This is a genomic window from Mucilaginibacter auburnensis (assembly GCF_002797815.1).
Taxonomy (GTDB): Bacteria; Bacteroidota; Bacteroidia; order Sphingobacteriales; family Sphingobacteriaceae; genus Mucilaginibacter; species Mucilaginibacter auburnensis.
Genome location: NZ_PGFJ01000001.1, coordinates 519,045 through 634,387, shown reverse-complemented (window position 1 = coordinate 634,387; position 115,343 = coordinate 519,045). Strand labels below are relative to the sequence as shown.

Annotated in this window: 84 protein-coding genes, 2 tRNA genes and 1 pseudogene (2 of these 87 cut by a window edge); 36 read left to right on the top strand and 51 right to left on the bottom strand. The window is 41.8% G+C overall.

The annotated features are described in order from the left end of the window. A protein-coding gene (locus CLV57_RS02740; protein WP_211290017.1) for a glycoside hydrolase family 127 protein crosses the window boundary here: on the bottom strand, positions 1-1,613 show its 5' portion. Its footprint begins 760 nt before the window's first position; 1,613 of the gene's 2,373 nt are visible here — the first part of the coding sequence; it begins with the start codon at positions 1,611-1,613; its stop codon lies off the left edge, out of view. A gap of 164 nt (positions 1,614-1,777) precedes the next feature. Further along, a complete protein-coding gene (locus CLV57_RS02735) occupies positions 1,778-3,934 on the bottom strand; it encodes an alpha-L-arabinofuranosidase C-terminal domain-containing protein (RefSeq protein ID WP_100339822.1) in 2,157 nt (718 codons plus the stop codon). 364 nt (positions 3,935-4,298) lie between these two features. On the opposite strand from CLV57_RS02735, the gene CLV57_RS02730 reads away from it, so the two are divergent. From CLV57_RS02730 to recA, 3 genes are all read left to right on the top strand, one after another. Beyond that, positions 4,299-5,879 carry a glycoside hydrolase family 43 protein gene (locus CLV57_RS02730; RefSeq protein WP_100339821.1) on the top strand — a complete coding sequence of 527 codons (1,581 nt, stop codon included), beginning with the start codon at positions 4,299-4,301 and terminating at the stop codon, positions 5,877-5,879. 2 nt (positions 5,880-5,881) lie between these two features. Further along, complete coding sequence (locus CLV57_RS02725) at positions 5,882-6,616, top strand: 3-keto-disaccharide hydrolase (RefSeq protein WP_100339820.1); 735 nt, start codon at positions 5,882-5,884, stop codon at positions 6,614-6,616. A gap of 193 nt (positions 6,617-6,809) precedes the next feature. Then, a complete protein-coding gene (recA, locus tag CLV57_RS02720) occupies positions 6,810-7,823 on the top strand; it encodes a recombinase RecA (RefSeq protein ID WP_100339819.1) in 1,014 nt (337 codons plus the stop codon). 94 nt (positions 7,824-7,917) lie between these two features. Here recA and CLV57_RS02715 read toward each other — a convergent pair whose 3' ends face one another. The 7 genes from CLV57_RS02715 to CLV57_RS02680 form a co-directional block, all read right to left on the bottom strand. Beyond that, complete coding sequence (locus CLV57_RS02715; RefSeq protein WP_100339818.1) at positions 7,918-8,712, bottom strand: DUF4249 domain-containing protein; 795 nt, start codon at positions 8,710-8,712, stop codon at positions 7,918-7,920. 1 nt (position 8,713) lies between these two features. After that, on the bottom strand, positions 8,714-11,053 hold the full coding sequence (locus tag CLV57_RS02710) for a TonB-dependent receptor (RefSeq protein WP_100339817.1): 2,340 nt from the start codon (positions 11,051-11,053) through the stop codon (positions 8,714-8,716). A 240-nt stretch (positions 11,054-11,293) separates the two neighbouring features. After that, complete coding sequence (locus tag CLV57_RS02705) at positions 11,294-11,974, bottom strand: DUF3823 domain-containing protein (protein WP_100339816.1); 681 nt, start codon at positions 11,972-11,974, stop codon at positions 11,294-11,296. Positions 11,975-11,985: 11 nt separating this feature from the next. Beyond that, positions 11,986-13,824: a RagB/SusD family nutrient uptake outer membrane protein gene (locus CLV57_RS02700; protein WP_100339815.1), complete on the bottom strand. Its 1,839-nt coding sequence runs from the start codon at positions 13,822-13,824 to the stop codon at positions 11,986-11,988. Positions 13,825-13,833: 9 nt separating this feature from the next. Then, positions 13,834-17,016: a SusC/RagA family TonB-linked outer membrane protein gene (locus tag CLV57_RS02695; RefSeq protein WP_211290016.1), complete on the bottom strand. Its 3,183-nt coding sequence runs from the start codon at positions 17,014-17,016 to the stop codon at positions 13,834-13,836. 769 nt (positions 17,017-17,785) lie between these two features. Then, positions 17,786-21,784 carry a hybrid sensor histidine kinase/response regulator transcription factor gene (locus CLV57_RS02685; RefSeq protein WP_169927053.1) on the bottom strand — a complete coding sequence of 1,333 codons (3,999 nt, stop codon included), beginning with the start codon at positions 21,782-21,784 and terminating at the stop codon, positions 17,786-17,788. Positions 21,785-22,232: 448 nt separating this feature from the next. Further along, the gene (locus CLV57_RS02680; protein ID WP_100339812.1) at positions 22,233-23,111 is read right to left on the bottom strand and encodes a helix-turn-helix domain-containing protein; all 879 of its coding nucleotides are present in this window, start codon (positions 23,109-23,111) and stop codon (positions 22,233-22,235) included. 200 nt (positions 23,112-23,311) lie between these two features. Here CLV57_RS02680 and CLV57_RS02675 point away from each other — a divergent pair, with 200 nt between their 5' ends. Together CLV57_RS02675 and CLV57_RS02670 are read left to right on the top strand one after the other, a co-directional pair. Beyond that, entirely contained in the window at positions 23,312-24,955 is a 1,644-nt protein-coding gene (locus CLV57_RS02675; protein ID WP_100339811.1) for an alpha-L-fucosidase, read from the top strand. 164 nt (positions 24,956-25,119) lie between these two features. After that, a complete protein-coding gene (locus tag CLV57_RS02670; RefSeq protein WP_100339810.1) occupies positions 25,120-26,943 on the top strand; it encodes a glycoside hydrolase family 35 protein in 1,824 nt (607 codons plus the stop codon). A 433-nt stretch (positions 26,944-27,376) separates the two neighbouring features. Here CLV57_RS02670 and CLV57_RS02665 read toward each other — a convergent pair whose 3' ends face one another. The 5 genes from CLV57_RS02665 to CLV57_RS02645 form a co-directional block, all read right to left on the bottom strand. Continuing rightward, entirely contained in the window at positions 27,377-28,594 is a 1,218-nt protein-coding gene (locus CLV57_RS02665) for a hypothetical protein (protein WP_100339809.1), read from the bottom strand. Positions 28,595-28,615: 21 nt separating this feature from the next. After that, entirely contained in the window at positions 28,616-29,890 is a 1,275-nt protein-coding gene (locus CLV57_RS02660) for a hypothetical protein (protein WP_100339808.1), read from the bottom strand. Positions 29,891-30,200: 310 nt separating this feature from the next. Next, positions 30,201-30,275, bottom strand: a tRNA-Val gene (locus CLV57_RS02655). Positions 30,276-30,410: 135 nt separating this feature from the next. Then, positions 30,411-30,788, bottom strand: a complete 378-nt coding sequence (locus tag CLV57_RS02650; RefSeq protein WP_100339807.1) for a PH domain-containing protein — start codon at positions 30,786-30,788, stop codon at positions 30,411-30,413. Between the two features lie 73 nt (positions 30,789-30,861). Next, positions 30,862-31,179, bottom strand: coding sequence for a hypothetical protein (locus tag CLV57_RS02645; RefSeq protein WP_100339806.1), 318 nt, complete (start codon positions 31,177-31,179; stop codon positions 30,862-30,864). A gap of 401 nt (positions 31,180-31,580) precedes the next feature. On the opposite strand from CLV57_RS02645, the gene pdeM reads away from it, so the two are divergent. Then, positions 31,581-32,243, top strand: coding sequence for a ligase-associated DNA damage response endonuclease PdeM (gene pdeM, locus CLV57_RS02640; RefSeq protein WP_245856838.1), 663 nt, complete (start codon positions 31,581-31,583; stop codon positions 32,241-32,243). On the opposite strand, the gene CLV57_RS02635 is transcribed toward pdeM, so the two are convergent. Continuing rightward, positions 32,240-33,376 carry a TlpA family protein disulfide reductase gene (locus CLV57_RS02635; protein ID WP_100339805.1) on the bottom strand — a complete coding sequence of 379 codons (1,137 nt, stop codon included), beginning with the start codon at positions 33,374-33,376 and terminating at the stop codon, positions 32,240-32,242. The genes pdeM and CLV57_RS02635 overlap by 4 nt on opposite strands. Positions 33,377-33,574: 198 nt before the next feature. On the opposite strand from CLV57_RS02635, the gene CLV57_RS02630 reads away from it, so the two are divergent. From CLV57_RS02630 to CLV57_RS02615, 4 genes are all read left to right on the top strand, one after another. Further along, positions 33,575-34,357 (top strand): succinate dehydrogenase cytochrome b subunit, encoded by a 783-nt coding sequence (locus CLV57_RS02630; RefSeq protein ID WP_100339804.1) that lies wholly within the window; start codon positions 33,575-33,577, stop codon positions 34,355-34,357. A 49-nt stretch (positions 34,358-34,406) separates the two neighbouring features. Then, positions 34,407-36,341 carry a fumarate reductase/succinate dehydrogenase flavoprotein subunit gene (locus tag CLV57_RS02625; protein WP_100339803.1) on the top strand — a complete coding sequence of 645 codons (1,935 nt, stop codon included), beginning with the start codon at positions 34,407-34,409 and terminating at the stop codon, positions 36,339-36,341. A gap of 82 nt (positions 36,342-36,423) precedes the next feature. Beyond that, positions 36,424-36,780 (top strand): four helix bundle protein, encoded by a 357-nt coding sequence (locus tag CLV57_RS02620; protein ID WP_100339802.1) that lies wholly within the window; start codon positions 36,424-36,426, stop codon positions 36,778-36,780. Between the two features lie 39 nt (positions 36,781-36,819). Continuing rightward, on the top strand, positions 36,820-37,617 hold the full coding sequence (locus CLV57_RS02615; RefSeq protein WP_100339801.1) for a succinate dehydrogenase/fumarate reductase iron-sulfur subunit: 798 nt from the start codon (positions 36,820-36,822) through the stop codon (positions 37,615-37,617). Positions 37,618-37,712: 95 nt separating this feature from the next. Here the strand turns inward: CLV57_RS02615 and CLV57_RS02610 are convergent, their stop codons facing one another. The 12 genes from CLV57_RS02610 to CLV57_RS02555 all read right to left on the bottom strand — a co-directional run bounded on the left by CLV57_RS02610 (position 37,713) and on the right by CLV57_RS02555 (position 50,812). Then, positions 37,713-39,494, bottom strand: coding sequence for a hypothetical protein (locus tag CLV57_RS02610; protein WP_100339800.1), 1,782 nt, complete (start codon positions 39,492-39,494; stop codon positions 37,713-37,715). Positions 39,495-39,559: 65 nt separating this feature from the next. After that, positions 39,560-39,913, bottom strand: coding sequence for a hypothetical protein (locus CLV57_RS02605; RefSeq protein ID WP_157799049.1), 354 nt, complete (start codon positions 39,911-39,913; stop codon positions 39,560-39,562). A 91-nt stretch (positions 39,914-40,004) separates the two neighbouring features. Next, positions 40,005-40,691: a sulfite exporter TauE/SafE family protein gene (locus CLV57_RS02600; protein WP_100339798.1), complete on the bottom strand. Its 687-nt coding sequence runs from the start codon at positions 40,689-40,691 to the stop codon at positions 40,005-40,007. After that, positions 40,688-41,122 carry a FixH family protein gene (locus CLV57_RS02595; RefSeq protein WP_100339797.1) on the bottom strand — a complete coding sequence of 145 codons (435 nt, stop codon included), beginning with the start codon at positions 41,120-41,122 and terminating at the stop codon, positions 40,688-40,690. The genes CLV57_RS02600 and CLV57_RS02595 overlap by 4 nt, the downstream gene beginning before the upstream one ends. Continuing rightward, the gene (ccoG, locus tag CLV57_RS02590) at positions 41,112-42,494 is read right to left on the bottom strand and encodes a cytochrome c oxidase accessory protein CcoG (RefSeq protein WP_100339796.1); all 1,383 of its coding nucleotides are present in this window, start codon (positions 42,492-42,494) and stop codon (positions 41,112-41,114) included. The genes CLV57_RS02595 and ccoG overlap by 11 nt, the downstream gene beginning before the upstream one ends. Positions 42,495-42,530: 36 nt before the next feature. Then, complete coding sequence (locus CLV57_RS02585) at positions 42,531-43,430, bottom strand: cbb3-type cytochrome c oxidase N-terminal domain-containing protein (protein WP_100339795.1); 900 nt, start codon at positions 43,428-43,430, stop codon at positions 42,531-42,533. Continuing rightward, entirely contained in the window at positions 43,420-43,617 is a 198-nt protein-coding gene (locus tag CLV57_RS02580) for a hypothetical protein (RefSeq protein WP_100339794.1), read from the bottom strand. The genes CLV57_RS02585 and CLV57_RS02580 overlap by 11 nt, the downstream gene beginning before the upstream one ends. An 11-nt stretch (positions 43,618-43,628) precedes the next feature. After that, complete coding sequence (gene ccoN / locus CLV57_RS02575) at positions 43,629-45,743, bottom strand: cytochrome-c oxidase, cbb3-type subunit I (RefSeq protein ID WP_100339793.1); 2,115 nt, start codon at positions 45,741-45,743, stop codon at positions 43,629-43,631. Between the two features lie 91 nt (positions 45,744-45,834). Then, the gene (gene ccoS, locus CLV57_RS02570; RefSeq protein ID WP_100339792.1) at positions 45,835-45,996 is read right to left on the bottom strand and encodes a cbb3-type cytochrome oxidase assembly protein CcoS; all 162 of its coding nucleotides are present in this window, start codon (positions 45,994-45,996) and stop codon (positions 45,835-45,837) included. Beyond that, positions 45,993-48,392 carry a heavy metal translocating P-type ATPase gene (locus tag CLV57_RS02565; protein ID WP_100339791.1) on the bottom strand — a complete coding sequence of 800 codons (2,400 nt, stop codon included), beginning with the start codon at positions 48,390-48,392 and terminating at the stop codon, positions 45,993-45,995. The genes ccoS and CLV57_RS02565 overlap by 4 nt, the downstream gene beginning before the upstream one ends. A gap of 94 nt (positions 48,393-48,486) precedes the next feature. Next, positions 48,487-49,374, bottom strand: coding sequence for a universal stress protein (locus CLV57_RS02560; protein WP_100339790.1), 888 nt, complete (start codon positions 49,372-49,374; stop codon positions 48,487-48,489). A 22-nt stretch (positions 49,375-49,396) separates the two neighbouring features. Further along, entirely contained in the window at positions 49,397-50,812 is a 1,416-nt protein-coding gene (locus CLV57_RS02555) for a L,D-transpeptidase scaffold domain-containing protein (RefSeq protein WP_100339789.1), read from the bottom strand. Between the two features lie 162 nt (positions 50,813-50,974). On the opposite strand from CLV57_RS02555, the gene CLV57_RS02550 reads away from it, so the two are divergent. Both CLV57_RS02550 and CLV57_RS02545 read left to right on the top strand, forming a co-directional pair. Continuing rightward, positions 50,975-51,433 (top strand): rhodanese-like domain-containing protein, encoded by a 459-nt coding sequence (locus CLV57_RS02550; RefSeq protein ID WP_157799048.1) that lies wholly within the window; start codon positions 50,975-50,977, stop codon positions 51,431-51,433. 9 nt (positions 51,434-51,442) lie between these two features. Continuing rightward, positions 51,443-52,429, top strand: a complete 987-nt coding sequence (locus CLV57_RS02545; protein ID WP_245856833.1) for an FAD:protein FMN transferase — start codon at positions 51,443-51,445, stop codon at positions 52,427-52,429. Positions 52,430-52,432: 3 nt separating this feature from the next. On the opposite strand, the gene CLV57_RS02540 is transcribed toward CLV57_RS02545, so the two are convergent. The 3 genes from CLV57_RS02540 to CLV57_RS02530 are packed head-to-tail and all read right to left on the bottom strand — an operon-like array spanning position 52,433 to position 56,654. Continuing rightward, complete coding sequence (locus CLV57_RS02540) at positions 52,433-54,622, bottom strand: PepSY domain-containing protein (protein ID WP_100339787.1); 2,190 nt, start codon at positions 54,620-54,622, stop codon at positions 52,433-52,435. Between the two features lie 18 nt (positions 54,623-54,640). Next, a complete protein-coding gene (locus CLV57_RS02535; protein WP_100339786.1) occupies positions 54,641-55,129 on the bottom strand; it encodes a DUF2271 domain-containing protein in 489 nt (162 codons plus the stop codon). A 4-nt stretch (positions 55,130-55,133) separates the two neighbouring features. After that, positions 55,134-56,654 carry an ankyrin repeat domain-containing protein gene (locus CLV57_RS02530; RefSeq protein WP_100341283.1) on the bottom strand — a complete coding sequence of 507 codons (1,521 nt, stop codon included), beginning with the start codon at positions 56,652-56,654 and terminating at the stop codon, positions 55,134-55,136. A gap of 123 nt (positions 56,655-56,777) precedes the next feature. On the opposite strand from CLV57_RS02530, the gene CLV57_RS02525 reads away from it, so the two are divergent. From CLV57_RS02525 to CLV57_RS18785, 7 genes are all read left to right on the top strand, one after another. Beyond that, entirely contained in the window at positions 56,778-59,255 is a 2,478-nt protein-coding gene (locus tag CLV57_RS02525) for a TonB-dependent receptor (protein ID WP_100339785.1), read from the top strand. A 63-nt stretch (positions 59,256-59,318) separates the two neighbouring features. After that, positions 59,319-60,470 carry a PepSY-associated TM helix domain-containing protein gene (locus CLV57_RS02520; RefSeq protein ID WP_100339784.1) on the top strand — a complete coding sequence of 384 codons (1,152 nt, stop codon included), beginning with the start codon at positions 59,319-59,321 and terminating at the stop codon, positions 60,468-60,470. Next, the gene (locus CLV57_RS02515; protein ID WP_100339783.1) at positions 60,467-60,649 is read left to right on the top strand and encodes a hypothetical protein; all 183 of its coding nucleotides are present in this window, start codon (positions 60,467-60,469) and stop codon (positions 60,647-60,649) included. Before CLV57_RS02520 ends, CLV57_RS02515 begins: the two co-directional genes overlap by 4 nt. 133 nt (positions 60,650-60,782) lie before the next feature. After that, the gene (gene xth / locus CLV57_RS02510) at positions 60,783-61,559 is read left to right on the top strand and encodes an exodeoxyribonuclease III (protein ID WP_100339782.1); all 777 of its coding nucleotides are present in this window, start codon (positions 60,783-60,785) and stop codon (positions 61,557-61,559) included. A gap of 285 nt (positions 61,560-61,844) precedes the next feature. Beyond that, the gene (locus CLV57_RS02505) at positions 61,845-62,288 is read left to right on the top strand and encodes a hypothetical protein (protein ID WP_100339781.1); all 444 of its coding nucleotides are present in this window, start codon (positions 61,845-61,847) and stop codon (positions 62,286-62,288) included. A 178-nt stretch (positions 62,289-62,466) separates the two neighbouring features. Beyond that, on the top strand, positions 62,467-63,111 hold the full coding sequence (locus CLV57_RS02500) for a hypothetical protein (protein WP_100339780.1): 645 nt from the start codon (positions 62,467-62,469) through the stop codon (positions 63,109-63,111). Between the two features lie 85 nt (positions 63,112-63,196). Continuing rightward, the gene (locus tag CLV57_RS18785) at positions 63,197-63,361 is read left to right on the top strand and encodes a DUF7677 family protein (RefSeq protein WP_449560053.1); all 165 of its coding nucleotides are present in this window, start codon (positions 63,197-63,199) and stop codon (positions 63,359-63,361) included. Between the two features lie 56 nt (positions 63,362-63,417). Here the strand turns inward: CLV57_RS18785 and CLV57_RS02490 are convergent, their stop codons facing one another. Then, complete coding sequence (locus CLV57_RS02490) at positions 63,418-66,393, bottom strand: gliding motility-associated C-terminal domain-containing protein (RefSeq protein WP_100339778.1); 2,976 nt, start codon at positions 66,391-66,393, stop codon at positions 63,418-63,420. 118 nt (positions 66,394-66,511) lie between these two features. Further along, positions 66,512-68,467: a hypothetical protein gene (locus tag CLV57_RS02485; protein WP_100339777.1), complete on the bottom strand. Its 1,956-nt coding sequence runs from the start codon at positions 68,465-68,467 to the stop codon at positions 66,512-66,514. Between the two features lie 188 nt (positions 68,468-68,655). On the opposite strand from CLV57_RS02485, the gene CLV57_RS02480 reads away from it, so the two are divergent. The 7 genes from CLV57_RS02480 to CLV57_RS02450 are packed head-to-tail and all read left to right on the top strand — an operon-like array spanning position 68,656 to position 78,801. Next, positions 68,656-69,984, top strand: a complete 1,329-nt coding sequence (locus tag CLV57_RS02480) for a hypothetical protein (RefSeq protein WP_157799046.1) — start codon at positions 68,656-68,658, stop codon at positions 69,982-69,984. Positions 69,985-69,988: 4 nt separating this feature from the next. Beyond that, on the top strand, positions 69,989-70,375 hold the full coding sequence (locus CLV57_RS02475) for a hypothetical protein (protein ID WP_100339775.1): 387 nt from the start codon (positions 69,989-69,991) through the stop codon (positions 70,373-70,375). 4 nt (positions 70,376-70,379) lie between these two features. Continuing rightward, the gene (locus CLV57_RS02470; protein WP_100339774.1) at positions 70,380-71,855 is read left to right on the top strand and encodes a hypothetical protein; all 1,476 of its coding nucleotides are present in this window, start codon (positions 70,380-70,382) and stop codon (positions 71,853-71,855) included. 11 nt (positions 71,856-71,866) lie between these two features. Beyond that, positions 71,867-75,493, top strand: coding sequence for a hypothetical protein (locus CLV57_RS02465; RefSeq protein ID WP_100339773.1), 3,627 nt, complete (start codon positions 71,867-71,869; stop codon positions 75,491-75,493). Continuing rightward, on the top strand, positions 75,490-76,731 hold the full coding sequence (locus tag CLV57_RS02460) for a hypothetical protein (protein ID WP_100339772.1): 1,242 nt from the start codon (positions 75,490-75,492) through the stop codon (positions 76,729-76,731). The genes CLV57_RS02465 and CLV57_RS02460 overlap by 4 nt, the downstream gene beginning before the upstream one ends. Beyond that, a complete protein-coding gene (locus CLV57_RS18470; RefSeq protein ID WP_169927052.1) occupies positions 76,718-78,241 on the top strand; it encodes a hypothetical protein in 1,524 nt (507 codons plus the stop codon). The genes CLV57_RS02460 and CLV57_RS18470 overlap by 14 nt, the downstream gene beginning before the upstream one ends. After that, positions 78,238-78,801, top strand: a complete 564-nt coding sequence (locus CLV57_RS02450; protein ID WP_157799045.1) for a hypothetical protein — start codon at positions 78,238-78,240, stop codon at positions 78,799-78,801. Before CLV57_RS18470 ends, CLV57_RS02450 begins: the two co-directional genes overlap by 4 nt. A 717-nt stretch (positions 78,802-79,518) precedes the next feature. Here CLV57_RS02450 and CLV57_RS18665 read toward each other — a convergent pair. The 3 genes and pseudogenes from CLV57_RS18665 to metG form a co-directional block, all read right to left on the bottom strand. Next, a pseudogene (locus tag CLV57_RS18665) lies at positions 79,519-80,325 on the bottom strand (RHS repeat-associated core domain-containing protein); the annotation flags it as partial. A gap of 158 nt (positions 80,326-80,483) precedes the next feature. Further along, positions 80,484-80,555 (bottom strand) — tRNA-Arg (locus tag CLV57_RS02440). A 119-nt stretch (positions 80,556-80,674) separates the two neighbouring features. Next, positions 80,675-82,738, bottom strand: a complete 2,064-nt coding sequence (metG, locus tag CLV57_RS02435; protein WP_100339769.1) for a methionine--tRNA ligase — start codon at positions 82,736-82,738, stop codon at positions 80,675-80,677. 110 nt (positions 82,739-82,848) lie between these two features. On the opposite strand from metG, the gene CLV57_RS02430 reads away from it, so the two are divergent. Continuing rightward, positions 82,849-83,778 carry a S66 peptidase family protein gene (locus tag CLV57_RS02430; RefSeq protein ID WP_100339768.1) on the top strand — a complete coding sequence of 310 codons (930 nt, stop codon included), beginning with the start codon at positions 82,849-82,851 and terminating at the stop codon, positions 83,776-83,778. 4 nt (positions 83,779-83,782) lie between these two features. Here the strand turns inward: CLV57_RS02430 and CLV57_RS02425 are convergent, their stop codons facing one another. Then, entirely contained in the window at positions 83,783-85,045 is a 1,263-nt protein-coding gene (locus CLV57_RS02425) for an outer membrane beta-barrel protein (RefSeq protein ID WP_100339767.1), read from the bottom strand. Positions 85,046-85,210: 165 nt separating this feature from the next. On the opposite strand from CLV57_RS02425, the gene CLV57_RS02420 reads away from it, so the two are divergent. Next, positions 85,211-85,885 (top strand): hypothetical protein, encoded by a 675-nt coding sequence (locus CLV57_RS02420; protein ID WP_100339766.1) that lies wholly within the window; start codon positions 85,211-85,213, stop codon positions 85,883-85,885. A gap of 80 nt (positions 85,886-85,965) precedes the next feature. Here the strand turns inward: CLV57_RS02420 and CLV57_RS02415 are convergent, their stop codons facing one another. From CLV57_RS02415 to CLV57_RS02405, 3 genes are read right to left on the bottom strand one after another with little or no spacing between them, the layout of a single operon-like run. Next, on the bottom strand, positions 85,966-86,529 hold the full coding sequence (locus tag CLV57_RS02415) for a DUF1735 domain-containing protein (RefSeq protein ID WP_100339765.1): 564 nt from the start codon (positions 86,527-86,529) through the stop codon (positions 85,966-85,968). A 27-nt stretch (positions 86,530-86,556) separates the two neighbouring features. Next, entirely contained in the window at positions 86,557-88,254 is a 1,698-nt protein-coding gene (locus tag CLV57_RS02410; RefSeq protein WP_100339764.1) for a SusD/RagB family nutrient-binding outer membrane lipoprotein, read from the bottom strand. Between the two features lie 22 nt (positions 88,255-88,276). Then, positions 88,277-91,480, bottom strand: a complete 3,204-nt coding sequence (locus tag CLV57_RS02405; protein ID WP_100339763.1) for a SusC/RagA family TonB-linked outer membrane protein — start codon at positions 91,478-91,480, stop codon at positions 88,277-88,279. A gap of 186 nt (positions 91,481-91,666) precedes the next feature. On the opposite strand from CLV57_RS02405, the gene CLV57_RS02400 reads away from it, so the two are divergent. The 3 genes from CLV57_RS02400 (at position 91,667) to CLV57_RS02385 (ending at position 96,500) form a co-directional block, all read left to right on the top strand. Next, positions 91,667-91,999, top strand: a complete 333-nt coding sequence (locus tag CLV57_RS02400; RefSeq protein WP_100339762.1) for a PadR family transcriptional regulator — start codon at positions 91,667-91,669, stop codon at positions 91,997-91,999. 18 nt (positions 92,000-92,017) lie between these two features. After that, positions 92,018-93,652: a PspC domain-containing protein gene (locus CLV57_RS02395; RefSeq protein ID WP_100339761.1), complete on the top strand. Its 1,635-nt coding sequence runs from the start codon at positions 92,018-92,020 to the stop codon at positions 93,650-93,652. A gap of 415 nt (positions 93,653-94,067) precedes the next feature. Next, complete coding sequence (locus CLV57_RS02385) at positions 94,068-96,500, top strand: outer membrane beta-barrel family protein (protein WP_100339759.1); 2,433 nt, start codon at positions 94,068-94,070, stop codon at positions 96,498-96,500. An 80-nt stretch (positions 96,501-96,580) separates the two neighbouring features. On the opposite strand, the gene CLV57_RS02380 is transcribed toward CLV57_RS02385, so the two are convergent. Beyond that, a complete protein-coding gene (locus tag CLV57_RS02380; RefSeq protein ID WP_100339758.1) occupies positions 96,581-99,079 on the bottom strand; it encodes a M14 family metallopeptidase in 2,499 nt (832 codons plus the stop codon). A gap of 193 nt (positions 99,080-99,272) precedes the next feature. Here CLV57_RS02380 and CLV57_RS02375 point away from each other — a divergent pair, with 193 nt between their 5' ends. After that, positions 99,273-99,530, top strand: a complete 258-nt coding sequence (locus CLV57_RS02375) for a VOC family protein (RefSeq protein WP_245856831.1) — start codon at positions 99,273-99,275, stop codon at positions 99,528-99,530. A 195-nt stretch (positions 99,531-99,725) separates the two neighbouring features. Here the strand turns inward: CLV57_RS02375 and CLV57_RS02370 are convergent, their stop codons facing one another. Then, the gene (locus tag CLV57_RS02370) at positions 99,726-100,244 is read right to left on the bottom strand and encodes a PPC domain-containing DNA-binding protein (protein WP_100339756.1); all 519 of its coding nucleotides are present in this window, start codon (positions 100,242-100,244) and stop codon (positions 99,726-99,728) included. 249 nt (positions 100,245-100,493) lie between these two features. Here CLV57_RS02370 and CLV57_RS02365 point away from each other — a divergent pair, with 249 nt between their 5' ends. Next, complete coding sequence (locus CLV57_RS02365) at positions 100,494-101,636, top strand: PAS domain-containing sensor histidine kinase (RefSeq protein WP_100339755.1); 1,143 nt, start codon at positions 100,494-100,496, stop codon at positions 101,634-101,636. Here the strand turns inward: CLV57_RS02365 and CLV57_RS02360 are convergent. After that, positions 101,633-102,040 carry a response regulator gene (locus tag CLV57_RS02360; protein ID WP_100339754.1) on the bottom strand — a complete coding sequence of 136 codons (408 nt, stop codon included), beginning with the start codon at positions 102,038-102,040 and terminating at the stop codon, positions 101,633-101,635. The genes CLV57_RS02365 and CLV57_RS02360 overlap by 4 nt on opposite strands. Positions 102,041-102,355: 315 nt before the next feature. Here CLV57_RS02360 and ettA point away from each other — a divergent pair, with 315 nt between their 5' ends. Continuing rightward, complete coding sequence (ettA, locus tag CLV57_RS02355; protein WP_100339753.1) at positions 102,356-104,038, top strand: energy-dependent translational throttle protein EttA; 1,683 nt, start codon at positions 102,356-102,358, stop codon at positions 104,036-104,038. 93 nt (positions 104,039-104,131) lie between these two features. On the opposite strand, the gene CLV57_RS02350 is transcribed toward ettA, so the two are convergent. The 7 genes from CLV57_RS02350 to CLV57_RS02320 all read right to left on the bottom strand — a co-directional run bounded on the left by CLV57_RS02350 (position 104,132) and on the right by CLV57_RS02320 (position 109,912). Then, positions 104,132-105,487, bottom strand: a complete 1,356-nt coding sequence (locus CLV57_RS02350) for a hypothetical protein (RefSeq protein ID WP_100339752.1) — start codon at positions 105,485-105,487, stop codon at positions 104,132-104,134. Positions 105,488-105,572: 85 nt separating this feature from the next. Beyond that, positions 105,573-105,959 carry an HYC_CC_PP family protein gene (locus CLV57_RS02345; protein WP_157799044.1) on the bottom strand — a complete coding sequence of 129 codons (387 nt, stop codon included), beginning with the start codon at positions 105,957-105,959 and terminating at the stop codon, positions 105,573-105,575. Positions 105,960-106,058: 99 nt separating this feature from the next. Beyond that, complete coding sequence (locus tag CLV57_RS02340) at positions 106,059-106,736, bottom strand: OmpA family protein (protein WP_211290015.1); 678 nt, start codon at positions 106,734-106,736, stop codon at positions 106,059-106,061. A gap of 205 nt (positions 106,737-106,941) precedes the next feature. Further along, on the bottom strand, positions 106,942-107,346 hold the full coding sequence (locus CLV57_RS02335; protein WP_100339749.1) for a response regulator: 405 nt from the start codon (positions 107,344-107,346) through the stop codon (positions 106,942-106,944). Positions 107,347-107,486: 140 nt separating this feature from the next. After that, positions 107,487-108,164: a metal-dependent hydrolase gene (locus tag CLV57_RS02330; RefSeq protein ID WP_100339748.1), complete on the bottom strand. Its 678-nt coding sequence runs from the start codon at positions 108,162-108,164 to the stop codon at positions 107,487-107,489. A gap of 96 nt (positions 108,165-108,260) precedes the next feature. Further along, complete coding sequence (locus CLV57_RS02325) at positions 108,261-108,566, bottom strand: YbaB/EbfC family nucleoid-associated protein (RefSeq protein WP_100339747.1); 306 nt, start codon at positions 108,564-108,566, stop codon at positions 108,261-108,263. Positions 108,567-108,712: 146 nt separating this feature from the next. Beyond that, on the bottom strand, positions 108,713-109,912 hold the full coding sequence (locus tag CLV57_RS02320) for a serine hydrolase domain-containing protein (RefSeq protein WP_245856829.1): 1,200 nt from the start codon (positions 109,910-109,912) through the stop codon (positions 108,713-108,715). Between the two features lie 122 nt (positions 109,913-110,034). On the opposite strand from CLV57_RS02320, the gene CLV57_RS02315 reads away from it, so the two are divergent. Further along, positions 110,035-111,051, top strand: coding sequence for a tetratricopeptide repeat protein (locus CLV57_RS02315; protein ID WP_100339746.1), 1,017 nt, complete (start codon positions 110,035-110,037; stop codon positions 111,049-111,051). A 35-nt stretch (positions 111,052-111,086) separates the two neighbouring features. Next, positions 111,087-114,080, top strand: coding sequence for an FG-GAP-like repeat-containing protein (locus CLV57_RS02310; RefSeq protein WP_100339745.1), 2,994 nt, complete (start codon positions 111,087-111,089; stop codon positions 114,078-114,080). A gap of 8 nt (positions 114,081-114,088) precedes the next feature. Here CLV57_RS02310 and CLV57_RS02305 read toward each other — a convergent pair whose 3' ends face one another. Together CLV57_RS02305 and CLV57_RS02300 are read right to left on the bottom strand one after the other, a co-directional pair. Next, complete coding sequence (locus CLV57_RS02305; RefSeq protein WP_100339744.1) at positions 114,089-115,222, bottom strand: YncE family protein; 1,134 nt, start codon at positions 115,220-115,222, stop codon at positions 114,089-114,091. A gap of 110 nt (positions 115,223-115,332) precedes the next feature. Next, positions 115,333-115,343, bottom strand: the end of a protein-coding gene (locus CLV57_RS02300; RefSeq protein WP_100339743.1) for a response regulator. Its footprint extends 355 nt past the window's final position; 11 of the gene's 366 nt are visible here — the last part of the coding sequence; the start codon falls outside the window, past its right edge — the gene reads right to left on this strand; its stop codon occupies positions 115,333-115,335.

The window sequence follows — 115,343 nt, the reverse complement described above, 5'->3', positions numbered from 1 at the left end:
CCGTGCACAACAGCTTCATAATTTGAATTATCAGGCATACGCTCAGTAGTGGTCTCCATTGGCAGGGCAACGGTAACCTTGTCGCCTTTTTTCCATGTGCGTTTAATGGCAACGTAACCATTGCTTTGCTCTGGTACGGTAACAGCTTTACCGTTAACCATTACCTTAAAGCCATTCTTTTTAACCCATTTTGGATATCTTACCTGTAAGGTAAATTGGCCCGCTTTTTTAAGATCAGTAACAGTAAATGAAGTACCTTCCTGCTCAGGGAAATTGTTGTTTTGTGTTAACACCAATCCTTTTTCTTTCCAGTTTAAGGTAGATGGAATGAACAAGTTAACATATACGCTATTGGCATCATGCGCGTAAATCATTTCGGCATACTTGGCGTGGTTTTCCATGCCTGAGCCAACGCAGCACCACATACTTGTTTCGGGCTGCGAGTAAATACGGTAATGACCCGGACGCATTGGCGTAAAGTATACAAAGCCTCCTTTGGTTGGATGCTGTGATGAAAGGATGTGATTGTACAACGCCCTTTCATAAAAATCCATATAGTTAGAGTTCGGATCAGATAGGAACAGCGCCTCTGTTAACTTCAACATATTATACGTGTTGCAGGTTTCGGGGCCCTGTACTTCGGTTATCATCGACGAAAAATCATTAGCCGGATTAAACAACTCGCGACGGCTATTGCCACCAATGGCAACGCTGCGTTTATTTACCACGGTATTCCAGAAAAACTTGGCTGCCTCATCATACTTGTTATCGCCGCTAACATCGGCAATGCGTTTAAAGCCGATAATTTTTGGTATTTGGGTGTTGGCATGCAGGTTATCCAGCTTATCCTGGTCATTTTCTAATGGCTCCAAAATAGCTTTATGCGAAAAGCTATAAGCAGCGGTAAGGTATTTTTTATCGCCGGTTAAAGCATACAGATCAGCAAGTTCTTCATTGGGGCCTCCGTGTTCTGTTCTCAGGATGGTTTGCAGTTGTTCAGGCGTAAGCGTGGTAGAAAGCTTTACAAACCAGTCGCCAAACTTAATGAACATATCTTTGGCCATTTCATTGCCTGTAAGCACATACGCGTCTCTCAGACCGGCAAACGTTTTATGAATGTTATAGAACGGCACCCATTTTTTTCCAATAGCACCTACATTACCTTTGAATACCTCGGCCCAAAGTTCTTTGCTTCCCGGCACACCGCCAATGTAGCCATCGCCGTTAGCGTCCTGGCAGCGTTTTAATTCGGTTAGCATATAAACCAAACGGTCATGCGCCTCTTTGCTTCCGTTTGATGCTTCCATTAATGCCAAAGCAGTTAAATAATGGCCGCCCACGTGCCCGTCAAGGCCGGTGTTTTCCCAGTTGGTGTAGCTTTGTGCCTTTGGCGTTAAACCGGCTTCGCGTAAAAACGGAGCCAGCAAACGGTCAGGACTCATCGCCAGCATATATTTCAGGTCGATGTTCTCAGCAGATTTAAACGGACTTGGCAACAAATGTACATCCTGAATGCGGAATAACTTAAGACCGGGGGCACTGGGTTTAGGTGGTATTTGCGCGCTAACCGCAAGGCTGCTGCCTAACAATAGCATTGAAAAAAACGAACGCATAAATTGAGTTTTTTGAATTTTAATCGGTTTCGAAAATGAACGCCAATATCAGTATAATAATTGTTTAAAGTACAATTATTTCTAAAATTGGAATTTGATATTGTTATAAAACGCCCCGGAAACCTGTTAAGTACCGGGGCTATATTTTATTTACACACCTCAGACTATTTGGCAGGTGTAGTTTTTATTTTGATAACACTCACAGAATACGGGCTAAAGCTATGCGCGAAAGATTTGCCAATTCCGGTTAAATTGGTAGTTATCGGCACAATATGTTTAGGGTCGGTAATGGTGTTGGTTGCTTCCGGTTTGTCTCCTTTCAATTCAATAAGTGTACCTGTTGATACTATAGTGCCTGCACCATTCAGGTCAAGCGTAACGTTCTCGGCATGGTCGGCCACGTTTACAACCTTAATGTAAATAGTGCCGGTTTTAGTGTCTTTAGTAGCCACATAATATAACGAAGGGCGCTCCGGTTTTTGCTGGCGGCCCCGGCGCTGTTGAGGACTTAGATTTTTATTCAGCGTAGCCGTATCAATATGCAGCATGGGCAGGTTAGTTGCGCTAACCGGCACCACACGGTTACCTATGTTGTTGTTAAACATGCTTTGAACATAATAAGATGGTGAGCCGTAGCTGTTTAACGCGTCATAACCGATCAGATCCGAAGCCCATTGCATACCCGATGGTTCTCCAGTTGCATCATTTTTGGGGTTAACGTTAACAAACAGCGGCGCAAAGCACGACATTAAAACAACGTCGCTATTACGCTCCATACCGGTCATAAAGGCTGCATCACCCAAAGCCGATATTAAATTTGTGGTCGGCGAACCTTCGCGTGTAGCCCATTCACCAACAAATATTTTTGGCCCTTTTTTACGGTCGTAGTTATCATACTTAAATGCATCTTCCTGCATTTGCCATGAGTTTTGATAGTAGTGCTCATCCTCCATATCAATTGGCGGGCCGCTCGTTACCTTTTGAGTTGGATATACTTTACTTGCTATGGTTGATATCACCTTTAATTGCGGATACTTTTTATTAATAGCCGCCCTGAACTGGTTAAAGCGTCCGTCGTAAGTATTGGAGCGATCAAACCAGTCTTCATTACCTACCTCAACATAGGTTAATTTGAACGGTGCCGGATGACCATCGGCTGCACGGCGTTTGCCCCAATAGGTAGTTTTTGCATCGCCAATAATGTATTCTATTTCTTCCAGTGCATCCTGAACATAAGGCTCCAGCAAAGGTCCCGGATCAACGTGGTCTCCGTTAAGCGAATAGCCGGCATAAACGCCCAGTAATGGTTCCATGTGCGCATCTTCACACCAGCCTAAAAATTCTAAAAGGCCCAAACCATCGGTTGCGCGATAGCCCCAGCTACCCGGATGACCCGGACGCTGCTCCAAAGGACCCAAAGTGGTTTTCCAAGGAAAGTGATCGGCCAGGTAGGGCCCTTCCAGGTAGTTTCCGCCCGGGAAGCGTAAAAACGCGGGTTTCATATCAACGAGCATCTGCATCAGATCCGGCCTGCTGCCATTTGGCCGGTTGCCATAGGTAGGCGGAAAAAGCGACACCAGGTTAAAATAATACAAACCAGTACGGTTGGTTGATATTACAAAGTGCGCATCTTTGGTTGCCGTAAATCCCGTTTTTGTAGTGAGTTTGAGCGAATACTTTTTCCAGTATGGTGATTTTATCAGATCAATAGTGCCGCTTGCAAACACGGTTTTACCATCATTGCTTTCAAGGCTAACCGTTATAGGGCCGGCAGTATTGTCGGCAATCGTTACTATTGGCGCGGCGTTGCTATTGGCCTGCGGCGGACGGTTACCAAACTGTGCTGGCGGTGCCTGTCCAGTTCCTTTTATGTAAAATGAGGCATCGTAGGTGGTGCCCGGCTTTACAGGTATACCCCAGTAGCCCGAATTGGCAATACCAGCACGCGTACCAGGCTTTTCTACCGTTAAGCGCAAACATGTTGTAAGCGCTTCATTAATAGCATGACCCCGCTCATTGCGCGGAACGTTGGTTGGATCGGCACCTATAAGTTGTATAGCGGCTTTAGCATCACCTTCGCTAATAAGGCTCCAGCCATCAGGCTGCTTAGTATTGTTTTTAAATATTCTGTTGCGTATCAATTCAGCATATAAGCCACCATCATACGCGTAGTTGATCTCCTCTGTCATTAAACCATAAAGCATCGGGCTAACCGGCACGGTTGCTTTACTGAGGTCTAAAGTTAGTTTTGTGGTTTGCGCGCCTGCAACATGAACTGCGCAGGTTAGTGCTACAGCGGCGGATAAAAAGCGAAGTTTCATAACTGATTTTAAATGTACTTTTTACATTTATTATCGAAGTTATAGATGATGCCCCACTGTTCAAAGTATTACCCCGTATTAATTTAGTGACGAAACCGTTTGAGCAAATATTTTAATATGAAGCAACTACATTCACAATGCCACCTCGCAAACGTGTATTTGGTTCAAAATCGCCAGAAAAAACCAATTTATTGCATTTATGATGCAATAAACAGTCAGTTTTAGATAATTTAATAATAAACTGAAAGGTTAACTTTGACTTTAGGCAACAATGTTTTTCATTGCTGTCAACCCGCTTATCATTTAAATGATATATTTTCGTTAAAATAATAAAGCGTTAAACCAGCTATACCAATTTAATTATATGAACACTCTTTTTAAACGTTTTGTATGCGTTATAGCTTTGGCTATCGGTGCAAATTACCCGTCCTTAGCACAAACCAAACCTGAGCCCTTACCTGTAGTTTTTGCAGATGTACCAGATTTGGCCATGATACGGGTTGGCGATACGTATTACATGAGCAGCACCACGATGCACATGAATCCGGGTTTGCCTATTATGAAATCAAAAGATCTGGTTAACTGGCAGATGGTGGGCTACGTATACCAAACCCTTGGCGATAATGACGACCTGAATCTTGTCGGCAAAAAAAATGCTTATGGTAAAGGCTCATGGGCAAGCAGTTTACGTTATCACAACGGTACTTTTTATGTGACCACCTTTTCAAGCACAACTGGCAAAACTTATATTTTCACAACCAAAAATATTGAGAAAGGCCCTTGGGTTGAACACTCTTTTAAACCATCGTTGCATGACCACTCACTGTTTTTTGACGACGACGGAAAAATATACCTGGCTTACGGCACCGGCAAAATCAACCTTGTTGAGTTAAAAGAAGACTTGTCAGGTATAAAGCCCGAAACTCAACAAATTATTGTTCAGAATGCAAGCGCTCCCGCAGGTACAAACATCAACTTGCAGGCTGAAGGTTCGCAATTGTTAAAACACGACGGTAAATATTATCTTTTTAATATTACCTGGCCACGTGGCGGTATGCGTACAGAGGTTATTCATCGTGCCGATAAAATTACCGGTCCATGGGAAGGTAAATTAGGCTTCCAGCATCTGGGCGTTGCGCAGGGAAGTATTATAGACAACGCTAAAGGCGATTGGTTTGCTTACTTGTTCCGCGATTACGGATCGGTAGGACGTGCGCCTTACATCCTGCCTGTAAAATGGGAGAATGGCTGGCCAATAATTGGTGATAACGGCAAGTTCCCGGCAGATCTGAAGCTGCCAGTAAGCAAAGGCTTAATGCCGGGCTTAGTTAACAGCGATGAGTTTACCCGCAAAAAAGGTGAGGCTGCCCTTCCGCTGGCCTGGCAATGGAACCACAACCCTGTTAATGATAAATGGTCTGTTACAGCGCGTCCGGGTTATTTACGTTTAACTACCGGCCGTATTGACAGCAACGTTTTACAAGCACGTAATACACTTACCCAACGCACCTTTGGCCCTACATCATCAGCCACAACTGCGATGGATGTAACCAACATGAAAGATGGTGACGTAGCAGGTTTATTACTATTGCAAAAGAGATATGAGTGGGTAGGCGTGAAAGCCACTGCAACCGGCAAAGCTATTGTTGTGGGTGATGGCCAGGGTGCTACTGAAGTTGAAGCAGCTAACATTCCTATTAACCAAAAAGTGGTTTACTTTAAAGCCGACTGTGATTTTACCAACCGTGTTGATAAAGCCTGGTTGTATTACAGTTTGGACGGCAAAACCTGGACTCCTATAGGTAACATGCTAAAAATGTCATACACTTTACCACACTTTATGGGGTACCGTTTTGGTCTGTTCAACTACGCTACTAAAACCACCGGCGGCTATGTTGATTTTGACTACCTGAGATTAAGTGATAAAATAACTGCAAAACAATAATTATGAAAGCAAACTATTTAAAAGCTATTCTTTGCGGATCGATGCTGTTTTGTGCAGTAGCGTTGGCATCGGCACAAACCACATTAACCAAAGCCGAGCAAAAAGATGGCTATGTGTTGTTATGGGACGGCAAAACCTCCAACGGATGGATGAGCGGATCGGGCAAGCCTTTCCCTGAAAAAGGATGGGAAATGAAAGACGGCGTACTTTCTATTTTAGCATCTTCAGGCTATGGCACCACCGGCGACATTGTAACAGAAAAAGAGTATTCGGCATTTATATTAAAGTTTGAATTTAAACTTACCGAGGGAGCTAACAGCGGCCTGAAGTACTTTGTTACGCGCGATGAAAAAAGCCACTCGAACATAGGGTTAGAATATCAGACGTTAGATGATGAGCGTCACCCTGACGCTAAGGCGGGTAAAAATGGCAACCGCAAATTAGGTTCATTGTATGACCTGATACCTGCGGACAAGCCTGCTTCAGCTATAAAGCCTATCGGCGAGTGGAACGAGGCAACTATTGTTGTTATGCCAAATAACCATGTTGAACACTGGCTTAATGGAGTTAAAATACTGGAATACGACCGTGGATCTGACGCTTTTAAACAATTCGTTGCCGAGAGTAAATACAAAGTGTATCCCAACTTTGGCGAAGCGCCAAAAGGCAGAATATTGTTACAGGACCACGGCAATACGGTATCCTTCCGAAACCTGAAAATAAAGGAACTGAAATAGAAACAAACGCCTTGGTAATACCAGGGCGTTTTCTTTTTAATAAATATGTGTTGTTGAAAAAATTAGCGCGCGTTAAACAAACAACCACTATATATTTAACTTTTTAAGAATCAAAAAGCAATAAACAATTATTTACTAAAAAAATTAGCATTTATAAAAACTATTATTATATTTGCTGAAGATAATTTGAAAAATGAGCAACTCAGATAAATTAAAAGCGTTACAGCTTACGCTGGATAAGCTGGAAAAATCATACGGAAAAGGAACCATCATGAAACTTGGTGACTCAGTAATTGAAGCTACTGAGGTTATCCCTACCGGTTCATTGGGTTTAGATATTGCATTGGGTGTAGGCGGTTTGCCTAAGGGTAGAATTATAGAAATATATGGTCCGGAATCATCAGGTAAAACTACTTTAGCTATTCACGCAATTGCCGAGTCGCAAAAAAAAGGTGGTATAGCTGCTTTTATTGATGCGGAGCATGCGTTCGATCGTTTTTACGCCAAAAAACTGGGGGTTGACGTTGAAAATCTTTTAATCTCTCAGCCGGACAACGGTGAGCAGGCATTGGAGATTGCTGATAATCTTATCCGTTCAGGAGCTATAGATATTTTGGTGATTGACTCGGTAGCGGCATTGGTGCCTAAGGCTGAGATAGAGGGTGAAATGGGCGACTCAAAAATGGGTTTACATGCACGCTTAATGTCTCAGGCTTTACGTAAGCTAACCGGAACTATCAGCAAAACCGGATGCTGCTGTATATTTATTAACCAGTTACGCGATAAAATAGGTGTTATGTTTGGTAACCCTGAAACCACTACCGGTGGCAACGCCTTGAAATTTTACGCTTCCGTGCGTTTGGATGTTCGCCGTATATCGCAAATTAAAGATACCGATGAGGTATCTGGTAACAGGGTGAAGGTTAAAATTGTTAAAAACAAAGTTGCACCTCCGTTCCGCATTGCCGAGTTTGACATTATGTTTGGCGAAGGTATTTCAAAAGCAGGCGAAATAATTGACCTGGGTGTTGAACACAACATCATCAAAAAAGCCGGTTCATGGTTCAGCTATGGTGATACCCGTTTGGGCCAGGGTCGTGATGCTGTTAAGCAGTTGATATTAGACAACCCTGAATTAATGGATGAGTTGGAAACCCGTATTAAAACCGAAGTTACCGGTGATAAATTATTGGAAGAAAAAGAATAGTTAATACGTTATTTTAATTGAGATTAGTTTTGAGGGCCGCTTGTTTTGAGCGGCCTTTTTTGTATTACAGTATTAAATTAAAAATTCAGCTAATCTACTTTATATTAACTATCCGCCTGTCTGTGGTGTAAGCGCTAAAATAACCTAACACAGGTTTATCAAAGTTATTAGGCGGATTGGTAGGCGATACTGATGCATTGCCTTGCGCGTTTCCGCTTTGTTTACTAAAAGTAAACCAATAAGTGTAATTAGCTTCGTCAATACATTGCATTTCAATATCTATTCTATCGCCGGTTTTTATCTCCACGTCATCTTGAAATAGCGGCACCCTTATTACGTTGCCATTGCTAAACTCGTCGTTGCGGGTAAATACCTGTTTTATTAAAACATCATTCACTTTCATTAAAAAACGATATTGATTTTTTTGATTGGAAGGGTCTTTCAAATAAACCACCATCGTTTTTTTATCCCTCCCCCTAAAACCATCCTCGTCTATCGCTATAGAATCTATTAACACCTGGGTAGGCATGGTTGACGTGGCTTTGTAAGTTTGTCCTTCAACGTCAACCTGCAAATTATAGCTTCGGCCCGACCGGCCCGACACAGGCCCCACTTGATATACGCCTTTAGAAGTTTCGGCAAAGTTAAGCGTTGTTGTGCCGGAAGTTAATCTCACTGTAGCGCCGCTAACACCGGGAAAAGCATTAGGCTGATCGAATGGTACCGTGCGCGAAATTTTCACAGTTAGTATCTGTGGGGCATTTGATATGCCCCCCTCTATCACCAATTGTGGTGCAGCATCTTTCAACTCAAGATCAATTACCTTTTCGCATGAAGTAAAAGCTATTGCAAGCAATACTAAAAAAATGGGTACGTGTAGTGCTTTCATATTAAAACTTAAAGTTATAAGTAACTGATGGTACTATACCAAACAAGCTTGTTTTAACCGCCTCGGTACGCGAGGGGTCTTTTTCGTTGTCTCTAAACGTAATGGTATATGGGTTTTTCTGGTTATAGGCATTATACAACCCAAATGTCCAGCTGGAATGGAAGCGTTTGTGCTCCCGTCCATCCAGTGTTACACCCAAATCCAGACGGTGGTAAGCCGGCATACGGTCGGCATTACGTAATGGGTAGTAAAATGTAGTTATCCCTCCAACCTGATATTTTCCCTGCGGATACGTAACAGCATTGCCTGTTCCATACACAAATGTAGAAGATACGGTTACACGCTTGCTCGCTTTGAAAATGGCAACTATCGAAATATCATGAGTACGATCATAAGTAGCCGGAAAATATTGGCCTTTGTTGATGGCATCAAACTTCCGCTCGGTTTTTGATAAAGTATAGCCTATCCAACCGGTTAAACGGCCGGTGCGTTTTTTTGCAAACAGTTCTATACCGTATGCTCTTCCTTTACCGTACACCAGTTGCGATTCTACATCCTCATTACCCACCAATTGCGAACCATCGCGATAGTCAATAAGGTTTTGCATGCCCTTGTAATAAGCCTCGGCAGAAAACTCGTAAGTATTATCGGCCTGGTTTCTAAAATAACCTATAGAAAACTGGTCTGAAATGCCTGGCTTAATGTTATTGCTACTCATCACATATAGATCAGTAGGTGTACTGGCGGTTGAATTAGCCAGCAGGTGTATGTTCTGTGTGTTCCTGTTATACGACGCTTTCACTGAGCTTAACTCGGTAAGCTTATAATTCATGGAAACACGCGGCTCGGGATTGAAGTATGTCTTGATAATTTGACCGGACGTGTAGTTGTTGGTTGCTACAATAGTGCCATTATCATTATAAGTATTTATTTTGCCTGGCCCTATTAACGAGAACCAGCTTAACCTCGTCCCGACAATAATGCTCAGCCTTTCAGCAGGCTTCCACTCGTCAGAAATGTAGGCCGAGGCCTCAATGCCGAAGCGATTTTGTATAGTACGATTATTAATAGAAGAAGTGCCGGAAGAACTGATCTCGCCGGGAGCAATGCTGTGACGAACCGCGTTCACGCCAAAAGATAAGGTGTGCCTATCTGAAATGAAATATTGAAAATCTTCTTTCAGGTTAAAGTCGCGAATTTTTGAAGTGATCCTGAAATCGCGATTAGCGTTATAACTTTGTATAACGTAACTGTAATTGCTATATATGAGAGAGGTATTTAAAAACAGCTTGCTGTTAAATATATGATTGAAACGAACGGTAGCTGTTTGATTGCCCCAGTTGGTCTCAAAATTATTTTTAAGGCCTAAAACATCCTTACCAAAATAGCCGGATACGAAAAGCGCGTTTTTATCATCAAAGCGATAATTTGCTTTAGCGTTTATGTCATAAAAATACAAGCTGGCGTTGCGGGTAGTAGAGTCTGAAGATAGCTTAAGGAAAGTGTCAGCGTAAGTCCGCCTTGCGCTAACCATAAACGAGCCTTTGTTTTTAACCAACGGCCCCTCAACCTTTAACCGCGAAGCTATTAAACCAATGCCGCCCTGCACAGAAAAGGTTTTATCATTACCCTCCAGCATTTTTATATCTAACACTGACGACATACGCCCACCATATTGTGCCGGCATACCGCCTTTGTACATACTTACATCTTTTATAGCATCAGTGTTAAAAGTTGAGAAGAAACCGAATAAGTGAGAAGCATTGTAAACAATAGCCTCATCAAGCAAAATAAGGTTTTGATCAGACCCGCCACCGCGCACATAAAAACCGGTATTGCCATCACCCGTACTTTTTATACCCGGTAAAAGCTGTATGGTTTTTAAAACGTCTTTCTCACCAAAAATAACCGGAATGTTATCCAACTGCTTTACATCCAAGCGCATGAGGCCCATTTGAGGGCTTTCAATATTATCAGCCTCATGCCCAGAACGGGCATTGATAGAAACCTCTGTTAATGTATTGTTAGCTGTAAGGCTTATGTTAGCCTGCATATTGGCTGTTAACTGAACCGGTTGCGTAATGGTGTTGTATCCAACAAAGCTAACGGCCAGTGTGTAGTTACCTTGCGGTGCGGTTAATGAATAAAAGCCGTATGAATTGGTTACTCCGCCACTTTGTTTTAACTCCACCAAGCGCACTGTGGCGCCAATAAGCGTCTCACCGGTAGCAGAATCTTTGATGGTACCGCTAACCACAAAATTTTTTTGAGCAAAAGCATTAACAGAACGAAAGGAAACAAGCAACAATGATAATATACAACAGACCCAGAATTTGTGCATCAGCAGATGGTTGAAATTAGTTTGGTGCAAATATATTGTAACCACATCACAAAAACGGCCATCAGGGTTTATTAGTGTGTTAAATGTGATTATATTAAAACAAGTAACTTTTAAACAAAAACCCTTCAGATAATCTCTGAAGGGTTTTGTTATCTACGCATTAAGTAAGTAATTTCTATAACTGCTTGATAGCAGCGCATGTTCTAATTGCGAAACAAGTGTGTTACTACGCTTTACAGTTTACTTAACCGCTATTTTTTGAACCTGCGAATAAACATACTCACCTGTTGCACTTGATTTTACGCCGATACGCGCAAAAACATAAGGCAAGGTTCTTAATGCAGTTGGAATAGTAGTAGTAATGGTAGAATTTGCTCCTAAAACAACCGTTGCCAGGTTAGCATCCACTTTATGTTCTGAACGCACCTCATCAGTAAGTATTGATGACCCAAGGTAAAGCTTTACGTTTTGCAAATTATTACTTGTAGCCACAACTTTGTCTACAATAAAATTGGCCGTAACTACATTATTTGCAACAGCAAAAGTTGTGCTTTTAATAGTGAAGTACGGTGTTACAGGCAAGTCTACCCTGGTGTTACCATTAACCTGAATAACAACAGTATCTGTGCTCTGCTGCAGCCACGGAGAATTACCTTTACGAGTTAATTTATAGGTTCCGTTAAACAAGCTGGCAGAAAATGTTCCGTCCTGGGCAACATAAACCGGTATAAGTGCGCGGAGCGCAAAACCATCTTGCCATAGCTCCAGTTGTGTGCCGTTATTACGTACACTCACCTGCTCACTGTTATATAAAACCCTTCCGGATAAGGTAGCTTTTGGCTCTACATAATTGTCATGTTTGCATGCTGTAAAAAACAAACCAGCTGCCGCGATCAGCGTTAAAATATATTTCGTTTTCATCTTTTAAACAATTAATGGAATGGATTTCTGACAAGTTTGGGATTGTTATTCAACACCGCCTGATCAATTGATGAATAGTAGTTCAACAATTGAAAGAAACGTGCCCTGCGGAAACGTACCGAACGGGTTCTCTGAAACAGGAATTTACCATCGTCCGGGTGTCCTGGTCTTGAAATTCGGTAAGGGTAAAGCCCCCATACAACAGCATTAGGGTCTGTTTCTGATCCATTCCAAACCTGGTGAGCTATTCTCCATCTTTTCAGATCAAAATATCTGTGATCTTCAAATGCCAGTTCAATTCTACGTTCGTTGCGAATTATATCGTTTGTAAGCGTGGTTATGCTGTTAGGTGGAAATCCGCCATGCACCTCTCTTAACGTATTGATATAATCTTTGGCTGTGCTTATGCCTAATTCATGGGCCGCCTCTGCTGCGTTAAGGTAAATTTCGCCTAAACGAAACCATGACCACCAGTTTGAAGCAAGGCTTGGACGTACACCGTCCTGCGAGTTTTCACTAACATATTTACGCAGATAAAAACCGGTGGCACTTACGTACTGGTCGTCAATACGTGGGCCATCAAAACCGGTAAGCTTTTTGCCATCAGTAAATATTGAACCCAAAGTGCCTGTGCGTAACTGGTATGCCCCGTTAACCCACTGTGCTACGCCTGCCTGAACGTCTATCTGCGCGCCACGGAAGCTACTTCCGGGAAGCACCACCGTACCAGCTAAGCGGCCATCTTTATTAGCAAAAATATCCGACATAGAATTGTAAACGATGTAGTCGCCATTTACATCCTTATCGCGCAAGGTGCCTTTGGTTCCATCAAGGTAATCATAACTTTCAACCAGACTTAAAGATGGCGATATCATGGAAGAACCCTCAATATCGGCCCTAAAGCTTCTAACCACGTTATCATAGGTGAAACCGTGCACTTTACCTGTGGCAAAGTCTTTCGCGAAAATGATCTCCTTAGAGCTTTTGTCCATTAAAAGCTTGTAGAAGTTTTCTCCGCGAGAAGTTCCTGCTGTGTTGTAGAGCGCATAGTTTGGGCTGGCGATAATGGCCTGTGAGGCAGTAAGCGATTTTTGATAGTAATCATTTGCTTTCTCAACAGGAATACCTACTTCGCCACCGGGCAAACTAATGTTGGTGGTCAAACTATTGTATTTAGCGGTAGAAGCAGCATACAGCATAGCTCTGCTCTGTAATGCAAGTGTTATAAATTTATTTGCCCTTGTTCTGCTTGAACCGGTTTCTGCAAAATCTTCTTTTATCGCCTCGGTCTCGCTAAAAACGAAATCATATATTTCAGATTCTTTTGACCGGGGAACTTGTAAAGGTGTTGCGTCACCGCTGTAGTTATATATAAGCTGTTTGGTAACAAGCGGCACGCCGCCCATACGCTTAACCAGTTCAAAATATATAAATGCGCGCATAAACCTTAACTCCGCATTGAACTGTTTCCTCTTAACTTCGCCTATGGTTCCGCTGTATTGCGCTATATTTTCTAAAGTGAGGTTAATGTCCCTTATCAAAGTATAGTCCCAATAGCGGCCGAAGCTATCTCCAAATGCAAAATCGTTCCTGCCATTTTGGTCAAGGTGACCAGACCACATAGCGTCGTCATACTCGCTTGCGCCGGTTGAACTAAATACGCCCTGTAATGATGGCAACCTGTCATAATAATTAGCTAAAAGCGCCTGTATCAAAATAGGGTCTTTCCAAACCTGGTCATCTGTAAGTATATTTCTGGGCTGTCTTTCCAACCATTTATCCTCTTTACAACCATTTATGACATTTATGATGACGCACAAGAGGAGTAAAATAATTTTTCTGTATTTCATGGCCTTGCGTTAAAAAGTTAAGTTAATTCCGAATAAAACGGTTTTTTGTTGCGGGTATACCACGGCAGCGTTAGCGCTGATCTCCGGATCAATCTGCACATCGCCTAAGTTGTCTATTGTAAATAAATTTGACGAAGACACATAGAAGCGCACCCTTTCCATCTTTAATTTGCTGGTAATTTGGCGTGGTAAGCTATACCCAAACTCAGCATTTCTTAAGCGGATGAAACGAACACTACGTAGCCAGAAATCGCTGTTCTTGCTGTTATTTAAACTGGTACCTTTTCTAACTGCAGGATACTTGCCCGGAATCCAGGTACTATTAGGATCATAAGGGTCTGCGCGGTGCCACCTGTCTGTTAACAAATAGGCCGGAGAGTTACCGCCTGCATGAAAAGGATTTCTCAGCTCAAAATCCTGAAACCATGATTGCATGGCCCCACCCGAGAAATCAAGGTTAAGGTTAAAGCTTCTCCATTGCAACCCGATGCTGGTTCCGAAGCTTAACATTGGCGCTCGTCCTTGCGGATAGCCAATTGGCCGCTCGTCCATGCTGTTAATTATACCGTCACCATTTACATCTTTGTAAATTATATCGCCGGGAAGCTGTGTTCTGTTATTTTGTCCGTCGCCGTTATCAATAGGATAATTTCTGATCTCTTCCATTGATTGGAAACGGCCAATAGCCTGGTAACCCCACCATACCCCATCCCAACGGTCTTCAATTCCATTGCGATATTGGTTCCATGAGCTGCTGAAACGCGGTTTATAAGTTGAAATTCTGCGCAACCTGGAGTAGGTAGCATTTACACTCACGTTATAATTCAGTTCACCAACCCGGTTAGAATAGGCAACCATACCCTCTACGCCTCTAAATTCGTTTACGTTCAGGTTGTCGTTAGGCAAAGTGTAACCCACTTCACTTGGCAGCAATACATCATACCTGCCAGCCGGTATTCCAGTAATTCTTTTCCGGAAAATATCTGCGGTAATTGAAAGCTTGTTATCCAAAAGCTTCATATCCAAACCTAAGTTATAAGTGGTATGTCTTTCCCATGATAACCTGTCTATTGGCAATCCTCTTGGCCTGGCGCCAATTACATTCTTTCCGTCTAACACAGATATTCCCTGGTTGTAGGTGTAGCCAAGCAGGTAATCAAACATACTTACGCCCGATTCGCTTCCTGTTTGGCCAACAGATGCCCTAAGCTTAAGGTCATTGATCACATTTTTCAGTTTTCCAAAAAATGGCTCGCTGCTAATACGCCAACCTGCAGAAACACCCGGGAAAAACGCCCATCTACGACCCGGTGCATACAGGTAAGATCCGTCATAACGGGCCAATAAGCCAAGTAAGTATTTATCCTGATAGGCATAGTCTATCCTGCCAATATAACCTGACCTTGCCTCGTAACGCCATGCTTCGCTATAGCCGGTTAACTCAGATAAGGTTTTAAACGGTATATAATTGTTTGTTGGTGCCGTGTTAGAAGTTCTGTTAAAGTTATCGTAATCACTTCTTTCATATGCAAGCACTGTGGTCAGGTTATGGCTTCCAAGTGTTTTTGCATACCTAAGCATAAATTGTGCATACCGCGCCACTACATCTGTTTGGGCTTCATAGCGCCATCTGGCAATTTGACCACCACCGGGTATGTAGGTATTATTGTTTCTGTTGTAAGTATAGAAATCATAAGAGTATTGAAAGCCATCAAAATCCAGCTTGGTATAATTGTATGAGTAAGTAGCTTTGGCTGACAGTCCGAAATCAAACTTGTACTCACCGTATAAGTTAACGTTAAAGTTTTTAGTATAGTTGTCCTTGTAACCTGCTACATCTCTTTTAAACAGGGCTGGGTTTAGATCCGGTCGGTTAGGAATAGCGTTCATGTATTCCGGATTGTCATTAGCGTACGGACCATAGGTAGGTATGCTGCTGAAAAGCGACAATAATGATGAGAAATAACCATCGCCTCCTGGTAGTCCCACATCACGCGTGCGTTCAAGCCTTCCGCTTATTTGCGATCCGATGCTTAACCGTTTACCAACTTTCCCTTCCATGTTGGCCTGCAAATTGGTACGGTTATAATCAAAATCCTTCATGGTGGCCTCTTGCCTTGTATTACCTAAAGAGAGATAGTAATTTGACTGATCTGACCCACCCGAAATACTTGCGTTTATATTGGATTGAGGAACGTTTTTTCGCATAATTATATCATAATAATCATAGCTTTTATAGCCCGGCTCGGTGCCAGCTTCCCATTTTGCCAGCTCCTCTCTGGTGAGCACCGTACTTGGGTCGGTTCCGGCATTTTGTGCAGCTTCAACAAGTCCTCTCTGATATTGACCTGCAGTTGCCAGTTTAGGGAACCGGGTGAGATTTTGAAGCCCATAATAACTGTTGATCTTCACCTTTGCCTGGCCTTTACTTCCTTTTTTGGTGGTAACCAGCACAACGCCATTTGCGGCACGTAATCCATAAACCGCAGCTGCGGCATCTTTTAATACAGAAATGCTTTCAATATCTTCAATATTTATGGCGTTAAAAGCATCCTCGCCAGAAACATTTGAATTGCCAACCCAGTCTCTGCCAGCAGGACCGCCATACGGAATCCCGTCTATTACATACAACGGCCGTCCCATATTTCTGATTTCCAGCGTAATGCCCCTTCCCGGTCTTGAATCTAAAGCCCGGGTTGCTACGCCCGGCACTTTTCCGGCCAGTGCACCCGCTGTTGTGGTAGAAGATGTGCGGAGTATGTCATCACTTTTGATGGTACTTACCGCGGTAGTAATTTGTCGTTTTGATTGGGTGCTGTATCCTACAACAACAACATCTTCCAGATTTGTAGCAGATTCTTTAAGTGTTACATTAATTGTTGTGCGGCCCTTAACTTCAATCTCCTGGCTTAAAAAACCAACAGAAGAGAAAACAAGCGTTTGATTACCGGCTGGTACGGTTATAGAAAAAGCACCATCCACATTTGTTGAAACGGCTGTGTTTGTGCCTTTAAGCATAACTGTAACTCCCGGTAGTGGAGCGCCTGTATTATCTGTTACCTTACCCGATACGGATATCTGAGCAGCTGCTATCAGGTCAATATTAGGTACTGCACTTTCCAATGATGGCATTACCGGTGATGAGTACGCCCTTTGAGACATGAATACACCTACAAATACGAGGCTCTTCATTACAGGCAATAATAGATACGGACGGTGAACTTGCACCCTCCGGTTTTCTTGAGTATTAGGTTTATACATTGCTTATTGGTTAGTAGTGTATTTAAAATTTTTAAAAAAACAGATCAGCATCGGGTGGTGCCTTTCTGAAATCTCTGTTGGTCTACGGCATATAGTACTCCTTTCTGCAACATCACTGTAATCCATATATCGCATTACCTATTAATGGAATGGTTACTATACTATTCCATTACCGAGGGTAATGAATAATTTATTTCAGGCAGATGAGGCGTTGTATTGTTGTTAATTAGTTTATTATCGGCGCTTATATTCAAGCTAAGACTGAAGTAGAAAACGACCACATAATCGCGTTAAACAGAATTGGGAATTTTTGTAGAATTGCTTCATAACATAAGGGGTTTAATGGATGCGCGATCTTATCAAAAAGCGCAAAATTTGGTGTATAATTCTTGGTTTATACCACAAATTAACCCTATACATTTTACAAAAAGGGGTGGCAAATTCTGTATTTTTAGGGGGTAAAATGATGTTTTTATACTTAAAAGCTGCTATACGCAGCAGGGAGAGTTCGCTACGGCAAATTATTGAAAAATGGGTGAGGAAAATCAATTTTCGTTACATCCAAAACCCCCAATAATAGCGCTGTAAATTGAAGATCACGCAATTTTATTCCACACATTTAAGCAGGAATCTGAATAACTATATAAAACATCAAAGGCTGATCAATGACCAGCCTTTAATTGCTCAAAACAGATGCGATTTAAACTTTTTTGATGCGGTATGATTGATTGAACGTAGCCCGATGTTTACGGATAAATTCAGACGGACGCGTTCCGAACTGTTTTTGAAACTGCTCCCTAAAATATTTAATATCATTAAAACCCGTGCTGAGAGCAGCTTCATTCACGTTACAACTGGTTTGGATCATTAGTTCCGCAGCTTTTCTGAGGCGCACATACCTTACAAAAGCGTTAACCGTTTGCCCTGTTATAACTTTTATTTTTTTGAATAGTGTTGCGTAGGTAACACCAATATTATCTGCAATTACCTGCAGCTCAAAATTATTATCTAAAATGTGGTTTTCAATAGCATCAACGCAGCGGTTTATAAAGTCTTTATCTTTGTCAGAAATATGCGTTGTTTGCGATTTGAGCGTAACCTCGTTATAATAGTATTTTTCCAGATTCTGCCTATCTTGCAAAATGCCTTTAATACGGGTGCTCAGCATATCAATATCAAACGGCTTATTTAAAAAGTCAAACGCACCTGCTTCCAGACCTTTCAACTTACATTCGGGTTCAACGCTTCCGGTAAGTAACAGTATAGGTATATGGTTCAGATCCGGCTCCTGTTTAATAGAGCGGCAAAAATCTATACCACTCATATTGTCCATTTTTATATCGCTTACTATAATATCAGGTAATATATTTTTAGCTATTTGCAACCCTTCTTCTCCGGATGAAGCCTGATGAAAATCATAATCATTTTGATAAACCTTTTTTAGATAATTTCTCATTTCTTCATTATCATCAATCACCAACATTGCCTTTTTATCACTTACGGGAATTTCAAAATCCAATACTTCATCAGTTGCTTGTTTTAGGGGTGCATCTGCTTTTAAATTATCTGCCACAAAATTATCTAATGAGGGTTCGGGAGTAAAGGTATTAGTAGTAAGCAGCGGAAACATGATATGAAAGGTAGAACCACCAGACGGCCGGTTATAATGAGTTACTGTTCCGTTATGAATTTCGATGTAGCTTTTAACCAGATATAATCCGATACCAAAGCCATGCTTTGCTGCGCCTCCGGAGTTGGCTGTATAAAATCTGTTATAGATTTTATCACGGTCAGCTTCATGGATACCCGGCCCTGTATCTGATACGGTAAGGCTAACCATCTCATCTATGCATTTCAATGTTATTTCAATGGCTCCGTTATCCGGTGTAAATTTCATTGCGTTACTAATCAAATTAAATACTGCAATCTCAATTTTTTGCTTATCAGCAAGTACAGATAATGATTCGCAATCACAGTTACAGGCTAACTTTATGTTCCTTGAACTTGCCTGTTGAGTAAAACACAAATAAATGTCTTGCAATAAAAATGGCAGGTCAATAACCGATAATGCCAGTTGATCACTCCCGGCGTCGGAACGCCTGAACTGTAGTAAATGATCTATCAAACCCAGAAGCCTGGTTGAATTACGATAGATCACGTCCAGCTCGTCCTTGCCGGAGGCGTTGCTTTTAGACAATAACTCTTTAACCGGATTAATGATCAATGTGAGCGGGGTGCGAAATTCGTGAGATATGTTTGTAAAAAAAGCCAGCTTGCGTTCACTTACTTCTCGCTCCTTGTCTTTCTCTAAATTAACGCGCTTTATTTCAGAATACCTTTTTTTACGATTTGCTAAGTATAAGTACAACAGTAAAAACGCAGCACTGGCAAATGCTGTATAAGCCCACCAGGTCATGTACCATGGAGGGCTCACCGAAATGACCAGCTTCCTGCCTACTTTATTCCAGGTGCCATCATTGTTGGCAGCAATTACGTGCAGTGTATAAGTGCCGGGGTCAAGATTGGTGTAAGACGCCCTTCTTTGATTTCCCGTGTACACCCATCGTTTATCAAAGCCTTGCAAATAGTAAGCATACCTGTTTTTGTCGGGCTGGGTGAAGTTTAACGCAGCAAAATCAACCGTAAATGTGCTTTCGTTATCAGGAATAACAATTTTTTGCTCAATATTCAGCTTTTTCATTATTGGCAGAGACCGGGAATCTACCGAATGGTGATTTATTAATAAATCTGTAAAATAAACCGGAGGTGGTGTGTTATTATAATGAATATTGTTAGGGTTAAACCATGTAACGCCATTACGACCGGCAATGTAAATCATTCCAGAAGCAGACTGGCTTGCGCCAGAAGCTAATCTAAAACCATCCCGTTCATCATAATTGTTTACCGTACCGTGCTGATAGTCAAATACCGATAAACCTTTTTCTGTAAGTAGCCAAAGCCTATGGGCCTGGTCTTCACCGGCCACGCTGTTAAAAACATTGCTGGAAAACCCAGCCTTTATTGAAAACGTTTTGAATGATCCTTTTTGCTTGTTATAAAGGTTTAATCCGTCAGCCGTGCATACCCATAAATTACTTAACTTGTCTTGGTAAAGCGCATAAATATTGTTGTTAGCTATTTCATTTTGCCTGCCTTTACTTATGTAAGTAAGCACCTTACCGCTTTTAAGATCCAATCTTTTCAGCCCCTTGCCTTTTGTTCCAATCCATAAAAAATCGTCAGCCGTTTGCAGCAAACATGTTATATGATTGGCTGCGGACGAAATTCCCTTTTCCGGAAAATTATAGTGAACGAATTTATTCTGTTTTAAATCAAAAACCCTCAAACCCACGCTGGTTGCCAATGCATATTTACCGTTATGCAATTGAATAATGTCGCGGTAAAGTTCGTCGGCCAATGGAGCGCCATTAACTGTTGGCGGCCCCACTTGCCTGATCTCATTGTTATCTTTGTTAAAAGAAAAAAAACTATTACCGGTAATTATCCAGAAAAGGCCGTCTCTATCCTTGTATAACTTTTTTATTTCTGCACCATTTAATACTTTATTTTTCCCGTCTATAGCATTCAGCCTCATTCCCATTTTGTTGCTACTGAATAAGCCTTTAGATGTGCCGTATAAAATCATATCCGGCTCAGCAATAATGCTCTGAACGTTGGCATCATCAACAGACAAGTCAAAAAACCTGAATTTTAATTGCCTCGGATCAAGTTTAGCTAATCCGTTAACTGAACTGATCCAAACCATGCCTGATCTATCCTTCCACAAATTTCCGCGCCTGTGCACTTCAGTGCCTGAAATTTGCCTCACCTCGCCATTTTTTGTATTAAGCCGGTAAAAGCTCCGGCTATCGCCAACAATCAGAACATCGCGCTTGTGGTTTATAACAGAAAAAACCCCGTCATAAAAGTTTACATTGGATGGGGAATATTCCGAAAACAACTCATTTTCTGTATCAAAAACACAAAGCCCATTTTTAAAGGTTCCTACCCATATTTTTGCGGCTCCGTCTAAACAGATAGATCTGATATCACCAGTGCTCTCCCCATGTTCCCCAACATTTGCAAAACAATGTACCAATCCATTTTTTTTGTTTACCCGGCACAAACCCAAGTTATTGGTGCCCACCCAAACAAAATCCTTCTGTTCAACAATGGCATTAACCGAGGTTGGAACCTCTGATGAGGATGCTGCCGGCAAAACTACAGATGAGAACTCCCTGGTATGCCTGTTAAACCGTTCTAAACCTGATTCTGTTCCGAGCCATATTACTCCTTTAGCGTCACACAACAATGTTTTTATTTTGCCTTCAGTTATCCCGTAACGTTTAGCATCCTGAAAGTTAAAGCGTGTGAACTTTTCTGTAACCGGATCAAATAAATTGAGTCCGTTAGACGTTGCTACCCAAATGTAACCCATTGCATCGCTGCAAAGAGCCGTAACAGAATTACCTGATATAGTTGTTGAATCATTAGGCGCATGGTACAATGTCCGAAAGCTATGCCCGTCAAATCTGGTTAAACCGTTTTGCGTTCCAACCCATAAAAATCCCATTTTGTCTCGTACCGTTGACGTAGTAACTGCAGATGGAAGCCCGTCAGAAGTGCCATAGTTGGTAACTGCATAGTTATCTGTGCCGTTAAGTGATTGGCTTAAAGAAACCGATTGGGCTATTAACACTTCACTGCTTAAAAATACAGAAAGGCATAATAAAACACAGACAGCAACTCGCTTACTAAAAAAACAAAACTCAACCAACTTATTGAAATAAAGCATGTTTCTTTTATAATTTAATTGGTTAACTACGGCCCTATTCGCTAAAAATGCAAATGAGCTAAGCATAATAGGTCAATAAAATCAGTTAATTAAATTCCCTTAATAACAAGTCGAATCTGCTTTTTCAGGAATAGATACAATTGGTTAACACAAATATTAACTATAACTTCAATACTTTTTTATCCAAAACCGACTGTATTTTGTCGCAAATAACATATATTTCACCATTCGGTAAACAATATTTAGTTATTAATTTGATTGTGGATATTTTTTGACCATTAGAAAGCATTTTTGTTGCACAAGCTTTTCTCTAAGGTTAAATCGGGATAATGGCTATTGTTTATGTCTGATTTTATACGGAATGATATACGTGGCGCTTAAATTCGCGCGGGGTCATACCGGTAAATTTTTTAAAGGTTTTTGAGAAGTGCGATAAGCTTTCAAAGCCAATTATTTCTGCAATAGTTTCATAATTGGAGCTACTGGTAACTATTAAATACTGAGCCCGCTCTATTTTTTTTTGATTGATATAAGCTGCAGGTCTGCAGCCTGTAGCCTGCTGAAACAACCTGGAAAAATAGTCTACGTTGAGATTGGCGCGGTCTGCAAGGAATTTTACCGTTAAAGAGTTATTAAGGTTCAATGCTATGAAACTGATTGCTTCAAGGACCTTTACCGGGATATACTTAACTTCCTTCTGTTTAAAAACATCGTTAATGGCAAACCGCGAAACAAGTTGCAGAAGGATACCCTGGGTTTCTAAAAAGTCTCCAATGTTTTGCAGATTATTGAGTTCCTGGTATTCGTTATAGTAAGCGTTCTTCTCGTAAACCTTAGGGTTATCTGAACGGTTAATGCCACGCCCCGGATTTATTTCTACCAAACGTCTAAAATTAATAACGTCTATTTCCTGGGCTCCTGTTTTTAAAAGTGATCTGCTATTGGCGAATAAAGAAATGCCATCTGATGATTCTTCAAAAAACTGTACAAAATACTGGCTCATGTATCCACTACAAGTAAGGTCACACAGTGTAAAACTTGGAATAAGGTATAAATACCCCGGCTCCAACTTCAAAGTTTCTTCTTGATTTGATATTTCTCCATCGCCATCGTCAATAAAGTATATTCTGTGATAGGGGCTGATAACGTTTTTGTAGTTCCACTTTTTACCCAACTTAACATGGTCTGTATTAAGCAAAGAGAAGCTGTGTTTTAATATACGTTTAACCATGTTTATCGAGACTGGGAGTCGCTAATATGCAAATAAATGTCTGATTTGGTCTGCTTGCGTTTGGTTGATAGTGCCGTCTTTAGATTCTCCCATTTTTTAAAAAAATCTGTTTTAAACATAAAAAAGTCGTTTTTGAGTTATTTTAAAAAAATGAAGTAATATACATTTGGGTTCAATTACTACCTAAATAACATAACGTTATGAAAAGAAGAGCTTTAATAAAGGGCGGCCTGGCCGGCTTGTCTTCGCTTTACCTGTCAAAAACAGTAGCTAATAACCTTCTAACGCCTTATGCACCGGCAATGCAAAACGGTCCTTTTAAACCAACATGGGATTCGCTGGCGCAATATCAGGTGCCCGATTGGTTCAGGGATGCCAAATTTGGTATGTGGGCGCATTGGGGACCACAGTGTCAACCCGAGCGAGGCGATTGGTACGCACGAGGCATGTATCAGGAAGGCAGCGATCAATATAAATATCATGTTGAGAAATATGGCCATCCTTCAAAGTTTGGCTTTAAAGATGTAATTAATGAGTGGAAAGCAGATAAATGGGATCCGGAAGCTATTGTATCACTCTACAAAAAAGCGGGTGCCAAATATTTTATGGCGCTGGCTAACCATCATGACAACTTTGACCTGTATAACAGCAAATACCACAAATGGAACTCCACCCGCCTTGGCCCTAAAAAAGATTTGATAGGTGGTTGGGCAAAAGCTGCAAAAAATAACGGATTGCCATTTGCGGTGAGCGTACATGCAGCCCACGCATGGAGCTGGTATGAAACATCGCAACGTGCCGATAAGAACGGACCATTAGCAGGCGTGCCTTATGATGGCAAAATGACCAAAGCCGATGGGAAAGGTAAATGGTGGGATGGCTATGACCCTCAGGAACTTTACGCGCAAAATCATCCATTGAGCGAAAGAAGCGAAAACAACAACGCCATACACAGTCAGTGGGGATGGGGTAATGGTGTTAACCCACCAACCAAGGCATATATGGAGGATTTTTACAACCGCACTATTGACCTGATTGACAAGTACCAACCCGAACTGGTTTATTTTGATGACACCGCTTTGCCGTTATGGCCGGTAAGCGATGCCGGCTTGCGTATTGCAGCGCATTTGTATAACAGCAGCATTAAAAAACATGGCAAACTACGTGCTGGGGTTTTCGGTAAAGTACTGGACGAGCAGCAACGCAAGTGCATGATATGGGATATAGAGCGCGGACAAAGCAACCAGATAGAGCCCCTGCCATGGCAAACAGACACCTGCATAGGTCAATGGCATTATGACAGGCGCGTGTATGATAACAACCACTATAAAACCCCAACAACCGTAATACATACATTGGTTGATGTGGTAAGTAAAAACGGCAACTTAATGCTGAATGTACCGCTACGCGGCGATGGTTCAATTGACGATAAGGCAAAGGCTACAGTTGATGGCGTGGCAAATTGGATGGCCCAAAACAGCGAAGCCATATATGGTACCCGCCCCTGGACAACTTTTGGCGAAGGCCCTGCAATAGCCAGTGCAGCACCTATAAGCGCACAAGGGTTTAACGAGGGAAAAGGAAAACCTTTTGTAGCGGAGGATATTAGATTTACTACGAAAGGCAAAACGCTTTATGCAATACTGATGGGCTGGCCGGCAGATAAAAGCATCGACATAAAAACACTGGGCAAGATCAATAACAAAGTAACTAACGTAAGCCTGTTAGGAGCCAATGGCAACTTAAGTTTTAACCAATCAACAGATGGGTTAAAGGTAAGCCTGCCCGATCAGGCAGCGGGCAAAATTGCCTACGTGCTGAAAATTGAAGGAGCCATTGGTTAATCAATATGAAAAGATGCTTTTTTGCATTAGACATTTGTTGACGTTATATTTTTGGAAATTAGTTTTCGAATTACGAATATTCGTAAAATCATCTGCCATTTATAAACCCAATGCTGAAGATTAGCGAGAACCCTCTCTCAATTATAAGCATGAAATATTTTTGAATGAAAACCTGGAACAAATACTTAATTGGTGCCTTTTTAGTGGTGCAGGCTGTTGCCGCGTGGGGGCAGGGCAGGCACACTTTTACTTTGGGCGATTCGGCATTTATGCTTGACGGTAAACCGTTTCAAATGATCTCGGGTGAAATGCATTACCCAAGAATTCCCAGAGAGGCCTGGCGCCACCGCATGAAAATGGCGAAGGCAATGGGGTTGAACACAATTGGCACGTATGTGTTCTGGAACGTTCATGAGCCAGAAAAGGGCGTTTTCAGCTTTACAGGGAATAATGATATTGTTGAATTTGTAAAAATAGCTCAGCAGGAAGGTTTATGGGTGGTACTGCGTCCGAGCCCTTACGTATGTGCCGAATGGGAGTTTGGCGGATATCCCTACTGGCTCCAGTCTGAAAAAGGCCTGATAGTAAGGAGTAAAGAACCCGGTTACATTCGCGAATATAAATCGTACATCAAAGAAGTTGGAAAGCTACTGGCGCCGTTACAGATCAATCATGGAGGGAACATCCTGATGGTTCAGATCGAAAACGAATATGGCTCATATGGCGAAGACAAATCATACCTCGCTCTAAATCAACAAATTTTTAAAGAAGCGGGGTTTGATGGCCTGCTGTTTACCTGCGATCCGGCTAAAGATTTAGTAAGAGGGCATTTACCAGGCCTGCTACCGGGGGTTAATGGTTTGGATGATCCGGCCAAAGTAAAAAAACTGATCAATGAAAATCATGGCGGAAAAGGCCCGTATTACATTCCCGAATGGTACCCGGCATGGTTTGACTGGTGGGGTACCCCGCATCACACCGTACCTGCATCGCAATATGCCGGCAGGTTAGATTCAGTACTCGCAGCCGGAATTTCCATAAATATGTACATGTTTCATGGAGGTACAACCCGCGGGTTTATGAACGGAGCCAATTATGATGACAACAAACCATTTGAACCGCAGATAAGCAGTTATGATTACGATGCCCCCCTGGACGAGGCCGGTAACCCAACTCCAAAGTTCATTGCTTTCAGAAATGTGATAAGCAAATATATACCGACCGGTAAAAAACTTCCACCGGTACCAAAAAAGAAGCCCTCCATCAGCATTGCTAAAATTGAACTGAGGCAAAGTGTAATGCTATCAGATGCATTGCCTAAGCCGGTTAATAACACCCACCCAATGACCTTTGAAGAGCTAAAACAGGATTATGGATTTGTGTTATACCGCACGTCAGTAGATGGCGGAAACGCCGGAGTACTTAATTTACAAGGATTAAGAGACTACGCGGTAGTAATGGTTAACGGAAAAACTGTGGGCACATTAGATAGGCGGTTAAATAAAGACAGCATAAAACTGAATTTACCTCCCGGCAAAGTTCAGGTTGACATATTGGTGGAAAACATGGGCCGTATAAATTTTGGAAAATACATGCTGCAAAACACTAAAGGTATCACACAGAAAGTAAGTTGGAACGGGGTGGAATTAAACAACTGGCAGCATTTCCGCTTTCCATTTTCTGATTTGGCATCGTTCAAATTCAGCTCATCTAAAACAGCAACAGCTCCGGTTTTACGCAAGGGTAGCTTTCAGCTTTCTAATCCGGGAGATACCTATCTGGATATGCGGCAATGGGGGAAAGGAATGGTTTGGATCAACGGCCACAATTTGGGAAAATATTGGGAGATCGGCCCTCAACAAACTTTGTACGTTCCTAAAGAATGGTTAAAAAAGGGACGTAATGATATAGTGGTGCTTGAACTGACCAAACCGAGCCAAACAAGTTTGCAAAGTTTGCCTCGCCATATATTAAATCAGCTGCAGTAACAGGTTTTAAAGATCTTACTGAAAAACCTAAAGGTAAAGCGGCGATATATGCCGCTAACGCACCATTACACTAACATGGCCCACTTAAATATGCGACTTAGAAATTAAATTTAGACCAACTGGGACACCTTTCAATTGATTATCAAACAGTTAATTTTAATACATTTTGTAAATGGGACAACTTTTAGGTCAGAAAATTTAGCTTTAAATAATGCGCAATAAGTTAAAAATCAAAATGTTGTATTTTACAATATTTGAACTGCTTTTCGGTCCACCAAGTGGGACAGGGTTGAATACACTAAGATGCCTTTTACCTTATTTCCAACTGCGTCATACTCGAACTGCAGCTTTGCGCATTAACGTGGTTTATAGCGTAAAAAAGCAGAAGCGCTAAAAAAAAGGCTTTATTTAATTGTCATGCAGTGACGTTTAATTATTGAGGGGTTTCTTTTTTCAATAAAGCATCTTCAAGCCTTTTTAAGCGAGCTTCTTGAGCTTTGATTTGTTTGTCCTTCTCAATAAGATACAAAGTCAACTCTTCCACTTTTTCAAGCAGCTTTGTATTGAATTCGGCTAATTCCAGGCCATTGCTCTCCATTTGTTGCGCAGTTTGTATCTTGGGAAGATGACGATACTTCTTAACATAGGCCTCCACATCCCCCAAGTCAGTCAGCTTGTAACCAGGTTCAAAGACATAATCTGCTCCGGTGGTATTGACAACCATCTTATTAGCACGAATACTACCATCTATATCTAACCGATAAGCAATATTCACCTGGGTTGTTTTCCCGATTAGTAAGTTCCCGTTTGGAGTGAGAGCCATTCTCTGTACACCGTTGCTGATAAACTGTAATGTAGAGTAACCATCTGACGCTAACCCTGTGGCGTGTGTGTTGTCTAACCGGGACCATATCAATCTGTTTCCTGGATTACTATTGTTAATTTTGATGCTTCCAGAGGTTATTGATAATTTTTCCGTAGGAGTTGTTGTGCCGATTCCAACATTACCAGTACTCGTAAAAGTAACTTTAGTAGAGGGGGATGCAGTCCCGTCGCTGAATTTGAAGAAAACGCCTGAGCGGTCCGCCTGCGGCGTCATCTCGAAGTATGAATTAGCATCACCTGAACTAAATGCTCTGAATCCTCCTGCATTGCCAGAAGTTCTATCACTTAGGATGTCGACATTTGCATACCCGCCCGCTGCCGCTTCTACCAGAAAGGCATACGCGGAATTGGACGCCTTTATATGAAGCTTACGTAACGGTGCGGTGGTTCCGATACCCACGTTTCCGATGTGGTTAATCCTCATCCTTTCTACCGGATCTGACCCTGATGAGCTAGTACCGAAAGCAAGATCGTGTTCATTGCCGGTATTGGCTTCTACGTTTATGCCTTCTATATATGTTGATCTGCTGATATAATTGTTGCCAGATAAATAGACGCGCGCGGATGCTCCTTTAATACCGCTGGTGTTGCCAAATATTGCGCTATTGAATGTACCTGCTGCGTTTGTACCTTGTACATGCAGTAGCAACAGCGGGGTTGTAGCTCCAATACCAACATTTCCGCTTGGAGTTGGAAAAGTATTTTGAGCATATGATAATTGCAGCGCAGCTAAAAACGCAATCAGGCTTAGGTAGTATTTTTTCATCAGGATGGGTTTAACATTTATTTACTTACTTACAGTCAACTTTAACAGCGCCGCTTCTAATGCTTTTATACGGTCTTGTTGTTGTTCTATATCAATCTGTTGCTTTATATTTTTCGCATTTTCTTCTATTAAGTACAGCGTCAACTCCTCCACTTTCTTGAGCAATAAGCTATTCATCTCACCCACGTCAACACCGCTTCGTTCTGTTTCTTGTGCTGATGGAATACCTGGCAAATGGCCTATTTTACCAATGTGTCGCTTCACTTCTACAAGAGTTGGTAGTGAATATGATGGCTTGAAAACATAATCGGGCCAGTTTGCTACTTCTACTCTCACTTCTTTTGTACGGATTTTTCCATTAACGGCAAGCTTATAGCCATTAGGATTAGTTGTACCGATACCAACATTGCCATTTTGGTCGATGCGCATTCTTTCAACAGGGCTTGAACTTGGGGAACTTGTCCCGAATGCTAAGGCATGTTCATTGTTATTACCCGCTGCGACGTTAATACCTTCTATAAAAGCGGATCTGGTCGTTTTATCACTTCCGGATAGGTATATGCGTGCTGTAGCACCATTGCTAGCATCGGTATTGCCAAATAAAGCAGAGTTAGCTACACCTCCTGCTACTGTTCCTGATACGTGTATTTGTGAGAGGGGGGAAACTGTGCCAATACCAACCTTTCCAGTATTCGTTACAACAAATTTTGACGCATGACTGCCTGAACCGTCAACAGCACTATTGACTCCTGCGTCAATCAAATATTTGACTCCAGAACCTGTTGATTGTTCGTAAGGGGATATCCACAACCCTCTATATGAAGCGGTACCTGTTTGATTAATTGTGGGTAAAATTGCATAGGTTGATTGCATTGAACCTGATGATGTATAAGTGCCGATCAATCCTATTCCACTTGTATTTGAGGTTAAAGAACCTAAATTAAAGGTAAAAACACCGCTTGCTGATGGTGTATTAGTCATCTCAAAATACCTCGAAACCGTTGTTGAGCCTATACCTATTTTCAAGTTTCTTGTTGTACCTGTACCGCCCCGGAGCGTAGCAATTTGGTAAACGTCGCCATTCCAACCCATTCTTGCCATTTCATAATTTGTTGCACCATCCAATTCATTATAATGTGCAATTGCATTTGTTGTGCCCCCAAGTGTAAGGCTATAGAGAGGGTTAGTCGTTGCAATTCCGACATTACCTGTTGGCGTTGGAAAGACATTCGTTTGAGCGCAACAGTACTGCGCTAGTAACAATAGCACCAACAGGCTTAGATAAGTTGCTTTCATTCTGATATATTGTGATATGATATAGACTCATGCAAATATATTACTAATAAAGCTATGTTACCAGGTTATTAATTTCGTATTAGAGGTACTTCGTTGATTTACAAGTACTGGGCAAAACTAAAGATTGTCGCCTGATAATAAAGAAGTGTTGTTATACGCACTGTTCATTACACTCTAAATATTTTAAATAACCATATAGTTGAGTGTTATGATACCTCATTTGAGGTACTAACAAGGGTAGTAAAGTTAAGATTCACGAACCTATTCCAACAAAAAACCCCTCAGATATTCTCTGAAGGGCTTTTTTTAGTGGGAGCAACAGGATTCGAACCTGTGACCCTCTGCTTGTAAGGCAGATGCTCTGAACCAGCTGAGCTATGCTCCCTTGCGTTTGGGAATGCAAATATAGAATCTATAAACCACTCTCCAAAAATATTTTTTCAAATATTTTTATTCCGCTCATTTTGTGGCATTTAAAATACAGCATACAACTGCAAAATGCATCAAACAGGCTTATTACTTATAAAACATGCTCCGCCAATATGCGTTGCAAGTCATAAATATTTACGTTTTTGTCAAATTTTTTCACAATACTGGGCTGTAATTCGCTGGACACCCATATTCTCAACTCGGCATCCAGATCAAAATGGCCCGAACTTTTTACACTGAAGCGTGCTATACTCTTATAGGCTATGGAAAGATATTCAACTTTGCTGCCTGTTATACCTTTCTTGTCTACCAGAATGAGTCGCTTATTAGTGAAAATAAATACGTCACGTATCAGCTTGAAGCCTATTTCTATGCTTTCGCCATCGCATAACAAATTTGCGTATTCGCTGCTTAATTCCTTCGGATTGGCTACACCTGCGTTGCCTAAAAGGCTTGAAAAAAGTCCCATGGGTTTAGATTGAATATTAAATTATATACAGCAATAATAAGCATTACCGCCGGAATTGCGTTGCCAACCTTTGTTAACTTGCAATATCATTACTATGCCCCGGACGCGGATCTTCGGGCAGTATTTCCATTTCCGGATAATTTATATACTCGGCATACCATTGAATAGCGCCAACAACATCTAACGCGTCTTCTGCAGTTATATCAATAGTTTCAAAAGCATATAGCTTGTTATGGGCATAACCAAAAAGCTGTATCTCATTGGCATCTGGCTCCATCTTATCAGTATCCAAACAGTATACCCTTATTTTCAATCCGGTATCTCTTGAGTGTATAACGTCTCTGCAAGGATTTTTTGGGTCGGTGGCTAATAAATACACGTTGTACTCCATAATTTCAGTAACAAAGGTTTCGGCGTATGGTTTGGCAAATAAATACGGTAAAATAAAATCGTCAGGCTTTGACTAAAAAGCACTTACACTGTAAACATTTACCGTGATACTATGTTTTATCCCATATCCACTTCTGCAATTCTGCAAAACAAGTTGCATTTTTTTACCCACCCGAGGGGAGTATTTTCCACAAAGTCAGATTTTTCCACACTTCGTCATATCATTTTTACCTTACAAGGCGGTTGGCATTCATTTTGGACACTGGTATACATATGCCCACCCAAAGGGCTGTTTTTCATAGGTAGATGTAGGGTCGGTTAAACTGCGAGAGTTTTTCGACCCTTTTTTGTTTACTATCAATTGCCGCTACAAATAAGTCCTTTTAGTATTATTTTTGCTCCATGATGATAAGCGAGGGGGTTACGTTTAAACTACTTGATGAAGACCTGTTATTATTGCCGCAAAGAGCCATATTGTGGCCCAAACATAAAGCGCTTATAATTGCAGATGTTCACCTGGGCAAAACCGGCCACTTCCGCAAAGCCGGAATTGCAATACCGCGCGATCTGGAACAAAACGATCTGGCAATTTTATCTGATCTGGTTGCAGAATTTAATCCTGAAAGAATTATTTTTTTAGGCGACCTTTTTCATAGCGATATCAATGCAGACTGGGACTGGTTTGCCATGTGGCGACAGCAATTTCCACAAATTATTATCGACCTGATAAAAGGCAACCACGATATAATTGCTGATACACACTACACCGAGCTTAATGTTAATTTACATAAGCAATTGATTGTTGGCCCCTTCCTGATGCTCCATCACCCGCTTGTAGAAACAGACCTGCAAATAGTAAAAAACTATGTTTTATGTGGCCATATTCACCCGGGCATTAACTTAACCGGCAAGGGCCGTCAAAGTCTAACGCTGCCTTGCTTTGCCTTTGGTGAAAGACAGGCCATATTGCCCTCGTTTGGTAAATTTACAGGTAGGGTAGCGCTAAGCACGGCTAAAACCGATAAAATATTTGCTGTGCTTAAAGATAAGGTAGTGTGTGTTTAGTGCTTAGCCATATAATCGGCAAGAGCTGTTTGCAATTCGTAAAAATCTAAACAACGCTTAATAATATGGCCACTACCATCCAATATGTAATAAGTTGGCACTTTGGTAATGCCCCAGTTTGCTGCATTTGCAGAATTGTCGCCTTTCAGATCTGATACCTGTGGCCATGTCATATTACTTTTTTTGATGTAACTAAGCCACTTTTCGCGGTCATCGTCTAACGAGATGCTTACTATTTCGAGGCTTTTGTCTTTGTACTTAGGCAAAAGGTCTGTTATAATTTTAGCATGATCGCCTTCACTTTGTGAATTCAGGGCGCGCCAAAAATCTATTATTATTACATTTTTGTTGAGTGCTTTAAGGTCAATTGCTTTCCCATCAGCCGTAGTTCCTTCAATGGGCGGCGCAGCCGCTCCGGTAGTTAGCCCGGTAAGCTGCTTTAAATTTTCCTCCAATAATTTTCCCGCTTCGGTGTTTTTTGGTTTGTCATTTAACTTTTTAAATGCGCCGTAATAGCCGTTTGGATCCCGCTGATAATCTGTATTCAACATCAGGTAAGGTATCAATTCACCTTCCGGATATTTCTTAACAAGCGCGTTAAATATATCAACCATATTTACAACATTGGCATCCAACTGCTGGTTACGCAATTGTTGAATACGCTTGCTGCGGTCCTCAAAAGTTAACACGGCATTGTCAAGCTTTCTCATTTCCGCGTCAAAGCTCATCACTTTTTTTCGCGCGTCGGTCTTTGCTGCTTTAAGCAAGTCGTTATAAGTTGATAGCTGACCTTGCTTCTTAGATGTGCCGGTAATGTGCGGATAGTCATTGATCTCCTTAACGCTGGTCTCAATTGTATAACTTGAGCCGGGCTCCAGGTAAATATCATTTCTTCTCGACGTATTTCCGCCCGCTAAAAATGATATGTTATAAAGTCCCTCTGCCTGAAGCGGCTGTTTTTTGATGCTGAATTTACCGCCGTTTATATCTGCCTGATATATAATTTCCTTATCAGCGTTGGCTATGATCACTTTACCGTAATTGGCCCCGGCAACAGTACCTTTAAATTCAATGTTTTTATCACTGCAGCCTATAAACATCAGGGCAGCAGCTAAAAGAAAAAAGTAGCGCATTTTTAGTATTAAAGTTTAGTAGCACAAGGTATAAATATACTTTGTTTATAAAAAGTGCGATAAAAACATGTCCCCGTCAATATTATGTCATTTTTTTAGATTGATTCTAAATAACCATTTAGGCCATAATAAGCTTGCGGCGTATGTTTCTTTTGTGTTTTAATAAATACTTTTGCAAACAAAATTTCTATATACATAATGAGTGAATTTAAACAAACTTTTAACTCGTCGCTGGGTAAAAAGCTCATCATGGCGCTAACAGGCCTGTTTTTATGCACATTTATTATTGTGCACCTTAGCGGTAACCTATCGTTGTTTAAGCACGATAACGGACAAGCATTTAATGCTTACGCTCACTTCATGACGCATTTCCCGCCTATTAAGGTAGTGTCTTATTTGCTGTACCTGTCAATAGTGATCCACTCTGTTTACGCGTTAATTTTAACGGTAAGCAACCGTAAAGCACGTCCAGTTGCTTACGCTGCACAGCCAAAGTCGCCGGCATCGTGGTCTTCAAAAAACATGGGTATGCTGGGCTCAATACTTTTGCTGTTCATTGTTATCCACATGAAAGATTTCTGGTTTAATTACCACGATTTTGCTGGCAACTCAACAGTAGGTTACAAAGAATATAAAACAGACCTGAAAACAGGCGAGCAAATATCAGCGGTTGATCTTCCTGCAGGTGATTATGAGTACTCAGTTTCTACCGAAAACGGAGTAGAGACCATGGTTGCCAAAGACCTTAATGCAACTGTTGCCATTGCTTTTAAACAATGGTGGTATGTTGCGTTCTATGTTTTAGCTATGGTGGCTGTATCTTTCCACTTGCTGCATGGTTTTCAAAGCGCTTTCCAAACATTGGGATGGACGCACAGAAAATACAGCCCGGTGGTTAAATTTATCGGCACCTGGTTTTTTGCGGTTATTATACCTGTAGGTTTTGCATTGATGCCGGTTATTTACTTTTTCAGCCGATAGTTAGGCACACCCGGTTATTGTTTAAGAAAGAGAATTTAGAAATAGAAATATGAATTTAGACGCGAAGATCCCTGCCGGCCCCTTAGCCGAAAAATGGAGCAAGCATAAATTTAACTTAAAGCTGGTTAACCCGGCCAACAAACGTAAGTATGACGTTATTGTAGTTGGCACAGGTTTGGCAGGAGCCTCGGCAGCAGCTACGCTTGGCGAATTAGGTTATAATGTAAAAGCATTTTGCTTTCAGGATAGCCCACGCCGTGCGCACTCAATTGCGGCGCAAGGTGGTATAAACGCAGCTAAAAACTATCAGAATGACGGCGATAGTGTTTACCGCCTGTTTTATGATACCATTAAAGGTGGCGATTACCGTGCACGCGAAGGAAACGTTTACCGTTTGGCAGAGGTTTCAGTAAATATTATTGACCAGTGCGTTGCACAAGGTGTACCTTTTGCACGCGAATACGGCGGTTTGCTTGATAACCGTTCTTTCGGTGGCTCTCAGGTATCACGTACGTTCTATGCCCGTGGTCAAACCGGACAACAATTATTGTTAGGCGCTTATTCCGCACTTAACCGCCAGATCAATAAAGGCAAGGTTAAAATGTACACCCGCAGTGAAATGCTTGACGTGGTTACTATTGATGGCCATGCCAAAGGTATTGTTACCCGTAATATGGTTACAGGCGCTATTGAAACACACAGCGGCCATGCCGTTTTATTGTGTACGGGTGGTTATGGCAATGTATTCTTCCTGTCAACCAATGCAATGGGTTCAAACGTTACAGCTGCATGGCGCGCGCACAAACGCGGCGCTTTGTTTGCTAACCCTTGCTACACACAAATTCACCCAACTTGTATCCCTGTTACCGGAGACCATCAGTCTAAATTAACACTGATGTCTGAATCGTTACGTAACGACGGACGTGTATGGGCACCAAAAACACAGGAAGTTGCTGAGCGTATGCGCAAAGGCCAGCTAAAAGCTGCTGACGTTAAAGAAGACGAACGCGATTACTTTCTGGAACGTAAATACCCGTCTTTCGGTAACCTTGTACCGCGCGACGTTGCATCACGTAACGCCAAAGAAATGGTTGATGATAACCGTGGTGTAGGTGCTTCGGGTATTGCTGTTTTCCTTGACTTTGCCGACGCTATTAAGCGTTTGGGTAAAGATGCGGTAGCGGCTAAATACGGCAACTTGTTTGACATGTATTACCAGATCACCAATGAGGATCCATACACCCAACCAATGCGTATTTATCCTGCGGTACACTATACAATGGGTGGCCTTTGGGTTGATTATAACCTGATGACCACGGTACCGGGCTTATACGCTTTAGGTGAGTGTAACTTCTCTGACCATGGCGCTAACCGTTTAGGTGCATCTGCATTGATGCAAGGTTTGGCCGATGGTTACTTCGTGATACCATACACTTTAGGTGATTATCTGGCTACAATAGGACCAAAACCGGTGGATACCAACCACCCTGCATTTGCTCAAACCAAACAGGATGTATTAGACCGAATTAACAAACTGCTTTCTCTTAAAGGCAATAAAACTGTTGATGAGTATCACCGTGACCTTGGCCACATTATGTGGGAGTACTGCGGTATGGCACGTACCGAAGAAGGCTTAACAAAAGCTAAAGGCATGATACGTGAGTTGAGAGCCGATTTCTGGAAAAACGCAATGGTATTGGGCGCTAATGAAGAGGCAAACACCTCTTTAGAAAAGGCCGGCCGCGTAGCTGATTTCCTTGAACTGGGCGAACTTATGGTTGATGACGCGCTGATGCGCAGAGAATCATGCGGTGGTCACTTCAGGTTAGAATCACAAACCGAAGAAGGTGAAGCTAAACGTGATGATGAGAACTTCCTGTTTGTAGGTGCATGGCAATACACGGGTGATAACCAGCCGGAAGTGCTGCACAAAGAACAACTGGTGTTTGAAACTGTACATCCATCACAACGGAGCTATAAATAAGATTTGAGACGTGAGATTTGAGATATGAGACTTGTCTTTGCTTTTATATCAAACTTCACGCCTCAAAACTAAGAGTTAAAAAATGCACAATTTAAAAGAGCTAAAAATCTGGAATAAAGCGATTGATCTGACCGTAGACGTTTACAAGGCTACGTCAAGCTTTCCTCAAGATGAGCGGTTCGGATTAACAAGGCAGGCTCGCAGATGTGCTGTTTCTATTCCTTCAAATATTGCTGAAGGTGCAGGAAGAAATTCAAATAAGGAGTTTTCTAATTTTTTGGGAATTGCAAATGGTTCGTCTTACGAGTTGCAAACCCAATTAATTATTTCAAATAAATTAAATTTATTAAATGATGAGTTGTTAGATAGTATATTAAAGCAGATTGATGAATTGCAGAAGATGAATTATGCTTTTCAAAAAACTTTGCTAAATAATTGATCTCACATCTCAAATCTCACATCTCAAATCTAATTAAGAATGAGTACCGGAAATATGAATTTAACCCTGAAAGTTTGGAGACAACCAAACGCGCAAACTTCAGGCAAAATGGTTACTTACAAAGCTGATGGCATATCGCCTGATATGTCGTTTTTGGAAATGCTTGACGTGGTGAACGAAAGCCTTACCAAAAAAGGCGAAGACCCGATATACTTTGACCATGATTGCCGCGAAGGTATTTGCGGTATGTGCTCGCTGTATATTAATGGCCAGCCACACGGACCAAAACGTGCTATTACCACCTGCCAGCTGCACATGCGTAGCTTTAAAGATGGCGATACCATTACTATTGAGCCATGGCGCGCGGCAGCTTTCCCGGTAATTAAAGATTTAGCGGTTGACCGTTCGGCATTTGACCGTATACAGCAGGCAGGTGGTTATGTATCTGTAAACACCGGTGGTGTACCTGATGCTAACGAGATAGCTATACCTAAAGTTATTGCCGATGAGGCCTTTAACTCTGCAACTTGTATAGGTTGCGGCGCGTGTGTTGCAGCTTGTAAAAATGCTTCGGCAATGTTGTTTGTATCAGCTAAAGTATCGCAGTTCGCGTTGTTACCGCAAGGTCAGCCTGAGCGTTGGAGCCGTGTGCAAGCCATGGTAGCACAAATGGACGACGAAGGTTTTGGTAACTGTACCAATACCGGTGCCTGCGAAGCAGAATGCCCGAAAGAAATTACGCTGACCAACATCGGTCGTATGAATAATGATTACTTCAGTGCCAAGTTATTCCGCGAAGAAGGTGTACACGGTGGTGATCTGGGCGGCGGAATGTAATTCCACTCCCTTTATAAAGCGAAAAGAGGCTGCCAATATAAAACTGGCAGCCTCTTTTTTTTTTAATCTTTTAGCTCAATACAGATGAGCAGGCACTATACCTTTAACATGGCCAGGCGCTCTTCAGATAGGGCCAGATCATTCAACATTTGCTCTAAATACGCTGACGTTTGATTGCTGATATTTGGAATGAGTTGTTTGTAGTAGGCTATTCCCTGTTGTAACTGATCTTTAAATTTTAACAGATACTTGCCTTTCTTCTCGTTGAGATTGTCCATGTAAACTGATATATCTTTCTTCAAATAATCAATGTAGAGGTTGAGCTCGTTTACGAACATATGTGCCCGCTTTGACGATGCCAGCAGGTCTGTACGGTTGTAAATATGATCTATCAACTCATCAAGCGTGTAGATTTTTGAAAAATAAGCCAGGTTAGGTCCGGGGCAAATGGTTACCGCTTTGCTTTCGCGCGGTTTCAGCATATCATTTTTAATGAAAGCCGATGCACACAATCCTTCGCACAAGCACACTTTCTCGGTAACAGCTTCTACTTCACGTTCCAGTACTTTGGGCTCTAATCCGGCAGATTGCAGCTGCTTTATTTTAAGGTTTTGATACTCGCGAGATGCCGTGCAGATGGGCTGCTCTGTAAACTCGGTATTACTCACCAGAAACTTTTTGTTGCACGGGCTACCCGGTCGGCCTTTGGCAATGCGCTCCAATCTGATTCTCTCTGCTGAACTTCTTCTGAAATTATTGAACAATATACCCAGCGGCGATGATGAGCTGATATAATAATCGTTTGTATCGGCATCAACCAACTGTTTTAAGGTTTCCTCATCAACATTGGTAGCCTCCGGCACTAACAAAAACGGACTACCCCAGCCGGTAGCATCCAGGTCATAGTGCTTCAGCATAAAATCATTTTCTTGCGCCGTACCAATACCTCCCTGCGCGCTTATCTTTTGCGGAGGCATCACTTCCGTTAACAGATTTTTGGCCATTAATGCATCCTGGTACAGGAAGAAAAGCTCAGCCTGCATTTCGTCGCGTTTGGTTTTAAAATCTTCCAGTATCGGCCCCATTAATAAGCCATCGGTAGCAAACGCATGCCCACCGCAGTTCAATCCCGATTCTATCCGGAACTCAGATACCCACAGTCCTTTTTTGGCCAGAAACTTAGCCTGAATAAACGCCGAGCGGTAATCGCTAACTTTTAAGATGATCTTTTTACGCAGGTGCCCGTGCTCATCAGGGAAAAAATCATCAAACTTCTCCAGGTAGCTATACAACTTCGGGTTCATTCCTGCTGAAAGTACCAGCGACGATTGCAGCTTACTTTCGGCAAAGCCACGCAATGCGGCCAACGCATCGGTGTTGGTATCTCCGGTGTAGTTACCATCCGCATCAAAATTCATCTTATCCACCTTGGCCATTATGTTTACGTCAATGCTGCCTTTTTGCATCTTACTGCGTAAAATGTTTTGGAATATCTTCTTACTCGGGCTATCGGGATATTCGATCATTAACTCGTAGCCTTGTTTTAGCGGAGAATCATCGGGTAGTAAACGAAAATACCTGTCAAGATCGGTACCGGCATTGAAATTCTGTTGCTTCAGCTCTTCAAACTGTTCATCAACCAAGTCGCTCAGTAAATTAAGATATGCCGTTATGCGCCTGGCACGAGCGTCCGGATCGGTCTTGGCAATGGGTTCAGCATCAAGGTTATTTTTTTGAGAATGGTATAAACGCATGCGTTCAATCAAATCGTCGTCAACCACAGACGCAACGGAATTTATGCCGTATCTGGCAACTTTTAGCGGTGTATCAACCGAAAAGCCTAAACCTAATACAGGTATATGAAAGGTATGAGACATAAAAAGATGGTATTAAAAAAGCGGCTGTTAAACCGCTCCAATTAATTAGGGAATTATATGATCAGTTAAAAAATCAGGGTTAGTAAAACCATTAATAGGTTAACGGCTATTGATGTGGCGAACAAAGCCAATACACTGCGCATACTTGATCCGCCCATACAGGCTACAATGTTAACGAAGAATAGGATCATGGTTACACCGAGTATAGCTGTTGGCGCACCAAAGTAATAGATCAATACAACCGGCAGCGGCAACATAAACACGCCATGTACCACCAAATTAATAAAGAACCAAAGGGTGCGGTTGGGTTTTTGCGAATCGGCAAACGCTGCAAATTTACTCCAAAGACTGGTATTGTTTTCAGTTACGGTTTCGGTTTGAGCCCATTGTTGAGGGATGGTTGTTTTTATAGTTGCCATGATATTTGTTATTTTGATATAACAAAGTTGCCCAATAACCACCGGGCAGCACATGATTGCAGTCAGCCTAAAAAATGACGTAAAGCACTTTTTAGTGGCAGATGCTTTGGTCTGTATTTATTGTGGGGCTAAGGTATGCAATATTTAACGAAAGACCCCGCATAACAAACCAGATACCCAAACAAAGCATAAAATAGGGGATAACCTTATTGAGCTTTTTGCGCACATTCAAACTAAAAAAGCCCGAACCCAGCGCGGCAACAAACATGAGCGGGATTGTACCAACGCCAAACCAAAACATGTATTGGGCCGATGAAACAACAGTTGGCGTATTTACCGCGCCCACCAATGCCAGGTAAACGAAGCCGCAAGGCAGCAAACCATTGAGCATACCAACCGCCAAATGCCCCCATTTATGTTTTAGGGTATAAACAATTGCTTTGTTAACGAGTGCCGCCGGTTTTGATGTGTAAGTTTTGTAGAATACAGACCATTTGAACAGGCGGGTTAACGCGGCAACGATGATCAAAACACCACTTATAATGCTTACACTTTGCTGAATGCCCGCCAGCCAAACCTGCCGGCCAACCAAGCCTATTATTAGCCCAAGCAGCGTATAACTTATAACACGGCCTAACTGGTAAATGAACTTATCAAATACCAGCAACCATTTACCGTTGCTGTTTGCAGGTAACGCAAAGGCCAGCGGCCCGCACATGCCCACGCAATGTATGCTGCCAAACAAGCCAATAAAAAAAGCAACCTGCAGATCGGTCATGGTATAAATACTTCTTTTTGATAAAGATACTTTTTGCCTTTATCGTTCCATTCAAACACCAGTTGCCAGCGTCCGCGGGCTATGTCATTTAAAGGCAGCTCAACACGTCCGTTGGGGGTGGAGGCAAATGACAGATTTTTGTCCATGCTTTTGTCAGATGGGCGCTGTATATGCACTACACCTTCTGCTTGTCCTTTAAATCCAACTATCAGGTTTTCTTTGGTAACGCTTATTCCCGGAACCGCATTATCAGTAACCACCTGTCGCTCCCTGTCATAATCGGCATTATAGTCCAACCCTTTTTCATAGTAGGCTTGGTCGTAGTCATCGCCTTTCTGGCTAAAAATTGATACGCCCAAACCAATAATGAACAGCATGAAAATGCCCATGCCAATTACAAGGCCTTTGCCCCAGTTAATTTTAATTTCCATTTACCGGTCCAATAAAAGTTGTTGTTATATTGTTAATGATCTTATCGCCCTGCATTACGTTTAAAGTAACCTGTGTTTTAGGCGTTTTGATCTGCGCCTCGGGTATCATTATAAAGAATACCGCTTTGGCAGATGCTGCACTATCCAGCACAGCCGGGGCCTGCACATATTTAATTTTAATATGCTTGTTCTGTGCAACTATCTTTATATGCTGATCTTTATCTGTTTTATTGATCAGATCGGCGTTGTAAAGGTTGCTGATGTAACCATCCGGCTGTTTTTGATAAAGTAATCCGGCCGAGCGCAATACGGTTACATCTACATCGCTGCGTTGTAACACAAAAAAGGTTAACACGCCTAATAACACCACTATAATGCTACTGTAGGCCGCCATACGGCTGGTAAACTTTGGGTTTTTATTTTCTTTGATCTGCTCCTCCGAGTAAAAACCAATGAGGTTGAGTGGCCGGTTTATTTTCTGCATTACATCATTACACACATCAATACAGGCGGTGCAATTAATACATTCCAGCTGGGCACCGTTACGTATGTCAATAGCAGTTGGGCAAACATCAACACATAAATGGCAGTCAACACAATCGCCTTTAGGCGTGTTATCTGTTTTGCTGATCTTACCTCTGGGCTCACCGCGGGTATAATTGTAAGCTACCATCAGCGTATGCTTATCTGTTAACACACCCTGCAAACGCCCGTAGGGGCAAATAACTGTACAAACCACCTCACGCACCTGACTATACACCAGATAAAAAACAGCCGTAAATATCCAGATGCTGATAAAGCCAACTATGTGGTGGCTAACCGGTTCGGTAATGATGCTAAGTAGTTGCTCGCTGCCAATTATATATGCTAAGAATGTATTGGCTATTAAAAACGAGATAAGCAGGAAAACGAAGTGCTTTACCGCCTTTTTCCATCTTTTTTCAAACGTCCATGGGCCATCGTCCAATTTTTTACGTTTTCGTGCATCGCCTTCAATAAACTCCTCTATTTTGCGGAAAACCATTTCCATGAAAATAGTTTGGGGACAGATCCATCCGCAAAATATTCTGCCGAATGCAACAGTGAACAGTACCACGCAAACCAGGAATGCTAACATGGCAAGCACGAACAAAAAGAAGTCCTGTGGCCAGAAGACCTGGCCAAGCAGGACAAATCGCCGCTCCATTATGTTGAGCAGCAACACAGGGTGCCCTCCTATCCGCAAAAACGGACCGGCAAAAAAAACAATCAGGTATGCGTAGCTTAACCAACTGCGATATTGATAGAACGGACCTTTACGTATAAGGGGATAGATCCACTTACGACTTCCCTTTTGCACTGCGCCCGCTTGTTGTGTCGCCTCTGTTAACATGTCTCTATCCCTCTAAAAATTGTGTTATTCTGTTTGTTATAATGATGCTGTTTTAGCACCTGCATCGCCTCCGCCTTCTTCTTTCTGACCCTGCGGCTCTTTAGGGTTAGGCGGATTGGTGCCATGAAGTGATTTAATGTAGTTAGCTACATCAGCAATTTGTTTGGGGGAAAGCTGTTTTTCCCAGGTAGGCATGCCTTTATCTGTAACACCATATTTAATGGTTTTGAAAATAGCGTTTACGCTACCGCCATGCAGCCAGTAATCATCTGTTAAGTTTGGACCAACCACACCTTGTCCCTGAACACCGTGACACGGCGCACAGCTGGCGGTAAATACGCTTTTCCCGGCGGCTAAATCTCCGGGATCAGTACTTAGTTTGACTGACTTTTCATCAATGTTGCTTCCGGATTTTGCCAGAAAAGCTTCTTTCTGTTTATTGGCAACGGCCATTTCGGTTTTATATTCCTCATCCTGTAATTGCCCAACGCCTAACACGTGGTATACCATTAAGTAAACAAAGGCAAATACTATGGTACCATAAAACAGGTACATAAACCAGGCCGGCGTTGGGTTATCCAGCTCCTGAATACCGTCGTACTCATGTTCTATTATAAGGTCCTTTTCTTCAGACAGCGGCCTTAATGATAACAGCCTGTTCACTGTGCTAACTTTCTCCTTTTTGGCAAAAGCTGCGCCTTCGGCTGTTTCTTTAAATGCCTCGCTACCTAAAATTACTTTACTTATGGCGTTTACAGCGCGCAAAACAACCAACATGGCTACCACAAATACCAGCAATACAAAAACAATAGTGCCGTAACCCACATAGTTCATCAGTTCACCGCTGGTTAGTTCAGGTTCCGCATCCTGGGCAGCAGCGGTAAGAGCTGTACCGGTTGACAGGAATAGCAACATCAATAAAAATTTAGTTTTCATATTCTGCTGTGGTTAAGGGTTGGTCATTAGTGTCGTGCAATGGCATATCACTCATGTAATTGATATGGTTTTTGCGCATGCTAAAAAGTAAAATGGTTACTACGATGAAGAAAACCAGGAATATCGCCAGTGAAGTAATGAGATAAACCTGCGGCCCTTCGGCCTGTGATATAAATTGTGAGAACATATGTTTACTTATTAGCGGTTTTTAACTTTAATATCAGTACCCAGGCGTTGCAGGTAGGCAATTACTGCTATGATCTCTTTATCACTTTCTACCTTGATGTTGTTTTTACCCAGATCATCAGCTATGGCTTTGGCCTGTTTGTCCAGATCAGCATTGGCAGTATTTTCATAACCCTCGGGATATGGCACGCCCAGTTTGCGCATGGCTTTAATTTTATCACCTGTTGCTTTTGTGTTAAGGGTCTGAGTGATCAGCCAGTCGTAGTTAGGCATTATACTTCCCGGCGACATCAGACGTGGATCAAGCATGTGGTTATAGTGCCATGCGTTACCGTATTTTCCCCCTTCACGCTGCAAGTCGGGTCCGGTACGTTTTGAGCCCCACAGGAACGGGTGGTCATACACAAACTCTCCGGCCTTGCTATACTCGCCATAGCGTTCTGTTTCTGAACGGAACGGCCTGATGGTTTGAGAGTGGCAGTTAACACAGCCTTCGCGGATGTACAGGTCCCGGCCCTCCAGTTCCAACGGCGTGTATGGTTTTACACTGGCTATGGTCGGTATGTTGGATGATATGGTCATGGTGGGCATCAGTTCGATTACAGAGCCTATTAATATTACAACCAAGGCTACCACCATCATTTGTATTGGTTTACGTTCCAGTAAGCGATGGCGGGTTTCGTGCTGCTCTATGTGGGCTGCTGCAAGCGGCATAACTTCGGCTGCCTCGTTGCTTACTAATTTACCCTGAGTCATGGTTTTAACCAGATTGTAAGCCATTGCAATAGCGCCAATCAGGTACATACCACCGCCAATGGCACGCATTACATGCATTGGAATAATACGAATGGTGGTTTCCAAGAAGTTTGGATATTTCAACAAACCTTCCGGCGTAAACTCCTTAAGCATCAAACCTTGTGTAAAGCCGGCCCAGTACATAGGCACCGCGTAAAACAGTATACCTAAAGTGCCTATCCAGAAGTGGAATGATGCCAGTTTTTTAGAGTACAGCTCGGTGCGATACATGCGCGGTATCAGCCAGTAAAGTATAGCAAACGTTAAGAAACCGTTCCAGCCCAAAGCGCCAACGTGCACGTGCGCAACAATCCAATCGGTAAAGTGGCCAATGGCGTTTACTTGTTTTAACGATAGCATAGGCCCCTCAAAGGTGGCCATACCGTAGGCGGTTAAACCAACCACCATAAATTTCAGGATAACATCATCCCTAACTTTATCCCATGCACCACGTAGTGTTAACAAGCCATTGATCATACCGCCCCAGCTTGGCGCTATCAGCATGATAGAGAACACTACGCCTAATGATTGTGCCCAGCCTGGCAATGTAGTATATAACAAGTGGTGCGGACCGGCCCAGATGTAAATAAATATCAGCGACCAAAAGTGCAGGATACTTAATTTATAAGAGTACACAGGGCGGTTAGCCATTTTAGGCAAAAAGTAATACATCATGCCCAGATATGGCGTAGTTAGAAAAAACGCAACCGCGTTGTGACCGTACCACCATTGTACCAATGCATCCTGTACACCTGCATACAAATAATAACTTTTAAAGGCAGATATAGGTAACTCAAAAGAGTTTACAATGTGCAGAACAGCTATAGTAACAAAGGTGGCTATGTAAAACCAGATGGCTACATAAAGGTGACGCTCGCGACGTTTTATAATGGTACCAAACATGTTGATACCAAACACAACCCAGATCAGCGTTATGGCAATATCAATGGGCCACTCCAGTTCGGCATATTCATGCGAGGTAGTTAAGCCCAGCGGTAGTGTTATTACTGCTGACAAAATAATGAGCTGCCATCCCCAGAAATGAATTTTACTCAACGCATCGCTAAACATGCGGGCTTTTAAAAGCCGTTGTAACGAGTAGTAAACACCCATAAAAATGGCGTTACCCACAAAGGCGAAGATTACAGCATTGGTGTGCAGCGGGCGTATACGGCCAAATGTGGTGTACTGGCTGCCCATGTTCATACCGGGTTTAAATAACTGTATGGCTACCAAAAGGCCCACCGTCATGCCGATGATGCCCCACACTATGGTTGCTATACCAAAATTCCGGACGATCTTATTGTCGTAGTAAAATTTTTCGGGTTGCATAATAAATTAATTGGGATGTTTTAATGCTGTAAAATTATTTTGAACGAGCGGGGTACAGAATGACAAGGGTTGTTTGAAAACATGACAATGCTCACTTTTCGGTTTCGTCAAGCGGTTGCTCATCAAGCAGGATCCTTACGGATGGGGTATACATATCATCATGTTGCCCATTTTTTTGCGCCCAGAAAAAAGCGCCCAAAAATACAAGGGCCAGCAATACGCTGCACCCTATTAAAAAGTAAATTATGCTCATAACAATTTGCGTTTCTTAGCTGCCAGATGCGTGGCTATGCTGGTGAATGATATAATAGTGACCGTGCTCACCGGCATTAAAATAGCTGCTATAACCGGAGATAACCTGCCTGTAACCGCGAAGCTCAATCCTATCAGGTTATACAGAAAGGATATGCAGAACGAGCCATAGATAACATGCAGGGCGTCTTTGGAGAACTTCAAAAAGGCCGGTAATTTATTGAGTGATCGTCCGTCCAGAATGGCATCACTGCCAGGGGAAAAGTTGTTTACATTATCAGTTACGGCAACGCCTGCATCGGCTTGTTTCAGTGCGCCGGCGTCGTTCAGGCCGTCGCCCAGCATCATTACTTTCTGGCCTTTTTGTTGTAAACCTTCAATAAAGTTGAGTTTATCTTGAGGAGATTGCTCAAAGTGCATGGCATTTTCATCACCAAATACGGATGACAGGTTGCCGCGCTCGTGATTATGGTCGCCGGATAGGAGGTAGAGTTGGTATTGTTCTCTCAACTTACGCATTTCAAACATACCTTCGCGGTATTGGTGCCGTATGGTAAAGTAACCTCTGTATTTACTATTGATAATAACGTGCACCAGGCTACCATTGTCGGCCACGGCGTTGCTATCAGCGGCTAACACAAATTTGGCACTACCCAACTTTATGCTGATGCCATTAGCTTTTGCTGCAATGCCCCTGCCTGATATTTCGTTGTAAACGGTAACATGCGTATCTCGCGAGGCGGAACCAAGGTGCTGGCAAATTAGCTGACTTAGCGGGTGCGATGAGTTGGCGCAGACCGCGCTAACCGCGTCTTTTTCTTCAACGCTCAACTCGCCAACCAGTTCAACATTGCTGCCCCCTGCTATGCTGATGGTTCCTGTTTTATCAAAAACCAGGGTATCAATAGCGGCTATCTGCTCAACAACGGCAGCGTTTTTCAGGTAGAACAGGTTTCGGTCGAATATCCCCAACGCTGCCGACATGGTAAATGGCGTACTTAAAGCCAGTGCGCATGGGCAGGCAATAATGAGCACGGCAGTTAGCGATGCTATTGCCCTGTGCATATCAGTTGGCGCCCAATAAGCAAACGAGCCTACCGCTACTATCAGTAAAACAACCGTAAAGTACTTGCTTACTTTCTGACTAAAAGTTTCTATACGGTCGTCCTGACTGCGGCTGAAAGCCTCATTGTTCCAAAGGCGGGTTAAGTAGCTTTGGGATACCGGTTTTACTACTTCCAGTTCGATAGCTCCACCCATTTGGCGGCCGCCGGCATAAATTACTTCGCCTAAGGTTTTATTAACAGGCACCGATTCGCCGGTAACAAAGCTGAAATCAACTTTGGCATCGCCTTTTAACAGGATGGCATCGGCAGGAATAATCTCCTGGTGGCGCACCCTGATGCGCTGCCCTACCTGTAAATCGGCCAACGGCACATGGCGTTCGCTATTTTCCTCAATTACCTGCACGGCCACCGGGAAAAATGAACGGTAATCCCGCTCGAACGATAAATGATAATAGGTTTTACGCTGAACAAATTTGCCTATCAGTAAAAAGAAGATCAAGCCGCAAAGCGTGTCAACAAAGCCCGCGCCGGTGTTAGTGGCAATCTCAATCCACGAACGGATAAATAACACCGCTATTCCCAATGCCAGCGGAAAGTCTATAGTTAAAACTTTATTTTTAAGCGTGGTATAAGCTGCCTGCATATAACCCCAGCCACTGTAAAAAGTAACAGGTAAGGTAAATACCAGGTTGAGCCAGCCAAAAAAGTATTTGAAGGAAGTATCGTGCTCCGAGAAACCCAAATACTCCGGAAAACTGAGCAGCATGACATTGCCGAAACAGAAACCGGCCACAGCTATTTTTCTTACCAGATCATCTTTTCTGCTGAAGGCCTGTTTCTTGATCACATCCTGCAGGCTGATAAGCGGCTCGTAACCTATTGTATCCAATAGCTCTACAACTCCTTTAAGGTCAATATCTTTATTGCTGAAGCGGATATTTACCTGTTTGCGCAGAAAGTCAACCCGGTTGTAGTAAATGGCAGGGTTAAGGCGGTTCAACTGTTCCAGTAACCATATGCAAGAGCTACAGTGAATATGCGGAATATAAAAGGTAACTATCGTTACATCATCATCGCTGTATTCTACCAAGTCTTTAATAATGGAAGGTTCCAGCAGATAATCTAATTGCAGGTCTTTTTTTGCGCGGTTAGCGCCGGGGCGGTCGTTATAACAGTAGTAATTGTTCAATCCGCTTTTTGACAGAATGGTATAAACCTCTTTGCAGCCATGGCAGCAAAATTGTTTATAGTCAATTGTATAACGCTCTTCTTCACAGTCATTTCCGCAGTGGTAACAGGCGGTTACAGTCTCGGGAGTGATAACGCTCATATTCCTTTTTTTTATAACTCAAAGGTGCACAAGCTCAGTTTCCCATAACATGACGACCGACCATGTAAAAAATGACGGTCGTCATATTTACGGATCAAAACACAAACATAGAGGCTGATCTGGAATGCTTTGGATAAACCAGTAGTGGAATGTTTACATGCCGGGCCAGCTTTTTGGTATAGCTGCCGCTAAAAAAAGAATCGATAAAATTGTGATCGCCATGGCTCATTGCTATCATATCTGAAAAGCTATGTTCGCAAATCCAATCCAGGCCACGTTCAACATCTACACTTCTTACGCGGCGATAATAAATTTTACTGTAGTTCGCCTTATCGCAAATGTCGCTTAGAAAATCATTAGCAACTTTTTGATGTTCCTCATCATCCTGAGCGTCATCGGTAATGTGTGCTATCATTATTTCCGCATCAAAGTGGCGTGCAAAACTGATGAGCGAGTACACGCTTTGCAAATCCTTTTTGTTGAAATCAGTTGCAAACGCAATTTTTTTAATTTGTTTAAATGAGACGTCGGACGGAATCAGCAATAAAGGAAAATCGGCATTCTCTATAACTTCTTCGCTATTGCTCCCTAAAAAGAACCGGTTTAATGCACCCGCTCCCGAGAGGCCCATTACCACCAGTGGTATACGTTCGGTGGTTACAATTTCATTTACAACTTCGGCCACGTTGCCCGGCCTGCTTACCGAATTAATGCGCGGAAAGGTATGCTTGCCCAAACTGGCATTCTCTTCTAACGTAAGTTTGTTACAGCTACTTTGCAAATCGTTATCAATACTTTCTTTTAACGAATCGTAATTCTCTAACGGCCAAACAACGGTATTAGCAAAAACACTATCGGCCGGCACTTTAATAGCGTTGCAAAGCTTTACGTCGGCTTTTATAATTTCGGCCAGATGTACGGCGTATTGCGCCGCGTTATCAGCAGTGGCAGAAAGATCGGTTGGGACAAGAATCGTTTTCATAACATTTCGGGTTTTATGGGTTTCACCTTAAATTCACCGGATCGCTTACGCCATACATGGCCATTTCCAGACTTTTATCCAGTGTGTAGATGTCTTTGTAATTAACTATTTCGCCATCTTTTACCAAGCAGGTTAGGTAGGTAAGTTTAACCGGAACCGGTTGAGTAAGCACGAAATTTTGCTGTTTTTCTTTGGTGAGATTTCTTTTCAGTTGAGCTACCTTTCCACCTTGCGCATCATTTTTAAGCAGCAGTTCGGCAAGCAAAGCCGCGTTTTCAACCCTTATGCAGCCATGACTCAGATCGCGTTTTTCACGTTTGAACAGCATTTTATCTGGCGTATCATGCAGGTATACAGAATAAATATTTTTAAACCTGAATACCAGCAGGCCCAACGCGTTATCGCAACCGGCGGCTTGTTTGGCGTAATAGTTTTTAGAGTTTTTTGCAATAGTGTTCAGCAGCGCCGCGTCAATGTTCTCAACCTGGCCAACGCCATCGTAAATGGTCAGGTTGTTTTCTGTAAGGTAAGCCGGATTTTTAATAGCCTTGGGTAATAACTCCTTATTAAAAATACTTGCGGGAATTTTCCACTCGGGCGCAGTAGTAAAGTATTCAATGTTACTTTGTAAAACAGGCGTTGGGTGCTCCGGACTGCCTACTATCACTTTGAACATTCTGTTGGTATCAGGCAAATGATAAGTGAGATCAAATGATGGGATATTAACGTGCACGTAAGCCTCGGCATCATTAATTTCGGCCCAACGCAAACGTTCCATATTAATGGCTATTTTACGTATGGTCTGCTCGGGAACGGTATAGCAATCGCCGTCATATTGCCCTTTTAACTGGCGCATTTTATATTGCAGATCGGCATAGGCTTTTGAACGCGGTTGCACATCTAACATGCCGGTTTTAAAATCAGGCTGTTTTAAAATCAGCGCTAATGATCTTTCCGCATTAAAGGGTAAACCCAGGCCTTTGTCAATAGCAAGCTGGCCGTAATTGGGGTTGAGCTTACCATAATGCAGGTAGTTAAGCAGGGTAACCATGGCATCAGTCATCATGATATCAAACCTTGCTTTCTGCGCGACATTTAACTTATCAGTTTTTTCTATATCGTAGAGCCTGTTATATAGTATTTCTTTAGGATGATAATCAGCAGGAGAAAGGCCGTACTGCAAAACGCAATCAATAAGCAGCAAAGCCTGCCATTTTGCGTTTTGGCCATAGTTGTCGGTAACCCATGTGCCGGCAAATTTGCCTTCGCGATAGAAACGGGCAACCGAGGCCGGAAAATTAAGTTGCGCAGCCAGGTTAATGTCATCCAGTTGGGCCTGTATCTCGGTAGCAAGGGCAGCATCTGCACTTACCTGTGCACGGCATGACATGGCTCCGAACGCAAACAAAAATGATAGAATTAAACAAAGCTTTCTCATAATCTTTCAATGAGTTAAAATTCAGCATAATAAGCTTTTAGCCAAATGATAGCTGTCAGCGCAAATAATGATGATAGTCACGTTTTGGTCAGAGTGTCTCCTTGATACAGCGTAGCACAATGGAGGTTAACTTTTTACGTTTTAGGTTTTTATCTTTGCTGTATGAAGTATCTATATCTTTCTCTGTTGATGGTTTTTAGTGTGTTGATGGCTAAAGCGCAGGTGTCTGCATCGGGCATGGAAGCGCCGGGTCAAAGCAGGCCCTGGCAAACCAGCGAGTTGTTGGAACCCGGTGAACTTAACGACCTGATAACCAAGAATAAGGCTCCGCTGGTATTGAACCTGGGTAGCGTAGAGGATATAAAAGGGGCCGTGCACATAGGCGTTGTTAGCGATACTGCTAATATGGCAAAGCTAAAAACCACTTTAGCCGCCAAGCCGAAAAGTACCGAGATAGTAATTTACTGCGGATGCTGCCCTTTTGGAAAATGCCCTAATATTCGTCCGGCTTATAAGGCCTTGAAAGATCTGGGCTTTAATAATATACGTGTACTTAACCTGTACGTTAACCTGCGCACCAACTGGACCACCCAGGGATATCCGTTGGCTAAGAATAACTAATTCATAAGTGTGAGATTAAAGCTACTATGTTTTATATTGTTGTGCACTGCAACAGCGCAGGCGCAGATATTGCGTAAGCGCACCACCAAGCTAATGGGCAGCCGCTGGGATATTACCATAGTAGCTGCCGACAGTCTCACCGCCGAAAGAAACATTGATACCTGCATAGCTGAAGTTTCCCGTATAGAAAATTTGATATCTGATTGGATTCCAACCTCCCAGATTGGACAGGTGAACAGCAACGCCGGTACACAACCGGTAAAGGTATCGCCAGAAGTTTTTGCGCTTGCCAAACGGGCGTTGCACTTATCTGAAATCACAGGTGGCGCTTTTGATATCAGCTTTGCTGCTATGGACAGGATATGGAAGTTTGATGGCTCCATGACCGAGATGCCCACGCCGGAAGCCATTAAAAAATCGGTAGAAAAAGTAGGCTACAAAAATATTGTACTGGATAGCATTAACAGCACCATCTACCTCAAATTGCCGGGCATGAAAATAGGTTTTGGCGCGTTAGGCGAAGGCTATGCGGCAGATCGGTGTCGCGAAATGATGCTGGCACGTGGCATAAAAGCGGGCATTGTAAACGGCTCGGGCGATATGAATACCTGGGGTAGGCAGCCTAACGGACGATACTGGAACATCGGCATCAGAAACCCTAAAAAGGAAGGCAAACTGTTAAAGGTGGTGGAGTTGAAACAAGGCGCGGTAGTCACCTCAGGCAGTTACGAAAAGTTTGTGGAGTTTAACGGCAAACGATACGCTCACATTATTAACCCGGCTACGGGGTACCCTGCAACGGGTTTAACCAGTGTTACCATTTTTGGGCCGAGCGCCGAGGTGGCCAATGGTTTCAGCACATCTATGATGGTGTTGGGAGAAGGAGCGGCGCAGCAACTTATTAAGCAATTCCCGGATTACCATTTCATTATGATAACCGATGATGGCCGCATTATCTCTTCGCCGGAGTTAGGATTTAAAAAACGCAGGCTTTAGCGCTTAGTAACAATCGGTAAGAATTTGCCCATGCGAGCGGTAATGGCTTATGCCTTTACCATTTTTTTCGTGACAGATAGCATCCAGCAATTCCAAAACATCTTTCTGCATAGCTAAGGAACCGCAGATCATGATCACCCCTACGTGTTCTAATATTTCCGCTATCATCGCACCATCCCGCTGCACCAGATCGCTTACATATTGCTTTTCACCCTCGCGGGAGAATGCGATCTCCAATCCGTGCAAACGCCCATTGGCTTTGGCATCTTCCAACAGCTCCTGATGTGCAGCATATGACACTTGCTCCCTGAAACCACAATACAGATAGCAAGGCACCTTAGCTTTGTTCTGGTCTACCATGCCAACAAATGGCGCTATGCCGGTGCCATTGGCTATCATAACAACGTTGCCTGCAGTTGCCGGGAAATGGAAATGCTGATTGTTAACTACTTTGGCACGTATCTTCTCACCTGCTTTGAGGCGATGCAGAAAACCTGAGCCAATGCCGTTAGGTTGCAAACGTACGCTCAAACGGATATTACCATTAACCATACCTATAGAATACAATCTTTCACGATGGTCGTTCTCCGGATAGATGGCCAGCAGATCGCCCGATCTAATTTTCAATCCTCTACGTGCTTTCAGGTTGATGGTGAATGTGCCATCAGCGCGTGTTGCCGAGGTGGTATCAACAACCGTCAAGCTTTCCAAACGGGTATTATTGGTTTGAAGCTGCAAGGAGGTAAGCTGCACATCTGCCTGCTGCGCCCACGCCTCGGCCCATAAAGTAAATTCCTCCGGCGAACGGTCGTTTACCGTGTGAATATCCGTCAAGGCCTGCGCCCAGGGTTGTTCAAGCAGCAGTTGCTCCACCTCAAAAGCATACTTACAAAAATCAGGGTAGGCATGCGAGCCAAAACCCACCACCGAGTACTTAACCTGTTGTTGTTGCGGGTATTTTTGTAGCAGACTTTTAAATTTCGCAGCATTGGTTGGCGGGTCGCCTAAACCGTAAGTGGCTGTCATTACAATCAAATGCTCAGCCTTGGGGAATAATTTATAATCGTTTAACTGGGTAATGTGCGACTTCTCTCCTTTTTTAAGCAATTGCTGATAAATAGCCTGTGCAAAAGCGAATGTGTTACCGTTTTCTGAGCCAACCAAAATTATATACTTACTTTCTTCCGCCTTAAATTTATTTTTAGTGCGATTGCTCAGGCGTTTCCACGTAATGGAAAAACCCGAGTAAATAAAGAACAGTATATTAGCAGAAGCCACAGCCAGTATAATAGCCCAAACCATGTTGGCCCGGCCCGTATGCAGATCAAGACTGAGGTTAGTAAACATTACCGCCTTCGGATATTTCACCTCGCTCAATACATTCCCAGTAACCTGGTTAATAGCCAGTTCGCCGGTTTTCAATGTAATGGTGTAGTAATCCTCTACATCTTCAGAAAAAGGAAACTCAATGCTTTCTACCGCTGATAGTTTGGTCTGTTTAAAAACGGCGAAATCTGCAGCGTTTTTTGCAGGGCCGGTGCGGATGGCATCGAAATCAACTTTCGTTGATGCCTTTGTTGAGTCGATAAGGTTAAATCGGGCCAGTGATAAGTAAGTTCCGCTAAGGGCAATAATAAAAATCGGAATAAGCGACAAGCGTCCCAGAACCACATGGTAATACTGCGCAAAGTTGTCGCGGGCAATTTTGGTAAAAAAGCGCTTAATCCCTCGTTGCCGTTGTATGATCAGCATGGTACCGGAAATAACGATCAGCAGCAACAAAAACGCGGTTAAGCCTATAAAGAATCTCCCGGTTTCATGTATAAACAAGGAACGATGTAAAGCCGTTACCCATTGAAAAAACTCATCGGCAGGTTTTGGGGTTCCTAAAATCTTACCTGTTAGTGGATCTACGTAAGCCAGCAGCTTTTCGCCGTTGGCATCACTGCCTTTTATCTGTACAAATTGGTTGACATCTACGGAAAGTTCACTGATTTCCGGATAGGTTTTGCGGAGTACAGGAAGTACCTGTGCGAGAGTAACGGTATCTAAATTAGCAGTTCGGTAGGGCTGCACCTTTTCTGTTACCGGCTGAAAAGCAAGTATAATGCCTGTTACAGAGGCCAGCGTCAATAAAACAAAAGAAGATACAGCCAAAGCTAAGTGACTGTATCTCCATACCGAAATGGTCATATAATATTTTAAAACAGCTTAGTTAGCGCTAAACCTAACATAACGAATATACCCGGTGCCTTCGGTTTTTGCATCGAGGGCCTGTGTAGTTAACGGTATTTCAACGTCTTTTACGTTATAGGCTTTGTCTTCAACAGCGCTTTCAAAACGCAATTTGTAACCTGCGTTGATCTTTGAGTTTTCAATCTCAATAACATTCACGCTACGGTCGCCGCCTGTTACTGATGCACCTGTAATAGCGCTAACCACAGCTGAAGGTTTCTTGAGGTAGAATTTGTTCCACTCTTTAAGGGTTTTGTACCATTTTTTGTCGGAACCTAATACATACAAAGTTTTCTCGTAAGCGCCTTTGCTGTCAATTAATGATATCACAATGTACGCGCCATCACCCATGTAATTGGTCATCTGCACCATACATTTATATTTGGTGGTTTGCGCAACAGCAGTAGCCGACTGTACAATTACCAGCGCCAGCACTAAACCTAAAGTTTTGAAAAAGTTAGTCATGTTATTATTTTAAAAAGCTGATAGCCACTTTATTTTTAGATAGTGTTTCATTCTCGCTGGCCAGATCGAAAGCGGTTTCTTTGAAGTTGGTTACTTCCTCTTTTTTAGCGTTGATAGATAACAGGTACTTCAGCATCACATCATCTTTGGCTATTAAAGCCGCTTTGTGCAATGGGGTAATCCCCTCTTTGTTTTTAGCATTGATATCAACACCTAAGGCCTCTACCTTTTTAACGAGGTTAAGGTCGTTTTTTGCTACGGCAAGGTGGTATAGCGTGTTACCGTCTTTTTGCGGAGCAGCAATATCTAAACCGTTTTGCTTAAGTATGCTTAACTTATTATCAAAATCCTGGTTGCCTGCACCTCCGCCCATAGCCGGACCACGGCCACCCGCACCACGGTATGATTCGACAGCGTAGAATGCCAGGTTATTTCCTTTTTTATCCAGCACTTTTACATCTGCGCCTTTGCTTATTAAGTAGGTAACAACTTCGGGCGAGTTACCTTTTACAGCCAGCGTTAAAGCTGTTTGACCTGCCTGATTAGCCAGGTTAATGCTTTTTACCTGTGGCACCAGTAACTCCAGAGTAGCTAAATCACGACTAACAGCTGCGGCAGCCATTAAAACGTTATTACCATCCTCGTTAACCTGATTAACAGATACACCTTTTGAAAGGAAATATTTGATCTGCTCGGTTTGGTTAGGTTTACGTACAATAGCGTGCAATACATTCTCGCCATTTTTACTTAGCGCAGTTGGTTTAATACCAACACTTTCAAGGTATTCAAACACAGCAAGGCCCGTACCTGCAGGAGCAGCACCACGACCGCCACCACCTTGCGCAGCCATTAACATAGCGTTAGCATTTGGCTTAACGCCTTTCTGTACCAAAGCTTTTAAAAACTCAACGTTGCCTGTGCGAGCAGCGTAGGCAAACGCATTGTTACCATTAGCGTCAACGCTATTCAGGTCAACACCTTTTGACACAAAATAATCGGTAAGAGAAAAGTTTTTATCATTAGCTATGGCTAACAAAAGCACGTTAGCGCCATCCTGGTTTACATCTTTTTTAAAGTCAGCGCCGTGGGCCAAAAAGGCATCATATATTTTGGTGTTTTGCTGACCGCCGTTAGCAGCAAACAAAAGGGGTTTACTTCCGTGCGTATCCACCAAATCTAACTTAGAACCTTTTTTAAGCAGATATTCTACCAATTCAGCATTCCCACGGCTTGCAGCCCAGTGCAGATATATACGGCCATCATGTGTCAGTTTATTAACGTCATTTCCGGGTTGCTCAATTAAATACTGAACGGTAGATGTAGGGGCGTTGGCGTTGATAGCCAATACAACAGGGTCAAAGCTATTGCCATTAAATTGCGATGGGCTGTTTCCTTTTGCAACTTCGGCCTTTACCACATCAACAGTTGGCGCTCCTTGCCAAAAGGCTGCTTGAAGCAATGTATTTTGCTGAGCCTTGGCTGATAAGGTACCTAAAGCCAATAGCGCTATTAATAGTTTTTTCATGCTTGTAATGTTTAGCGGCAGCAAATTTAATAAGAATAAGTCTAAATAAAAATAGTTTTTCCTTGCATCTTTAGAAATTACATCTACTTTTGTCGCATTATTTATAATTAGTCTTAATAAACAATGATAAAACATTTCCCTATTACAACTAAAATAACTGCCCTGCTTTGCATATTGATGCTTTGCGTAACGGGTTACGCTCAAAACACGCGCGGTACCATACGTGGCAAAGTAATTACAGCTAATAACGAGCCGGCTGCCTATGTATCAATAGGATTAGAGGGCACAACTCACGGCTCTGCAACTAATGAGAATGGTGAGTTTAGCTTCAGAGCACCGGCGGGGTCATACAAACTAATTATATCATATGTTGGTGTTGAACGCGTTGAGGTGCCGCTTACGTTAACCGCAGGCCAAACCGTTGATGTACCCACTATTACAGTAAAAGCCAACCAGTCGCAATTAAGCGAGGTAAACGTTATTGCCAACAGTGCCAACCGTTTTACCAGTAGGATAAGCACCGATGCCGCTAAAATACCTTTGACACCATTGGAAAATGCGCAAAGTTATACAACTGTTACCAGTGGCCTTTTAAAAGAACAACAGGTATTTAATGTAGATGAAGCATTACGTAACGCACCCGGAATTCAAAAAATGTGGGATGCAACCGGTAGAGCCGGTGATGGTGGCGGTTACTTTACACTGCGTGGTTTTGTTACTCAAACGCGGTTACGTAACGGCATTGCAGGTACTATAACCAATACGGTTGACGCTGTAAATGTTGAAAAAATAGAGGTAATTAAGGGACCATCGGCAACACTATTCGGCAGTACGCTAACATCGTTTGGTGGCCTGATCAACCGTGTAACTAAGAAACCTTATGAAGCATTCGGACTTGAAGTTGGCAATAACGTTGGCAGCTATGATCTTAGCCGTACCACAATTGACCTGAACACGCCGTTAACTGCCAGCAAAAACCTGTTGTTCAGGGTAAACGCAGCCTACAATACCGAGGGTAGTTTCCGCAATTTCGGTAAAAGCCGTTCATTTACCATTGCGCCAAGCCTTTCATACAAAGCCAGCGAGCGCTTGTCGTTTTTGGTTGAAGCCGAAATTTTCTCAGGTCGTAGTTCTGCTGCACCATTCTTCTTCTTTTACTCGCAACCTAAAGACCTGGGCGTGACCAAAGTGAGCGATCTTACTATAGACTACAAACAGGCTTACGTAAGCGATGACGTAAGGCAACGCAGCAGAAGCATCAACTACTTTGCGCAAATGAATTACAAGATATCAGACAAATTCACTTCGCAAACGGTGTTCTCTTCATCCAACAGTTTCTCAGATGGTGCTAATCCATTCTATTACCTGGTTACAGACGCACTTGCAAAATCATTTGACCCATCGGTTAGCATTACCCCATCTGGTCGCAGCTATATCGCCCGTTATGATCAATCTACTAAAGACAGTAAACTCAACAGTATAGAGGTACAGCACAACCTAAACGGCGACTTTAACACCGGCAGCATTCGCCACCGCTTTGTTTTTGGGTTAGATTTTCTTCATCAAAACTCTAACCAGGTGTTTTTTACCAACTTTTACGGCATAGCACCAATGAACAGCAAAACGTTTAACTATGGATCGTTCAACCAGGCTTTGGTTGATGCCACAAACGCAGCCAATCCGCTTACCATAAATAATACTTATCCTTACTTCTACAAAAAAGACGCTTACAGTGCTTATCTGTCAGACGTGGTTAACATCACAGACCAGCTTATCGCATCTGTAGGTCTACGTATTGACCATTTCAAACATTCCGGAACACAAAAATTTGACAGATCTCCTGATGCGGCTGCGTTTAACCAAACAGCGTTTTCGCCTAAATTTGGTTTGATCTATCAACCTGTTAAAGATCAACTGTCATTCTTTGCCAACTATCAAAACGGCTTTGTTAACCCTGATATTTATATCAACGCTTCCGGCACGCCAACTATACCTAAACTGCAAATCGCCAATCAGGCCGAGGGTGGTGTAAAAATGGCTTTGTTTGACGGCAAATTGAACGGTACCTTAAGTTACTACCACATCAAGGTTAGCAATAGTCTGTATAGCGTGCAAAGCAGTGTGCCGGGTGTATTTGCACAAACGCAAGATGGCACACAAGTAAGCAAAGGGTTTGAAGCCGAAATTATTGCTAATCCTTTTTCTGGCTTGAACATAGTAACAGGTTTTGCTTATAATGATAGCAAGTATACCAAAGCCGATGCGGATGTTGACGGCTTACGCCCTGTAACCGCTGGTTCGCCTTACCTGGGCAACTTCTATCTAAGTTACCGTTTGCCGGAGACCGCTGTAAAAGGCCTGGGTGTAGGCTTTGGCGGTAATTACGTTAGCAAAAACAAAATAATAAATAGTGTAAGTGGCGGCACTTTTGAACTACCCGAATATTACCTGTTCAACAGTAATATATTTTACGACCGTACTAAATACCGTGTTGGTTTAGCAGTTAACAACCTAACCAATAAACAATATTACACCGGTTACACTACTATCAACCCGCAAAGGTTGCGTCAGGTAGTTTTAAGCTTGTCGTACAAATTTTAACGCATTCTTTATTTACCCATACGCCTGTCGCATATCCGTGCGACAGGCATTTATGCAATAACTATGGCAACAATCAAAAGCGTAAAACGATGGTTTTGGTGGCATAAGTGGACCAGCCTTATCTGCACAGCGTTTTTGCTGCTGCTCTGCCTAACGGGCCTTCCCCTTATATTTCACGAGGAGATAGAAGAACTTACCGAGGCAAAAAAGGAACTAACGCACGCTCCTGATGCTAAACCTGTTCCGGTGGATGAGATGGTTAAAACTGCTGTTGCACACTTTCCGGGTAAAGTAGCCAAGTTAGTTGTATGGGATAAGGAGCACCCGGGGTTAGTTAACGTTACAGTTGGCGATTCTCCATCATCAGCTTATCAAACTGATAAATATGTAGCCATAAACGCCTATACCGGCGAAATAGAAGATACACCTGTGGTACAGGAAGGTTTTATGTGGGTAATGCTGCGCCTGCATGTTGATCTGTTTGCGGGCATACCCGGCAAACTATTGATGGCGCTGATGGGTATTCTGTTCGTAATAGCTATTGTATCGGGCATTGTGCTGTATGGGCCAATTATGAAAAAGTTCGACTTCGGCATGATCCGTACAGAAAAGTCAAGCCGCGTGAAATGGCTGGACATGCACAATCTGTTAGGTATTGTAACCCTCACCTGGGCAACGGTGGTTGGCTTAACCGGGGTAATCAATGCATTAGGAGATGTAATGCTGTATGCCTGGCAACAAGGACAGTTAACCGAAATGACTGCTCCATACAAAAATGCAAAACCGCTTACGGGTGAGCTAAGCTCCTTAGATGATGCTATGAAGATAGTACAACAACGCGAACCCGAGATGCAACCTTACTTTGTAGCCTTCCCGGGTACTATGTATTCAAGCAAACACCATTACGCTGTTTTCGTGAGGGGTAATACACCTTTGACCGAGCGTTTGCTTAAACCGGCACTGATTGATGCCCAAACCGGCCAATTGACCGATATGCGTGAGATGCCGTTTTTTGTAAATGCCTACTTTATTTCGCAACCGTTGCACTTTGGCGATTACGGTGGCATGCCGCTAAAAATGATCTGGGCGCTGTTTGACATTGCTACCATTGTGGTGCTCATCAGCGGGCTTTACCTGTGGTTTGCCCGCAGAAAGTCAAGCAAGGAACAACTGGCCCGTATGGAAGCCTCTTACAATTTAACAGCAACAATATGAGTACCTTTTTACGTGTTTGGCTGGTGCCGTTAGTAATTGCAGTGATCAGCGCGGCGGGCTTACTGTCTGCCCTTACGGGCAATGGTATATGGGATGTGTTGTCATGGGTAACATTGGGGGTACCGCTTGTAGTGATAGCGTATTTTTTAAATAAGCACCTTAGGGTAAAAAGAAGTTAGGTAGTTGCCTGACATAGTTAAGTAACGGCGTTTTACCCAAGCGGGTAAGCGCCGTTTTTTATTTACCTGCAACCTTAGCTGGTTATTGCTGTTTTATAGTTTTAGTACTAATATTGAATAAATAACAACGCTCATGAAAATAGCTACTTACAATGTTAACGGCGTTAATGGCCGCCTGCCGGTTTTGCTGCGTTGGCTCAATGAGACCCAACCCGATGTGGTTTGCCTGCAGGAATTAAAGGCTCCGCAGGAGAAGTTTCCTGAAGCGGCTATATTAGAAGCAGGCTACAACGCTATATGGCATGGGCAGAAAAGCTGGAACGGGGTGGCTATCCTTTCGCGCGGACATGAGATCAAAGAGGTGCGGCGTGTTTTGCCCGGCGACCCTGAAGATGCGCACAGCCGTTACATTGAGGCAATAGTAAACAATGTTATTATTGGCTGTTTATACCTTCCAAACGGGAACCCTGCCCCAGGACCTAAATTCGACTACAAACTGGCTTGGTTCCGGAGGTTAACCTTGCATGCGGCCAACCTTTTGGCCAAGGGCCTGCCTGTTGTATTGACCGGCGACTATAACGTTATGCCTACCGAAAAAGACGTTTACAAGCCCGAGCGATGGGTGGAAGATGCCTTGTTCCGCCCGGAAACGCGGGAGGCATTTAAAACACTGGTTGACCAGGGTTGGACGGATGCCTTACGCAAACTGTACCCGAATGAAACCATTTATACTTTTTGGGACTACTTCCGCAATGCTTATGGGCGCAATGCCGGTTTGCGTATAGACCACTTTCTGCTGAGTCCGCAGGTGGAGGGCAGGTTACAGGCCGCCGGTGTTGACAAGCATGTGCGCGGGTGGGAAAAAAGCAGTGACCATGCTCCGGTTTGGATTGAACTGGCAGATGCTTAGTATAACCGTACCATCGTCTCACTGTGTATGTGAGACGATTTGAAACGATTTTCCCATTAACTTATTGACTGTTAGCATTTTCTTGCTTTTGAGTGAAACGAAAATGAGACGGGTGAGACGATTTTGGGTGTGCTGTACTTACATGGGTTGATGTTACGGCGGTCTAAGTTGACACACGCGGCAGGCGTGCAACAGCATTGGTCCTTTAAATTAAAGTATTAACTTTATACATCATGCAATACCTAACCTTTAAACCATTGTTGTTATGCTAAAAACTTCATTGTAGTGAGTGAGAATTGGCCTGTCGCCGTTTGGACTTTAGCCCGTTACAAAAGGAAAAGTGATATTGGTATTATAAAAAAGGCATTTAATAACCCGGATACGGAAGACTATGCCATTCGCGCTGCAATAATAACTCCTGATAGCAGCTTTTATATTTCGTTAACTAAAATTTTTGAGCGCGAGTGGGCGAAACAGCTATACAATTTTCAAAAGTGGCAATTGATTTATAAGGCCTTGGCTAAATATCCTCACCATTCTGAAACACTAGCTTTGTTTAACAGAACAGTTTCAACAACCGATGAGTTTAGGTATAAAGCGTTAGGCGCTGACCTTTTGATAGCAATAACCAAGTACCATCACCCGATTTATGACCCAATTAAAAAGCAAATTAAATTAGACGAATACGAAATGAGAGAAGTAAAGGATGCGGTTAATGGTAATGATTAAAACAACCAAGTCCTTAGTTCTTCGCTAAGTATTTCACTTTAGCAGTAATTTCGCCGGGTATCTGTTGAATAACGGATTCAGGATTTCCGCGCTATTCAGTATCAAGGCAATATCGGTTTCGTTAATTGCATTACTTTAAATAGCTTTAGCGGTAAAATTAATCCTAAACGATATCGGAATGTATGAAATTGAAGAAACCGGCGGCGCCAAAATTGGCTTAGCCCAGGCTACATGGCCATTTGTTAAATTGCAAGTCAATAAAAATGTGTTGCGTTTAAATGCATCAATTCTAGGCAACCTTTATTTCCGGCCTTCTGACATTATCTCTATCGAACCATCTTCGCTATTTTCCGGCGCAGGGATAAAAATTAATCACCGTGTTAACGGATATAGTACCAAGGTTGTGTTTTTAACATCTGGTAGCCGTGACCTGATAACCCGAATAGCGAGCACTGGCTTTTTAAATAATACCGACCCTATACCAGTTGAAGTTGAAGAGGAGATAGTAAAGTATCAATCAAGTGGAAGTTTTCCTATGAGATGGCCAGCTGTTATAGTTTTTGCTATTATCTGGAATTTATTATTTCTTGGTGATCAATTAGGTTATTTTGGTAATGCTGATAACAATGCTCCTATAGGGACGGGCGCGCAGTTGGCTTTAGCATTTGCCTTTTTTTTCGCTCTAATCACCCTACTGTCAGAACCTTTTAGCCGGCTAATATTAAAAGAAGGTCGCAAAACGAAAGAAATTAGATCATTTTTATTCTTTATGATGTTGATAACGGGATTTATGTTTATGATGATTTCAGTTATACCAATTTAGCCTTGCGAAAAGGCCTTTCGATAATTTAGCATACATAAAACCAAGCGATTCTTTCATTGGAGAGGTAAGAACATTTGCCCACTTTATGGCAAGCGGGAGTCATAGTGCTGAAAGTAATAAATGCAAATATGCTGAAAAAGTAACAGACTACCTTCGAGCATATTGTGATCCTTCATTTACAGTTGAGCCCCCTTTCGAAGATTGGGAAGTTGCTCTCCATAGACCACCGGCTTTAGCAGATCAGGCTTAATGGGGTTGAGTTGATTGTTCTGGATGAAAAGTGACTTATTTTAAAACTAAACGTGCCTATCTAACTATAGCCAAACTGCCTGCCGCAATTGTCTTTCCCTTTAAAGTTATACTATAATAGTAAACACCCGGCTGAGCCAAACTTCCGTTATAAGTACCGTTCCATGGACTATATTGGGTTTGCTGATGAATAAGAGCGCCTGACCTGTTCCAAATACTGATATTAACATTGGCCCCATTGATTAGTCCTTTAATTTCCCATGTGTCGTTTATGCCATCGCCATTGGGTGTAAATGCATTAGGGACAGTGATCATACCAATTTCGTCGTCGGCTATGTTTACATCAACAATATCTGATGTGGTAAACAATAAATCTCCAAATTCATTATTACGCGCGCTGTAAGCAATTTGCCTTGTGTTGTATTGATTAATTATATTATCATCCAATATTTTTACCGGGGTTTGCAGGCTGTTTTTCATTGCCGGTAAAGTGATAGTGTTAGTTGTTGCACCCAATCTCTTATCTTCAGTAATTTCCAACCCGCGCCATTCATAGTTAATAAGGGTGTTGGTTTCCATCACATAATCATCAGGGAGTTTAATAGTAACATTTGCAGTATTTCCTTCTTTAATTTCTAACGCCACAGGCTGTAATAGTAATTTAGCCTGTGCAATATCATTATCAACAGCTGTTAATTCCAATTTATCAGTTATAATCCCACTACTGTTTTGAAATTTAAATGTGCCGGGATAACTACTTGCGCCTGAAAAAGATAAAGCAAGCTGTTTATCTGTACGGATAACATGATCATCCAGATAAGTAATGGTAACATGTTTATTTGCACCCAGGCTATCAATTCTAACCTGTACATCTGTTTGTTGCAAGAACGGGAACCAGGTTGTAGGATTAACTGAAAAATTTATTGGATCTTGCAACCTGTAAGGTGCTTTCAGCTTAAAAAAAACATCTGTTTTGCTATTTTCGAGCACTTTGTCGCTAAGCGTTACTATCTCTATAACCCTGTTTGCTTCGGTATTATCAACATCAATTATCTTTATTTTAACCAGGTTATCCGTTGAGGTAAACGGGCCAAAAACACTTCCGTTTTCAACTATCCTCCCTAAAATATATTCGTCTCCTTCTATTAAATTATCTGCAATTGCCTTTACATCTATGGCCACCTTGTTGGTATTTGGGGGAATAATTATTTCAAAGGGTTTATAATCATTAACGGCAGCCCCGTGTGCTGTAGCTTCTTTAACAAAAGAAAACCGCAGCTCTTGTTTTAGCCAAACATTCTCCGGCAAACTCACGTTAATTTTGCCAATACTTCCTCCTTCAGTTATTTCAGGTGTATAGGTAACAGCAAACACCTTGTTAGCAGGCGTGTTATCGTCATCCTCAATTTTGAATACTGTGCTTGCCGGTATCAAGTAACCCGCAGCCGTGGGGTTCAATGTTAAATTAAGTGTGAACTCTTCAAGGCTTTCTATGTAGTTGTCATTCAATACGGGTATGGTTAGCAGGGTTTCGGTATAACCTTTCTTTATAATTACGTTTGGTGGCAGTACTATGTCGCCATCATTTGTTTGCGGATCCTTGAGTGTTAGTTGTATACCAATATCTTCACTTGCCGGACAACCGCCCGGTAACAAAAACTTTATTTTAACATGCTGTAATCCCTCTTTACCATTTTGCACCAGTTTAACCTGTACTTTTTTACACGAATCTGGATCCTGATATACATACTTGGTCCAAAAGTAACTCATGTCTAAGTTTGATTGGGTTTTATAAGATTGTTGATTAAACACAAACTCTGTAGTGTAATAATCTAAATGCCGCATTAGCATATTAAGCGTATCGGCATACATTTTTGTAAAACTGCGCGTAAATGGATCAGTACTTGAAAAATTTCCTGCTTCGGGCTTTAAAATAGTTTGATTAAAGTCTTTGCTCATAAATATCCAGTCAAATTCCTGACTGAAAGGAACCTTGGGCGAATTAAAATAAAACCCATCCCCGTTATCGCTTATAGCATCATAAACGGTTCTGTTATTGATCTTATCGGGTAAAAATTTTACAGAATCAGTAATTTTTAAGTTGCTGTCAAACTTGATGTCATAAAAACCAATATCATACCAACCATTGGCATTTCGATCAAACAAGTGTGTAAACATTTCATAGCCGCCATTATGTTTCCGAAGCGGCATCGGAAAATCACCATATGTAATAAAAGGCGAATCAGATACTTGATGACAATTTTCATCAAGTATTACCCTGTACTTTGGCATTCCTCCTCTACTTATAATCACACTTGCGTTTCCGTTTTCTGCGGATACCATTAACTGAGGAATTGAGCCTACAGATTGATCATGATAAATGGAGGTAACTTGGCCGGCAGAATTCACTTTTGCCACAAAGGCATTGGGCGTACCACCATTGGGATTGTTGGTGTTTAAAACACGCCCTTGTAATTCCAGTCGACTATAAAATATGGAGCTCCAATAAACGCCATCTTTAGCCAAAGCTACAGGGCCACCGATGGTAGTGGTAGTATTCTGCGTGTTCTCTGATATCAATCCCCAAAGTGTTTGACCTTTTCCATTAAACTTTATTAAAAAGGTGCCTCCGGCTAAAACTTTGCCGTCATCAAGCGTAATGTCGCCGCCCGCGCCAGAGATATAAATATTTTCATCTGCGTCAACCGTTAAATGGTAAATTATATCAGTAGGAAATTTTGCCGGATTAGTATTATTGGAAATTGTTCTTGACCACAACAGGCGGCCTGAACTGTCAAACTTACCTATTACAGAGTAGTCGGCAGCTCCATGCCTTGGAAAAACCTTACCATGAAAATTAATATCATCTCGCGAGTTAATAATTGCGTAAGCATTCCCCGCATCATCCAAATACAATTGACACCTCGAACCTTGAGAATATCCCAACAGGGTAGATTGTATGTAGCTATTTTGCGCCAGCGCCTCAAAAAAGAATGAGCTTAACAACAAAAAAAGAAAACAGATAAATTTCATTAAGATTTAAGTTGACCAAAAATAGTGGTTTAGCAGAACAATGGCCATACTTTATATCATTTGATTTTACCAGCTTATTCTACTCAAACTTGTTGATAAAAGGCCGGTTTGCCGTAAACTAACTTAAAGGTCTTCTCCAGATAAAAAGATATACAATATCAGGAGCTAAACTACCAAACAAATGAAAGGTATGCTGAAGAGCAAGTTGTGTACGGTCATCCACGTGTTTTTTAAAGGAGGCTATTAACGCCGGAATAGTTGCGAAAAGTAATATAAATAAAACTGTTGAAAATAACAACCAATGATCATTTTTACACATCACAATACCAAAATATGTTAATGACACGAAACCGACAGCCAGGGGCAGTGTCAAGCCCAGCGCATGTCCTTTCTGGCAATGTATAAGTTCATGTGAAATCATGTAATAAACATACATGTTGGGTAAAATAAGGAGCAGACATAACGCGATAACAAAAATTGTATATACACCCAATAACGTAAAACTCATTGCCTTGGAAAGCAACGGTTTAACTGTGAGTGATTGCATGGTTATTTTATTTGACGCAGTAGAAACAAATTCTGCAAATAAGCGATCGTTTTTATAAGGCAGCGTATATGGAAAATGCAATGACAATACATCAGTTTTATTCAATGTTATTGCCTTAAGCTCGTTGAAATGAGTTACAACACCTACTCCACTATTAATTCGATAAACAATTGGATATGAAGAAGTATTATTGTCCACATCTTTTATGCTGAACATAAACTCACTTTCATCATTACCTGAATCATCTTTAAAAGAAATTCTGGCTACAGCTTCCTGGTTGGTTAAAAAATCTTTATAAGGATAATATACCGGAACATTTTTTCTGCCACGTTCGTCAAACACCTGCATATTAGCAGTTTTCAATTCGTTGACAAATTTTTTTGCTTCTGTAGGATTATTAAAGTTCACATTTTTGAAATTCACAATTGCGTGATTATGCAAAACCGAAAAATTAGACACTAATCCTGATATTGTATTCTGAACATTGTTTCGGTTTTTACTTTGGCCTTCCCGTCCGTTTAATATATACAAATTGAGTTTGCTTATTTGATGGGCACGAGAAATATCCGGTATCTCTTCGTCAGGTATGCTATTAATAAAGTCGCTTACTATAGTAACGCTTATTTGTTTTCCCTTAAAACTTGAAGTACTGATTATTGAATTAAGAGACCTTACCATTTTACTAAGGGAGGTTGTTTCCCTGTTTTTGTTTTTGTAGCGCAACTGTTGTTTATACCTTTTATTAGCGTTAAGGTAGTTCTTTACAAATCCTTTAAAATCTTCAACTGCGTCGTCCTGCATTAAGTGAAAACTTCCGTTAAATTTATTTTCTACACCTGTATAATAATAAATGTAAGCCTCATCTTTTGCACTTGAATAGCGTTTGTTTTTACTTAGACCACTCAAAAAAAATGGAGGCAACAAATCTGTAACATCATATTCCGCTTCTTCATCGTAGTTAAAAGAATACTCTTCGCGTATCTCTTTCAACAGCGAATCCTTTGCCGCAGGATCAGCAGATATAATTGATGACGTTTTATCAATTACTATGATATTTGACGTTGGCATGGTGTCTTTTAAATTGCTAAAATTCACCGTTAATGAGTCTGGGCTATTATGATAACGAAGTTGTTGAAGCGGGAATTTAACTATCTCTTTTACCTCAATTGGCTGGTAAGAATTGGGATAAAAACTATTTGCATCATTATCATAAGTTATAAATGTATCGCCATGCATTCCAATAGTTACGGTTATCATGGTAAAGCTGAGTGATAATGCAACAAACAAAGGGATTAAATAGGCATACGGATGGCTGAACTTGTTTTGATGTATTGAACTGAAAGAATACATACAGATAATAAGAATTACTACCAGTAAGGGGAACCAATTTATAATGTTAGAGTAGGCAATACCGTAGCATAATGCCATACTTATTAAAACTAAAAAAAACCAGAAAACGGTTCTTTGCCTTTTTGAAAATTCAGGCTGCCGAGTTAATTCCGAACTAATTTCATGATTGCGCGCCATGTGATAAGGTTTGATCAAACAAAGACTTAGGTTAATATTTACTTTTTAAATATAAAAATATTTGTAAAATATTTTATTTACTGATTATAATAATTTCTTCAACATCAAAATTTTATTGCCAAAAAAAATTGGCATCCTTGTTTACTTTGAAAATATATATTAAATTGCTTCCAATTAACTCCACTCTAATGCCTAAACTATATTCGTTTTTAGCCGGATTATATGTAGTCACTGCATCATTGTTTTTCATGTCTTGCGATACCCCCGATACCGACAAAGACGGTTTAAACGACGAAGTTGACAAATGCGTTGACCAGTATGCAAAAACCAAGAACGGCTGTCCAATAAAGCGAGAGGTAAAAAACGTCCACCTTTATATTGAAACGTCTGCAAGTATGGGCGGGTATTTTAGAAATGACGCGGAATTTAAAACCGTAGTTACAGACCTTGCCTCCAAAGTTAACGGCGAAATAAAACCGGTTGACATATGGTTCATTGCAGATACAACTGTTAAATACAATGGGACTGTTGAAAATTTTAGTCATGACATAGCCACCACTCAAATTGCCGACAAGAAAAGCTCTCAGCTACATAAAATATTTGCCGATGTAGCAGCAAATACTAATCCTGACGACATATCCTTCATCGTATCCGATTGTATATTGTCTTTTTCTAATGAAGACATTAAGCAAAACCCTGAAATAAATAAAACCGAAGCTAATAATGCTATGCGTCAAGGCATTTACAGCACCTTTTTAAAGTTAAAAAACAATAATCAGGCGGTAGGAGTTTACAGCTTCCGATCAAAGTTTTACGGCGATTATTATGATTACCAAAACACTAAAACCAGCTTGCATGGTAATAGCAGGCCATATTACATATGGGCCATTGGTAACAGGGACGTGTTAAAAGGATTTATTGACCGCCTTACTCAAATATCAACCTTTCTGCCTGAAAAATCACTTTATTTTGGTTTGGCCGGCGAACCAGTTAAGCAATACAGTATATTAACCCAAGTAGATAAATCAGGCACCTGGAACCTTGAAGAAAACAACAAACTTGAAGATGTTGAAACCACTTCAAACGGCACATTAAGTTTTTGCACGGGCCTTAATCTTGATAACCTACCTCCTTACGCAAAAGATATTGCTTACTTACAAAAAAACCTTCAAATAACAACGGATGGGTGTGTTGCAAGTTTAACCGTAAAACCGAAGCAATCAATTAATACCGACAAGATAAAAGGAAAACTACAAAACGACTTATTTAAAAACTCAACTCATTTTGTGGTGATTTCTGTTTCGAAAATTAATGTTGATAATGCCTCTATCCAATTGAGATTACCGGTTAAACATGACATGTGGTACGAAAACTGGTCTACCGATGACGATAAAAACATAGCTTCAGAAAATGAAGGTAAAACATTTGCCTTCAAGTATTTAATAAACGGCGTAAATGAAGCCTATGAAACCCGAACCAAAAATTACATTGATATATCTATACCCTTAAGCAAATAAATAAATGTTACTAACCATTTTTTCGCCCGTTTACGAGGCGCTTTGTGGGGCGCACCCCGACTACACGGCAGAATACCGAGGTTCAATTTTCGGCTCGGTTGGCACCATTACCCTTGCCATTATTGTGGCCATGTTGCTACTATTTTACGTGGTGCTTGGCAGATGGAAAATGGTTTGGTTTAACCTCATTCATTGGGGTGTTACTGTATTAATTACGGCTATAATATGCTTCTTTATAGCGTACCTGTCTGCAAAAAATGTACTCGAGCTGGTAGACGGATATGTTTGGCGTTTTGCAGTTATAAACGCCATTTATACTGCTGTGATATTTATTTTATTGTCGTTAATATTTAAAAATTTGTCTGTTTTTTCAAAACGGACGCCATTTTAATTTTATGCGTGTATTTGTTTTTGGCATAGGTGGCACCGGAGCCAGAGTACTGCGATCTTTAGCCATGCTTTTAGCCAGTGGCTTGAAATTGGATCACAGTAACCTCGAAATTATTCCTATCATTATAGATATGGACGCCCACAACGGCGACACTGCCCGCACCAGGGACGTATTTAGAAGTTACCACACTATCAGAAAAGCTTTTGTGGCTGCCGGGGCCAACTCACAAAGCGATTCGTTTTTTAACACCATTATCAAGCCGTTTAACCGGCTTGATAGTAACGCTTCTGATATAACTGACATTGATCTTCAATTTGATTTTCAGAACAGAACAGATACGTTTGCTCAATTTATTCAATATAATACGCTTGACCAATCCAATAAAGATATACTTGAACTGTTATATAACGACTCAACAAATCCGGCAGACTTCCCTGAGCTGCACCTGGATCTAAGCGTAGGTTTCAAAGGAAATCCAAATATTGGAAGTGTTGTTTTTAACGACCTGGCTGCATCTCCTGAGTTTAAAAATCTGGAAAGTGCCTATACAGTAAATGACAGAATATTTATTGTGAGTTCAATTTTTGGTGGCACCGGCTCATCCGGCTTCCCAACCTTGGTAAAACTCATCAGAAATTCAACTAATCCTCATTTAAAAGGCACCAAGTTAGGGGCAGTAACTGTAATGCCTTACTTCAATGTTGATGCGGTTGATGATAGTGCCATTAAATCTGCCCTGTTTACCACTAAAACCAAAGCCGCCCTATCGTTTTATGAAAACGACACGGATATCAGGTCAATAAATGCCTTATATTATATAGCTGACCCTAACCAAACCGGTTCATTACCAAATGTTGAAGGCGGCAGAGAGCAAATAAACGATGCCCATGTTATTGAATTATTAGCAGCTACTGCCATAACAGATTTTATTTCGAAGCAAGATGAGCAGTTAGCGACGCCTGCTCACTACGAGTTTGGAGCCGAAACAGATAGCAATCCTTTAACTATTGCTCACTTAAGCCCAAATACAAAAGAACGTTACATAAAGCCGCTTGTACGTTTTGCATATGCGGCACAAATTGCAACGAAGTTTGTTCCGCGTTTGTCTGACAATAGGTTTTATGGCCCTAAAGAGCTAAATATTAGCGCAAAAATGGGGTTGCCAAATGAATACCACAAGCTGCTTTCCTTTTTTGAGAGCTTCAAGAAATGGGTTAGCGCAGAGATGAGCAATAGCCGTAATGGCAGGGTATTGAACACATTTTTATTCGATGATCCGGAAACGCTTAACAACATGATTGTTGGTAAAAGCATACCAAGTACCTGGTTAGCGAAGGGTTTAACACAATCAAAAATTGCCGAAAAGCTCAATAAATTCTTAGACAAAGAACAGGCTAACCTGCCGGCCCCTCAAAAATATCAAAATATACTATTTAAAACCGCTACCGATTGTCTGGATGTATTAGGACAATTACCTTAATTTAATGTGTTATGCCGCATATCTTCAGATTACATAAGGGTTCCATTACAAATATTTTAGACTGGAAATTAACTAATAAAATTACTACGGGAGATCTAAGAGACGTTGTTGATCAAACAGATGTTGCCGGATCATCTGCCGGATCATCTATTCCAACACCAATAGCCCGTCTGTTTTTATTCAATACAGCATTCCAACTTATTGGAAACCAGATCTATAATCGCAAGGCCATTGGTAACAGCATTTATTCAGCCCTGGTTTCTGAAACTTTGGACCTACTGGAGATGCTTTATCTAAATGGGTCTAATTCTGAAATGTTCCGCTACGAGAAGTGGACTTTTGACAAAGACAACAAAAACTTTTTTGGTAAAGACCGCCACCATGGCTTACTATTTGAGTCATTTAAACAAGCAGCTGCACAAGCCCCTTTTGACAATAATCAGTTGGATATCACTATGATATTTTATAAAGAGGGCCAACGGGAGATTCTTATAGGCGGCACCTCGCCTTTTACCTTTGTTTTTCTATCCCCAAATTTTAAACGAAAACATAGGGAAAAGGGCTTCAAACCAATAACAGGCTTAACAACACACGAACACCTTTTTACCAATAACTACAAGCAGTTACATGAACGCGACGAATCTTTCATTTCCTATATCCACACATTAGTAAATAACGCCGGCCCTTCTTTTGCCAGGTTTGCTGATTATGTTAACTGGACAAAACAGTTGTATCCGTCTGTTTTTGAAGGAGAAACTGCCGAGCTGGAAGATATTAGCTATGGCAATAATATGCCTTTGATTGCCGGAAATATTCGTATTACCAAAATAAGCGATACTGATAAGCAAATAAAAGTAAGTAAACACAGCGACTTTAAAATTGACCTGCCACCAGATTCACCTTATGTAGACAAGGCGTTGACACCGTTGTTTTTATACAGCAATATGGATTATAAAGGGCAATATACGTCGCCCTCTAATTTATGGTCAAACAAAACAATTATTAGTGCATTGGCCTATGGGGAAACAACACTTAATAATATAAAAAACAGGGAACTGCCGGGGGCTGGAGGTATAGCATATCCTTTCTTTTCAAAATTTGATTTTTTTGAGAAAAGCCTGGTTACCTTACCCGATTACATATTAGACGATAAAAAGTTTGTAACCCTTATAGATGATCAGGATTTTATACTGCCCATCAAACCTGTATTTTTTAACCTTTTCCCTATTAAAGACATTAAAAAATACGTAAAGGTTACAAGGGCTTTCTCGGGGCATGGCAAAAAGCAGGAGGTAACGGTGCAAATAACAATACCCGTTAACGGCCCCACAATGCACAAAAGAAATATTACAATATCACAAACTTATAAGCAAAATCCCGAAGTACATACAGAGCACGACAGAGATAAATACCCGTTTACACAGTATTACGGCATTCTGGGTATTTTTCCTTTTATACACACAGATGATCAAGATTTACGATTTACCAATAACTACACTGTAGCTTCTTTTGAAAAAACAAACGAGGGTGACCCTGTTAATAATATTTTGTTCTTCAAAAATGACGGTGTAAGCAAAGAAAACTCACCAGCTTACCAACGTGCAGAATACAAGGATGTTAACACCCGCAGTTCATATTATCAGGTAAACGGATCATTTGATATAATTCAAATAAATTTTTTAAAGTCAAGCGTTACACATGGCGGGGTTATTTTGCCGCGTTTTCAAGAAGTAAAAAAGGGAACCGACAACTACATATACGCTATTGATTTTGGCACCTCTAATACCCACATAGAGTATTCGCGTATTGATAATGACCAGGCGGTAGACGTAAAACCTTTTGAAATTACTGAAAACGGCATGGTTATGAGCATGCTTAATAAGCCGGCTTTAATTAAAGAACAGGATGGAGCCGCAGAGTATGAAGACTACGGTAATAAAAAAAGCTTTGGCTCTATTATTGACTCGGTAAGGGTTATTACTGCCCGAGAATTTGTTCCCTTTCAAATAGGACCCAAGAAAAGCAGAACTGCTGAATTCCCTGCCGTTAGTTTCCCTTTCAGAACAGCAATATTTGAAAGCCACAGCGTAGCTCAACCCCAGTTGTTTTCACACGCTAACATTGGGTTTAACATTGATAGAGATGTTTTGGTATACAATCAGGGTTATCAAACAAACATTAAATGGCAGCTGGAATCAAGCCTTACTGACACGCAAAAACAGAACAGGGTAAAACTTTTCTTTAGGCAGCTACTATTAATGATTAGAAGCCATGCGCTGCTGTTAGACCGTACAGTTGCCAACAGAACAAATGGGTGCGATATTAACACCCTAAAAATAGCCATGTCATTTCCGATGAGTATGGATACAGATTTAAAGGACGCTTTATCTAAGTATTTTACTGAAGAAATGAAAACTGTATTTAAAACTGAAGACAGTGGAGAAAGGGCAGCAGAAAAACGTATTGTAGAAGTAACAGAATCAATAGCACCTTACTATAAGCTGCTTAAACAAAACAATAACATTAAGCATGATATTTATTGCAACATTGATATTGGCGGAGGCACATCTGACATAGTACTTGTTAAATATGGCTCAGAAATAAGCAAGTTAGCAAACAACACTACTGTTGAGGAAGAACTACTTACTTGCTATTGTAACTCAATAATGTTTGCGGGCAAACAACTTTGGGGAGGACTGGCCGATGATTATAACCCTACAGACAACGGCTTTTTGGTATTTTATCTTAAACTACTGCAAAAGCGAAATCAAAATGCCTATGAGGAGATTCAAACACTGGTAAACTCCAGGAATATCCGTACGGAAGATCTGGTTAGTTATTTATTCAATTACGAACCCTATAAGCTGGAACATATTTTTAGCGAGTGCCGTGAACTTAAACTTCCGTTGTTACTCCATTATTCTGCATTGCTATACTATATAGCCAAATCATGCAAAGCAAAATCTATGAAACTGCCTAAAACGCTTAGTTTTTCAGGCAAAGGGAGCGAATACGTTGGAATTATCTTTAGTTCGCGCGATCATCTAAAATCATTCACAGCTAAGGCTCTAAGTTTATTCTCGGGCTTACCGATAAACCCTGAATTTGAGATTCCTCCAACAGTAAATCCTAAAGTAATTACGGCTCAGGGATCTGTACTATACGGAGCGAAACCGCTGCTTAAAAAAGAAGAAGACATTTTTGGAGCCGGCACCAAAAATGATGCAGACGAACCACGCATCTTCCCGGTTAAAGATGAATACCATGGCTTATTGGATAACGATAAAGACATAATGGTGCGCAACTATGGCGATTTTAAAGAAAGTATGCCTGCCTACGCCAGCGTGATGAACAATGCTGTTGAATTTTTAGATGTATTTTTTGGGGATGCCGATTTAGTACGGGGATCTGAACGGGCATTAAACATCAACAATCTTACAAAATATAAAGCTTTCTTCACAGGGGCTCAAGATCTGCTTGCCAGCGGGCCTTTGCGCAATAGTTTTAAAACAGCACTTGATGATAAAAACAAGTTTGGAGCTGCTGACGACTCCCCGTTCTTCTTTCCGTTCAAAACATCGCTAATTGAATTATCTAAACAAATTGCCTCAGAGGCCATAAAAGTTAAAGGATTATGAGAAAAATAATATTTTTTTTAAGCATCATTTTATTTCCTGCTTTTTGTTCGGCCCAAAAAACTACTGACGAGCGCAGATCAGAGATGATAATCAAAGCCGTAAATTTTTCGGCAAGCAAATTGAATTTCGAAGGCAAACCCTTTATCCCTGACAACAGCACATACCTTACTATTGAAACTAAACTCAAAGCTTATCCAAAGGCTAATACACTGTTTGGTAAATTCAGATCGTGGAGTATAATCAGGGGGGATACGAAAGAAAGAAAAGCTGTTAAGGCTGTTAGAAGCGAAATTATAAAAGACCTTCCGGAAATTATAGCTAACCTGGATACCAATGCTACAGATTATAAAAACTTCCGAAGCGAGTTAGACAATTTGGCTGGCATAAAACAGCAGCCCACCCAAAGCAACGCACCCGTGTCGCCAACCCCTCAAGCGCAAAACATTAAGCCAGGTTCATCAGATTCAATTGCAATAATAACTCAACAGATAAGGGATTTAAAAAAGCAGACTCCCGACAATAATCTTGCGTTAGCTGGTGTTGCTATTGCCGTAATAGGTTTATTAGTAGCAATTGTAGCTTTGAGAAAGAAATCGTCAACTAAAAGTTCAGACGAAACAGATGCTGCCATGCAGGATAAAAAAACTCTTTTGAAAGAGATTGATCACCTTAAAAATGAAAACATAAATCTACACCAAAAAGTAACTAAATTAGCAGAAGACCTAAACAGGTTAGAAGCTGATATAAGGGAGAATGAACGTTCGGTAAGGAACAAATTAACGGAGTTAGAAAACAAACCTGCTGAAATTATTTTCGAAAATATTCCTAAAAAAAATACTGCTTCGGCTACCAACAATACTGATAACCTTATTGCTTCAACCACCATAAGCGGCGAAAGAGATTTTGGCTCCAACGCAACGGACGCTGAAGTGATGTATGCAAAATACAGCGATGTTGAAACCGGCGGCTTTAGCCCGAGTATATTGAAGGATACCCAAAATGGTGAGCGTGCATTTGAAATACATATAGCAGGTACTACCGGCACATACAGTATATCCGGCGATGAAAAAGTTCAACGCTATGCCCTGCAAAACTTTGAATACCTGGATGCGGCGTGCAATGTAAAGGGTACCCCGCAATCAAATGGAAAAATTGTTACCCTTAAACCGGGTACCTTAACCATGTCTGAAGAGGGAGATTGGATTATTGTTGAAAAGGCTGATATTGAGTTTAAATAGTCAAAACATGTCGCCGGAAGAGAAAAAAGATCTGATCATTCAGGTTGCAAAGGTAATTAAGCGTCAAAACAGCAGTGAGACGTACCCCTATTACCATGACTTTATAAACATTTGTAGTGCTTACGGATTGGATGAATATGCCTTTAACATGGAAATATTGCCCAATGCCTATAGTCAGGTTCCGAAGGTTATAAATTCCGGACCGCATTGCGTAATTTTTGGAGAGCGTTGTTTCACTACAGAACAAATGGGCCTGGTTTTCTTTAATCATCCGTCGAAAAGCGAAATCTACATGAAAGACGATGCCTTTTTTAGAAAGGACATCAGAGAGATAGAGGACGCTGATAAATCAATGGAATTACTTGAGGTATTCAATAGCGAAACACTCATTGACAGGCGATACCTAAAGTTTGTTTATCATTTAAATAAAAACTTACCGTACAGAGTAGAAACATTTTACGCAGAAAACATTGATGCGTTAATTACTAAAGGGTTTGATGATGTTACCTTTTATAACTTAATTCTTAAAGAGTTCCTGCAGGGTTATATCCACATTTGGTTGGAACAAACCGACCTGGAAAATTTTGCTAAGCTTAAACAACATGATAGTTATCACGACTTTTTAACTTTTATTTACGCCGTTAACAAAAACTATCCGTTTTATGTAAACACCCAAACATTTAAAACGCCGCAAGAATTGGTTGTTTTTTGCCAACAAGACCCGGCTTTCAGGCCTGCCCTCCATAAATCACTAACCAACGGAAACATACAGATATGGCTACACGGGATTGGGAAACAGGATTGGTATGACGAGTATTTAAAGCTTTCTACATATATCAATAATTTGGCTGATTACTCCGACAATGAGAAGTTGGCGCTAAGAATTCAGGCTTTACAGCATGTTGCAGATCCAGCACTCTCATTGCCTTACCTAAACGCAAGTGTTAAAAAAATTGACTTTATTAATATTGAGGGAGCAAGGCCCGTTATTAGCGTGTTTAACCTGACCTGCGACAATATTGGATACGTAAAAGCGAGGCTAAGCTTAAGAAACACCGTAAATGACAACAGTTTACAGCCCGAAAGCATAACGTTAAGCAACACAGTGATTGATTTTAATAGTTTTGAAGGAAAAACAGTTGCTTCTGTTACGGTAGAGGTTAATCCGTTGCACTTTGTTAAAGACAAACAATATTCATTTGAAATTAGTATTGCAACTTTATATCAGGCAATAACCATCCCCGTCACCGTAACCGTTGTTTTTCCCAAAAAAGAATATGCCATCTATTTGGCGAAATATGCAGCATTTGGAGCTGTTTTCTTTTTGTTAATAAGGGCTATCGATGAAAAAATTACAGACAGGCAGGATTTCTACCCGGAAATCCCAACTTTCGCAGGTATTTATAACAGTTTTGAAGACTTCTACTGGAAATACATTATAGTTTTTATAATAATGTTATGCGGGCTGATATTAAGTTTCCGGCTAATTAAAAAATTGGAAAAATTGTGAAGACTAACCGAATACTTACTATAGCGGGCTGCCTGATTGGGGTAGTAATTGCGCGATCAATTTTGCCGGATGGCTTTTTATTCTCAACACTTATATTTGCTTTACTTGCAACAGCGCTGTATAACGGATATACTTTGTACCAGATGCAACAACAGGAAGCGCCCAACCCTTTTTCACCTGATATGAATAACGGTACAAATACACGTCCGGCCTGGGCGCCTTCCCAACAAGCCAATTCTGTGTCAAAAATGTTAAATACAAAAAATTTGTTGCTGGCTGTATGTATCGCATCGTTAATACTATACAGAGTTACTGGTCCGATAGCTTTTTACTTCTTCTCTGTAGGCGACAACCTTAATTTTACTTACAGGGGTAACCCTTATATTATTTGGACTGTATATGGCATTTTTGCAGGTGCTATTGTTGGTGGTTTTGTGGCCGTTAGAAAATTTAAATTAAAAAATATTTACGCCCTGTATCCAGCATTTGCTTTAGTACTACTAATTGTTTTTCTTGTTATTTACAACGCTTCCTTTAAATCGCATGATTTCGGGTACTAAGCCTGATAATTTATTGTGTTAGCTTATTCACCATATGCATAAACGAAAAAAGCTATTCCCTGCTCAGAAAATAGCTTTTTAGTGGTCCCGACGGGAATAGGTTTGAGAATGAATTACATCAATTCAGCGTTATTCGACTTCAACGTAATGTTTTAAGCGCTATTTAGCATCATTTGAATTTTACCTACTTATTGTCAAAGCTCTTAATATATCGTTGGATAACCTTACGGGCCTAACAGATGGTGAGCTTGATGCTATCACACTAAACCGCCCCAAGAGCTCACCTCTCTTATTGACGATGACCGTGAGCATGTCTTCAAGGTTGTAGATGCCCTTATCAGGGATACTAAGAAATAGAAAAGCCCAACACGAGGCTGGGCTTCAGTTTGTTATTTGTATTACCAACAACTTTTATACACTACCCACTACCATAGTTTTATAACACAACCTTAATTAATTTCACTTGCTATTAATAACGGGGTTAGAAGTAAATTTAAAATTATAAAAAAGATACCAATCATTAAATTTAGCCCCCCTTTCCTTATTAAAAAGCAACCAATTACTATACCCCCAATAAAAAAAACAATCAAATCAACGTAAAAGAAATAAGGAATATGGAAAAATTTGATTCTCCAATTATATTGTTATGAGGCACTCGCTAAATAAACATATAGATCGTATAGACAAAGTAAATAAATAGCTTTGGTTATAAAAAGGTTATTGGTTATTGATTTGTTTCTTAAGCTCATCCCCTGAAATAGTTTTTTTTCCATCTTGAACACTATTAAAAAAGTTTAGTATTGCATTAGCCACAGTTCCCTCTGTAGCCTCATCCATAGTACTGTGATCTACGCTCTGTCCTCCATACATTGCACCAGACATATCATTGTTCACTACTTGCCCAGGTGTGGACTCAATATTCTTGTCGCCATGAGAACCAACTATTCTCCCCAAAAAGCTGCGCGCTTTGTTTTTTTGAAAATAATTTAAGTTCTTCTTCACATTTTTACTGATTTTCCTATTCACCTTATTACTTCCCTGTCCATTTGCAGCATCTACCGTGACTAATAAATCAACTTTTACATTGGCTTCGTCCAACTTTTTGGCAAGATAATTTGCCAAGACACCGCCATAACTGTAACCATATATCACGATTTTAGCTTTTGGATTTATCCTTAAAGAATGATCTATAGCATCCATGGCGTCTGCAACACTTTCATCGTCCCCTAAGTTATATTGGGTATGGTATTGAACACTTATCGTAAAATCCTTTCTTAAAGGAGCGAAATCTTGCATCAAACGATCTATCACTGGTGTCGGTCCTTGTTGTGAAGCCCACCCGATGTTGGCCCCTGTGAAGAGAATGATTATATCTCCCGGATCTCTCCCCTTAATGTCAATAAACCTTGCTGGATTGTTGAAGGCATACAAGTACGGATTTATACTTTCGTACCTTTCGGTATGCGGATCCACTGTCGTCCATCTTGCTATCAAAGGATCATAGAACCTTGCGCCATAATCGTATTGGTTTAGTTCATCCTACAGCTCCTTTCCATTGTAAAGATATTTATTTATACTGGCTTTGCCTTTGTTGGTGTTATCACCAACAAATTAAATGCGATGTTCTTAGCCTTCCATCACAAATAACAAAGCCCTTAGCGTCTGCTAAAGGCTTGATTTAGTGGTCCCGACGGGAATCGAACCCATATCTAGAGTTTAGGAAACTCCTATTCTATCCGTTGAACTACGGGACCATTTTAATTTCGGATTTATTCGTAATCGCTTATCTAATTTGAAACTTTGGCAAATGTGCAAATTATAGGCGGATAAGCAAAACACATATGCATATTTACTCATCCGCATGTTTGTACATTTACCGTATTACCGAGCCGTTGTTGAAATCTTCAACCGGCGCTACAAAACTTAGTTTGCCTTCGCTATTCTCTGCCATCAGTATCATTCCTTGCGATGTAATGCCTTTTATGTCGCGCGGCTCCAGGTTTACCAGTATGCTTACCTTTTGGCCAATTATAGCTTCGGGCTCATAATATTCGGCAATGCCCGATACTACCGTACGTTGATCAATACCGGTATCAATGGTCAGCTTCAGCAGTTTTTTAGTTTTAGCTACCTTTTCGGCAGTTAAAATGGTACCGGTACGTATATCCATGGTAGCAAAGGTTTCATAGTTAATATTCTCCTTTGCGGGTGTTACCTGCACCTCCTCAACAACAGCAGTAGCAGCCTGTTTTTTGCTGTTCAGTTTTTCTATCTGCTTTTCAATCACCTCATCTTCTACCTTTTCAAACAACAAGGTAGCAGGGTTTAACTGGTGCCCGGCCTTGAATGCTATCTCCTGGTCAAAGTTGAATTGCTCCGGCAGGTTCAGCATCCTTAATATCTTTTTAGCGGTTGCAGGCAAAAACGGCTGTAAACAGGTAGCTAAATGCCCGATAATATATAAACAGTTATGAAGCGCGTCGCGGGCATCATCAGGGTTGGTTTTGATGGATTTCCACGGCTCTTTTTCAGTAAGATACTTGTTGCCTAAACGGGCAATATCCATAACCGACTGCAAGCCCTGGCGGAAGCGGTAGTTTTGCAAGCTGCTATCAATGGCATCATAAAATATACCTATCTCATCGTTAAGGTAACCGTCGGTTAGTTGTATATCGCTCTCTATTCTGCCGTCGTAAAACTTATGCATCAATATCATTACACGGTTAACAAAGTTGCCTAATATGGCCACCAACTCATTATTTACGCGCGCCTGGTAATCTTTCCAGGTAAACTCGCTGTCGCTGGTCTCGGGCAGAATTGAAGTCAATACATAACGTAATTCATCCTGCTTGCCAGGAAACTCTTCCAGATACTCATGCAGCCACACTGCGTGATTACGGGATGTGGATAGCTTATCGCCCTCCAGGTTTAAAAATTCATTGGCCGGCACATTCTGCGGTAGCACATAGTCGCCATGCGCATGCAAAATAGATGGGAAAATAATGCAATGGAACACAATATTGTCTTTACCTATAAAATGGATCAAACAGGTGTTATCAGCTTCATTGGGCTGTTGTTTCCAGTACAGCTGCCAGTCTTTCCCCTTATCAATAGCCCATTGTTTGGTGGCAGATATATAGCCTATAGGCGCATCCATCCAAACATATAGCTTTTTGCCCTTAGCTTCTTCTAACGGCACGTCAATGCCCCAGTCAAGGTCACGCGTCATAGAGCGCGGCTGCAGGCCCGATTTTAGCCATGATTTACATTGGCCAAAAACGTTCACCTTCCATTCTCCATCTTTTTTATCTATCCATTGCTCCAACCATGGCTGATACTTATCTAATGGCAAATACCAGTGCTTGGTAGCTTTTAAAACCGGGGGTTTGCCGCTTAGGGTTGATACCGGGTTGATCAGGTCGGTAGGATTGAGTGATGTTCCGCAACGTTCGCATTGATCGCCGTAAGCATTATCATTATGACAGTTGGGGCAGGTACCGGTAATGTACCTGTCTGCCAAAAACTGCTGAAAATCTTCATCAAAATATTGCTCGGAGTATTGCTCTACAAACTCGCCTTTCTCATACAAATTCAAAAAGAACTCTTGCGACAGATCATGATGAATAGGAGATGATGTGCGGTGATAAATGTCAAAGCCAATACCAAACTCCTCAAAGCTCTTTTTGATCTGCTCGTGGTACTTGTCAATAATGGCTTGTGGCGTAGTACCTTCTTTTTTCGCTTTTATGGTGATGGCAGCGCCGTGCTCGTCAGACCCGCAGATGTAAACTACATCCTTTTTCTTTAACCGAAGAAAACGTACAAATATATCAGCCGGCAAATACGCGCCCGCCAGGTGACCGATGTGTAAAGGTCCGTTGGCATAAGGCAGTGCCGAAGTAATGGTATAACGCTTAAAATTATCTAATTGCGACATTTATTTTATTTATCAATAGCTTGCAAAGATAATTTATTTTGAGCCCGAATGCTAAAGCAAAGTAGCCTGACCGAAGCAGCTAAACTGCAAAACTTTAAGTAATATTGAACATGCATAACGCCTTAAAGCCAACCATACAACCGCAATACTTAAAAAAGGGAGACAAAATAGCCATTACCTGCCCTGCCAAAAAGCTCCCCGCCCCCATGACGGATGCAGTTGCATTGTTAGAAAGCTGGGGATTGGAAGTAGTTTTAGGACAAACAGTAACCGCAAACTATCACCAATTTGCAGGCGATGACGACCTGCGCGCTGCAGATATGCAACGTTTTATTGATGATGACAGCATTAAGGCGATAATAGCCGCCCGCGGCGGCTATGGCACTGTGCGAATGATCGATAAGGTTGATTTTAGTCGTTTAACAAATAACCCAAAATGGGTGGTAGGCTTTAGTGACATTACGCTGCTGCACTCGCATTTGTTGGCCAGTTACAACCTGCAAAGCATTCACGGACAAATGCCCATGAACATACCCGACGCTTCGGCACGCTCCTTAGAAACGCTGCGAAAGGCCCTGTTTGGGGAGAAGCTCGCGTATGAGGTTACTCCGCATGCCGACAATCGTGAAGGTGAGGGCAGCGGAATACTCACCGGCGGCAATTTAAGCTTGCTGATATCAGCCATAGGCTCCGTTTCTGATGTTGATTACAGCGGAAAAATATTATTTATTGAGGATGTAGGCGAATACCTTTATTCGGTTGACAGGATGATGCACACTTTGAAACGGGCAGGCAAACTGGCTAACCTTGCCGGGTTGTTAGTTGGAGGTTTTACAAGCATCAAAGATAACGACATACCATTTGGGCAAACTGTGCCTGAGATTGTGATGAATGTTGTGAAAGATTATAGCTATCCGGTGTGCTTTGACTTTCCGGCAGGGCATATAAATGATAATTGTAGTTTAGTTTTAGGCAGTTCTGTAAAATTGGCTTTAACTACGCAACAAGTGAATGTACAATTCACAAGCCCTCTTTTATAAAAAGTTAAAATCCATAACTCAATACCAGGTAAATTTTATTGGTACTTGCGTGTTGACCAATTGCATCGGTTAAGCTGCTGCTCATTTCGTTTCTTACTTGTACCGCATACTTTTTGTAGCCAACACCTACGCCAAATAAAATACTTGTTTCTATTTTGCGCAGGTTATCTGCCGAAACAAGCGCTTTGGTTGTTGTTGTGGTTGTTGTGTAAAAAACATCTTCAGCAACTACTCTATTACGTGTGCTGATAACAACACCATTGGCTATACCCGCATTCAGGTACCATGAAATTTTATTTCCGCCAAATGTATAGCGAAGCATGTTATTTATCTTAATAAATGAGTTTCCAAAACTAATATCATAATTAGTACGAATATCATTTGACTTTGTATACGTTGCTTTGTGATTGATGGTATAAGCATTATAAATAGCCTCGTTTATCAATGACCATGCATTGCCATTGCCTTTAAAAAAAATTTCAAATCCAACTCCGCCTGTTATACTTGCTGACGTTTGTTTGTCAATCAAGCTTAGTGGTATGAGGTTTGAGCCTGCACTATTGAACTTAGATAAGGAAACGCCTCCTATTATGCTCAACGCAGTTTTGGTTTTTTCCTTAACTTTAATTGTCCCTGCATCCAAGTGTCTGCAGTTGTAATACAGTTTAAATAAAGCTACCATGCCAGACCATGTGTAATTTGTAGCGTCTATTTTTGACTCAATATCACTGCAATCATTTAAATACTGTTTAAGCTGACCAACATACTCTTTACTTTCAACAATATTCCTTCGGCCTTGCAAGTCAACATAAAAACGTTTATGATTTAAGGTTGCAATTGTCCCATCAACACCTGTAATAAAAAAGTGAATTTTTGATTTACCATCTTTCAGATAAAAGAGGCTTTTTTCACCACTAACCAATGTCAGCAAAAAAGCACTAACAGTTTTAAGCTCATAGGCCCTTGAGTAACTTAATTGTCCATCCGTATATGCAGATGTGTCGATAGTAACAGTAGCGGCTTTATAATAGCTGTCGTTAACAAAAAAGCCTTTTATATCCCTACTACTGTATATGGTAGCAGCGGCTTCGTTTTGTGTTTTGAAACTAATAGCTGTTGGGTTTTTATCCCACTGCTGATAATTTATAGTGCCTCTAATTGTATCGCCTTTGAGGCTTAATATGTACCCACTGGTAAAATTATCTTGTGCAAAAACTGTTGAGACGAAAAGGGTAGTGCAAAGAATAAAAAGAAATAGCAGACGCATGCTTAATTATGATAAATCTGGTTAAGGTCGCGAAGCTACACAAATAGTTGCTATTAACCGATAAGATTATCAAGTCGATTAAAACCACAGTTAAAATATTACTTACAAACGCATTTCTTTAAATAAGATTGATATATTTAAGCGTTACGTATTACACATTAGCTTATGAAAAAACCACTTTATTACAGCATTGCCTTTTCTGCTTTAATGGCTTACCAATGTAGCGCTTTTGCTCAAATAGGAGTAGGCGTTCAGTTTGATAACACGGATGTCAACTATGGGGGCAGATTACGTTCCAATTTTAACGACCCCAATTACCTTTATAATACCTGGGCAAAAGGCTCGGTTTTACAGGGCGATGGTAAAAGCTTTAATAATTTGGATCTGATGTTTGACCGCTCCAAATCAAGAGTGCTTTTTAAAGATGCGGATGGCAGCACTAAGGCTTTTGCTGTTCCTATAGCGCAATTCTCTATTAGTTCTCCTGAAAGTCCTTTTGCTGCAGAAAAAATCTTCAGACGAGGCTTTGAGCCTATTGACGGAGCCACTGAAGCAACTTATTATGAAGTACTCACAGATGGGAATATAAAATTATTAAAGCTAACCGAAATGAAACGTGTGTTTGAACGTGCGCCAGGCTCTCTTTATGAAACCAAACAAATTAAGCCCGCCTACAATTACTACGTTGCTGAAAACAATAAGCTTACCAAACTGCGTAGGGAGAAAAAATTTGTAATAAACCTGCTTAAAGAAAAAGTCCCGAATATTGAGCAGGTAGTCGCAAAATTGAATTTGCAACACGAGGAAGACCTTGTAAAACTATTTAGCAGCATAAATTAACATACCGTTTCGAGCTGAAAATTAAAACAAAACCCCCGATATTAATATCGGGGGTTTTTGTTTTAGCGAGTTACCTACAATTACGGATTAACAATAATCAGTAATATTCTGTAAGCTTGGTTTGTGCTAATTACATATCCGGCTTTATCAACACTTTTGATGCTAACCGGGATAGCCCAACGACCGGTTTTTAAACCCGGGAAGTTGTTAGGTGTGTAAGTAATTGTAACACCGCCTGCATCTCTTGAACCGGCAGGGATTGTAGTTATCCCTCCGTTTGCAATAGTAAAATTAGCATCTGGCAAACGTTGATATTGATTAGCCGCCGTTAATGTAGCATTATACGTAGCTAATCTGGCATCATCCGAAGCAACAGTTACTGCAATGTTCTCTGAAGCAACATCTTGAGCCGACAAGTGGATAGGTAGCGTAACCGATACAGGCGTTGCACCAGCAGCAGCTAAAGATATAGTCTTCGATATGGTGAAAGTGGTACCACTTACAGGCATATTGATCACTTTATTGCTTGATGCCACTTCCTGGTTTAAACCGTATTTAAATTCATCATAGCCTTTATCCTTCAAACATGATGACAAGCTCAATGTAAGGGCGGCAAACGATAATATTTTCGTGAATTTTTTCATTTTCTTCTTCTTTAAAAATTAAACCTATTATTTATCCCAAAAAACAGCTGATGTTTGAGGATTAATAACACCTTGCGCGTTTACATTAGTAGCATTGTAGTTAAATTCGTTTTGAGGATATTGCAAACGCAATGGTATAACGTTGTTAACTCTTGCCGGATTCAATGATAATGGAAGGTCTGCAGGAACCCCTAATCTTCTGTAATCTGTATAAGCCTCCAGGTGGTTTAAGCCAATTAATGACAACCATTTTTCAAAAACAATCACTTTAGCTTTACCATCACCAGCGGTTGCTGCTGCATATTGGCCGGCAATATTTCTTTTAGTGATGTAATCAGTTGCTGCTGCACCTGGTGTTGTAGATGCACCTGTTGAAGTTTTATTTACACCAAGGAAATTAAAAGATTCTGTTATTGCAGCAGTTAACAAAGTTGTTGCATCACCACCAATATAACCTCTGGATGCAGCTTCTGCCTGTAAAAACAAACTCTCAGTAGCGGTTAACACCTGTTGTGGTTGAGATACCGATTTAGCAAGGCCAGGGCCAGCCACATCAGATTGATTGGGTGCTTTATATGGATCAGTATTAACAACAACCTCTCCAAACTGAGCGCCTATGTAGTTATATAAATAAACTGGGCCGTTAGGAAATTCTGGCGCCTCCTGTTTAGGGTTTGTAAAGCCTGCCTGAGGATTAGTAAGAGGCGTTTGAACCTTACTAAACACGAACATGTAGCGATAATCATCGTCAGCACCCTCAGTTGCAGCTTGTTGTTGACCTCTGGTAGTCGTATTGTTATTCGCTCCGAGTCTACCATCAGGACCAGCAAATTTTGAAAGTATAAATGTATTTGCCCTGTTGTACTGGTCAGTAGCACCTAAAGCCGATAATTTGTAAGTATCCCAATAAGGGTTTTGCTTTAAATTTACAGCTACGTAACCGGGGTTTACAGCTGCATTCTCTCCGGCACCAAGGTAACCAGCACCATCAGCGGTAATTGCCGCAGATACAGTCGCAGCTTTAGCACCAGTTGTAGGCAATTGCGACATGTGCACTAATAGTTTCAGACGCATAGTGTTAGCCAATTTTCTCCAATACACAGATTCGTTGGTTGTAGCGCTGCTAACTGTACCGAACATAATGTCGGCAGCCTGTATATCAGCGTCAGTAGTAGCCGCTGTAGTTTTCAACAAAACAGCAGCCTGATCTAACTGAACAAACAGGTCGTTGTAAATGTCCTCAGCTTTATCATAAGGAGGAGTAATGTTGTTAGATACATCAAACGCTTTTGAATATGGCACATTGTTGTATTGATCAACAAGGTTCATAAAACCAATGGCTTTAATAATTTTAGCTACTGCCACATAAAAAGGCTGATCTAAAGCTTTACCTTGTTTTTCCAGAATTGCAACGTCAAATAGTAGATCGTACCAGTTTGACCATTGCGTAGCATTAAAAGCGGCAGTGATTTGGTAAGATTCAATCTCTGCGGATTGACCGTAAGTACCTGAATGTGCCCAATACCCAGTCCATTGTGCAGCGTAATCATAGCCAGTACCTGTACGCACACCAAGTGTATGTAAAATACGTGGTAATAATACCTTTGGAGTAATGGATGCTTCGGTAGGGTTGTTTGGATTGTTATTTATATTGAAAAAGTCTTTCTTACAGCTCGTTGAAAACAACATCGCCGCTGTAAAAACCGAAATAAATATTTTTTTCATCTCTATATCTATTTAATGTGTGTTAGAATGTAACTGTTATATTACCACCAATTGTTCTAACAGGAGGGTTAATTGTTGAGTTACTTATACCAGCTTGATTACCTGTTGTTACGCCGGTAGTACCGCCGGTTCCGAAACCAGTTGATGCACCGCTAAAGGTAAAGTCAGGATCCTGATATTTGTTGTTTTTAGGCAACCACAATACAAGGTTTCTGGCAGTTAATGCAACACTAAGCGCTTTTACAGTTTTTGTGCTACCAAACACAGCTGCTACAGGCAGATCGTAGCTAATAGATAACTCTCTGAATCTCCATGAAGCTGCGCTGATTAAATAGTTTGATTTAACAGAACGACCAACGCCGGTCCAGAAACCTTCCGGGCTGTTTAAAGTTACGCTGGTGTTTGGAATGTACGGACCACCTGCAACAGCTTGATAAACAGAGTTAGGGAATATAAATCTCTCGCGGCTATTAGTTGCAGACAGATCAGAAACACCTGTCCATGACATTGCGTCGCCGATATCAGCATAAGCCTGGTGACCACCTTTGTATTCAAACAAAGCAGAAAGGTTTAAACTTTTCCAACGAACAGATGGATTTAAACCAACTACCCATTTTGGCAAGGTTTGACCATATATTACTGTATTAGTTGCAGCAGTTGGAGCACCGGTTAAAGCACTAACAATAACTTTTCCTGTAGCAGGATCGCGGTTATAGTCTGTAGCTCTGATCATAAATGCTGGATAGTCTTTTATTGCGTAGTTACCTGCAGCAGTGTATCCACCAATAAATACCTGATCAAGACCAGGGTATACTGAAGTTACAACGCTTTCATTGTAAGTAGCGTTAGCAGCGAAATTAACATGTACCTGACCAAGGTTAACCAATGGAGTTAATTTTAAGTCCATCTCCAAACCTCTGTTCCTGAAAGATGCAGCGTTAACATATGCCTGAGTATAACCTGTACCGCTTGATACTGCGATAGGAATGATCTGGTCAGTCATCTTTTGGTTGAACGCGGTTAATTCCACGTTAATTCTGCTGTTTAAGAAACCTGCTTCCAAACCAACCTCTGTAGCCTGAATAAATTCAGGTTTCAATGCCGGATTATAAGTGGTGTTGCCTGCAGAATAACCGGCAGTTGAACCATAAGGGAAGCCACCGCCCTGATCAAAAGTTGCAGCTAACTGGTACGGAGCTATATCAGAGTTACCTGTTTTGTTCCAGCCACCACGTAATTTTAAGTAAGAAAGAACATTATTGTTTTTCAGGCCATCAATGGCATCGCTAAGGATAACCGAACCAGTAACGCCTGGATAGAAATAGCTATTCAAACCTTCTGCTAAAACTGAAGTTTTTTCGTTACGTGCTGTAACCTCTATGTTTGCCCAGCCTTTGTAACCAACACCTGCACTGCCGTATACAGCAAACAATCTTGATCTTCTCATTGGAGATGAACCGGTAAGCTCGCCGGCACGCTGACCAATGTTGTAAAGATCTTTAACGTTCAACACTGTAGCACCAACTCTGGTATCGCGACCGTCATCCTGACGAACATAAGTACCAGCGATAGCTGTCACTTTGAAATCTTCGTTAATTTGTTTGTTAAAAGAAGCGAACAACTCAGATGACATACGTTGTTGCGTGTAAGCGCGTTCTTCAACAGCACCCGGAATCAATCCAAAACCTCTTTCGTCATGACCGAAAGCATTTGCATTCTCACCTCTTGATTTTCTTCTTTCAACAAGTGTAGTGCTTGTTAAAGATCCGCGGTAAGTCAAGTTCAACCAATCTGCAACTTTAAAGTCTAAATTCAAATCAGCTTTTAGATCTTGTTTTTTACCTTCTTTACGCCAGTTATCAATAGCAAAATATGGGTTTAAGCCATAGTTTGTAAAGTAGTAGTTGTAAGATGCGTAAGGATTGTTTTTGTAATCTTTGTAATCTTGTAAGTTAACGAAACCGTTTGTGTTGAACAATAAGTTCATCAAACCCTGATTCAAACCAACGTTTTGAGTAACGTTGTAATCAGACATACCTTCCTGGTCAAACAGGTTATAGTTATTTTGTACGTAGTTTGTGTTTACACCCACTTTTAATCTGCCGTATTCTTTAGCCACGTTTAAACGGAAGCCACTTCTACGGTTTTTATCGTTAGGAACTATACCGTTGGTTAACGCGTCTTGTAACGATAAGAAAAAGTTCTTTTCTGAATAAGAAACGTCGTTTTGAACGATAGTACCGGTTTTGAAGAACTCTTTTCTTGAGTTATTTGGGCTATATTTAATTTTTTGAGTTGTTAATGCGCCAAATACAGGGTCAACAATACCATCCAAATCAGGACCGATCTGAGTCATCGCACCATCATAACGCGGGCCCCATGACCAGTTCTCAATTGGATCATAACCGCCTAAACCGGCAGCGTTACCACCACCACCTAAACCAAATTGATTTTGAAAACTTGGAAAGAAGCTAACTGATTGAAACTGAGTAGAGTTACTAACTGTTACTACCGGAGCGCCGGTTTTTGAACCTTTTTTGGTTGTAACAATGATAACACCGTTACGTGCATCAGAACCGTAGATACCGGCACCTGATGAACCTTTAATAATGTTCACATCCTCAATGTCATTAGGGTTGATAGATGACAGGTAGTTAATATCAGTTTGAACACCGTCAACCAATAATAAAGGGTTGTTGTTACCGGTTAATGAACGGATACCACGAAGGTTGATCTTAACGTTCTCAAATACACCGCTGTTAGTTGTGGTAATGTTCAAACCAGAAACTTTACCTTGCAAACCGTTTGCTAAGTTTACTGCGCTACCTGCGTTGATAGCTTCGTTTTTTACCACTGCAGAAGCATAACCTAACTCTCTTTTTTGCCTTTCAATACCTAAGGCAGTTACCACAACTTCGCTTAACAGCTTATTGTCAGATTCAAGAATAACGTTTAGTACGCTTTGACCTCCAACGGTTACTTCCTTTGTTTGAAAAGCAACGAACGAAAACTGCAAAACTGCGCCGGTTGGTGCAGAAATAGAATACTTACCGCTTGCATCGGTAGGTACGCCGTTAGTGGTTCCTTTGATTTTTACTGTTACTCCCGGAATGGGTAAGCCATCGTCTTTGGCTGTAACCGTACCAGTAATAGTACGGTTTTGTGCAAACGCTTGCGTTAAAAATAACATCAAGAAGCACAAACTTACTAGTAGAAGTTTTTTCATGCGTTTGAATAAATAAGATCAGTTAATAGTTAATTAATCATAAAAGTAGTGTTACATTATTGAATTCACAAATAATTTCACTAAAAACCGAAAATTTTTTTCCTAAAAGCAGCCCTGATAAAAATATTTAAATAATTTCAGTACTATGTATTGCATAATACATTTTTAAACATATATCTTTGTATTATGATTGCAGAGAACACACAAACACAAATGCGTAAGGGTATATTGGAGTACTGTATACTCTCTATCATCGCCCGCGATGAAACCTACGCTTCAGATATAATTGCCGAACTCAAGAAAGCCCAGTTGCTGGTAGTTGAGGGCACTTTGTATCCTCTATTAACGCGCCTTAAGAACAATGGGCTGCTAACTTATAACTGGGTTGAATCTACATCAGGCCCTCCACGCAAGTATTACGCCCTATCGCCCGAAGGCCGCAAAGTGCTTGAACAGTTAGATACCACCTGGAACGAACTGGTTTTTGCCGTAAACACCGCCGTTGGAAAAAATAAATAACCCTGAAAAATTTGCACCATGAACAAAACCATCATCATAAACATAAACGGCATTGTTTTTCATATTGAAGAAGATGCTTACGAAGTACTTAAAAACTACATCACAGATGTAAAGCGCCATTTTCTTAATTCGGCCGACAGTCTGGAGATAACCACTGATATTGAGAACCGCATTGCGGAAATGTTTGCTGAAATATTAACCCGAGATAATAAACAGGTTATTGTAGAGGCAGACGTTAAAACCGTAATTGCCCAAATGGGCACGGTTGAAGATTTTGAACATGCCGATGAAGAACCGACTGCACAAAGCCAGGCAGATGCATTTGCCGCTGTTGGCGGCACGCGCACACTGTTTCGCGATCCCGATTACCGTATAATAGCGGGTGTTGCTTCGGGCCTGGGCAATTATTTCAATATATCTGCCATTTGGTTCAGGTTGTTGTTTGCAGTTTTGGCTCCTTTTGGCGGCCTCGGCATTATCCTTTACATCATACTATGGATAGTTGTGCCAAAAGCTATTACACGAGCAGACCGCATGGCCATGAAAGGGCAAAAGCTTACCCTGCAAGGTTTTAAAAACAACTTTGAAGAAGAAATGAGTGCGGTAAAAGGGCAATTAAGTAACCTCAAAAATGAATCAAAGCCGTTTATTTACCGTTTTAGGGATCTTTTAGGTGAGTTGTTTTTCCATATTGGCCGATTTTTCAGAGGCACAGGCAAAGTGCTTTTTAAAATTTTGAGTGTTTTAATTTTACTTACCTTTTTTGGATTCGCCGTAGCCATGGTAATTAGTCTCGCTGCAATATTGATATGGAACACAGGCCCGGTACACATGTTCCCGTTCAGTATAGTAAACAATGAATATTCGGAGTGGATGTATATTTCCATCTTCCTGGTGGCATTCGTTCCGGTGTTGGCTATTATATTGCTTATTTTGAAGGCGGTATTCAACACTGAGTCTATTTCGCGCTCGTCAGGTGTTGTTTTGTTAACTGTTTGGCTGTTTGCAGTAAGCACCGGTCTATACTATGGCAGTAAAATTAGCAAGGGCTTTCGTTCAACAGCAAGCTTTACACAAACATCCCCTTTGGCAAAATCCTCTAACAATAAATATTATTTAACACTGAATGATGTAATGTACCTTACCGGCGAAGACAGCAGCCGGTTAGATATTAAGAAAAACTTTAACGGAACCCTTACTTATGGCGACGAAGAATTTGAAAAAAACGAGCCGCGCAATGTGCAGATAAGGATTGAAAAAGCTGATGTTGATCGTCCCGTTTTAGTTCAAACTTATCGGTCAAAAGGCAGCAGTTATGAAGATGCATTATTTAATGCGCGCAATACCCGATACATATTTACGCAGCAGGATTCTGTTTTGAAATTTGACAAGCGTCTGCAACGTGTTGGTGGAGCAACATGGCACGATCAGGAAATTGAACTTACGTTAAAAGTACCTGTCAACGCAGTGGTTGTTATTAATGATGAGTTTAATTGGTATATTAATGATGGTGTTGATTATTACTCATGCAACGAAATTAACAAAAGCAATGACAACCATTCTGCCGAATTTATAATGACCGTTAACGGCCTTGAATGCAAAGTTGACACCTCTGTAGTTGCTAAGCCCGACAGTTTAAAACGCGTTAAATAAGCCAAAATGTTCACCGCATATATTAAATATATAAGCCTGCTGTTATTCAGCGGGCTTATACTAACTTTTTATAGCCTCAAAACACCTTTAAGGCAACTGAGAGCGAATAGTTTTAAGGCATTCGCTTCAGTAGAAAGTACCAGGCCTAAAGCGCCATTTTCATTTTTTGAAGATTTTATATGCCCTCTTTTTCCGGCACTTAGCAAAGTATAAGTGCGCTGCCCTGCAAAAATTTAAAATTGTTTGTAACCTAACTACGGGTTTCAGCATCTTATTGACAGAATAAGCCCGAGCGCTTTATAATAAAAACAACAGATCGCCTTAACATCCGGCGGTTTAATCAAATCATTAATCAATAAATTTTTAAAAGAGGACCAGTTCTCTTAGGGAAAGCATTTTGTCAATTTTTTTGCATATGAAACTACTTTTTACCTCCATATATACCTTACTGCTAACAATTACCTGCACGGTCACGGCATTGGCACAAACGTCAAAAATTACCGGCACCTTAAACGACGGCGCCGCAAAGCCGGTGGAGTTTGCCACAGTAAGTTTGTTACGCGCTGCCGATTCAAGCATTGTGAAAGGAGCCCTGAGCAACGAAAAAGGAAACTATGCTTTTGATAATGTTGCCAAAGGCAGCTATGTTATAAAGGCAACATCTGTGGGCTATAATACAGGCAAAAGTGCTGCGTTTACAGTTGACGGTACCGGCGCAGTTACTGTTCAGGTCATAACTATGGCCGAAGCCGGAAAAACATTGAACACCGTTAACGTTAATGCCACCAAACCTTTAATTGAACGCAAAGTTGACCGCACGGTAATGAACGTTGAAAACAGCGTACTTGCAGCCGGAAACACCGCATTAGAAATACTGGAACGCGCCCCGGGTGTAACTATTGACAAAGATGACAATATAAGCTTGCGCGGTAAACAAGGCGTTACCATCATGATCAATGACAAGTTAACCTACCTGTCTCAGGCGCAACTGGCCACTTTGTTACGCTCAACGGATGGTACTACCATTGCATCTATTGAGATCATCACCAACCCGTCGGCAAAATATGATGCTGCCGGTAACTCAGGCATCATCAACATCAAACTAAAAAAGAATAAGCAAAAAGGCACCAATGGTAGCTTGACTGCAGGCTACGCCCGTGGACACGCCAACCGCGACAATATGAGTTTGAACCTCAACCATAAAAACGGCCCGCTCAATGTGTTTGGTACTTTTAGCAGGGGTGATAATAACCGCTACCGTGAGCTGTTAATTGACCGTGTAGTAGCCAATCCTGACACCCCGATCTTTAATCAGCTAACAAAAATGCCAACCTTTAACTACTACAATAATTTCAATATAGGCGCTGATCTGGAAACCAGCTCAAAAAATACAGTTGGCGTTGTTGCAAGTGGTTACAGCAACGGCGGAAGAGATATTAATGACAACCATACCGAACGCAGATCGGGAACTGGTATACTACGGTCGTATTTAAACACTTCCTCTTTAATGAATCAGCGCTACAAAAACCTTGCTTTTAACCTAAACGACAGGTTCAAGATAGATACACTGGGGCAGGAGTTAGGGGCAGACCTTGACTATTCAAAATTCAGCAACAATAATATAGCGGAATACAATACATACTACTTTACACCGGATGGTAAACCCGACCCGGCTGCGGATAAAAAACCGTTGCTGTTGCGCAATCAAACCCCTTCAAGCATTGAAATATATTCAGGAAAAGTGGACTATACCAAACCCTTGAGCAAAACCTGGAAATTGGAGAGCGGCTTAAAATTTAGCAGTGTGAAAACGGATAATGACCTGCGCGCTCAAAAATTTAACGGAACAGATTTTGAAAATGATGCCGGACGCACCAACAGGTTTATCTACACGGAACAAATAGCAGCAGCCTATACAAACATCAGTCACCAATTTAAAGGCGGTTCAATACAGGTTGGATTACGCGCTGAAAACACCGAATCAGACGGTAACCTTTTAGGCGTACAGCAGATTAAACGCAGCTATCTGAATTTTTTTCCGAGTTTGTTCATCAACCGCTCATTAGGCAAGAAGCATGATTTAGGATTCACCTACAGCCGTCGTATTGACAGGCCAAATTATGACGATCTGAATCCGTTCATTTACTACCTTGATCCCTTTACTTTCAACCAGGGAAATGCCTTTTTGAAACCGCAATACACCAACAACTTTGAGTTGAACTACACTTACAACAAAACTATTGATGTTAGCTTAGGGTACAGTCTCACAACCGATGTTATAACCGAATTGATTTTAACAAAAGGTAACTTTACCTTCCAAACAAATGACAACTTAAGAACGCAGAAAAGCTATAACGTTAATATTTTTTCGCCATTTCAGATCACTAAATGGTGGAGCGGTAACATTAACTTCAATGGTTTCTACTTAGGCTTTAAATCAAATAGCACAACCGGCAATGTTGATAATGGCCGTGTAGCTTTCACCGCAAAAACAACGCAAACATTTACAGTGGGTAAATTTAAAGCTGAATTAGTAGGAGATTACCGATCATCATTAGTTTACGGCATATACTACCTGTTTCCGCGATATGCAGTCGACGCAGGCTTAAGCCGCAGCTTCGCTAATAAAAAACTAAACGTTAAAGTTGCCTTAAATGACGTTTTCAACACCATGAGAAATGACCTTAACAGTAATGCATTAGGCAATAATTTCTCTATCCGTCAAAAAAGCGATACGCGGGTATTCAGGGTAAATGTTACCTACAACTTTGGCAGCACAACCATAAAAGCAAGACAACACCGCAGTGGTGCAGAAGCAGAGAAAGGCCGGGTTAACAGCGGGAATTAGTTTACAGTGGGCAGTGGGCAGTGGGCAGTGGGCAGTAATTTGACAACTGCCTACTGCAAACCGCCCACTGCAAACTAAAACTACTGCGCTACCATAAACACCGCGTTACAAAACAGCAGCTTGCCGTTTTCCCAAAAACCGCGAAACAACGGGTCATCAGCCATGTAAACTACCGAACCTCTGCCCAGGTTTTGCACGCCAAACAGCAAGCCTTCCTTATTGAGCTTTTGTTTACTTTTGTTGCCAACCAGGCCCGCCACGTAGGCGTCTTTTTTCAGCGTTGCAACGTTCCAACCTTTATTAAGCAACCCATACAGGCTATCATCTAATTTCAGCGTGTAATAGTAGTTAGGATAACCAAATGCCAGCGGGTGACTATTATCCAGATTAACTTTATATATGGCGCCAGCTACGTTGCTGCTCACTGCATCCTTGTTACGATCTTCATACAGCTTGATCTCCGCTTTATCTTTCATGGCATCACCATTATTACCAATGGTATCAACATCTTTTATGGCGAAACCCAGCTTGTTATCTAATTGTGCCATAGCGCCGCCCATAGCTATTAGCTTGCCGCCATCTTTAACCCAATTGGCTATACGCTCGGCGTGGGTATCTTCATAACGGCCATCGGGCAGAATGATCACATTAAAATCAGCCATACGTACCCGGCCCAGATCATTATACCGAACAATGGTTACCGGGTAATTTAGCTGCTGGTCAAAAAAGTGCCATACCTCGCCCATGTTCTCGGGCGCTACGCCATCACCCGCCACGAGCATAATTTTAGGTGGTTTAATGTACCTGATCACATCCGAACCCAGATCAGCGCCTTTTTCAACAAACCCCGATGAAAGCGCCATTGGCTTACGATTATACTGCGCGGCCAAACGCTTAACCATCTCGTCAAGATCGGGCCGGTCATTACCAGAGCGGGTGATGATCAATGAGCCCGGTGTAAATTTTTGTCCGCCTACCTCAAACGCTTTTTCAGAAAAGCGCACTTTTATTCTCTCAGCAAGCAGCGCAGCAAGAAACTTCGCATCTTCAGCCGAATGCCAGGTGCTGATGTAAGCGTACGGTATACCCGTGATTTGTTCTTTGTGCGTTTTTGTAGTAGTTGCAGCAGTTAACTGCAACACCTCTTTAGTACCATAAGTGCGCAAGCCGTAAGCGTATGGTAACGACCATGCTGTAATATCATACGTATTGGAATCAGCAACAAAGGTTTTGGGCTCGAACAATACATTCAGCAAAACAGATTTAGGCTGATACGCGCTTATCACTACATCTTTAGCGCCAACACTAAACTGGCCGGTTTTGCCGGTAAAATAGTCAAAGCCACTGCCGCTGCCTTTCAAACCGGTTTTATACGCTATGCCGTTATTATCTAACAGCTTACCGAGGGCGGCTAAATGATCTTCGTTATCGCTTTTTATAATGTAGGTTTTAAAATCGTCGGTTGGGATGGTGGCGGCGTTATCAAAATACTTTTTAAACTCAGTTACCGCCTTCTGGGCATTTTCCGACGCAGTTTCGATGGTACTCAAACTGTTGGAGTGATGATGGGTAACTCGATCAGCCAGGGTAAGCACATCGCCGGTACGGGTTGTAACCGCCAGTCCGGCACCTATACCGCCCTGCTCATACGTCATACCAATGGAGCCGTTATAGATAGGATAAGTATCACCATAAGAGGGATAGAGCAGATCAAACTCCTCCTTGGTAAAATATAGCCACCCTGCCATATCAAAATACCTGGCGTTGTTTTTGCCAATGATGGTTTGAAACTCCTTTTGCCAATCAGTTATTACCCTGTGGAAAGGCTGTGCCGCCGGTGCGAAGTAATAAGGCGAGTTATAGCCCTGTTCATGAAAATCAACATGTATTTGCGGCAGCCACTGGTTATAGAGCGCCATACGCTGCTGGGTCTCCTTTTGCACTTGCCAGGCCCAGTCGCGGTTAAGGTCAAAGTAATAATGGTTTGACCTGCCTCCCGGCCATGCCTCATTATGCTCGCGGGACGATGGGTCGGTATTAGGCGCTACTCCCTTTACAGAATTGTAGTAGTTAACGTAACGCTCGCGTCCGTCAGGGTTAAGGCAGGGGTCAATAACTACCACGGTGTTTTTTAGCCAGGCCTGGGTACGGGTGTTACTTACATCGGCCATATCATACAAGGTTTGCATGGCGGCTTCGCTTGATGATGGTTCGTTACCATGCACGTTAAAGCTTAACCACACAATAACCGGTACTGTTGTATTAGGCGCTCCGGTTTTGTCCATCCCTGCCAGGCGCAGGTTATTCTGGCGGATACTCTCCAGTTTGCCTATATTTTCGGCAGAGGCAATAAACATAGCCATAAGCGGACGGCCCTCATTGGTGGTACCATATTGTACCAGCTTAACCTGTTTGGAGCTGGCGGCTATGTATTTAAAATAGTCGGCAATTCGGTAGTGATTGCTGAACTGAGTGCCCAGTTTGTAGCCCAGAAACTCATCGGGCGATTGTAGTTTTTGAGCGGAAGCCACAAAAAAGCACACGGAGCAGAGCAGCAGGAGCGTTATTCTTTTAAGCATAGAAGGGATTAGCGTAAACACTAATTTACGTATAAAAAGGCTTGCAACAAAAAAGCGACATTTTATTTGGCTAAGTTTGAGTATGCAACACCAGGCCCAATCCCTCCGCCCTTTTATCGGCTCAAAAGATTTTGAAGTTTCGCGCGGTTTTTATCGAGAACTTGGTTTTGAGGAGACAATTATCGCCCATAATATGTCGGTATTTAAAACCGGCAACCTGGCTTTTTATCTGCAGGATGCTTACGTTCGGGATTGGATAGAGAACACTGTGGTGTTTTTGGAAGTGGATGATCCAAACCGTTATTACCACGAGCTGAAAGCCCTCAACCTGCCTGCCAGATACCCCGGCGTAAAGCTAATGCCTGTACGGACTGAACCCTGGGGCAGCGAATGTTTTTTGCTTGACCCGGCAGGCGTGTTATGGCATTTTGGCTGCTTCAACAAGGTTTAGTTAATACACTAAGTGTACCACATACATATGCGTCTTAGATTTAAATCAAGAACAAGAAAAAGAGTAACACGCTGATTATAAAGGTTATTGATATTTTTACTGCTGATTTGGGACATCAGTTAATTAAAAACCAAAAGAAATTCCCTTTTTGGTCCACCGGTTGGGACACTTTTTTTACACTATGTCAAAAAATCCCTAATCCTCCTTCACCGTGGTCATGTTGCGCAGCTCGGCAAACTCCTTGTTCCACTCGCGGGTAATGGGTTTGGTGGTTGGCACTATGGTAATTTCCAATATCAGCGAAACATAAGCTTCTTTAACATGCCCGCCACGTACCACATAATTGGAATCGGCCAGTGCTATGTGCGCATGCACAATAGGCTGACCTTCAAGAGTACCCAGATTGCCATTAAGCGACAACACCTCCATTGATGGTGTAAACTTTTGGTATTTATATTTTTGCTTCGCGATGTCGTAATAAGCAATCTCCGCGTTTTCTACAGCGCCCAGTCCGCTTATGCTTGCTCCCGGCAGTTTCTCTTTCGCCATAAAAGCATTCAGACTGGCAATTAAAGGCTGCCCTCTTTTTAAAACCAGCAAATAACTGCCATTGCCATCTTTACGATAATCAAGTTGGGCAGCGGTTATAGGTTTTACCTGTGCAGTTGCTACTGCCGCTATTAATAAGAATCCGATAAATAGAAGCTTTTTCATTATATTTTATTATGATTTATAGTGCTGATAAACAAACTCGGGTTAATATAGTGTTAAACATAAAACTGACCGGTTATAACTCATTCTTGCCGGCATAAACACAATTAAAACAATCTGCCAATATTCTATTAAATAAGTAGTATTTAACGCATAAGGTAATAACTTTTATTTTGCTTATTTTGCGTTGACCCCTGCGCTTACCTCTTCTGCTACTATTGATCTATCTGCACTCAACAATTATTTAATTCAATGTCAGACACGTCTAAAATTCGGCAATTAGAAGCAGAACTGCATCAACTCCGGTTGCAGGTAAAACATACAGCGCAATACCAGGCCGGAAAACACCGGCTGGAAAAGGATTATCAGCTTAGTCAAAACGGGTTCCGCACTATTTTTGAACGATCAGCAATCGGCAAAAACATTATTAACAGCAAACTGGAGATAGTGAATATCAATCAGGCACTGTTGACTATGCTTGGTTACAGCGAAGAAGAAATACTTGGTAATTTGATCACTGATTTTACACACCCCGACTTTGTTGAACGTTGGCAACAACTACAGCGTGAGCTATGGAGCACCGACCTCCTCTCGTTCAATTTTGAAACCTGCATGATTAGAAAAAATGGCACTACCTTTTGGGGGCGTGTTACCGCCATACCAATAGAAGACGACAACAATAAGTTTGGTTACCTCACTTTAGAGGATACCTCTGAAAAGAAGGAGTTAGAGCGATTGCAGAACCTTGTAGAAGAACAGATTCTGCGCCAGCAACTTGCCGAAACCGTATTCAAAACACAGGAGGCTGAACGCCGGCGAATGGCTGAGAGCTTGCATAACGGATTAGGGCAGTTATTATACGGCGCAAAACTAAGCCTTAACCAGTTAAAGGCAAATGCTAACGAAGGTGCAAATGAGATAATTGAATATACTCAAAAGTTACTAAACGACTGCATACGCGAGTGCAGAAGCATTGCTCACAATTTAACGCCCCCGGTGCTTCAGGAACTGGGACTAAAACAAGCGGTTGTTGAAATTTGCAAACAACTTACTGATAGCACCCATTTTAAATGCGACGTTAACAGACTCACCAACACAATTGATAACTTTTTAGAAGTGGCCATTTACCGCATGATACAGGAATTAATGATAAATATTGTAAAACATGCCGATGCAAGTGAGGCATTTGTATATTTATCTGAGAACGATTCGCAGCTTATCATCAGAGTAGAAGACAACGGCAAGGGCTTTAACCAAAAAAACTCACTTAAAAAAGGCATCGGTATACAAACCATTCGTTACAAGGTGGCGCTGTTAAGCGGAAAACTAAGCATCACATCAGAAAAAGGAAAAGGAACAAAAGTAAAAATAAGCCTTCCTAAAAAAGTAGCTTAAGCAACGCGGTTGCCATATGCTGCATGTACTGACCGGATAGCGGAAAGTAACTCATCCAACTCACCGTATTTTGACAGGCATGCTTTAGCACCTGCGTTTAGAACGTTTTGTTTTACGGCTGTGAGAGGATGAAAGGTAAGCACAATTACCGGGGGCGACTGATCTATAGCAACAACCTCGCGCGTCAACTCCATACCGTCCATCAAAGGCATGTTTAAATCAGTAAGCACAATGTTTACTTTCAAACCATCTTTGAGTAAAACCAAACCTGTAAGTCCGTCAGTTGCTGATGCCACCACGTCCATATCCTCCTGTCCGGCTAAAAAGCGGCAAAGGCTTTCACGCACAATAGCGTGGTCATCAACAACCAAAATTTTGATCATAACTGATTGACCGTATTCCATGGCCGTGGTTTAATCTGATAGTTAATGCCTATGTACGAATATATTAAGCGAATAGTTGCAGATTTTTTACTATCACGTGTACAACGTAAAGGTATAAAAACAACGTTTGGGAGAAATACCCCATTTACCCGCCGGGGTTTAACGCAAATACCTAAATTAAACAACGTATTTTACGCAATAAAGCAGCAAAACCGGCTTTAATTAAAATCTCTTTAGTTTGCACTTGCTTTTGCTATTGTTCATATTTGCTCTTGCATCTATACTATAGATAGAACATTTACTAATTCAATAACTCAGTCCTTCACTAATTATAAAATGGCAGACGAAAAGATAATATTTTCAATGGCCGGGGTAAGCAAAGTTTATCCCCCCCAAAAAACCGTACTTAAAAACATCTACCTGAGCTTTTTCTATGGCGCAAAAATTGGCGTTATCGGTTTAAACGGCTCGGGTAAATCATCGCTGCTTAAAATTATAGCGGGCATTGATAAAACCAATATTGGCGAGGTAGTTTTCTCTCCGGGTTATAGCGTTGGTTACCTAAGCCAGGAGCCTGAATTGGATCCTGAAAAAACCGTGCGAGAAGTGGTGGAAGAAGGCGTTGCCGAAACTACGGCTTTGTTAAAGGAGTACGAGGAGATCAACGAGAAATTTGGCCTGGAAGAATACTATAGCGATGCCGATAAAATGGATAAGCTGATGGCGCGCCAGGGTGAGCTGCAGGATAAAATTGACGCGGTGAACGCCTGGGAACTGGACACCAAACTGGAGCGCGCCATGGATGCCCTGCGCTGCCCTGAGCCCGATACCAAGATTGCCGTGCTATCAGGCGGTGAGCGCCGCCGTGTAGCGCTTTGCCGTTTACTGTTGCAGGAGCCTGATGTGTTATTGCTGGATGAGCCTACCAACCACTTAGACGCTGAATCTATCGACTGGTTGGAGCAGCACCTTAAGCAATACAAAGGCACTGTCATAGCCGTAACGCACGACCGTTACTTCCTTGATAACGTTGCCGGATGGATCTTAGAGTTGGACCGTGGCGAGGGTTTACCATGGAAAGGCAATTACTCATCGTGGCTGGATCAGAAATCAAAACGTTTAGCACAGGAAGAGAAAACAGAAAGCAAGCGCCAGAAAACTTTAGAGCGAGAGCTGGAGTGGGTGCGTATGGGGCCAAAGGGCCGTCATGCCAAATCAAAAGCGCGTTTGGGCAACTATGAAAAACTGGCATCCGAGGAAACAAAAGAACGCGAAGAAAAACTGGAACTCTTCATCCCGCCGGGACCACGTTTGGGTAACGTAGTGATAGAGGCCAATGGTGTGAGCAAAAGCTATGGCGATAAATTGTTGTTTGATAACCTGAGCTTTAGCCTGCCGCCAGCGGGTATAGTAGGTATTATTGGCCCTAACGGTGCGGGTAAAACCACTTTGTTCCGCTTAATTACAGGGCAGGATGAGCCTGATGCTGGTACCTTCCGCGTGGGCGAGACCGTTAAACTGGGCTACGTTGACCAGATGCATGATGACCTTGACCCTAACAAATCTGTTTGGGAGAACATAACCGGCGGGCTAGAAACCATTATGGTGGGTGACCGTCCAATTAACTCACGTGCTTATGTATCACGCTTCAACTTTAACGGCGCCGATCAGCAGAAAAAAGTGGGTGTACTATCAGGCGGTGAGCGTAACCGTGTGCATTTGGCTATCACCCTGAAAAAAGGCAGCAACGTGCTGCTGCTGGATGAGCCTACCAATGATATTGATGTGAATACCTTACGCGCGTTGGAAGAGGCACTGGAGAACTTTGGCGGCTGCGCGGTAATTATCAGCCACGACCGTTGGTTCCTCGACCGTATTTGTACGCACATACTGGCATTTGAAGGTAACTCGCAGGTGTATTATTTTGAAGGCAACTATACCGATTACGAAGAGAACCGCAAGAAACGCTTAGGCGATACCGGCCCGAAAAGGATCAAGTACAAAAAGCTGACAGTGTAATCAGTCGCTTTTATAAAAGCAATAAACCCCTCCGTAACCTTGTCGGGATACAGGAGGGGTTTTTATTTAATAGATTTCTGTATCAGAAACAGTCTACATATCCATCATCATCTTCATAGGCCTGCCTAATTTCAGCATAGATGGATTGATGCGCAGATAGACCTGAAACGACATAGGGGCTGTTCCATACAAATTTTTAACCGCTGATGGCGACACGTTAAGTGTGCCTTGTATGCCCGCGGTTACATTGGTTTGCTTAAAGGTGCCTAATATATAGTTGGTGCCTAATGTTATGGCGTTGATGTTAAGCGCCGGGTTGGTTGGCAGAGTTTGCAGCAAATCTAAAGCGGCAGCATTTTTCTGCACAAACTCATAGCGGCCATATAAAGCGGCACGGCTCCACTGCATGGTGCTTTCCAGTAAAACTGAAGGCTCGGCACTGTGTCCCTCATGCGAGTTTTGGCCGTATACCAACGTTGTGGCTATATAACTATCAGATGTTAATAGTTTAGCGTGCATAGCCGATGCTGTAAAACGGTTCACGTTTTCATGATGCCCCTCTTCCGGCGCGTGCAGCCAGCCATTTGATACCTGGAACGACCATTGCGATGTAGGGTTATACATTAAACGCACCGAATACGAATCAAAACGGGCCTTATCAAACCCATACCTGAATTCATCAGGCTCTTTGCCGGTGAACACCGAGCCTTCCAGCTTGAAGTTCTTATGCCTTAAACCCAAGGTAGCCACGCCGAAGGCAATGTGTGTAGCATCCTGGTAATGGTGACTCAAAGGTGCATCCGGATTGTTCCAGCCCGACATGCGGTGCATAAAAGCCGAAGGACCTAAAGCGGGTTCGCTCGGGTACCCTACCGATAGCGATACATCTGTGCTTTTTGCTACCCTTTGCGTGTAGTTAACACTTAGCTGCGCAAAAAGGTCATGCGGATGCTGGCGGTCAACCAATAATCTGCCCTGGTAAGATTCGCCTGTTTGGTAAAGCAGCGGGTAGCCGCCATTGCCAACCGTAAACGGATCTAAAGAGAACATGGTGCTAATGGCAAACAAGCCATTGCGGCCAACCTTGCGTTGAGACATGAACATGAGCATGTTGGGAGCGTCAAACTTGCTGCCACCACGTGTGCCTTTGTTAAACAAGTCCTGCTTGTTATACCGTAAAAATATGTCGCCATGTATCATGGTCATCCATTTTTTACCATGTATCATGTAAGCATACATAGGTGTCTCGTCGGGCACCCATGAAGTTCCGGAACCGTCACGCGTCATGGGCAGATCTAACGAGAATTTACTCGTCATGGGCGGGCCGTCGTCGTGGTGAGATGCGTGGCTGGTGGTATCTGTAGTGGTTGTTGTATGATGGTCGTGTTGTGCAAAAACCTGACTTACGCCTAATAAGATAAGCGCAGCCAATGCTGTAATCTGTTTCATGCTGAATAAAAATTGATCGTAATAAAAAATAAGTGCATAGCCGAAAGGCAGGCACGTGTTAAAGAATAGATACGGTCAATAGAGATCAGATACGCAGATTGCGGTTTCTCAGGAAAGGCTCAACTTTTTGTGTGGGAGGAGGTGCCGGAGGAGGGGTTTTGTCAAACAGTTTCTCCAACAGGGCCTGATGCGCGGCGGGGATCAGATCGCTCAGCGAGAAACCCGGCAGATCAAAACTAAATATACCGGGCGCTTTAGATGATGTTTCGGCCTGATGAGCATCTTTAACCTTAACATCAACTTTCTTGTCGCTGCAACCCTTCATTTTTTCATTGTCGGGTCCGCACTTATCGGCAGCAGCATTAATTTTAATTGATGCTACCGTTCCACTGCAAAAATGCACGTTCATGGCAAACCCTGTAGCGGTTATACCGTACAGCAGTATCATGAATATTATTGTGCACTTTTTCATTCACTACAAATGTAGTTATATGCCAATTAATATCAATACTATAAACAAAAAAACCGGGACGTTAGCCCCGGCTCTCTCAAAACTATATGTATATTAAAATTAATTGCCTTGTTTAGCCTGTTGCTTCATTTGATCGTTAGCAACAATAACTATCTCCACCCTACGGTTTTGAGCACGGCCATCAGCTGTAGTATTGTCAGCAATCGGCTCAGACTCGCCTTTACCGGTAGTAGTTAAACGGGATGAACTAACATTAGCAGCAGTAAGGAAGGTTTTGACAGACTCTGCTCTGCGTACTGAAAGATCCATGTTGTGGCTGTCAGAACCGGTATCATCGGTATGGCCAATGATCAGGATATTAGTTTCAGGATTGTTTTTTAGCGATGTAGCTAAGTTAGTAAGGTTAGTTTGCGCAGCTGATTTAAGGGCAGCTTTATCTGTATCGAATAAAATACCCGAGTCAAACTTCACCAAAATACCTTCACCGTCTCTGATAACAGTTGCACCGGGAACTGTTTGTTTGATCTCGGCTGCCTGTTTATCCATACGACGACCGATCAATGCTCCGGCTGTACCACCCACTGCGCCACCTATAATGGCACCTAACGCGGTATTACCAGCGCTTTTACCTATCACGGCACCAATTGCGCCACCGGCACCTGCACCAATGGCGGCACCTTTTTGTGTTTTATTCCAGGAGCTGCAGCCTGTGCCCATAAAAGCGGCGGCTGTCATTGCTAAACCTATTGTAGCTACTTTAAAGTTATACGTTTTCATAATCATGTTAATGTATTATGGTATTAGTCAAAGTAAGTGCCAAAACCATATTATTATATTACCAGAAGGTATTATTCCTGAAACAATAAAAATTTAATAATTTAGAAAATAGCGAAATAGAAAAGATGTTTCCAATACAAAACACTCCGCCAATATGACTGTTTTTTAGTACAGTTCTTGGGCTTGTGTCAGGAAAAAAGCAGGATTATGCGGCTAAACTCTCGGCCATTTTGCGGAACATAGCTGCGCTTACCGGTTTTACAATGAAGTCTGATATCTGTTCGTAACTTTTGGCCTTGTTAATATCGGCCTGATCAACAGACGAACTCACAATGTAAACTGTAATGCGTTTTTTAATTTGCGGACTCAGTTTTACAAATTCATCCATAAATTGCCAGCCATCTAAAACGGGCATATTAATATCTAATAATATCAGATCGGGCAGATCTGCCGCCTGGTGTAGAAATTCTTTGAAGAAGTTAATAGCCAGTTGGCCATTCTCAAAATACAGGGTCTTTGATGCAATTTGCGATTTGTCGATAAGTCGTTTTATTGTGAAAGTGTATATCTCATCATCATCAATCACACAGGCAACATCAATCTTTTTCATTACTACTTATAGGGGCTTAGATAACGCTCATAAAGATAGCATTTTAACACCGGAAGTATTTGGTTGTTTATACTTAAAACAAACAAAAACCCGCTAATTGCTAAGCGGGTTTGTTATTTTTACTTTAGTTCTACAAATCCTTATAAAGCAACCACTTCGCCAATGGCTGGTAGTTTAATATTTACACCTGCAGATGTGAATTTTTCAATTGCTTCGGCTTTGTCAATAGTGATAACCGGGAAGGTGTCATAATGAATGCCGATAACATTTTTGCAGTTGATGAAAGATGTTGCCTTTATAGCATCATCAATCCCCATGGTGTAGTTATCGCCAATCGGTAGAAATGCCCAATCCAGGTTTTCATCCTCTAACAGTTTCATATCATAAGTTAAAGCGGTATCACCTGCAAAATATATTTTCTTACCGCCTGTATGCAATACAAACCCGGCAGGATTACCACCCGGCGAACCATCAGGCAGTGTGCTTGAATGTACCGCGTTAACCATTTTAACACGTCCGAAATCAAAATTAAAAGCACCGCCTATGTTCATGCCATGCACGTTGTCAATGCCTTGCTTATTGAGCCAATCGGCAATTTCTGCAATGCAGATCACTTTTGCGCCGCTGCTTTTCTGCACCGCTACCAAATCAGCCACATGGTCGCCGTGCCCGTGTGAAACCAGGATATAGTCGGGTTTTAAAGCGTCGATATTTACATCCTTAGCCGCCGGATTAGGCGTAATGAACGGATCAAAAAGCAGTTTTTTGCCTTCTGTTTCTATCAGTATGGTTGATTGTCCGTAATAGGTAGTTTTCATGGGTGTCTGAACTATGATTTTTATGATTAAGAGAATTATAGGATTAGAAGTCTGCGCTCACAATCATGGCAATCTACTCATCCTTTAATCAAGGTGTTATTTGCCGAACAGCCCGCCCAGCCCGCCAAACATATCTTTTGTAGCTGCTGCCATCTCGCTCTGGCTAACATTATCTGCCTGTTGCATGGCTTTATTAATGGCAACAACCAATAACTCTTCCAGCTCTTCCTTATCGGCTTCCTTAAAAAACGCCTCATCAATGCTTACGCTTTGTATCGCCTTGTTGGCGTTAGCGGTCACTGTTATTTTGCCACCCTCGGCAGTGCCGGTCACAGATATGGCATCCAACCTTTGTTTTATCTCGCCAGCCTTTTGCTGGGCTTCCATTATTTTGTCAAACATATTTGCCCCCTATCCCCCTAAAGGGGGAATGACTAATTTAAGCTCCCCGACCCCCTAAAGGAGGAGCAAAAAAATGTGAAATCCTATTAGGGATAGGATGATGAATATAATAATCCCACCTGTTCCCCCTTCAGGGGGTTAGGGGGTTAATCTTCACTCGCGTCTCCGTTACCACTATAGGCGCCTTTTCTTACAACCGGCATGCCTGTCATTTTAAACAGATCGTCTAATTGTAACAAACTGCCGTTGGCAAGGTTTGAAAGTAACACAATGGTAATGTCATTTTTCAGATCGCGCAGGTAAATGTGCCTGAACCCGTGCCACCACCCGGTGTGGTAAACCACCTTTTGCCCCGGCGATTCAAATATGCGCCAGCCATAACCATAATTAAAGTGGCCGCGCAGCCAGTTATTGCGTGGCGTATACGCTGAATCAAGTGTTGCTTTCTTCAACAACAGACCGGCACGCAGCGCGCGGTCAAATAAATAAAGATCTTTAACGGTGCTGTACACACCTTTATCGCCCACCGGGCCATCCAAAAAGTTTTGCACTACAGAGTAGCGCCAGTTACCCCTGTCATGCCCCACCACATCAACCGGGATCTTATCATAGTTAGCTTTTGAGTAAACGTGCGTATGCATCATTTTAGCCGGCTTGAACAGGTTTTCCTTCAGGAATTGCGCATAGGGCATTCCGGTAACTTTTTCAATTATAGCGCCCAAAACCATAAAGTTGGAATTGTTATAATGGAAAGAAACATCGGGCTTGTTATAGCGCGGCGGTTTGTATTGGGCTATCATATCCATAGCCTGCATATTGGTAAGGCCCTTTTTTTGATCTCGCTTTTCTTTACGGTAGATGTCATCCACAAAATACACATAGTTCATCATACCCGAGCGGTGGGTAAGCAACAAGCGTATGGTTACGCCCTCGTAAGGGAAGTTTGGAAAAAACTCGCGCACATCCTGATCCAGTTTAAGCTTGCCGCGTTCCATTAGCATTAAAACGGCGGTGCCCGTCATGGTTTTGGTTATGGAAGCCAGCTCAAACTCCGAGTTTATTTTCAGGCTATCGCGATGCAGGTAATCTGCCCAGCCAATAGCGTTCTCATAAATTATTTTACCTTTTTTAGCAACCAGCACATTCCCATTAAAGCCACGGGTTTTGTGTAGCTTTTGCATATACTCGTCAATACGCTTATCTGCATTTTTGGCGTTATAAGATAGCAACGCTGTGGTGTCAAAATTATCGGCAGCAATGGCCGCATTTGCTTTATTTTCGGGTCCGGAAGAACAAGCGGCTATAAAAACCAGGGCTGATACAAATACTATTAAGCGTAATTTCACTGATTAACAGGTATATAGTTTTAAATAAAATAGGCATGCAATTTGAAAATTATATAACCACTAAAAAACTAAAGTTTTAAACAATTTTATTGCTTTAGTTTAACCTCCAATTAAATTAGAATATGCAAACCGTTTATAAAGCACTACTAACAACACTTCTTATTTTTTGTTCGGTTAAAATTTTTGCGCAAAGCGGTGCGGGTGTTTTGTTGAACGAGGGCTTGGAGCTACAAAAAGCAAGCAAACACACCCAGGCGATAGAGAAATTTAAGGCTGCCCTTGCCTCAGAACCTGACAACGCCGCCGCCAACTATCAGCTGGCCTTTAGTTTGGTTGCCGAAAAGAAAGGCGCAGAGGCCATACCATTTGCAGAGAAGGCAATTTCAACACCATCAACTTTTACCGCACCTGCATACAGTTTACTTGGTGGAATTTATGACGCGTCCGGCCAGGCGCAAAAAGCTGTCGCTGCTTATAATGCAGGCATTAAGTTGACACCTGCTGACCAAAATATGTGGTTTAATTTGGGATTGGCTTATTTTAGGAACAAGCAATATGTCGAAGCAGAGAAGGCCGCCATTGAAGCCATTAAACTGGATGTTAAACACGCCAACAGCCAGCGGCTTTACGCGCTGGTGGCCTTCCACCAAAACAAGCGGCTCAATGCTTTGATAGGTCTTTGCAGCTTTTTATTAACCGATCCTAACTCTAATCGCGCCGAAGAAGCTTACACCAACATACAAAGCATCTTAAAAGGCGGCGTTTTAAAAGGAGCCGACACCAAAAACCTTAGTCCGCCCGAAGCTAAAGAGGCAAATACGTTTAACACCATCATTGCCAATGCTATCAACGCCCCGTCAGCAAAAAGGCTGCAAGGTGTAGCTTTAACTGAATATCAGCTTAAAAGCATTTTTACGCAGGCAGGGCAGGCGGTTAACAAAAAAACCGGGAAAACTTTTTTCGATACTTTCTTTGTGATGCCATTCTATCAGTTGGCGCAAGCAGGGCACACCGAAGCGTTGGCGCAGCTCATTAATAAAAGTGCCGATGGTGCAGCTTACGAGAAATGGATAGGGAGTAACCCCGAAAAGAAAATTGCACTGGACAACTGGATAAAGGCTACAAGAAGGCTATTTTAGCTTGCATTTGTTATATTTAGCAAAAAAACAAAGCGTTGAACCGAACCTTATTAATTGCCCTTATTTTAATAACTTTTAATAAGGTTTACGCGCAGGTACCCATCATTACATCTGTAAGTCCCGAAAAAGGAGGGATAGGGTTCCCTATTACAATAAGAGGCTTCAATTTTGAAGCAAATTTTTCAGACAATGTGGTTTATGTTGGTCCCGAAAAAGCTTCAATTATGAACGGTAATACCAACGAGATAGTTGTTTTATCGGCAAATAGCTCTTATAAGCAAATATCAGTCACAGCCAATGGCCTAACAGCTTACTCAACACGAGCCTATATGCCATTGTACCTTAGCCCTCCTATTAATGCCGGCTCATTTAAAGTGAAAACAAACATAGCTAATGTTGGAGTTAATGCCATTGCGGTAAAAGACTTTGACAATGACGGCAAGGCAGATATTGCTTCGGTTGGTAACGGTAACAGCCTCACTATATTTAAAAACACAAGTACAGTAGGCGCACCAAGCTTTTTGGTGGCAATTAGCAAGACCGGGTTGGAGGGCACAGGTATAGCAATTGATGATTTGAATGGCGACGGCAAGCCGGATATTGTCACCACAAATTTTATGGAGCATAAAATATCTGTTTTTATTAACACAGGTATTAATGGCCAGATAAATTTTGCTAATGCCTTAACTTTCAGCACCGGACAAAACCCCTATCACGTAGCTATAACTGATTGCAACCACGACGGCAAACCCGACATTATTGTTACTAATGAAAGCTATCTTTCTAAATCGGTTTCAGTTTTTCAAAATATAACGCCTGCAGGTGGAACTATAGCGTTAAATCCTGCTAAAAACTTTGCTACGGAGCTGGATGCCCGCGGTATATCTGTAGGCGACCTGGACCTTGACGGAAATGTTGACCTTATAGTAACCTGCCAATCAGGATCTCTAAACTTATTCAGAAATATATCAACAATAAATAATATTGATTTTTCGCCTGCGCTTAATGTAAGTCTGCCTGCAGGCAGTTCACCGGAGAGCGCTGTAATAGCTGACTTTGACGGCGACCTGAAGTTAGATATAGCTGTGGCAAATAATTACTCAAGCAATGTATCTGTATTTAAAAATATAAGTTCGCCCGGAAGCTTTTCATTTTCACCAAGGCAAGACTATGCTACCGGTCAATGGAATTTCAGCAGCACCGTTAGCGACTTTGATGTAGATGGCAAGCCCGACATTTTAGTTACTAATCAGGGCGATAACTCAGTATCCGTTTTAATGAATAACAGTACTACCAACACCATCAGTTTTGCCGGCAAACTTGATTTCCCCATTGGGAACTGGCCAAGAGCCTCAGCAGCAGCCGACGTAGATGGCGATTTCAGGCCGGATATAATAATTGGAAATAATGGGGCGGGTACTATCACTGTTCTGCTCAACACAATAGCGAAAACTCAGGCTGTGATCAATTTTCCTACGCCGGTTGTTCCTCAAATAGGCCCGGGCAATATACTGATCACCAACGCAACAAGCAATAATAATGAAACTCCGATTGTTTATACAAGCAGCAACCCCAGTGTTGCATACGTTAGGGCTGATGGGCAGATAGAGGTAATAGCACCAGGAACTACAGTTATAACCGCTAATCAACCAGAAACAGCCGGATTTCTGGCTGCAGCACCCGTAAACAGAACCTATCTAATTAAGCAGGTACAGACCATTAACTTCCCTCCGTTGCCCGCAAAACTTGTTTGCGATGCTGATTTCTCTGTTAATACCACCTCTAATACTTTACAGCCGCTTTTTTATAGTAGCAGTAACACTGCCGTAGCCACTATATCGGCAACGGGTGTTATACACATAGCCGGCACGGGCACAACCACAATTACAGTTACGCAGCCCGGCAGTGCACTTTATATTGATGCTGTACCGAAATCTCAGGTACTAACCGTTACAGCGCCGGTACCGCCTACTGTAACTATTGCGGCAGATAATAATTCGGTTTGTAACGGATGGGCAGCCGTGTTTACCGCCACTACTTTAAACGCGGGTTTAAATCCTGTTTATCAGTGGATAGTTAATGGCTCGCCACAAGGCACCAACAATAACAAACTTACTGTTAACAACATACAAGCTACAGACGTTGTTCAGTGCCGTGTTACCCAAGGAGGCAGTTGTTCAGCATCAGCACTGTCCAACAGTTTAAGTGTATCGGTTCAACCAATGCTTACGCCGGGTGTAAGTATACAAATGGCTAACGGAACTTTTTGCGAGGGAGCTAACATATCATTTACTGCAACACCTGTTAATGAAGGCAGCCAGCCCAAATATGAATGGTTGGTAAATAATATATTGGTTGGAACAACCTCAGTTCCTCAATTTTCGTATTCCGGCTTCAACAATGGCGACAAGATCTCATGTACACTCTCCAACACCACCTCACCATGCCTGGCAATCCCTTCTGCTACCTCTAATAGTGTTGTTGTAAACATTGCCACCCCTCCAAATGCACAACTATCAATATCAACACCATCCACAAAGGTTTACGGCGCTACGGATGTTAAATTTTCGGTAACCAGTTCTCTAACTGTTTCTGTTTATCAATGGCAAATAAACAATGTTAATTATGGCAGTAACCAACCTTATTTTATTACAAACATATTAAAAAGTGGAGATAGGGTGAAATGCATTGTAACTGTAAATGCTCCGTGTGCAGTACCAAAAGCCACAGACGAAATTGTTATGGACGTTACACTACCAGCTGATATTAAAATACCTAATACCTTTACTCCTAACGGCGATGGCATAAATGATGTTTGGACCATACCCGAACTCTCTTTCTTTCCAAATTGTATTGTCAATATATTTGACCGTAACGGATCGCTTATATTCTTTTCCAGAGGATACTCCAATGCCTGGGACGGCAGCGTTAACGGAAAGAAACTCCCTACAGGAACGTATTATTATGTTATTAAAACTGATGGGGCAAAAGGCTTGCAGCGCAACGGTTACATTACAATTTTACATTGATTATAAAGCTACTTTATTCGCCCAATGCCAAACTGATCTGCAATGGAAGTGGCTTTGTTATTGGTAATAAACACCTCAATCATTTTTTCACTGCCAACCGCGTTATTTTTCTCGTCTGCTAACGTTGTCAATACTTTGCGGGTTTTGGTGTCAATAACTTCGCCGCTTGACGGGTAAGCATATTTGCCGTCTTTACTAAAGGTTATCCATCCGGGCATGTCGCGCAACGGGATGGTAGTTAATTGCTGATAAGGCTCTTTATTTTCAAACACGTGCATCCGCATATTAAACCCGTCGCAAAGCCAAATCTCTTTTTCATCGGGCGTTAAACCTATACCGTGGCTTGGGCATCCGTGCCTGCGTACGGTTCCTTTATCCCAGCCCTGCACGGTAACCTTAGCCGTGCGTTGCCCGGTTTTAATATCAGCTACTTCAAATCCTAACAGATCATTACAGTTCACAAATATTTTGCTCTCGGCTCCGTTGATGGTAAAAGGGCGTACAGGTGCCGAGAACGGACCGATCTGCGATACAATTTGGTTGGTTTCTGCATTGGCCACCTTAACTACGGTATTGGCAATGTCTGATAAATACACGTTCTTACCCGAAAGGCCGTATAACGTATTATGAGATTTATTGAAACCGCCCAGTGTTTTAATAACATCGCCGGTTTTGGCATCTAAAACCGTCCAGGTGTGGCCCTCAAACGCGGGAAGATAAATGGTTTTTCCATCCGGCGATACCGCCAGCCTGTCACACCCGCCGGGTATCATTTTTTCCCAAACCAGTTTACCTGTAGCAATATCTATCCGTTGTATAGATTCCCAGGTAGTAATGTATATACTATTCAACGCTGTGCTGGCGGCTATGCCTTTAACATTGGAGGGAAGCCCGTTAGGGTGCAATCCGTGTGTTTCAATACGTTTTACAAATTTGTGGCCCTTATTAATATCAAATACCAGCAACCCGTGGCCTCCATATCCCAAATAATCGCGTATTCCGGGTACTGCAACAAATAAATACCGGCCGTTAAGCGGCGCTCTGGCCCTTATGTTTTCTTCAATTGTTTCATTCCAACCAGTGTTTAAATGCACAATACACATCAAAATAATAGCGACGATGAGGTTGATCCTGGTCTTCATGATTCAGTTAATTTTAAGGAAAATGACAGGGAAGGCGGCTATAATTGCAAATCAAACTTAAACAGAACGTTTGTAAAGTGCAAGTGTTTGAGCGAGTTAACAAAAACCTGTTACGCGGCCA

Coding starts and splice junctions, on each gene's coding strand:
- CLV57_RS02675 (WP_100339811.1), top strand. CDS start 23,312: ATGAAAAGAAGAGCTTTAATAAAGGGCGGCCTGGCCGGCTTGTCTTCG.
- CLV57_RS02615 (WP_100339801.1), top strand. CDS start 36,820: ATGAGTACCGGAAATATGAATTTAACCCTGAAAGTTTGGAGACAACCA.
- CLV57_RS02535 (WP_100339786.1), bottom strand. CDS start 55,129: ATGACTAACTTTTTCAAAACTTTAGGTTTAGTGCTGGCGCTGGTAATT.
- CLV57_RS02585 (WP_100339795.1), bottom strand. CDS start 43,430: ATGAAAACTAAATTTTTATTGATGTTGCTATTCCTGTCAACCGGTACA.
- CLV57_RS02580 (WP_100339794.1), bottom strand. CDS start 43,617: ATGTTCTCACAATTTATATCACAGGCCGAAGGGCCGCAGGTTTATCTC.
- CLV57_RS02335 (WP_100339749.1), bottom strand. CDS start 107,346: ATGAAAAAGATTGATGTTGCCTGTGTGATTGATGATGATGAGATATAC.
- CLV57_RS02500 (WP_100339780.1), top strand. CDS start 62,467: ATGTATGAAATTGAAGAAACCGGCGGCGCCAAAATTGGCTTAGCCCAG.
- CLV57_RS18785 (WP_449560053.1), top strand. CDS start 63,197: ATGGCAAGCGGGAGTCATAGTGCTGAAAGTAATAAATGCAAATATGCT.
- CLV57_RS02595 (WP_100339797.1), bottom strand. CDS start 41,122: ATGGAAATTAAAATTAACTGGGGCAAAGGCCTTGTAATTGGCATGGGC.
- ettA (WP_100339753.1), top strand. CDS start 102,356: ATGGCAGACGAAAAGATAATATTTTCAATGGCCGGGGTAAGCAAAGTT.
- CLV57_RS02345 (WP_157799044.1), bottom strand. CDS start 105,959: ATGAAAAAGTGCACAATAATATTCATGATACTGCTGTACGGTATAACC.
- CLV57_RS02385 (WP_100339759.1), top strand. CDS start 94,068: ATGAAACTACTTTTTACCTCCATATATACCTTACTGCTAACAATTACC.
- CLV57_RS02485 (WP_100339777.1), bottom strand. CDS start 68,467: ATGGCGCGCAATCATGAAATTAGTTCGGAATTAACTCGGCAGCCTGAA.
- CLV57_RS02620 (WP_100339802.1), top strand. CDS start 36,424: ATGCACAATTTAAAAGAGCTAAAAATCTGGAATAAAGCGATTGATCTG.
- CLV57_RS02680 (WP_100339812.1), bottom strand. CDS start 23,111: ATGGTTAAACGTATATTAAAACACAGCTTCTCTTTGCTTAATACAGAC.
- CLV57_RS02665 (WP_100339809.1), bottom strand. CDS start 28,594: ATGAAAAAATACTACCTAAGCCTGATTGCGTTTTTAGCTGCGCTGCAA.
- CLV57_RS02605 (WP_157799049.1), bottom strand. CDS start 39,913: ATGGCAACTATAAAAACAACCATCCCTCAACAATGGGCTCAAACCGAA.
- CLV57_RS02540 (WP_100339787.1), bottom strand. CDS start 54,622: ATGACCATTTCGGTATGGAGATACAGTCACTTAGCTTTGGCTGTATCT.
- CLV57_RS02520 (WP_100339784.1), top strand. CDS start 59,319: ATGGCAACAATCAAAAGCGTAAAACGATGGTTTTGGTGGCATAAGTGG.
- CLV57_RS02330 (WP_100339748.1), bottom strand. CDS start 108,164: ATGAAAACTACCTATTACGGACAATCAACCATACTGATAGAAACAGAA.
- CLV57_RS02555 (WP_100339789.1), bottom strand. CDS start 50,812: ATGAGAAAGCTTTGTTTAATTCTATCATTTTTGTTTGCGTTCGGAGCC.
- CLV57_RS02630 (WP_100339804.1), top strand. CDS start 33,575: ATGAGTGAATTTAAACAAACTTTTAACTCGTCGCTGGGTAAAAAGCTC.
- CLV57_RS02625 (WP_100339803.1), top strand. CDS start 34,407: ATGAATTTAGACGCGAAGATCCCTGCCGGCCCCTTAGCCGAAAAATGG.
- CLV57_RS02710 (WP_100339817.1), bottom strand. CDS start 11,053: ATGCACAAATTCTGGGTCTGTTGTATATTATCATTGTTGCTTGTTTCC.
- ccoG (WP_100339796.1), bottom strand. CDS start 42,494: ATGTTAACAGAGGCGACACAACAAGCGGGCGCAGTGCAAAAGGGAAGT.
- CLV57_RS02600 (WP_100339798.1), bottom strand. CDS start 40,691: ATGACCGATCTGCAGGTTGCTTTTTTTATTGGCTTGTTTGGCAGCATA.
- CLV57_RS02715 (WP_100339818.1), bottom strand. CDS start 8,712: ATGAAAGCACTACACGTACCCATTTTTTTAGTATTGCTTGCAATAGCT.
- CLV57_RS02340 (WP_211290015.1), bottom strand. CDS start 106,736: ATGAAAACGTATAACTTTAAAGTAGCTACAATAGGTTTAGCAATGACA.
- CLV57_RS02380 (WP_100339758.1), bottom strand. CDS start 99,079: ATGCTTAAAAGAATAACGCTCCTGCTGCTCTGCTCCGTGTGCTTTTTT.
- CLV57_RS02425 (WP_100339767.1), bottom strand. CDS start 85,045: ATGCGTCTGCTATTTCTTTTTATTCTTTGCACTACCCTTTTCGTCTCA.
- xth (WP_100339782.1), top strand. CDS start 60,783: ATGAAAATAGCTACTTACAATGTTAACGGCGTTAATGGCCGCCTGCCG.
- CLV57_RS02415 (WP_100339765.1), bottom strand. CDS start 86,529: ATGAAAAAATTCACGAAAATATTATCGTTTGCCGCCCTTACATTGAGC.
- CLV57_RS02480 (WP_157799046.1), top strand. CDS start 68,656: ATGCCTAAACTATATTCGTTTTTAGCCGGATTATATGTAGTCACTGCA.
- CLV57_RS02730 (WP_100339821.1), top strand. CDS start 4,299: ATGAACACTCTTTTTAAACGTTTTGTATGCGTTATAGCTTTGGCTATC.
- CLV57_RS02405 (WP_100339763.1), bottom strand. CDS start 91,480: ATGAAAAAACTTCTACTAGTAAGTTTGTGCTTCTTGATGTTATTTTTA.
- CLV57_RS02460 (WP_100339772.1), top strand. CDS start 75,490: ATGAGAAAAATAATATTTTTTTTAAGCATCATTTTATTTCCTGCTTTT.
- CLV57_RS02430 (WP_100339768.1), top strand. CDS start 82,849: ATGCATAACGCCTTAAAGCCAACCATACAACCGCAATACTTAAAAAAG.
- CLV57_RS02515 (WP_100339783.1), top strand. CDS start 60,467: ATGAGTACCTTTTTACGTGTTTGGCTGGTGCCGTTAGTAATTGCAGTG.
- CLV57_RS02475 (WP_100339775.1), top strand. CDS start 69,989: ATGTTACTAACCATTTTTTCGCCCGTTTACGAGGCGCTTTGTGGGGCG.
- pdeM (WP_245856838.1), top strand. CDS start 31,581: ATGATGATAAGCGAGGGGGTTACGTTTAAACTACTTGATGAAGACCTG.
- CLV57_RS02370 (WP_100339756.1), bottom strand. CDS start 100,244: ATGAAAAAGCTTCTATTTATCGGATTCTTATTAATAGCGGCAGTAGCA.
- ccoS (WP_100339792.1), bottom strand. CDS start 45,996: ATGAGCATAATTTACTTTTTAATAGGGTGCAGCGTATTGCTGGCCCTT.
- CLV57_RS02560 (WP_100339790.1), bottom strand. CDS start 49,374: ATGAAAACGATTCTTGTCCCAACCGATCTTTCTGCCACTGCTGATAAC.
- metG (WP_100339769.1), bottom strand. CDS start 82,738: ATGTCGCAATTAGATAATTTTAAGCGTTATACCATTACTTCGGCACTG.
- CLV57_RS02315 (WP_100339746.1), top strand. CDS start 110,035: ATGCAAACCGTTTATAAAGCACTACTAACAACACTTCTTATTTTTTGT.
- CLV57_RS02735 (WP_100339822.1), bottom strand. CDS start 3,934: ATGAAACTTCGCTTTTTATCCGCCGCTGTAGCACTAACCTGCGCAGTT.
- CLV57_RS02660 (WP_100339808.1), bottom strand. CDS start 29,890: ATGAAAGCAACTTATCTAAGCCTGTTGGTGCTATTGTTACTAGCGCAG.
- CLV57_RS02650 (WP_100339807.1), bottom strand. CDS start 30,788: ATGGGACTTTTTTCAAGCCTTTTAGGCAACGCAGGTGTAGCCAATCCG.
- CLV57_RS02645 (WP_100339806.1), bottom strand. CDS start 31,179: ATGGAGTACAACGTGTATTTATTAGCCACCGACCCAAAAAATCCTTGC.
- CLV57_RS02350 (WP_100339752.1), bottom strand. CDS start 105,487: ATGAAACAGATTACAGCATTGGCTGCGCTTATCTTATTAGGCGTAAGT.
- CLV57_RS02490 (WP_100339778.1), bottom strand. CDS start 66,393: ATGAAATTTATCTGTTTTCTTTTTTTGTTGTTAAGCTCATTCTTTTTT.
- CLV57_RS02410 (WP_100339764.1), bottom strand. CDS start 88,254: ATGAAAAAAATATTTATTTCGGTTTTTACAGCGGCGATGTTGTTTTCA.
- CLV57_RS02325 (WP_100339747.1), bottom strand. CDS start 108,566: ATGTTTGACAAAATAATGGAAGCCCAGCAAAAGGCTGGCGAGATAAAA.
- CLV57_RS02705 (WP_100339816.1), bottom strand. CDS start 11,974: ATGAAAACGAAATATATTTTAACGCTGATCGCGGCAGCTGGTTTGTTT.
- CLV57_RS02365 (WP_100339755.1), top strand. CDS start 100,494: ATGTCAGACACGTCTAAAATTCGGCAATTAGAAGCAGAACTGCATCAA.
- CLV57_RS02465 (WP_100339773.1), top strand. CDS start 71,867: ATGCCGCATATCTTCAGATTACATAAGGGTTCCATTACAAATATTTTA.
- CLV57_RS02470 (WP_100339774.1), top strand. CDS start 70,380: ATGCGTGTATTTGTTTTTGGCATAGGTGGCACCGGAGCCAGAGTACTG.
- CLV57_RS02360 (WP_100339754.1), bottom strand. CDS start 102,040: ATGGAATACGGTCAATCAGTTATGATCAAAATTTTGGTTGTTGATGAC.
- ccoN (WP_100339793.1), bottom strand. CDS start 45,743: ATGCAACCCGAAAAATTTTACTACGACAATAAGATCGTCCGGAATTTT.
- CLV57_RS02725 (WP_100339820.1), top strand. CDS start 5,882: ATGAAAGCAAACTATTTAAAAGCTATTCTTTGCGGATCGATGCTGTTT.
- CLV57_RS02395 (WP_100339761.1), top strand. CDS start 92,018: ATGAACAAAACCATCATCATAAACATAAACGGCATTGTTTTTCATATT.
- CLV57_RS02305 (WP_100339744.1), bottom strand. CDS start 115,222: ATGAAGACCAGGATCAACCTCATCGTCGCTATTATTTTGATGTGTATT.
- CLV57_RS02565 (WP_100339791.1), bottom strand. CDS start 48,392: ATGAGCGTTATCACTCCCGAGACTGTAACCGCCTGTTACCACTGCGGA.
- CLV57_RS02550 (WP_157799048.1), top strand. CDS start 50,975: ATGAAGTATCTATATCTTTCTCTGTTGATGGTTTTTAGTGTGTTGATG.
- CLV57_RS02400 (WP_100339762.1), top strand. CDS start 91,667: ATGATTGCAGAGAACACACAAACACAAATGCGTAAGGGTATATTGGAG.
- CLV57_RS02375 (WP_245856831.1), top strand. CDS start 99,273: ATGTCGGTATTTAAAACCGGCAACCTGGCTTTTTATCTGCAGGATGCT.
- CLV57_RS02635 (WP_100339805.1), bottom strand. CDS start 33,376: ATGCGCTACTTTTTTCTTTTAGCTGCTGCCCTGATGTTTATAGGCTGC.
- CLV57_RS02610 (WP_100339800.1), bottom strand. CDS start 39,494: ATGTCTCATACCTTTCATATACCTGTATTAGGTTTAGGCTTTTCGGTT.
- CLV57_RS02670 (WP_100339810.1), top strand. CDS start 25,120: ATGAAAACCTGGAACAAATACTTAATTGGTGCCTTTTTAGTGGTGCAG.
- CLV57_RS02420 (WP_100339766.1), top strand. CDS start 85,211: ATGAAAAAACCACTTTATTACAGCATTGCCTTTTCTGCTTTAATGGCT.
- recA (WP_100339819.1), top strand. CDS start 6,810: ATGAGCAACTCAGATAAATTAAAAGCGTTACAGCTTACGCTGGATAAG.
- CLV57_RS02530 (WP_100341283.1), bottom strand. CDS start 56,654: ATGAAAAAACTATTAATAGCGCTATTGGCTTTAGGTACCTTATCAGCC.
- CLV57_RS02695 (WP_211290016.1), bottom strand. CDS start 17,016: ATGAAGAGCCTCGTATTTGTAGGTGTATTCATGTCTCAAAGGGCGTAC.
- CLV57_RS02525 (WP_100339785.1), top strand. CDS start 56,778: ATGATAAAACATTTCCCTATTACAACTAAAATAACTGCCCTGCTTTGC.
- CLV57_RS02700 (WP_100339815.1), bottom strand. CDS start 13,824: ATGAAATACAGAAAAATTATTTTACTCCTCTTGTGCGTCATCATAAAT.